Origin of the sequence: Winogradskyella ludwigii, assembly GCF_013403985.1 — a bacterium.
GTDB lineage: Bacteria > Bacteroidota > Bacteroidia > Flavobacteriales > Flavobacteriaceae > Winogradskyella > Winogradskyella ludwigii.
In genome coordinates this window covers 749,731-865,073 of sequence record NZ_JABFDF010000001.1, presented here as the reverse complement: position 1 = coordinate 865,073, position 115,343 = coordinate 749,731, and the positions used below count along the sequence as shown (strand labels likewise).

102 protein-coding genes and 2 tRNA genes (2 of these 104 only partly in view) are annotated in these 115,343 nt (G+C 32.1%); 69 read left to right on the top strand and 35 right to left on the bottom strand.

The window, feature by feature from the left end:
- Window positions 1-226: the 3' portion of a hypothetical protein gene (locus HM981_RS03610; protein ID WP_179337209.1), read on the top strand. The gene continues 659 nt to the left of window position 1, outside the view; the window shows 226 of its 885 coding nt (coding positions 660-885); the start codon falls outside the window, past its left edge; it ends in the stop codon at window positions 224-226.
- A gap of 76 nt (window positions 227-302) precedes the next feature.
- Entirely contained in the window at window positions 303-1,844 is a 1,542-nt protein-coding gene (locus tag HM981_RS03605; RefSeq protein WP_179337208.1) for a glycine--tRNA ligase, read from the top strand.
- Between the two features lie 113 nt (window positions 1,845-1,957).
- Here HM981_RS03605 and HM981_RS03600 read toward each other — a convergent pair whose 3' ends face one another.
- Window positions 1,958-2,992: a flavin-containing monooxygenase gene (locus HM981_RS03600; protein ID WP_179337207.1), complete on the bottom strand. Its 1,035-nt coding sequence runs from the start codon at window positions 2,990-2,992 to the stop codon at window positions 1,958-1,960.
- A gap of 93 nt (window positions 2,993-3,085) precedes the next feature.
- Window positions 3,086-6,526, bottom strand: coding sequence for a hypothetical protein (locus tag HM981_RS03595; RefSeq protein WP_179337206.1), 3,441 nt, complete (start codon window positions 6,524-6,526; stop codon window positions 3,086-3,088).
- Window positions 6,527-6,638: 112 nt separating this feature from the next.
- Here HM981_RS03595 and HM981_RS03590 point away from each other — a divergent pair, with 112 nt between their 5' ends.
- From HM981_RS03590 to HM981_RS03580, 3 genes are all read left to right on the top strand, one after another.
- Window positions 6,639-7,400, top strand: coding sequence for an exodeoxyribonuclease III (locus tag HM981_RS03590; RefSeq protein ID WP_179337205.1), 762 nt, complete (start codon window positions 6,639-6,641; stop codon window positions 7,398-7,400).
- 42 nt (window positions 7,401-7,442) lie between these two features.
- Window positions 7,443-8,402: an OmpA family protein gene (locus HM981_RS03585; RefSeq protein ID WP_179337204.1), complete on the top strand. Its 960-nt coding sequence runs from the start codon at window positions 7,443-7,445 to the stop codon at window positions 8,400-8,402.
- Window positions 8,403-8,628: 226 nt separating this feature from the next.
- Window positions 8,629-9,666, top strand: coding sequence for an aldo/keto reductase (locus HM981_RS03580; RefSeq protein WP_179337203.1), 1,038 nt, complete (start codon window positions 8,629-8,631; stop codon window positions 9,664-9,666).
- Between the two features lie 62 nt (window positions 9,667-9,728).
- Here the strand turns inward: HM981_RS03580 and HM981_RS03575 are convergent, their stop codons facing one another.
- Both HM981_RS03575 and HM981_RS03570 read right to left on the bottom strand, forming a co-directional pair.
- Complete coding sequence (locus tag HM981_RS03575; protein ID WP_179337202.1) at window positions 9,729-10,199, bottom strand: Lrp/AsnC ligand binding domain-containing protein; 471 nt, start codon at window positions 10,197-10,199, stop codon at window positions 9,729-9,731.
- A gap of 91 nt (window positions 10,200-10,290) precedes the next feature.
- Window positions 10,291-11,655: a saccharopine dehydrogenase family protein gene (locus HM981_RS03570; protein ID WP_179337201.1), complete on the bottom strand. Its 1,365-nt coding sequence runs from the start codon at window positions 11,653-11,655 to the stop codon at window positions 10,291-10,293.
- Window positions 11,656-11,811: 156 nt separating this feature from the next.
- Between HM981_RS03570 and HM981_RS03565 the strand changes: the two genes are divergently transcribed.
- Both HM981_RS03565 and pckA read left to right on the top strand, forming a co-directional pair.
- Window positions 11,812-12,201 (top strand): DUF423 domain-containing protein, encoded by a 390-nt coding sequence (locus tag HM981_RS03565; protein WP_179337200.1) that lies wholly within the window; start codon window positions 11,812-11,814, stop codon window positions 12,199-12,201.
- Between the two features lie 66 nt (window positions 12,202-12,267).
- Window positions 12,268-13,884, top strand: a complete 1,617-nt coding sequence (gene pckA / locus HM981_RS03560; RefSeq protein ID WP_179337199.1) for a phosphoenolpyruvate carboxykinase (ATP) — start codon at window positions 12,268-12,270, stop codon at window positions 13,882-13,884.
- A 78-nt stretch (window positions 13,885-13,962) separates the two neighbouring features.
- Here pckA and HM981_RS03555 read toward each other — a convergent pair whose 3' ends face one another.
- Both HM981_RS03555 and HM981_RS03550 read right to left on the bottom strand, forming a co-directional pair.
- Window positions 13,963-14,712: a uroporphyrinogen-III synthase gene (locus HM981_RS03555; RefSeq protein ID WP_179337198.1), complete on the bottom strand. Its 750-nt coding sequence runs from the start codon at window positions 14,710-14,712 to the stop codon at window positions 13,963-13,965.
- A gap of 16 nt (window positions 14,713-14,728) precedes the next feature.
- On the bottom strand, window positions 14,729-15,379 hold the full coding sequence (locus HM981_RS03550; protein ID WP_179337197.1) for a DUF4271 domain-containing protein: 651 nt from the start codon (window positions 15,377-15,379) through the stop codon (window positions 14,729-14,731).
- 203 nt (window positions 15,380-15,582) lie between these two features.
- Between HM981_RS03550 and HM981_RS03545 the strand changes: the two genes are divergently transcribed.
- From HM981_RS03545 to HM981_RS03535, 3 genes are read left to right on the top strand one after another with little or no spacing between them, the layout of a single operon-like run.
- Entirely contained in the window at window positions 15,583-16,305 is a 723-nt protein-coding gene (locus HM981_RS03545) for a polyprenol monophosphomannose synthase (protein ID WP_179337196.1), read from the top strand.
- A 6-nt stretch (window positions 16,306-16,311) separates the two neighbouring features.
- Window positions 16,312-17,655 carry a dihydroorotase gene (locus tag HM981_RS03540; RefSeq protein ID WP_179337195.1) on the top strand — a complete coding sequence of 448 codons (1,344 nt, stop codon included), beginning with the start codon at window positions 16,312-16,314 and terminating at the stop codon, window positions 17,653-17,655.
- A 1-nt stretch (window position 17,656) separates the two neighbouring features.
- Window positions 17,657-18,151 carry a DUF4296 domain-containing protein gene (locus tag HM981_RS03535; RefSeq protein ID WP_179337194.1) on the top strand — a complete coding sequence of 165 codons (495 nt, stop codon included), beginning with the start codon at window positions 17,657-17,659 and terminating at the stop codon, window positions 18,149-18,151.
- Here the strand turns inward: HM981_RS03535 and HM981_RS03530 are convergent.
- Complete coding sequence (locus HM981_RS03530; protein ID WP_179337193.1) at window positions 18,138-19,151, bottom strand: NAD-dependent epimerase/dehydratase family protein; 1,014 nt, start codon at window positions 19,149-19,151, stop codon at window positions 18,138-18,140. The genes HM981_RS03535 and HM981_RS03530 overlap by 14 nt on opposite strands.
- Before the next feature lie 161 nt (window positions 19,152-19,312).
- Between HM981_RS03530 and tyrS the strand changes: the two genes are divergently transcribed.
- Window positions 19,313-20,623: a tyrosine--tRNA ligase gene (gene tyrS / locus HM981_RS03525; RefSeq protein WP_179337192.1), complete on the top strand. Its 1,311-nt coding sequence runs from the start codon at window positions 19,313-19,315 to the stop codon at window positions 20,621-20,623.
- A 209-nt stretch (window positions 20,624-20,832) separates the two neighbouring features.
- Here tyrS and HM981_RS03520 read toward each other — a convergent pair whose 3' ends face one another.
- From HM981_RS03520 to HM981_RS03510, 3 genes are all read right to left on the bottom strand, one after another.
- Window positions 20,833-21,276 (bottom strand): YHS domain-containing (seleno)protein, encoded by a 444-nt coding sequence (locus tag HM981_RS03520; RefSeq protein WP_179337191.1) that lies wholly within the window; start codon window positions 21,274-21,276, stop codon window positions 20,833-20,835.
- 44 nt (window positions 21,277-21,320) lie between these two features.
- Window positions 21,321-22,301, bottom strand: a complete 981-nt coding sequence (locus tag HM981_RS03515) for a LuxE/PaaK family acyltransferase (protein WP_179337190.1) — start codon at window positions 22,299-22,301, stop codon at window positions 21,321-21,323.
- Between the two features lie 75 nt (window positions 22,302-22,376).
- Complete coding sequence (locus HM981_RS03510) at window positions 22,377-24,008, bottom strand: T9SS type A sorting domain-containing protein (RefSeq protein ID WP_179337189.1); 1,632 nt, start codon at window positions 24,006-24,008, stop codon at window positions 22,377-22,379.
- 232 nt (window positions 24,009-24,240) lie between these two features.
- On the opposite strand from HM981_RS03510, the gene HM981_RS03505 reads away from it, so the two are divergent.
- Window positions 24,241-24,927, top strand: a complete 687-nt coding sequence (locus HM981_RS03505; protein ID WP_179337188.1) for a response regulator transcription factor — start codon at window positions 24,241-24,243, stop codon at window positions 24,925-24,927.
- Window positions 24,927-25,970: a sensor histidine kinase gene (locus tag HM981_RS03500; protein WP_179337187.1), complete on the top strand. Its 1,044-nt coding sequence runs from the start codon at window positions 24,927-24,929 to the stop codon at window positions 25,968-25,970. The genes HM981_RS03505 and HM981_RS03500 overlap by 1 nt, the downstream gene beginning before the upstream one ends.
- Here HM981_RS03500 and HM981_RS03495 read toward each other — a convergent pair.
- Window positions 25,953-26,867, bottom strand: coding sequence for a glycosyltransferase (locus tag HM981_RS03495; RefSeq protein ID WP_317167155.1), 915 nt, complete (start codon window positions 26,865-26,867; stop codon window positions 25,953-25,955). The two genes, HM981_RS03500 and HM981_RS03495, sit on opposite strands and share 18 nt — an antisense overlap.
- A gap of 238 nt (window positions 26,868-27,105) precedes the next feature.
- Between HM981_RS03495 and trmB the strand changes: the two genes are divergently transcribed.
- From trmB to HM981_RS03460, 7 genes are all read left to right on the top strand, one after another.
- Complete coding sequence (trmB, locus tag HM981_RS03490) at window positions 27,106-27,780, top strand: tRNA (guanosine(46)-N7)-methyltransferase TrmB (RefSeq protein WP_179337186.1); 675 nt, start codon at window positions 27,106-27,108, stop codon at window positions 27,778-27,780.
- Between the two features lie 3 nt (window positions 27,781-27,783).
- A complete protein-coding gene (locus tag HM981_RS03485) occupies window positions 27,784-28,413 on the top strand; it encodes a LysE family transporter (protein WP_179337185.1) in 630 nt (209 codons plus the stop codon).
- Window positions 28,414-28,746, top strand: a complete 333-nt coding sequence (locus HM981_RS03480; RefSeq protein ID WP_179337184.1) for an MGMT family protein — start codon at window positions 28,414-28,416, stop codon at window positions 28,744-28,746.
- Window positions 28,747-28,999: 253 nt separating this feature from the next.
- The gene (locus HM981_RS03475; RefSeq protein ID WP_179337183.1) at window positions 29,000-30,139 is read left to right on the top strand and encodes an Mrp/NBP35 family ATP-binding protein; all 1,140 of its coding nucleotides are present in this window, start codon (window positions 29,000-29,002) and stop codon (window positions 30,137-30,139) included.
- Window positions 30,140-30,379 (top strand): NifU family protein, encoded by a 240-nt coding sequence (locus HM981_RS03470; protein WP_179337182.1) that lies wholly within the window; start codon window positions 30,140-30,142, stop codon window positions 30,377-30,379.
- A 66-nt stretch (window positions 30,380-30,445) separates the two neighbouring features.
- Window positions 30,446-31,501, top strand: coding sequence for an NAD(P)/FAD-dependent oxidoreductase (locus tag HM981_RS03465; RefSeq protein ID WP_179337181.1), 1,056 nt, complete (start codon window positions 30,446-30,448; stop codon window positions 31,499-31,501).
- Between the two features lie 45 nt (window positions 31,502-31,546).
- Window positions 31,547-31,879, top strand: a complete 333-nt coding sequence (locus HM981_RS03460) for a 2Fe-2S iron-sulfur cluster-binding family protein (protein ID WP_179337180.1) — start codon at window positions 31,547-31,549, stop codon at window positions 31,877-31,879.
- 36 nt (window positions 31,880-31,915) lie between these two features.
- Here the strand turns inward: HM981_RS03460 and HM981_RS03455 are convergent, their stop codons facing one another.
- The 7 genes from HM981_RS03455 to HM981_RS03425 form a co-directional block, all read right to left on the bottom strand.
- Entirely contained in the window at window positions 31,916-32,386 is a 471-nt protein-coding gene (locus HM981_RS03455; RefSeq protein ID WP_179337179.1) for a hypothetical protein, read from the bottom strand.
- Window positions 32,387-32,391: 5 nt separating this feature from the next.
- On the bottom strand, window positions 32,392-32,883 hold the full coding sequence (locus HM981_RS03450; RefSeq protein WP_179337178.1) for a TlpA family protein disulfide reductase: 492 nt from the start codon (window positions 32,881-32,883) through the stop codon (window positions 32,392-32,394).
- A 16-nt stretch (window positions 32,884-32,899) separates the two neighbouring features.
- Complete coding sequence (locus HM981_RS03445; protein ID WP_179337177.1) at window positions 32,900-33,796, bottom strand: metallophosphoesterase family protein; 897 nt, start codon at window positions 33,794-33,796, stop codon at window positions 32,900-32,902.
- 121 nt (window positions 33,797-33,917) lie between these two features.
- Complete coding sequence (locus tag HM981_RS03440; RefSeq protein ID WP_179337176.1) at window positions 33,918-35,096, bottom strand: acyl-CoA dehydrogenase family protein; 1,179 nt, start codon at window positions 35,094-35,096, stop codon at window positions 33,918-33,920.
- Between the two features lie 140 nt (window positions 35,097-35,236).
- Window positions 35,237-35,896 carry a tRNA1(Val) (adenine(37)-N6)-methyltransferase gene (locus HM981_RS03435; protein WP_246286097.1) on the bottom strand — a complete coding sequence of 220 codons (660 nt, stop codon included), beginning with the start codon at window positions 35,894-35,896 and terminating at the stop codon, window positions 35,237-35,239.
- Between the two features lie 56 nt (window positions 35,897-35,952).
- A complete protein-coding gene (rimM, locus tag HM981_RS03430) occupies window positions 35,953-36,483 on the bottom strand; it encodes a ribosome maturation factor RimM (RefSeq protein WP_179337174.1) in 531 nt (176 codons plus the stop codon).
- Between the two features lie 165 nt (window positions 36,484-36,648).
- A complete protein-coding gene (locus HM981_RS03425; RefSeq protein ID WP_179337173.1) occupies window positions 36,649-37,149 on the bottom strand; it encodes a 30S ribosomal protein S16 in 501 nt (166 codons plus the stop codon).
- A 216-nt stretch (window positions 37,150-37,365) separates the two neighbouring features.
- Between HM981_RS03425 and HM981_RS03420 the strand changes: the two genes are divergently transcribed.
- The 9 genes from HM981_RS03420 to HM981_RS03380 all read left to right on the top strand — a co-directional run bounded on the left by HM981_RS03420 (window position 37,366) and on the right by HM981_RS03380 (window position 49,378).
- Window positions 37,366-38,571 carry a DUF6252 family protein gene (locus HM981_RS03420; protein WP_179337172.1) on the top strand — a complete coding sequence of 402 codons (1,206 nt, stop codon included), beginning with the start codon at window positions 37,366-37,368 and terminating at the stop codon, window positions 38,569-38,571.
- A 192-nt stretch (window positions 38,572-38,763) separates the two neighbouring features.
- Window positions 38,764-39,213: a ferritin-like domain-containing protein gene (locus HM981_RS03415; protein ID WP_179337171.1), complete on the top strand. Its 450-nt coding sequence runs from the start codon at window positions 38,764-38,766 to the stop codon at window positions 39,211-39,213.
- 344 nt (window positions 39,214-39,557) lie between these two features.
- Complete coding sequence (gene dnaE / locus HM981_RS03410; protein ID WP_179337170.1) at window positions 39,558-43,937, top strand: DNA polymerase III subunit alpha; 4,380 nt, start codon at window positions 39,558-39,560, stop codon at window positions 43,935-43,937.
- Between the two features lie 232 nt (window positions 43,938-44,169).
- A complete protein-coding gene (gene trxA / locus HM981_RS03405; protein WP_179337169.1) occupies window positions 44,170-44,487 on the top strand; it encodes a thioredoxin in 318 nt (105 codons plus the stop codon).
- 67 nt (window positions 44,488-44,554) lie between these two features.
- Window positions 44,555-45,484: a DUF58 domain-containing protein gene (locus tag HM981_RS03400; protein WP_179337168.1), complete on the top strand. Its 930-nt coding sequence runs from the start codon at window positions 44,555-44,557 to the stop codon at window positions 45,482-45,484.
- A 65-nt stretch (window positions 45,485-45,549) separates the two neighbouring features.
- Window positions 45,550-45,623: transfer RNA gene (locus HM981_RS03395), tRNA-Asp, on the top strand.
- A gap of 662 nt (window positions 45,624-46,285) precedes the next feature.
- Window positions 46,286-46,459 carry a hypothetical protein gene (locus HM981_RS03390; RefSeq protein WP_179337167.1) on the top strand — a complete coding sequence of 58 codons (174 nt, stop codon included), beginning with the start codon at window positions 46,286-46,288 and terminating at the stop codon, window positions 46,457-46,459.
- A gap of 138 nt (window positions 46,460-46,597) precedes the next feature.
- A complete protein-coding gene (locus HM981_RS03385) occupies window positions 46,598-48,628 on the top strand; it encodes an ATP-binding protein (RefSeq protein ID WP_179337166.1) in 2,031 nt (676 codons plus the stop codon).
- Window positions 48,629-48,709: 81 nt separating this feature from the next.
- Window positions 48,710-49,378: a response regulator gene (locus tag HM981_RS03380; RefSeq protein WP_179337165.1), complete on the top strand. Its 669-nt coding sequence runs from the start codon at window positions 48,710-48,712 to the stop codon at window positions 49,376-49,378.
- Between the two features lie 255 nt (window positions 49,379-49,633).
- Here HM981_RS03380 and HM981_RS03375 read toward each other — a convergent pair whose 3' ends face one another.
- Window positions 49,634-50,131, bottom strand: a complete 498-nt coding sequence (locus HM981_RS03375; RefSeq protein ID WP_179337164.1) for a DUF456 domain-containing protein — start codon at window positions 50,129-50,131, stop codon at window positions 49,634-49,636.
- Between the two features lie 118 nt (window positions 50,132-50,249).
- On the opposite strand from HM981_RS03375, the gene HM981_RS03370 reads away from it, so the two are divergent.
- From HM981_RS03370 to HM981_RS03355, 4 genes are read left to right on the top strand one after another with little or no spacing between them, the layout of a single operon-like run.
- Window positions 50,250-50,615 carry a BlaI/MecI/CopY family transcriptional regulator gene (locus HM981_RS03370; protein WP_179337163.1) on the top strand — a complete coding sequence of 122 codons (366 nt, stop codon included), beginning with the start codon at window positions 50,250-50,252 and terminating at the stop codon, window positions 50,613-50,615.
- Between the two features lie 17 nt (window positions 50,616-50,632).
- A complete protein-coding gene (locus HM981_RS03365) occupies window positions 50,633-53,032 on the top strand; it encodes a M56 family metallopeptidase (protein WP_179337162.1) in 2,400 nt (799 codons plus the stop codon).
- Between the two features lie 12 nt (window positions 53,033-53,044).
- Window positions 53,045-54,175, top strand: coding sequence for a tetratricopeptide repeat protein (locus HM981_RS03360; protein WP_179337161.1), 1,131 nt, complete (start codon window positions 53,045-53,047; stop codon window positions 54,173-54,175).
- A 41-nt stretch (window positions 54,176-54,216) separates the two neighbouring features.
- On the top strand, window positions 54,217-54,693 hold the full coding sequence (locus HM981_RS03355; protein ID WP_179337160.1) for a hypothetical protein: 477 nt from the start codon (window positions 54,217-54,219) through the stop codon (window positions 54,691-54,693).
- A 14-nt stretch (window positions 54,694-54,707) separates the two neighbouring features.
- Here the strand turns inward: HM981_RS03355 and HM981_RS03350 are convergent, their stop codons facing one another.
- Window positions 54,708-55,856, bottom strand: a complete 1,149-nt coding sequence (locus HM981_RS03350) for a glycosyltransferase (RefSeq protein WP_179337159.1) — start codon at window positions 55,854-55,856, stop codon at window positions 54,708-54,710.
- On the bottom strand, window positions 55,850-56,824 hold the full coding sequence (locus HM981_RS03345) for a lysylphosphatidylglycerol synthase domain-containing protein (RefSeq protein WP_179337158.1): 975 nt from the start codon (window positions 56,822-56,824) through the stop codon (window positions 55,850-55,852). Before HM981_RS03345 ends, HM981_RS03350 begins: the two co-directional genes overlap by 7 nt.
- A 27-nt stretch (window positions 56,825-56,851) precedes the next feature.
- Between HM981_RS03345 and HM981_RS03340 the strand changes: the two genes are divergently transcribed.
- The 23 genes from HM981_RS03340 (at window position 56,852) to nfsB (ending at window position 76,547) form a co-directional block, all read left to right on the top strand.
- Window positions 56,852-57,490, top strand: coding sequence for a cell envelope biogenesis protein OmpA (locus HM981_RS03340; RefSeq protein WP_179337157.1), 639 nt, complete (start codon window positions 56,852-56,854; stop codon window positions 57,488-57,490).
- An 81-nt stretch (window positions 57,491-57,571) separates the two neighbouring features.
- Entirely contained in the window at window positions 57,572-58,126 is a 555-nt protein-coding gene (gene ruvC, locus HM981_RS03335) for a crossover junction endodeoxyribonuclease RuvC (protein WP_179337156.1), read from the top strand.
- Window positions 58,127-58,170: 44 nt separating this feature from the next.
- A complete protein-coding gene (locus tag HM981_RS03330; protein ID WP_179337155.1) occupies window positions 58,171-58,536 on the top strand; it encodes a hypothetical protein in 366 nt (121 codons plus the stop codon).
- Window positions 58,537-58,565: 29 nt separating this feature from the next.
- On the top strand, window positions 58,566-59,693 hold the full coding sequence (hemW, locus tag HM981_RS03325; RefSeq protein ID WP_179337154.1) for a radical SAM family heme chaperone HemW: 1,128 nt from the start codon (window positions 58,566-58,568) through the stop codon (window positions 59,691-59,693).
- Window positions 59,694-59,786: 93 nt separating this feature from the next.
- Window positions 59,787-60,536, top strand: coding sequence for a cyclase family protein (locus HM981_RS03320; RefSeq protein WP_179337153.1), 750 nt, complete (start codon window positions 59,787-59,789; stop codon window positions 60,534-60,536).
- A gap of 47 nt (window positions 60,537-60,583) precedes the next feature.
- Entirely contained in the window at window positions 60,584-61,195 is a 612-nt protein-coding gene (locus HM981_RS03315; RefSeq protein WP_179337152.1) for a DUF4230 domain-containing protein, read from the top strand.
- Window positions 61,192-61,593 (top strand): GNAT family N-acetyltransferase, encoded by a 402-nt coding sequence (locus tag HM981_RS03310; protein ID WP_179337151.1) that lies wholly within the window; start codon window positions 61,192-61,194, stop codon window positions 61,591-61,593. The genes HM981_RS03315 and HM981_RS03310 overlap by 4 nt, the downstream gene beginning before the upstream one ends.
- Complete coding sequence (locus tag HM981_RS03305) at window positions 61,590-61,949, top strand: MmcQ/YjbR family DNA-binding protein (protein WP_179337150.1); 360 nt, start codon at window positions 61,590-61,592, stop codon at window positions 61,947-61,949. Before HM981_RS03310 ends, HM981_RS03305 begins: the two co-directional genes overlap by 4 nt.
- A 145-nt stretch (window positions 61,950-62,094) precedes the next feature.
- The gene (locus HM981_RS03300) at window positions 62,095-62,451 is read left to right on the top strand and encodes a hypothetical protein (RefSeq protein WP_179337149.1); all 357 of its coding nucleotides are present in this window, start codon (window positions 62,095-62,097) and stop codon (window positions 62,449-62,451) included.
- Window positions 62,452-62,603: 152 nt separating this feature from the next.
- Window positions 62,604-63,014, top strand: coding sequence for a response regulator (locus HM981_RS03295; protein ID WP_179337148.1), 411 nt, complete (start codon window positions 62,604-62,606; stop codon window positions 63,012-63,014).
- Window positions 63,014-63,553: a heme NO-binding domain-containing protein gene (locus HM981_RS03290; protein WP_179337147.1), complete on the top strand. Its 540-nt coding sequence runs from the start codon at window positions 63,014-63,016 to the stop codon at window positions 63,551-63,553. The genes HM981_RS03295 and HM981_RS03290 overlap by 1 nt, the downstream gene beginning before the upstream one ends.
- A complete protein-coding gene (locus tag HM981_RS03285) occupies window positions 63,553-65,511 on the top strand; it encodes a PAS domain-containing sensor histidine kinase (RefSeq protein ID WP_179337146.1) in 1,959 nt (652 codons plus the stop codon). The genes HM981_RS03290 and HM981_RS03285 overlap by 1 nt, the downstream gene beginning before the upstream one ends.
- Window positions 65,512-65,513: 2 nt before the next feature.
- A complete protein-coding gene (locus HM981_RS03280) occupies window positions 65,514-66,647 on the top strand; it encodes an FIST signal transduction protein (protein WP_179337145.1) in 1,134 nt (377 codons plus the stop codon).
- A complete protein-coding gene (locus tag HM981_RS03275; protein WP_179337144.1) occupies window positions 66,647-67,711 on the top strand; it encodes a sensor histidine kinase in 1,065 nt (354 codons plus the stop codon). The genes HM981_RS03280 and HM981_RS03275 overlap by 1 nt, the downstream gene beginning before the upstream one ends.
- Window positions 67,698-68,015 carry an Hpt domain-containing protein gene (locus HM981_RS03270; RefSeq protein WP_179337143.1) on the top strand — a complete coding sequence of 106 codons (318 nt, stop codon included), beginning with the start codon at window positions 67,698-67,700 and terminating at the stop codon, window positions 68,013-68,015. Before HM981_RS03275 ends, HM981_RS03270 begins: the two co-directional genes overlap by 14 nt.
- Before the next feature lie 9 nt (window positions 68,016-68,024).
- A complete protein-coding gene (locus tag HM981_RS03265) occupies window positions 68,025-68,741 on the top strand; it encodes a LytR/AlgR family response regulator transcription factor (protein ID WP_179337142.1) in 717 nt (238 codons plus the stop codon).
- 429 nt (window positions 68,742-69,170) lie between these two features.
- Complete coding sequence (locus tag HM981_RS03260) at window positions 69,171-71,771, top strand: T9SS type A sorting domain-containing protein (protein WP_179337141.1); 2,601 nt, start codon at window positions 69,171-69,173, stop codon at window positions 71,769-71,771.
- A gap of 285 nt (window positions 71,772-72,056) precedes the next feature.
- Entirely contained in the window at window positions 72,057-72,767 is a 711-nt protein-coding gene (locus HM981_RS03255) for a DUF3667 domain-containing protein (RefSeq protein WP_179337140.1), read from the top strand.
- A gap of 189 nt (window positions 72,768-72,956) precedes the next feature.
- Entirely contained in the window at window positions 72,957-73,535 is a 579-nt protein-coding gene (locus HM981_RS03250) for a Crp/Fnr family transcriptional regulator (RefSeq protein WP_179337139.1), read from the top strand.
- Between the two features lie 76 nt (window positions 73,536-73,611).
- Window positions 73,612-74,559, top strand: coding sequence for an alpha/beta fold hydrolase (locus HM981_RS03245; RefSeq protein WP_179337138.1), 948 nt, complete (start codon window positions 73,612-73,614; stop codon window positions 74,557-74,559).
- Window positions 74,534-75,376, top strand: coding sequence for a hypothetical protein (locus HM981_RS03240; RefSeq protein WP_179336531.1), 843 nt, complete (start codon window positions 74,534-74,536; stop codon window positions 75,374-75,376). Before HM981_RS03245 ends, HM981_RS03240 begins: the two co-directional genes overlap by 26 nt.
- A gap of 2 nt (window positions 75,377-75,378) precedes the next feature.
- On the top strand, window positions 75,379-75,864 hold the full coding sequence (locus HM981_RS03235; RefSeq protein ID WP_179337137.1) for a hypothetical protein: 486 nt from the start codon (window positions 75,379-75,381) through the stop codon (window positions 75,862-75,864).
- Window positions 75,865-75,887: 23 nt separating this feature from the next.
- Complete coding sequence (gene nfsB / locus HM981_RS03230; protein WP_179337136.1) at window positions 75,888-76,547, top strand: oxygen-insensitive NAD(P)H nitroreductase; 660 nt, start codon at window positions 75,888-75,890, stop codon at window positions 76,545-76,547.
- A 103-nt stretch (window positions 76,548-76,650) separates the two neighbouring features.
- Here nfsB and HM981_RS03225 read toward each other — a convergent pair whose 3' ends face one another.
- Entirely contained in the window at window positions 76,651-78,711 is a 2,061-nt protein-coding gene (locus HM981_RS03225) for a tetratricopeptide repeat protein (protein WP_179337135.1), read from the bottom strand.
- A 136-nt stretch (window positions 78,712-78,847) separates the two neighbouring features.
- A complete protein-coding gene (locus HM981_RS03220) occupies window positions 78,848-79,984 on the bottom strand; it encodes a response regulator (protein WP_179337675.1) in 1,137 nt (378 codons plus the stop codon).
- A 492-nt stretch (window positions 79,985-80,476) separates the two neighbouring features.
- Here HM981_RS03220 and HM981_RS03215 point away from each other — a divergent pair, with 492 nt between their 5' ends.
- From HM981_RS03215 to HM981_RS03205, 3 genes are all read left to right on the top strand, one after another.
- Window positions 80,477-81,733, top strand: coding sequence for an oligosaccharide flippase family protein (locus HM981_RS03215; RefSeq protein ID WP_179337134.1), 1,257 nt, complete (start codon window positions 80,477-80,479; stop codon window positions 81,731-81,733).
- Window positions 81,734-81,846: 113 nt separating this feature from the next.
- Window positions 81,847-83,052, top strand: coding sequence for a glycosyltransferase (locus tag HM981_RS03210; RefSeq protein WP_179337133.1), 1,206 nt, complete (start codon window positions 81,847-81,849; stop codon window positions 83,050-83,052).
- Between the two features lie 405 nt (window positions 83,053-83,457).
- Window positions 83,458-84,663, top strand: coding sequence for a glycosyltransferase (locus HM981_RS03205; RefSeq protein WP_179337132.1), 1,206 nt, complete (start codon window positions 83,458-83,460; stop codon window positions 84,661-84,663).
- 240 nt (window positions 84,664-84,903) lie between these two features.
- Here the strand turns inward: HM981_RS03205 and HM981_RS03200 are convergent, their stop codons facing one another.
- From HM981_RS03200 to HM981_RS03190, 3 genes are read right to left on the bottom strand one after another with little or no spacing between them, the layout of a single operon-like run.
- Window positions 84,904-86,418 (bottom strand): glycoside hydrolase family 2 TIM barrel-domain containing protein, encoded by a 1,515-nt coding sequence (locus tag HM981_RS03200; RefSeq protein WP_179337131.1) that lies wholly within the window; start codon window positions 86,416-86,418, stop codon window positions 84,904-84,906.
- Window positions 86,412-87,629 carry a hypothetical protein gene (locus HM981_RS03195; RefSeq protein WP_179337130.1) on the bottom strand — a complete coding sequence of 406 codons (1,218 nt, stop codon included), beginning with the start codon at window positions 87,627-87,629 and terminating at the stop codon, window positions 86,412-86,414. Before HM981_RS03195 ends, HM981_RS03200 begins: the two co-directional genes overlap by 7 nt.
- A complete protein-coding gene (locus tag HM981_RS03190; protein ID WP_179337129.1) occupies window positions 87,629-90,718 on the bottom strand; it encodes a hypothetical protein in 3,090 nt (1,029 codons plus the stop codon). Before HM981_RS03190 ends, HM981_RS03195 begins: the two co-directional genes overlap by 1 nt.
- A gap of 182 nt (window positions 90,719-90,900) precedes the next feature.
- Between HM981_RS03190 and HM981_RS03185 the strand changes: the two genes are divergently transcribed.
- The 4 genes from HM981_RS03185 (at window position 90,901) to HM981_RS03170 (ending at window position 94,198) form a co-directional block, all read left to right on the top strand.
- On the top strand, window positions 90,901-92,091 hold the full coding sequence (locus tag HM981_RS03185; RefSeq protein ID WP_179337128.1) for a response regulator: 1,191 nt from the start codon (window positions 90,901-90,903) through the stop codon (window positions 92,089-92,091).
- Between the two features lie 23 nt (window positions 92,092-92,114).
- On the top strand, window positions 92,115-92,606 hold the full coding sequence (locus tag HM981_RS03180; protein WP_179337127.1) for a glycosyltransferase: 492 nt from the start codon (window positions 92,115-92,117) through the stop codon (window positions 92,604-92,606).
- 249 nt (window positions 92,607-92,855) lie between these two features.
- On the top strand, window positions 92,856-93,431 hold the full coding sequence (locus HM981_RS03175; RefSeq protein WP_179337126.1) for a PhnA domain-containing protein: 576 nt from the start codon (window positions 92,856-92,858) through the stop codon (window positions 93,429-93,431).
- 440 nt (window positions 93,432-93,871) lie between these two features.
- Window positions 93,872-94,198 carry a hypothetical protein gene (locus tag HM981_RS03170; RefSeq protein WP_179337125.1) on the top strand — a complete coding sequence of 109 codons (327 nt, stop codon included), beginning with the start codon at window positions 93,872-93,874 and terminating at the stop codon, window positions 94,196-94,198.
- A 43-nt stretch (window positions 94,199-94,241) separates the two neighbouring features.
- On the opposite strand, the gene HM981_RS03165 is transcribed toward HM981_RS03170, so the two are convergent.
- Window positions 94,242-94,712 (bottom strand): YybH family protein, encoded by a 471-nt coding sequence (locus HM981_RS03165; RefSeq protein ID WP_179337124.1) that lies wholly within the window; start codon window positions 94,710-94,712, stop codon window positions 94,242-94,244.
- Window positions 94,713-94,757: 45 nt separating this feature from the next.
- Window positions 94,758-95,858, bottom strand: coding sequence for a DUF4407 domain-containing protein (locus HM981_RS03160; RefSeq protein WP_179337123.1), 1,101 nt, complete (start codon window positions 95,856-95,858; stop codon window positions 94,758-94,760).
- Window positions 95,859-96,027: 169 nt separating this feature from the next.
- Here HM981_RS03160 and HM981_RS03155 point away from each other — a divergent pair, with 169 nt between their 5' ends.
- Together HM981_RS03155 and HM981_RS03150 are read left to right on the top strand one after the other, a co-directional pair.
- Window positions 96,028-97,383 (top strand): T9SS type A sorting domain-containing protein, encoded by a 1,356-nt coding sequence (locus HM981_RS03155; protein WP_179337122.1) that lies wholly within the window; start codon window positions 96,028-96,030, stop codon window positions 97,381-97,383.
- Between the two features lie 76 nt (window positions 97,384-97,459).
- The gene (locus HM981_RS03150; RefSeq protein ID WP_179337121.1) at window positions 97,460-98,527 is read left to right on the top strand and encodes a TIGR03032 family protein; all 1,068 of its coding nucleotides are present in this window, start codon (window positions 97,460-97,462) and stop codon (window positions 98,525-98,527) included.
- 76 nt (window positions 98,528-98,603) lie between these two features.
- On the opposite strand, the gene HM981_RS03145 is transcribed toward HM981_RS03150, so the two are convergent.
- The 3 genes from HM981_RS03145 to HM981_RS03135 form a co-directional block, all read right to left on the bottom strand.
- A complete protein-coding gene (locus tag HM981_RS03145) occupies window positions 98,604-101,495 on the bottom strand; it encodes a M56 family metallopeptidase (protein WP_179337120.1) in 2,892 nt (963 codons plus the stop codon).
- A gap of 1 nt (window position 101,496) precedes the next feature.
- Entirely contained in the window at window positions 101,497-101,862 is a 366-nt protein-coding gene (locus tag HM981_RS03140) for a BlaI/MecI/CopY family transcriptional regulator (RefSeq protein WP_179337119.1), read from the bottom strand.
- A 193-nt stretch (window positions 101,863-102,055) separates the two neighbouring features.
- Window positions 102,056-103,444 (bottom strand): dipeptidase, encoded by a 1,389-nt coding sequence (locus HM981_RS03135; RefSeq protein WP_179337118.1) that lies wholly within the window; start codon window positions 103,442-103,444, stop codon window positions 102,056-102,058.
- Between the two features lie 206 nt (window positions 103,445-103,650).
- Here HM981_RS03135 and HM981_RS03130 point away from each other — a divergent pair.
- Window positions 103,651-103,732: transfer RNA gene (locus HM981_RS03130), tRNA-Leu, on the top strand.
- 404 nt (window positions 103,733-104,136) lie between these two features.
- Window positions 104,137-104,313 (top strand): hypothetical protein, encoded by a 177-nt coding sequence (locus HM981_RS03125; protein WP_179337117.1) that lies wholly within the window; start codon window positions 104,137-104,139, stop codon window positions 104,311-104,313.
- A 347-nt stretch (window positions 104,314-104,660) separates the two neighbouring features.
- Here the strand turns inward: HM981_RS03125 and HM981_RS03120 are convergent, their stop codons facing one another.
- The 4 genes from HM981_RS03120 to HM981_RS03105 all read right to left on the bottom strand — a co-directional run bounded on the left by HM981_RS03120 (window position 104,661) and on the right by HM981_RS03105 (window position 113,463).
- On the bottom strand, window positions 104,661-107,522 hold the full coding sequence (locus tag HM981_RS03120; protein ID WP_179337116.1) for an alpha-amylase family glycosyl hydrolase: 2,862 nt from the start codon (window positions 107,520-107,522) through the stop codon (window positions 104,661-104,663).
- Window positions 107,523-107,589: 67 nt separating this feature from the next.
- Window positions 107,590-108,900, bottom strand: a complete 1,311-nt coding sequence (locus tag HM981_RS03115; RefSeq protein ID WP_179337115.1) for a SusE domain-containing protein — start codon at window positions 108,898-108,900, stop codon at window positions 107,590-107,592.
- A gap of 18 nt (window positions 108,901-108,918) precedes the next feature.
- Window positions 108,919-110,559 carry a RagB/SusD family nutrient uptake outer membrane protein gene (locus HM981_RS03110; protein WP_246286095.1) on the bottom strand — a complete coding sequence of 547 codons (1,641 nt, stop codon included), beginning with the start codon at window positions 110,557-110,559 and terminating at the stop codon, window positions 108,919-108,921.
- A gap of 6 nt (window positions 110,560-110,565) precedes the next feature.
- On the bottom strand, window positions 110,566-113,463 hold the full coding sequence (locus HM981_RS03105) for a SusC/RagA family TonB-linked outer membrane protein (RefSeq protein ID WP_179337114.1): 2,898 nt from the start codon (window positions 113,461-113,463) through the stop codon (window positions 110,566-110,568).
- Between the two features lie 269 nt (window positions 113,464-113,732).
- On the opposite strand from HM981_RS03105, the gene HM981_RS03100 reads away from it, so the two are divergent.
- Window positions 113,733-114,779, top strand: coding sequence for a LacI family DNA-binding transcriptional regulator (locus tag HM981_RS03100; protein WP_179337113.1), 1,047 nt, complete (start codon window positions 113,733-113,735; stop codon window positions 114,777-114,779).
- A 129-nt stretch (window positions 114,780-114,908) separates the two neighbouring features.
- Window positions 114,909-115,343: the beginning of an MFS transporter gene (locus HM981_RS03095; RefSeq protein ID WP_179337112.1), read on the top strand. Its footprint extends 936 nt past the window's final position; 435 of the gene's 1,371 nt are visible here — the first part of the coding sequence; its start codon is at window positions 114,909-114,911; its stop codon lies beyond the right edge, outside the window.

The following is a 115,343-nucleotide window of genomic DNA, read 5'->3' as shown; positions in this document are numbered from 1 at the left end:
AAGTCCTCAGGGCAATGTAGTTTCTGATAAAGGAGAAATGTTTTTTGGTAAAACTTCTTTGAATTACAGCAAAAAAGAAGTTATAAATTATACCAATCAAAATTTAGAAGTTTGTATGGCTATTGTAAAAGATAAAAACGATCAGCCCTTTTCAAAAGGTTACTATTTTATCAATGTTTTTCATGAAAACGTAAAGATAGCAAGTACAAGTATTGAGTTAAAATAATTAAATATAACATTAACGATATAATTTTTAAAAAACCGCTCTGTAAATCAGAGTGGTTTTCTATTTTTGCAGTATTATGGCAAACGACGATCAATTTAAAAAAGTAATCTCTCACGCAAAGGAGTATGGTTACGTGTTTCAGAGTAGTGAAATCTATGATGGACTAAGCGCAGTATATGATTATGCTCAAAATGGAGTAGAATTAAAGAAAAATATTAGAGACTATTGGTGGAAAGCCATGGTACAAATGAATGAAAATATTGTAGGCCTTGATGCTGCAATATTTATGCATCCAACAACTTGGAAAGCTTCTGGACACGTAGATGCTTTTAGTGACCCCTTAATTGATAATAAGGATTCTAATAAACGTTACAGAGCAGATGTTTTAGTGGAAGATTATTGCGCTAAAATTGAAAACAAGATTGAAAAGGAAGTTAAAAAAGCAGCAAAACGCTTTGGAGATGCTTTTAACAAAGAAGAATTTTTAGCTACCAATCCTCGTGTGGTTGGTTACCAAGAAAAAATTGATTCTATTTTGAAGCGTTTAGGGCAGTCTTTAGAAAATGAAGATTTAGCGGATGTAAAAGCGTTAATTGAAGAATTGGAAATTGCTTGTCCTGTTGCAGGAAGTAAAAACTGGACAGACGTTAAGCAATTTAACCTCATGTTTGGGACTAAGCTTGGTGCTTCTGCAGAAACAGCAATGGACTTATATTTAAGACCAGAAACAGCGCAAGGTATATTTGTGAATTTCTTAAACGTTCAGAAAACAGGACGTATGAAGATTCCTTTCGGAATTGCTCAAACAGGAAAAGCGTTTAGAAACGAGATTGTTGCAAGACAATTTATTTTTAGAATGCGTGAGTTTGAACAAATGGAAATGCAATTTTTTATAAAACCAGGTACACAAAAAGAATGGTTTGAGCATTGGAAAGAAACACGTATGAAATGGCATTTATCGCTTGGTATGGGAGCAGATAATTACCGTTTTCATGATCATGAGAAATTAGCTCATTACGCAGATGCTGCTACAGATATCGAATTCAAATTCCCATTTGGGTTTAAAGAATTGGAAGGGATTCATTCGCGTACAGATTTCGATTTAAAACAACATGAAGAATTTTCAGGTAAAAAATTACAATATTTTGACCATGAAGAGAAAGCTAATTACACACCTTACGTTTTAGAAACGTCTATTGGTTTAGATAGAATGTTCTTAGCTGTGTTTTCAAACGCTTTAGTTGAAGAAGAATTAGAAAACAATACTACTAGAACTGTTTTAAGATTACCTGCAGTGTTAGCACCAACAAAAGCAGCTATTTTGCCGTTAGTTAAAAAAGATGGCTTACCAGAAGTTGCACGTAAAATTGTTGAAGATTTAAAATGGGATTTCAATGTTACTTACGATGAAAAAGATGCGGTTGGAAGACGTTACAGAAGGCAAGATGCTAACGGAACACCATTTTGTATCACAGTAGATCATGATACTTTGAATGACAATATGGTAACGATTCGTCATAGAGATACCATGGAACAAAAACGTGTAAAGATTGAAGATTTAAAAGATATTATAAAAGCTGAGGTTGATGTGAAGCATTGGCTACAGAGAATGAAGTAACAGATTATTGCAAATGCAGGAATCTCAATTATAAAAAATGCCCAAAACTATTACGTTTGGGCATTTTGCTTTTAAATAGAATAGTTTAAATGCATATTAAAAATGTAACACTCCTAAAGAATCTTGTTAGCTAAGTAAGTGGCGTCTTTTTTTATGCCACCTAAAGTTGCAGAACCTCGAGTATGCAACCAAGGTAAACCAATAAAATAAAGTCCTTTTGTTGTGCTAATTCCTCTTTGGTGTATTGGATAGCCATCCTTGCAAAGCTCAATATTATTTATCCATTCAAAATTGGGTTTGTAGCCTGTAGCCCAAATAATATTCTTTACATCTGTAAGTTCTTTAGTTGCTGTTTTTATGGTGTTTTCTTCAGTGTCAAGCGTGTGACCAACAACCTCTACATTATCACGTTTTATAATGCTTTTCACATCGGTTCCAATAATAGGTTGTTTAGATTTATTTATCTTTTTACCAATCCATGACGTTTTACTAAAACTTAAAAATCCTGTTTTAGTAAACCACCACCAGAGTGTTTTTCCTAAAATCTCTTGAGGTAATGTTCTAATATCTGTACTACCCGAAAAATAAGTAGTTTCGGTGGTGTTCTTAGAAATTTCATTTAAAATTTGAAACCCGCTATCTCCACCACCAACAACTAAAGTAGATCCTTTTTGTAATTGTTTAGGGCTTTTATAATAGTTACTGTGAACCTGATATATGGTTTCTGAAAGATTTTTATGAAATTTTGGTGTAAAAGGAATATGAAATGGACCTGTAGCAATAATTACGTGTTTGCAGGTAATTTCTTGTTGATTGGTTTTTATTATAAATGTATCATCCGATTTTTCAATACGTTCAGCCATAGTGTTTAACTGAATAGGGAAATCAAATGTTTCTGCGTATTGTTTAAAATAGGATGCTATTTCATACTTATCAGGATAATGACCTTTTGCTGCCGGAAATGGCATTCCTATTAAATGATTAAATTCTGTTGGTGTAAATAGTTTTAAAGAATCCCAACGTTTAAGCCATGATGCTCCAATCTCTTGTTCTTTATCAATAATTAGAAAATCTTTGTCATTTTGCTTTAGAAAATAAGCCATAGAAAGACCTGCTTGTGCTGCACCTACAATTACAAAATCTTTCATTAATACGTTTTAGTGTTATTTTGGAAGTATACCTTTTTTAAAGGTTTTAAACAAATTGTATGGACATGTATTTTGAAAGAGTTTTGCAGTTTTCTAAAAATAAGCTTTCAACTGAACCGTTCCTGTATGAATCATTTTTGATGTTTCTGATTTTCGTCCAAAATAATTTAAATTCAAATCTAAATATTTAGTCAGTTTTTTTTGTGCTAATAAACTCCATGTAAAGTTTTTTCCAGGTTGTAAACCTTCTAACATTTGGTAGGCCACAGGCGAATTGGAATTGCCTTCAAATTCATTTTTAAAATAATTAAATTCTCCTGTTAATGCTATTTTTTGAGCATTGTTATACGTGAAGGATAAGCCATAATTGTTTTGGGCTAAAGATTCTAAACTTCCTGAAGTATTTTCTTTTGACGTGTATTGGTAAAAGATGTCAAATTGAGCGTTTTCATTAAATAAATAACTCATTTTTGGTTGAAATAAGTATTCGTCAATGGTGTAATTTTGACTGGTGAAATTTTCACTTTTACTTTCTTTAGTTCCTAAACTTGCTAAGGACGTTACTAACCAATTTACATTGAATTTATGATTAAAATTAAGTTGGTGATTATTAGTTTTATTCTGTTGAATTCCTGTAGACAATAAATTACGACTCTTATTAGTTAGAAACGTATAAGACGTAGTGTAGTGTTGTTTTCCTCTATTTAAAAACAGAACATTTCTAACGCTGTAATTTAGCGATACATAATCGTCCGTGTCTAAATCATCTTTTAAAGCTTCAAAAGGATTCAAATTAAATGAATTTCCGTTTTTTAATTTTTTACTATCTACAATAAATGACGCTTGATCATAGAAGTGCGACCAAAATTGTTTCGATTTATCCTCAGAAACACTCCAGGGTTGCGGATTTATAGTAAGTGTTTGTCCAAACCGATTTTGATGCGTCTGAACATAAACTTGGTTAGGTAGTAAGACTCTAATGTAACTTCCTTGATCTGTAAATTGGGCAATTTCAAACTCGTCTAATTCCTGTATGCCATTGTCATTATAATCAATCCAAGTATAGGCTCCTTGTCCTGCTTCGACTTCTACATACGTAAAATCTTGTTGTGCTAATGTTCCTGAATTGGTTTCAAAACTGGTGTTTGAAACGATGAGATTATTAAATAACTTCTGATTAAAATTTAATCTACTATTTAAACTTTGTTCGTCTTCTGTGCTGCTATCTTCGGATTTTAAATCTCTGTAATTCAAAAATACTTGTAGACTTGTGTTTTTATTCTGAATTAATCGTGATTTTAAATAATAGGTATTAGAACTGTTAACGCGCTCCAAGTTATTGTTGCGTAAACTATCATTGTAGCGTTTAATGTAACCTACTTCTGCATAAACTTGAGTACTATCTCCTATGCCAACGAAAGCCTCGTAAGCTCTAAACCGTTGACTTAATGTGGTTAGAGAATCTGTAGCAATAGCACGTTGCTCATTGTCTTCTGTAGAAAATTTTGCACCAGCCCATTTATTATTTTTACCGTAAACTACACTATTAAAAGAGCGTAAAAAAGTAGAACGATTAATGGTGCTCTCATTCTTTAGGATACTAGAATTTGAGAAAATCTTAAAATCATTCAATCGTAAATTGGTCGTTATGTTATGTCTATTTCCATTGAAGTTTTCAGCGTAGTTTAAATGTTCAAAATTATAGGTAGCCACTCCTTTCTTTGCATGTGCTAATCTAAGTCCGGAAGTAAATAACAATTGATTTCCGTAGTTTAAGGTTTCGTCTGTAGTTTCAGAAGTGTCTAAATTCCAATCGCGCGTAAATTCTGCTCTATATAAACGTTGAATGGTATTAAAGTCTTTTTGAATAAAATCAGCATCGACGATTGCAGATAAATTCCAAAGGCTATCCGATTGAATAAGATTTTGCTTTAAGGTGAATTTTCCGGCATAACCATCGTTATCATCATCGTCTAAATCAGAAAATAAATTGCTGTCTTTTTTACTTCCTGCCAATTCAAAAAAGAGATCTGTTTTTTCTGAAGGTTTGTATTGACCATTAACGATTGCAATTTGTAAACGTTCTGGTGCAACCAATTGTGTAATGGGCTCGTAATTTCCTTGAGGAATGCCAGCGATTGGTGCTATATATTCGTAAATATTATTAATAGCATTTGAGTTGGTTAAAATATAATTTCCCTGATTTTCTCCAATTAAAGTAAAGCTAACACTGAATAATTCATCTTCGGCATTATTAGAGAATACAAAAATTTCTTCTGCGCCAAATAATTCTTTTTTGTATAAAATTCGGTTTTCAGAATATGTAGTTGCTGTTGCAGATGCGGCTGTCATTAAATTTACATCATCACCAGCATTGGCTAAAATTTGAGTTTGTTCTGTAGATAGGTTTTGTTGTAGAGGTTGATTTTTAGCATCACTTTCAGAATAAACGGAAACATTTAATTTTAAGGTTTCTGTTTCAAAACTTGCACCTCCAAAAACGGTGAATCGTGAATAATTACGTTCGCTAAATTGATAATCGACTGTAATTCGCATTTCTGACGTAATAGGAAATGTAGGATTAAAAGAAATTTCACCAGCATTATAATCAATAATATAATCGTTGTTTTCTCCACGTTCTAATGGCACACCATTGACGTAAACTGTTTCACTACCAGAGACAACGAGTACATATAATTCATTACTAGAACCGGTTAATTTGTAAGGGCCTTGGTTACCTTCTTGTGCTGTAAATTGTGTTGTTGTAAATTGTCCGCGTACTAAGGCACCTGAAGCAAAAACTGAAGTTTTTTCGCTCAAATTAGCATTTACTAATAGCCCTTGAACACGTTTAGAGAAGCTTGCAAAATAACTTTGGGTATTTTCTAAGTCAATGTCTCCTGCACGTATATTCCAATCGTCGCTAAATAATTCAATAAAAACTTGATCAAATTCATCTAAACGTTGTGAATAACCACTTTCTTGCAATGGAATGTTGGCATCTTGAATTGAGGCTCTCAACGAAACTTTATCACTTAGTTTACCCGAAATTTGCAAATCTAATTCGCTATTTAAAACAGAATTCTGATTATTTCCAATAGTAACACCTCTTGAAATACTTCCAGATGTGGTTAAGCCATCAAAAGGTGTAAATGTGTTTTTAGAAGTTGTATTCTGTAACGTATATAATTTTTGAAATTTTGATGAGCGATCTACAATAACACCATCATCTAATTGTCTGTAAATCTTTGTTAAGAATTTTGGATATTGTAAATAGTTTATTTGAATGGTATCTATTTTGGTAGGCTGCTTAAAACGTAAAATGGCTTTTGCAAAATCTACAGTATATAACGTAGAGTCTAAAATTTTGTTATCTTTTGTTCTAACGATAAATCGTGAAGGGTTAATACTAACAGAATCTATTTGAATAGAATCTGTAACGGCTACTTTCTTTTGAATATAATTGCTATTCTGCTCTTGGGAAAAGCCCAAAAAACTAGATAGAACTAATAGAAAAAGTAACGAATGCTTCATGTAGAATAATAACTGCTTAAAACTTAAAATATTTTATCGTTAAAAGCAGTATAAATTTATAGGGTAAAAGTACAGTATTATTTAATTTAGCGGTTCATCAGAAAATGACAATATGAAAATTGTGTCTTACAATGTAAATGGCATTAGAGCAGCCGTAAAAAAAGGTTTTGTAGAATGGTTAAAAGCGACGAGTCCAGATGTAATTTGTTTACAGGAAATAAAGGCGCAAGAAGATCAATTAGATCTTAACTTGTTTACAGAAGCAGGTTATAACTATAATTACTGGTATAGTGCTCAGAAAAAAGGGTACAGCGGAGTTGCTATTTTGTGTAAAGAAGAACCTAACCATATTGAATATGGTACAGGAATAGAATCGATGGATTTTGAAGGTAGAAATATCAGAGTAGATTACGACGATGTTTCTGTGATGAGTATGTATTTACCATCAGGAACTAATGCAGCACGATTGTCGCATAAGTTTGAATACATGGATTTAATTCATGAATATTTAAACAACTTACAAAAAGAGAAACCCAATTTGGTCATTGTTGGCGATTATAATATTTGTCACGAAGCGATAGATATTCATAATCCAAAAATGAAAGGTGTTTCAGGTTTTTTACCTGAAGAACGCGAATGGTTGGGCGAATTTATAGATAGCGGATTTATAGATAGTTTTAGATATTTACATCCAGAACGTCAAGAGTATTCTTGGTGGAGTTACAGAGCAAATTCTAGAGCAAATAACAAAGGTTGGAGATTAGATTACGCTATGGTAAGTGCTCCATTACAAGAAAAGATAAAACGAAGCGTTATACTTACAGAAGCCGTACACAGTGATCATTGTCCAATTTTATTAGAACTGGATTTATAAACGATAATATACATTTCAACAAAAATAACTTAACCTAAAATCATGATTAAAAAACTTTCAATTCTCGCGTTAACCATCACATTATTCTCATCGTGTGTGTCAAAAAAGATTTACACAGATCTTGAAGATAAATATGCAGATCTTAAAAAAGAAAACCGAACGCTTAATGATGAGGTTGCAGAGTTAGCTCAGGAAAAAACAAAAATATTTAATGATTTAAATGCCTTAGAATCGGCTTATGAGACGGCGGTTTCAGAACGCGATAAACTTCAAGCAGATTATGCTGCAGCCAAATCAAGTCTTGAAACATTGAAAGCATCTTATAAAGCTTTAGAAGAGAATAGTTCTGCATCCATTGCGAAAAATTCACAAAAAAATAGAGAGCTTTTAGCACAATTAGAAGCAAAAGAGCAAGCCTTAGCATTAGAAAATGAGCGTTTAAATACGTTGAAAAAAGAATTAGAAAGTCGTTCTCAACGTGTTGCAGAATTAGAAAATGTAATTGCGAGTAAAGATGCAGCAATGCATAAATTAAAAGATGCAATTTCTAAAGCTTTAACCAATTTTGAAGGTAAAGGATTAACTGTTGAGCAGCGTAATGGAAAAGTTTATATTTCTATGGAAAATAAATTATTGTTTGAATCTGGAAGCTGGTACGTTGGAGCACAAGGATCACAAGCCGTTAAACAATTAGGAAGTGTTTTGGCTGAAAACCCAGAAATCTCAGTTTTAATTGAAGGTCATACAGATAATGTACCTTATAAAGGGAATGCACAATTGAGTGGTAATTGGGATTTATCTGCAAAACGTGCCACTGCTATTGTAAATATCTTAAGAGAAAATGAAGCTATTAATCCTGAAAATTTAACAGCAGCTGGTCGTGGAGAATTTGTTCCAGTAGCATCTAATGAAACAGCAGAAGGCAAAGCAAAAAATAGAAGGATAGAAGTAATTTTAACTCCTAAATTAGATGAGATTTCAAAGTTATTGAATGAAATATAACAAATTCCTGTGGATGCAGGAATCTCACGATTTTAAATCTTAACATATATTTAGACCTCACAGTATTTAAAAACTTGTGAGGTCTTCTTATTTTTACATTACATATCAAATGTTACTTTAAGTATTAGCAAGAAACAAAATAATTTTTGTTTAGAAGGTACGCGAATGTGGCTTGTTAAAATTAAGTTGAACTAAAAAGAGATTCCCGCTTTTGTGGGCACTAAACATGAAATATACAACACTACCAAACACAGATATAAAAGTTAGTAAAATATGTCTTGGCACCATGACTTGGGGAAATCAAAACACACAAGATGAAGGGTTTGCTCAAATGGATTATGCTTTAGATAAAGGTGTTAATTTCTTTGATGTTGCTGAATTATATCCAGTTCCTGCAACGGCGGAAACGTATGCAGAAACAGAACGTATTATAGGTAATTGGTTCTCAAAATCAGGAAATAGAGAGAAGGTTGTTTTAGGGACTAAAATAGCAGGTACAGGAGATTATACGGCACATATTAGAACTAATGGTTTTAGTAAAGAAGCGCTTAATGAGGCTGTGAATAATAGTTTAAAGCGGTTAAAAACAGACTACATTGATTTGTATCAATTACATTGGCCAGAACGACATACCAATACTTTTGGAGTAAGAGATTATAAACAAGATCCCAATGATAAATGGGAAGATAATTTTAATGAAATTCTTCTCAATTTAGATGAAATTATTAAATCAGGTAAAATAAGACAAGTTGGAATTTCTAATGAAAAAGCTTGGGGAACTATGCGTTATTTTGAAGAATCTAATAAACATAATTTACCAAGAATGACTACCATTCAAAATGCATATTCTCTAATTAATAGAGTTTTTGAAGGCGATATGGCAGAAATTGCACACAGAGAAAATATAGGTTTGTTAGCGTATTCTCCAATGGCATTTGGTGTGTTATCTGGTAAGTATATCAAAGGAATAGCTGCAGATGATGCACGTTTAAAAATATTCCCAAGATTTGCTAGATATAGTGGTGAGCAAGCTACAGAAGCCACAAAACGTTATTTAAAAATAGCAGAAGAGAACAACATGTCTTTAGCACAAATGTCTTTGGCTTTTGTAAATGAAAGACCATTTATAACGAGTAATATTATTGGAGCAACTAGTATGGAACAGTTGAAAGAAAATATAGACAGTATTAATATATCTTTATCAGAAGAGGTTATGAATGCTATAGATGCTGTGCATGCTGAGATTCCTAATCCTGCACCTTAAAGCCTAAAGATTTTTGAAAAAAAAGATCCATTTGTAAATTACAAATGGATCTTTTTTTTTGGCTAAATCTTAATCTGTCTATTAATTTGTTCTTGTAAAGAAATAAATGTTTCAGTTCTAGAAACGCCTTTTATACTTTGTATTTCAGAATTAAGTACATGCATTAAATGTTCGTTATCTTTAGATAGAATTTTAATGAAAATAGACCAATTTCCTGTGGTGTAATGACATTCTATAACTTCCGGTATTTTTTGAAGTTGTCTTACAGCTTCAGGATTACTAATAGCTTTATCGAGATAGACTCCAACAAAGGCCATAGTTGTGTAACCTAAAACCTTTGGGTTAATAATAAATTTTGAGCCGGCTATAAGTCCAGATTTTTCTAACTTTTTTAAACGTTGATGAATAGCTGCTCCAGAAATACCAACATTACGAGCAATTTCGAGAATTGGTGTTCTCGCATCTGCCATTAAGGCTCTTAGTATTTTCTTATCAATACCATCGATGTAAATACCATTATCGTTAATCTTCATGACGCTGTGTTCTATTAAATTGGAAGCTAAAGGTAAAAAAAAGCGTTTCAATTTGAAACGCTCTTTGAAATTTATCTATTTAAATTTAAGCTTAAAGATTTAAGGGGTTGTAACCTAAATAAGGTACTTCATGCTCTTTAAAAATAATATCATAAGATTCTAATTCCTTTAAAATAGGAGTATAGACCTCTTTCGTTATTGGTATTTGTACGCCTGGAGTTTTTATTTTTCCATTAAGTATAGCTAAAGTGGCAATGGCAACAGGTAAGCCTACCGTTTTTGCCATTGCTGTATAAGTTTGATCTTTACCAAGTGTTACCATAGTAGCATCTATCTGATGTTTTTTGCCATTAAGTTCGTATCCAAATTTATGATACATTACTAACATGTCTTTGTCATCTGGACTAAGTGTCCAACTATCCATCAATATTTTCTGAAGAATTTGAGCAGGAGTTCCTTTATCTAATTCTACCATTTTTTCAGGATTAAAAATATCGAGTTCTAAAAACTTATCCCAAACAATATCATCTTGGTCTATTTTTAAAGCATGTCTAAATTTAAGTTCAACAGAATCCGTTGGACTGTATGGTAAAAAAGAATTCACAAAATCACGATAACTCATGTTAGCACTATCATCTACTGTGTAGCTATCGTCTGTCATTCCTAATTGTACAAAAACATTCCAAGCACGACTAAAACCAACACGACGCATAGTTCCTCTATAAAGAGTTTTAACATGTTCTAAGCCATATACTTGTTGGTATTTTAAAGAGTCTCTATTGGCATAACCTTCAAAACGACCATAACCATCAACATCTAAAAATTCAGTTCTCCTAAACAAACGATTGTAAGAAATATACTTGAATTGGTTTTCTTGTAAAAATTTTGCCGCTCCACCTTGTCCAGCAACCACAACATTCCTTGGATTCCATGTAAATTTATAATTCCAAAGATTATTATCGCTTTCTGGCGCAACTAAACCTCCTGTAAACGATTCAAATAAAATCATTTTACCACCTTTATCTCTAATACGATTTATCACTTGCATTGCACTCATGTGATCTAAACCAGGATCTACGCCAATTTCATTCATAAAAATGAGGTTATTGGCTTTAGCATCGGCATCTAAAGCTTGCATTTCTTTACTAACATAAGAAGCTGTAACCATATTCTTTTTGTAAGTAATACAATCTTTGGCAACTTCAAGATGGAAACGAGCAGGAAGCATAGATATTACGATATCTGCATTCTTAATCGCAGCAACTCTAGAGGTTTCATTAAATACATCTAAATGAATAACGTTTGTGTTTGGATGATTATTAACTAGCATTTTAGCATTATCCACGTTGAGATCGCCAATTGTAATGTGCAGCTTTTCTGACTGAGATTTATCTAGTAAATATTTTATAAGGTATGATGAGGATTTACCAGCACCAATAATTAAAATGTTTCGCATAATGAGTTTATATAACTAATTTTGTATTGAAATTATGTCAGTATTTTGGGTTTCAACGAAAATCACGTTTTTTCATGCATTGAAAATACTTACATAAATTCTTCGTACGAATGTAACAAATACAATAGGCAATATAAACCGAAAGACATTTTTTCTATGAACAAAAGACTATTGATTACAGGAGCAATTTTTGGAATACTGGGTATAATATTAGGTGCTTTTGCGGCTCACGGATTAGCAAAATTAGTGGATGCAGCGGCTATTAAAACTTTTGAGACAGGTGTTCGTTATCAAATATATCATGCCTTTTTTCTTTTAATTTTAGGTAGTACATCTTTTGTAAGTTTAAAAACAAAAAAAGTAATATTTTACTTTGTTCTTCTAGGAGTGGTGTGTTTTTCAGGATCTATTTATGGATTGGCTACAAATTCGCTATCTAGTTTTGATTTTAAAACCATTGCTTTAATGACTCCGTTAGGTGGATTATTATTAATTGTGGCTTGGGTGCTGATGTTGAGTGGTATAGTTAGAAATAAGATCGATTAATTGTAATCCAATGGGTTCATTCAAAATAATATTTTAGTTTTGCAGTACTAAACAACACGATATATTATGGCAAACCATTCTCAATCAACGAAAACGATTTCGTTAGATCACTATGGAATTAAAAATGCAAAAATTAACTATCAATTATCTTCAGACGAACTTCAAGCTGAAACCATTTCTAAAGGACAAGGAGTAGAATCCTCATCTGGTGCTTTAGCGGTTAATACAGGTGAGTTTACAGGCCGTTCTCCAATGGATCGGTTTATTGTAAAGGATGATATTACCAAAGACAAAGTTTGGTGGGGAGATATCAATATTCCTTTTGAAAGTGATAAGTTTCAAAAACTCTACGATAAAGTAGTCGCTTATTTATCCGATAAAGAAATTTACGTTAGAGATAGCTATGCTTGTGCAGATGAAGATTACAAGCTAAATATTAGAGTTATTAACGAGTATGCTTGGAGTAATATGTTTGCTTATAACATGTTTTTACGTCCAACGGAAGACGAGTTAAAAGACTTCTCTCCAGAATGGACTGTAGTAAATGCTCCGGGTTTTATGGCAGATCCGGAAGTAGATGGTACACGTCAACACAATTTTGCGATATTAGATTTTACACGAAAGATCGCATTAATTGGTGGTACTGGTTATACAGGTGAAATTAAAAAAGGAATCTTTTCTGCTTTAAATTTTATACTTCCAGTCTATAAAGACACATTGCCAATGCACTGTAGTGCAAATGTTGGTAAGGAAGGTGATACGTCTATTTTCTTTGGGTTATCTGGAACAGGAAAAACGACACTATCTACAGATCCAAATCGTAGCCTTATTGGAGATGATGAGCATGGTTGGACAAAAGAAAACACAGTATTTAATTTTGAAGGTGGTTGTTATGCTAAAGTGATTAATCTTTCTCAAGAACAAGAGCCAGAAATTTTTGCAGCGATTAAAAAAGGTGCAATCCTTGAAAATGTAATTATAGATGATAAAGGCGATGTAGATTTTGCTGATACCTCTATTACACAAAACACAAGAGTAAGTTATCCTATTTATCATATTGAAAATATCAGAAAACCATCTGCAGGAAGTAATCCTAAAAACATATTTTTCTTAACAGCAGATGCTTTTGGAGTATTACCTCCAATATCTAAATTAACACCAAGTCAGGCTGCATACCATTTCATTTCGGGTTACACAGCTAAAGTTGCAGGAACAGAAGCTGGAGTTGTAGAGCCAGTTCCAAGTTTTTCGGCTTGTTTTGGAGCACCATTTATGCCATTACATCCAACTGAATACGCTAAAATGCTAAGCGAAAAAATGCTAGAAGCAGGCGTTAATGTTTGGTTGGTAAATACAGGTTGGACAGGTGGTCCTTACGGAGTTGGTACACGTATGAAACTAAAATACACGCGTGCCATGATTAATGCCGCTCTAAATGGTGATTTAAAAGATTACACTTACGAAGATTACCATATTCACTCTGTGTTTGGAGTTGCACAGCCAAGATCTTGTCCTGGTGTGCCAACTGAAGTATTAAGTCCAAGAACAACTTGGAACGATGATGAAGCTTACTATAAAATGGCTTTTAAACTGTCTAATGCTTTTAGAGAAAACTTTAAGAAATTTGAGTCTTATGCTTCTGAGGAAGTGAGACGAGGCGGACCACAACGTTATGCTTTTTAGAAATAACGATTAATATAAAAACAAAAAAAAGCGATTCTAAATTTAGAATCGCTTTTTTTATATCTATAATTTTAAAAACTATTTTCCTTTATTAACAGAGTCTATATATTTCTGTAAAGCCATAGTCATAGAAGGTGTCTCAGGTGTTGGTGCAGAAATATCTACACGTAATCCTTTTTCCTTAACAGCGTTAACAGTTGTGTTTCCAAATACCGCAATACGTGTTTCGTTTTGCTCAAAATTAGGAAAGTTATGAAATAAAGATTCTATACCAGAAGGGCTAAAGAATACTAAAATATCATAAGTAACATTGGATAAATCAGACAAGTCACTAATCACAGTCTTGTAAAATGTAGCTTGTTTCCAGTTTACACCTAAATTATCTAATAGTTCTGGTATAATAGGTTTTACTTTATCTGTTGTTGGCAGTAAAAAAGCTTCGTCTTTATACTTTTTAATTAAAGGCATTAAATCTTCAAACGTACGTTTACCAACATAAATTTTACGCTTTCTGTAAACTACATATTTCTGTAAGTAATAGGCAACAGCTTCAGACTGACAAAAATACTTCATAGAATCTGGTACTTTAAAGCGCATTTCGTCTGCAACTCTAAAGAAGTGATCTACCGAATTTCTACTGGTAAGAATAATAGCGGTATATTGACTTAAATCAACTTTTTGTTGTCTAACGTCTTTAGAAGAGACGCCTTCAACATGGATAAAAGGTCTAAAGTCTACCTTAACTTTTTGCTTTTCTTCCAAGTCAAAATACGGAGAATTCTCTATTTTAGGCTCTGGTTGTGATACTAGAATCGTTTTCACTTTCATACGTAAACCTTGTGTTTTAAGTGTTATATTCTCTAATTACCTTATATAAAAGAATATAAGGCCCAATTTCGAGAGCGCAAAGGTACAATAAAAAATAGAAAAAATTGAGATTAATTAATTTTTGATGGGTTTTGATTGAGGATAAAAAACCAATCACGTTAATTATGCAAACTATAGTCAATGCAGATATTAAGATAATATCCAAGCGTATGCTAGTGTAAAGCAAAAATAGGTTCGCGATTAAAAAAACCAAACCAGAAAAATTTTTAAACGTTATCTTTTGAAATAGGTAGTTGTCAATTAAGCTCTCAATTTCAAAAAGGCCACCAATTAAACGCTCTAGAAGTGTTTTTATAATAATAATAGTAGAAACAGCAAGTAACAATTTTAAGAATACTACAAGCTCAAAATTAACGGGAGTTATAAACGTAGAATAAGCAAAATAGATAAAAATACTTAGTGATAGTGAGAGGTTAATAAATAGAAAACTATCAAACTGATCTATAAACTTTTGATCTTTAGTATATATTTTTAGATACTTAGAGTTACCAATAACATACATAAAGTCGTTAAATCGAAGCGTATTTAAATATTTTGCAACAACGACAGCGAACAATCCTATGATTGTAAAAATGGTAAACCACTCATGTGTTATATAATTTCGCATGCCGCTAAATTATAAAGAAAAATAAGCTAAAACCATATGAATTATAAAAATGATTGATAATATATTTGAATTTATTATGGATGCTATAATAAGTGCTGTTTTAGTCTATCTAAAAAGTTAATTCAACCAATTAATCCATTAAAAACTTTATTTTTGTTACAAATTCTATAAAGCCACTCATCAGAGTGTTTAAAAGTGTGTAAATGTCTGACGCAATTGTCATAATCCCTACTTATAACGAGATTGAAAATGTAGAATCAATCATTAGAGCTGTGTTTTCCCAACAAAAGGAATTTCATGTACTTATTGTAGATGATAATTCGCCTGATAAAACAAGTGAGGTCGTTAAAGGGTTACAAGAAGAATTTAAAGGACGACTATTTTTGTTAGAACGCAATAAAAAAAGTGGTTTGGGTACGGCTTATATTGCAGGTTTTGAATGGGCTTTGGAAAGATCGTATCAATACATCTTTGAAATGGATGCTGATTTTTCACACAACCCAGATGATTTATCTAGATTGTATAGTGCTTGTGCTCTTGATGGTGCAGATATATCAGTAGGCTCGCGTTATGTCAAAGGAATTACAGTTGTAAACTGGCCAATGTCTCGAATTATTTTGTCTTACGGTGCCTCTCGCTATGTGAGATTAATAACACGTATGACGGTTAAAGATTCTACCGCAGGCTTTGTTTGTTATAAAAGAGCCGTTTTAGAAGCAATAAATTTAAAGAAAATAGAATTTGTGGGTTATGCTTTTCAGATAGAAATGAAATTTAAAGCACATAAAAAAGGGTTTAAAATTGTTGAAATACCTGTTATTTTTAAAGATAGAACCAAAGGAAAATCTAAAATGAGCGGAAGTATTATTACCGAAGCTATTTTTGGAGTGATTAGTTTAAAAATTAAAAGCTTGTTTAGCAAGTAAGAGAAGATGAATCGAAATACGCTCATAAAGAACGCAAGAATTGTTAACGAAGGAAAAATCGTTGAAGGAGATATTCTTATTGAAGACAATATTATTAAAGAAATAGACACGTCAATAAGTGTTAAGTCTTCTGATATGGTGGTTATAGATGCCGAAGGGAATTACGTATTTCCAGGTATGATTGATGATCAGGTGCACTTTAGAGAACCAGGCTTAACACATAAAGCCAATATAGAATCTGAATCTAAAGCGGCAATTGCTGGTGGCATTACATCGTTTATTGAGATGCCAAATACCAATCCGCAAACTACAACTGTAGAAAAATTAGAAGAGAAATTTTCTATTGCAGCAAACTCATCTTATGCTAATTATTCTTTTATGTTTGGTGGTACCAACGATAATTTAGATGAGATTTTAAAAGTAGATCCCAAAACTGTAGCTGGATTAAAATTATTTTTAGGATCTTCTACTGGAAATATGCTTGTTGATGATCCTAAAGTTATTGAGAAAATATTTTCGAGTACAGATATGGTTATTTCGGTACATTGTGAAGACGAAGCAACGATAAAAGAAAATTTAGCAAAGTATAAGGCCGAATATGGAGATGATATTCCTATGGAAATGCATCCAATTATTAGAAGTGAGGAAGCGTGTTACATTTCATCTTCAAAAGCCATTGAATTAGCTAAGAAAACAGGAGCAAGATTACATGTGTTTCATTTGTCAACAGGAAAGGAAACCAAATTGTTTTCAAATAAAATTCCACTAAAAGATAAAAAGATAACTGCAGAGGTTTGTGTTCATCACTTATGGTTTACAGATCAAGATTATGCTAAAAAAGGCAGTCATATTAAATGGAATCCGGCTGTAAAAACAGAAAAAGATAGAGACCAACTTTGGAAGGCTTTATTGGATGACAGAATAGATGTTATTGCTACAGATCATGCACCACATACATTAGAAGAGAAAAATAATCTGTATACAAGTGCTCCTTCAGGAGGGCCTTTAGTGCAGCATGCTTTAATGGCTTTAATGGAAGCACACCATCAAGGTAAAATTTCTGTTGAAAAAATTGTAGAAAAAGCATGTCATAATCCTGCAATATTATTTAATGTAGAAAAACGTGGCTATATCAAAGAAGGCTATTTTGCAGATTTAGTAATTGTAGATCCACAAAGTCCTTGGACCGTTAATAAAAGTAATATTCTTTACAAATGTGGTTGGTCTCCTTTTGAGGGTAATACATTTAAAAGTAGAATTACACACACTTTTGTAAACGGGAGATTAGTTTATAATAATTTTAATGTCTTAGGCGTTAAAGCAGGAGAACGATTAACTTTTGATAGATAAGATGTTAAAACGAATCAGTATTTTAAGTGTGTTGTGTGTTTTGGTTTTCGCCTGTAATGGGTTTGAACGACCAGAAAAACCTGACGATTTAATGTCAAAAGCACAAATGGCTGATTTTCTTTATGATTTATACATTATTAATTCTGCCAAAGGTGTTAATAAATCTACGTTGGAGAAAAAAGGATTCAATCCAAAATCTTATGTCTTTGAAAAATATGATATTGACAGTACAAGATTTGCAGAAAGTAATGCCTATTACACTTCAGATACAGAAGCTTATGGTGCTATTATTGATGAGGTAAAAGCGCGGTTAGAGTCTGATAAAGAGCGCTTTGATGTTGTCATGAAAAAAGAAAATGATTCTATTAATAAGCGTAAAGATTCTATAAAAACGCGTAGAGATTCAATTAAGAAGTTAAATAAAGTACCTAAGGAATCTCTCAGAAAACCATTTGAAAAAATTGATATTAAAAAGATTAAAACTAAAGGTCTTTAAGGTATAATTTACTGACGTCTTTAATGCTTTCATTTATAGGCTTAAATTTAAAATTTAAAGCATTTTTTAGTTTTGAAGCATCATATTTAGTGATGCTTAATGCAGATCTTGCAGTTTGTTTAGACAAGCGTCTTTGTTTGCCAAAAATCTTATGATTTAGCCAATCTAGCCTCCAACCAATTTGTAATAACCAAGGTTTAGCTTCTTTTGTTGGCGATTTTACGTTCAGAGTTTCGGCTGTTGTAGTAAAGAAAGATTTAAAACTTAAATTTTCAGAAACAAGTATAAAAGCTTCATTTTTAATTGTACTCTTCATGAGTTGCTCCATGATATCTGCGACATCCAAAACATCTACATATCCTGTAACTCCGTTGGTATAATAAGACATGCCTTTATAAATGCGTTTAAATAAATGACCACTGCTTCCTCCGTGCCAATAACCAGCACCTAAAATAATTCCTGGATTAACAATTACAGCATCCAAACCTTCTTGTGTACCTCTCCAAACTTCAAGCTCTGCTCCGTATTTAGTAATGGCATAAGCACTATTATCATCTTCAGGGTTCCAATCCGTTTTCTCGTCTATTAATTTTTCAGGATTACTATGATGTCCAATGGCAGCTATAGAACTTACATAGCAGAGTTTTTTTACTTGATGACTTATGCATAGGTTAACAATGTTAGCGGTGCCTTCAATATTTATTCTTCGTAATAATCTGTATTTGTCAGGCTCAAAAGAGACAAATGCTGCGCAGTGATAGACATGCGTAATGTTCTTAAAAGCAACTTGTAAATCAGGAATATTATTAAGATCTGCCTTAATCCATTCTATTTTATCAAAAAGTATTTCAGCATCATCACTGAAATAAGAGAACACATGCTTTACACGTTTTAAAGTTTTTTCGTGACGATAAATAGCACGTACAGTCTCATTTTTTTTTAAAAGTTGAAAAAGTAAATGCGAACCAACTAAACCTGTACCTCCTGTTACTAAAATCATGAAGCGAAGTTACGTTTTTTGAAGTCAAATTATAGAACACAACTTTAATTTGTATGTTTTGAAAGCAATAGATTATAAAAACGGAAATTGAATTAAAATTGTCTTTTGTCTTTAACAGCGGAAACATATCTTTGCGTAAATCAATTTGAAATTAAAAATCAATGGCAAATAAATTTGTAGAAGAATTACGTTGGAGAGGAATGGTACACGATATCATGCCTGGAACTGAGGAGCAATTAGACAATGAGATGACTACAGCCTATATTGGTTTTGATCCTACTTCAGATTCGTTGCACATTGGAAGTTTAGTACCTATAATTTTATTGGTACATTTAGAAAAAGCAGGTCATAAACCTGTTGCTTTAGTTGGAGGTGCTACCGGAATGATTGGTGATCCATCAGGAAAAAGTGATGAACGTAATTTATTAGATGAAGTTGCCTTAGCACATAATGTCGCAGGTATAAAAAGTGTATTGTCTCGTTTTTTAGATTTTAATTCCACTGAAAAAAACGCACCAGTTTTAGTGAATAACTACGATTGGATGAAAGATTTTAGCTTTATAGATTTTGCTCGTGATGTTGGTAAACGTATCACTGTAAATTACATGATGGCTAAAGATTCTGTTAAGAAACGTTTAAGCGGAGACGAAGGAAACGTTGGTATGTCTTTTACGGAATTTACGTACCAATTAATTCAAGGTTACGATTTTCATCATTTGTACAAAACTATAGGTTGTAAATTACAAATGGGAGGAAGCGACCAATGGGGAAATATTACTACAGGTACGGAATTAGTAAGACGTATGCATGATGGAGAAGATCAAGCCAAAGCGTATGCCATGACGTGTCCTTTAATTACAAAAGCAGATGGTTCTAAATTTGGTAAATCTGAAGGTGGGAACGTTTGGTTAGATACAGATAAAACGTCTGTTTATAAATTCTACCAGTTTTGGTTGAATTCTACAGATGATGATGCAGAAAAGTATATTAAGATTTTTACGTTTTTAGATAAAGAAACTATTGAGGCTTTAATTGAAGAACATAAAGAGGCACCGCACTTACGTTTGCTGCAAAACAAGCTAGCAGAAGAAGTTACTGTTTTTGTTCATAGTAAAGAAGATTATGAGAATGCTGTAAAAGCATCTAAAATATTGTTCAGTAAAGATTTTAAAAATGAAATTAAACAATTGCCAGAAACCTTGTTTTTAGATGTTTTTGAAGGAGTAAAGCATGCTGAAATTTCTAAAGCAGAATTTAACGAAGGAGTTGACATGATTGGAGCTTTAGCAGCGAAAACTGATTTTTTAAGTTCAAATGGAGATGCAAGAAGAGCTTTAAAAGAAAACGCAGTTGCCGTTAATAAAGAAAAGGTAAAAGAAGATTATATCTTATCTTCTGAAGATTTAATACATGACAAGTATATTATTATAAGTAGAGGTAAGAAAACAAATTTCTTGTTGAGCGTTATTTAATAGTTTGCTGTTACAATTTTTATATAGACCTGTCAAGTTTTTAAAACCTGATAGGTCTTTTGTCTTTATAACTTTTGACCACATGTAAGTCTAAAAACCTGTGAGATTCTTATTAGCATAAAAAAAGTGCCCAAAAATAATTTCGGGCACCTAATTAACCAATCTATCAACTATAAGGCTAAGAGTTTCAACTTTTCTTTTTCATAGAATTACTCGAATTTTATAGCCTCCCAATTTAAGTCGGCTTTTTTCTGTAAACCTTTCACATTTTTTTTATTCCATTTTTTTAAGGTGTTATTTCCCCAAGAATTATAGAATAAATAAAGCTTTCCATCTCTAATTTCAAACGTTTCAGGATCTATATCAACCTTTTTAGAACTCTCTGCAACAGCATAAGCACAATAACCACCATATTGAGGAATATAGGCTTTAGGATTCTTTAAAAATATATTGAGATTGTCTTGTGAACTGAATTTATATTTTACATCCTGGTAAGTTGTAGTGAAATCTTCAGAGCCTTCAACCGCTTTCATGTTAAAATAAGATACAACATCATAACCGTCTGCAATAAAACCGTTGTTGGTATTGTAATCTATAGATTGAGAAAATCCAAAAGTACTGGCTAATAAAAAAGTAATGATAAGATATTTCATAAGACTATATTTAGAGTTCTATAGTCGGATATAATTAGTGCTTCTTACAGAGCCATTAAGTTACAACCTCTAATATCAGAGTTATCAAACCTTCCAATAATTTCAAATTGTCCATTGGCATCAACTTTACCTAAATCTTGAGTGGCAATAAAAGCACAGGAATTTATATTTGCCAAATCAATAACATTTATTCCACCTGTTTTATTTGGTTGTTGTATGGTAAGTGCATCTTCGGTATCGCGAGTTAAGATTTTCATCCAAGGCGGACATTCAAAAACACCATTACCTTTAGAATAAGCTTGACTTAAAAGTTCTGTCATCCCATATTCGCTATGAATACGGTTTACTCCAAAACCTGTTTGTAAAATTTGATGTAATTCTTGTCTTATTATTTCTTTCCGTCTGCCTTTCATACCACCAGTTTCCATAATTGTAGTATGCTTTAAATTAAGTTGGTGGTCTTCAACCAAATCTAATAAAGCAAAGGAAACACCAATAAGTAATGTTTTTTGTTGGTTAGCTTCGAGTGTTTTTAGAGTTTCTGCTAATTCTTCACGATTATTGAGGTAAAACCCACTTTTAGGTTGGTTAGATTTATGAATTAAATCATTTATCATATAGATAAGTGAAGAGCCATCACGTTCTAAATAAGAAGGCAATAATGCTAAGATTACATAATCTTCAATATTCCCATAAAAGTGTTTAAAAGCTTTTAAATAACTGTCTTCATATAGTTTTAAATCTGATATTAAATGTTTGCTTGTTACGCTTCCTGTAGTACCAGAACTTGTAAATGTTTTTTCAATAGGTTGAGAAGAACTCAGAACCTCATGAGATTTAAAAAACTGAATAGGTAAAAATGGAATATCAGAAACTTGTTTTACATCTGAAGGGTGTCTATTTAATAAGTCGCAGAATGAGCGATAAACCTTATTGTTTTTAAACTGAAATTTAAAAACATCTATAGCCAAAGCATCAAACTCAGCATTAGATTTTATATTAAAAATGTGGTCTTTAAATATCATGCTGCAAAAGTATGGAAAATAAAAAAGCGTCTCGATAATTATCGAGACGCTTTTAATATGTATTAAGAAATATACTTACTTAATTACTAATTTCTTAGTAGTAGAAGCATTGTTCTGAGTGATTTTTACGATGTAAATGCCAGACTTTAAGTTAGAAACATTTAATGTGTTGTTTGTTAAAGTTTCGTTTTTAACTTGCTTACCTAAGATATCAAATACTTGTACGCTTATTGCTTCACTATTATTAGAAGAAATAGAAACAGAACCCGTGTTTGTTGGGTTTGGGTATAAGCTAAATGAGTTAGAGTTAAAATCAGATACACTTAATGCAGGTGCAATATCACTAGCAAATCTAGGGAAAATTTGGTATGCACCATTAAACTCACCACCTAAACCAGTAATACTAGAAGCAGTTGTTGGAATTGCAGTACCAATTAAATCTTCATCAGTAAAAGCTGTTCTACAAATTGTAATATCAGCTCCGTTTGATACGTTATAGTTAGTTGCAGCAGCAAATACTCCAGCATCTGCAAAAGTTGCGCTATTTATAGTAATTAATCTGCTTTCGAAGTTTTCTCCGTTTGTCAATAAATCAGAAACACTAACTATTGTCGGTGTTAATGTACTACCTGTAGAAGATGCAGCAGCTACGTTTTCGCTAGGTACAAATTGAAGTAATCCATTAAATTCAGAAAGAGAACCTTTAATACCTGTCATGCCATCTCCAACAGCAAAAGTAGTTGTTATAACACCAGCAGAATCATCAATTAATATAGCTGCACCAGCATCTTGGATGTATTTTTGGTTTCTAGTATTACTTGTAACAATGTAAGAAATAATTGCTTCACCTGTTAATTCATATTCAAATTCAGTTCCAATAGAACCTGCTCTTAATTCAGTAATATTTGCTACTTGAAATGAGCTTGATGGGTTTAATACACTAAAAGATATAGTGCTAGTACTAATTGTACCTGTACCATCAATCAAATCTGCAGTTACAGAATAAGACTCTCCATCTACAGTAGTTACTGAAAAAGGACTTACTGCGTTTGTAGTTTCAACTCCATTTACAGTTAAAGTTACAGATTCTCCGCCTGCTAAGTTAGACGTTGAAAATTCTACATTTACAGATGTTGTTCCAGCAGCTAAAGTATCATTGTCACTTGGGCTAGTTATTACAACGTTAGGAGCAGATCCTGCAACAACTTGTATATTATCAATATAGAATAAAGAACTAGCGACCCAGTTAGCTGCAGTATCATAAAAACGGATACCAAAATCAAAATCTTCATCTGCGGCAGGTGTGTAATCGTAAGAAATAGTTTGCCATTGGTTTAATAATGTATCGTCAGAATATGCATCTGGCGTAAAACCATTACCATTAAATATACGTGCTCTAGCTTCATTATTAGTAGCATATACATCCATACTCATAGTGTAAGTTACTCCACCAGTTAAAGCTATGGTTTGTCTTATATCAGTACTACCTTGACTTTGTGTTAACACATTTACACTAGCAGAACTTGTACCATCAGTAACAAAAGTTGCATTAGTGTTTTCAGTAAGATCAGTGGTGCTAAAATCTAATGTTGAGAAAGAGTCAGGCACACCTGCTGTCCAACTTTCAAAACTACTATTAGCGGCTAAGTTTTGCCCATAACTAGTAACACTAATTAAACAAAGTAATAAAAAGTAAATTTTTTTCATAATTATATTTTATAAAGGTTAGAAAACAAATATAACAACAAATCCTTAGTTTTAATAAACTATATGGTTAATAATTGCTATTTTACAATAACATAATATGGTAAATATCAAGGGCTTCTTAATTTCAGCAACTTATATTTTTCAATGTTAGGGAATTGTTATTAATTTATAAGATGCATTAAGTTCACAGAGATATATTCTATCTTTACGTGGTATTAAATACAAAATTCAATTGAAAAAGAAAGACATTAAAATACTACTTGTAGATGATGAGCCAGATATTTTAGAAATAGTTGGTTATAATTTATCTGCAGAGGGCTATGAAGTTATAAAAGGTGAAAATGGTCTTGAGGCTATTGATTTAGCTAAAAAGCATAAGCCGCATCTAATTATATTAGATGTTATGATGCCAAAAATGGATGGTATTGAAGCTTGTGAACGCATAAGAGAACTACCAGAATTAAGTGAAACGATTATTACTTTTTTAACAGCAAGAGGGGAAGATTATTCTCAGGTTGCGGGTTTTGATGCAGGAGCAGATGATTATATTGCAAAACCAATAAAGCCAAAAGTGTTAATTAGTAAAGTAAAAGCTTTATTGAGACGCCTTAAGCATTCTGAAAATAGTGGAGATGCTATTTTAACCATTGGTGATTTGGTGATTTTTAAAGAAGAATATAAAATTACTATAAAAGGTAAAGAAACAGCTTTGCCTAGAAAAGAATTTGAATTGTTATCTTTGTTAGCAACCAAACCGGGTAAAGTTTTTAAGCGAGACGAGATTTTAGATAAAGTCTGGGGAAATGAAGTCGTTGTTGGTGGTAGAACTATTGACGTACACATTAGAAAATTACGTGAAAAAATAGGAGATACTTCCTTTAAAACTGTAAAAGGTGTTGGCTATAAGTTTGTAGACTAATGCAACAAAATAACCTTAAGAAATCATTTAAATTCGCATTTAGAACAGCGCTTTATGTCACGTTATTTACAACGGGACTTGTAGCGCTTTTTCTTTACTACTTTCATGCGCTTAATTGGCAAATTATTTTCTTTCCTGCTATTTGTTTTCCGCTTTGTTTTGCTATTGTTCAATATCGTGTAGAGCGTTTTATATATCGAAGAGTTAAAAAAATATACGATGATCTAACCCTTTTAGAGTCTAGCACTTTACGGCAGCAGCCCATTACTACCGATATGGACACGCTTACAAAAGAAATAGATAAATATGCTAAGAATAAAAAATTTGAAATTGAAACCTTAAAAATAAGAGAAGAATACCGAAAGGAATTTATTGGCAACGTGTCTCATGAATTAAAAACGCCATTGTTTACTGTTCAAAGCTATTTACTAACGTTACTAGATGGTGGCATTAAAGATGAGAAAATCAAAAGTAAATATCTTCAAAGAGCGAGTAAGGGTGTAGATCGCTTAACGTATATCATAAAAGATTTAGACATGATTACCAAATTAGAGGTTGGTGATCTTAGTTTAGAAAAGGAGAGTTTTGATATGGTTAAGTTGGTTCAAAATGTGTTTGATCTTTTTGAAATGAAAGCCGCAAAGAAACACATTACCTTAGTTTTTGATATTGATTACTCGAAACCAATTATGGTTTACGCAGATAAAGAACGCATTCAACAAGTGTTAACCAACCTCATAGTGAACTCAATTAAATACGGAAGAGAAAAAGGAACTACAGAAGTAAGTATTGAAAATCTTATAAAAAACAAAGCAATCATAAGAGTTACGGATAACGGAGAAGGTATTGCAAAAGCAAATCTTCAACGTCTGTTTGAACGATTTTATCGTGTAGATAAAAGTGGTTCTCGTAAAGAAGGGGGTTCTGGTTTAGGTTTGTCTATTGTAAAACATATTATTGAAGCACACGAAGAAAAAATTTATATAGAAAGTGAATTAGGTGTTGGTAGTGAGTTTTCGTTTACACTAGAAAAGACGAAATAATTTTTCGTAATTCACTTGGCATTCTTCAAATTTAAAACCATTATAATTTTTAACTTCAGATAGTTTCTCTAAAGTGAATTCATCTTGATTGCAAGTTGGAGCAATTCCTTCATCTTGAAACTTTTTGGCTAAGTATTCTTGTTCAAATTGTCCTGGAGTTGGAATAAAAAACACTTTTTTTTCAAGTTTAGCTAAATCCATAATGGTGGTGTAACCAGATCTGCTTAATACCATGTCACTTTCATTTAGTGCTGTTTGCAATTCGGTACTCGTCATGTAATTATAAATGGTCATATTTTTATCCTCAATTTTGGTTTGTTGATCTTCTACAACTCCTTTTATAAAACAAATGTTTCCTTGGTAAGATTTTAATTCTATCATTAATTTTTCTTCAAGGAATGTGCGCTGAGGTTCTGGTCCAGAAAGTATAACTAAGAGTTGATATTTAATTTTTAAATCTTGTTTTTCAAATCGAGACAGCGGTCCTAAATAGTTTATTGAAGCATCAAAATTTTCAACATGACCTAAAGTGCCACTAAGATTTTTTTCGTCTTTATAATCCGGAACCCAACAAGTGTCAAATTTTGAAATTATATTTTGATGCATTTTGGTGCTTAACCAGGTAGTGTTGCCACTTAACACACGTAATTGATGTGTTATAAACACAGAAGGCACCTTACTATGCCTTACACCAAAACGGTTATCTGAAATAATACCTGAAATAGTTTCAGTCTCAACTAAAGATTCAATGACTTTTTTTTCCCTTTTAATCGTCTTTAAAATATGAGGTGTGTCTTTTAAAAATTTGGTTTTAAAACCATTTGCTTTTTTTGAATACGTAATATTGTAAGAAGGTAACGCAATGGTTTTTAGATTAGGAAATTCTTTTTTTAACAAAAGAAGCGCAATACCATCACTAGCAATTATAGGTTCAAAATTATGAAGAATTAATTTATTAATAATAGGAATGCAGCGTGTAGCATGACCTAAACCCCAATTTAATGGTGCAATTAGAATCTTTTTTTTATGCTGAACCTGTTTCAGTAACTATTAATTTTAGAGATGTCTATAAGAAACAAAGGTAAACCTAAAATGTTTGCTTAATTTTACCAAATTATTAATAAATCTAAAACTTGTGGGTAGTAAAAATAAACAGAAACGCTTTAGAGAAAATGAAACTTTTCATAATGTATATCAACCAACACGAGAAGAATTGGTGGATGCGACGTACAGTTTAAAAGGAAAATGGAAATCTGATGTTTTTAAAAACGATAATCCGTTAGTTTTAGAATTGGGTTGCGGTAAAGGCGAATATACTATTGGCTTATCTAAACGTTATCCTAATAAAAATTTTATTGGTATAGATATCAAAGGCGCACGATTTTGGCGTGGAGCAAAAACGGCTATTGAAGAAGATATTCCTAATGCTGCATTTATAAGAACTCAGATAGAACTTATAGATCATGTTTTTGAAGAAAATGAGGTCGATGAAATTTGGATTACATTTCCAGATCCGCAAATAAAATACCAGCGTACAAAACACCGTATGACTAATTTGAAGTTTTTAGAACGCTATGAAAAAGTTTTAAAACCAGATGGTTTAATGCATTTAAAAACAGATAGTGAATTTATGCATGGTTACACACTTGGTTTGTTACATGGTGCAGGTCATGAGGTTTTATATGCTAATCACAATGTTTATAAATTAGAAGGCAGTCCAAAAGAAGTTACTGAAATTCAGACGTTTTATGAAAGTCAGTATTTAGAGAAAGACAAAGCAATTACGTATATTCGATTCAAAATTAACTAAGGCTTGAGTATAACTGTCATTTTTTTTCTTGGGTTTTTTGTGGCCCTTATTGGAGTAATTCCGCCAGGTTTGTTAAATATGACAGCTGCAAGAATTAGCCTAAAGGAAGGTGCAGGTCGTGGTATAATGTTTTCTACAGGTGTTTGCATTGTTGTATATATTCAAACGTATGTCGCTGCTATTTTTGCAAGATATTTATCTAACCATTCAGATATTGTTGAGATTCTTCAACGTGTTGCATTTGTAATTTTTGTGCTCATTACTATTTATTTTTTAGTGTTAGCATCTAAGCAATCAGAACTTAAACAAGAGACCGAAATAAAAAGTAAACACGGTAGATTATTGCATGGTATGTTATTGTCTGTAATTAATGTGTTTCCTATTCCATATCAAGCATACATGACCATTACTTTAGTGTCTTTTGGTTGGATGGATTTTGAAAAATTAAGTATTGTTACCTATGTTACAGGTGCTGCAACAGGCACTTTTGCGATGTTATATTTCTATATTTTCTTTTTTGATAAGATTAAAGACAGAAGATTTACATCTCAAAAAAGTATGAATTTTAGTATAGGTATTATTACGGGACTTGTGGCTTTAATCACTTTTATTAATATTCTAAGGGAGTTGTAAATGAAACCTGAAACGCTTGGTTTTTTCGAAAAAGTCTATGAGGTTGCTAAGCAAATTCCTTTTGGAAGAGTTACCAGTTACGGAGCTATTGCCAAATATCTAGGAGCAGGTAAAAGTGCCAGAATTGTTGGTTATGCCATGAACGGCTCTCATAATAAAGACGTGCCAGCGCATAGAGTGGTTAATAAAAAAGGGCTTTTAACTGGTAAGCATCATTTTGAAGGCACCAATCTAATGCAACAACTTTTAGAAAGTGAAGGGATTGAGGTTGTAGAAAATCAAATTCAGAATTTAGAAACTATTTATTGGGATCCTGCTAAAGAGCTTCAATAGTAATTTATTGTTTGTATTTACAATAACACTATGTATTTTGAAAATCTAAAGTCGTGTTTATATTAGTTTTGTATTCTTCATAATAATTACAAATTCGGTGTTGTATATAGAAATCAAATTCTCTCATAAATCAATTCAATTTATCTAACTCAAAATCTAAACTTTTCTAAGTATCTTTGTGCTTAGAACTAATCTTAATAAGAAAATTTTGAGTCTATCTTCTAGTCTCTATTTTCTTTAGTCTTAATCATATATGAAGCTCATAAAACAAGATATATTAAACGCTCTAAAAACCATAACAGCACCTGGAGAAGGTGAAAATATGGTAGATAGTGGTGCCGTAACTAATGTGGTTACTTTTGCAGATGAAGTCATTGTAGATATTACCATAAAAAACCCAAGTCTTCAAGCACGTAAAAGAACCGAAGTAGATATTTTACAAACCATTCATAAAGAAGTTTATGAAAAGGCTAAAATAAAAGTGAACGTAAAAGTTGATGCACAAGCAGCACAGCCTAAAAATGAAATAAAAGGAAAAGCAATTCCTGGAATTAAAAATATTGTAGCTGTCGCTTCAGGTAAAGGTGGAGTTGGTAAATCTACAGTAACTGCAAATTTGGCAATAACTTTAGCCAAAATGGGCTTTAAAGTAGGTGTTTTAGATGCCGATATTTATGGACCATCAATTCCTATAATGTTTGATGTTGCTAACGAACGTCCATTATCTGTAACTATTGATGGGAAATCTAAAATGAAACCTGTTGAGAATTACGGAGTAAAAGTATTGTCCATAGGCTTTTTTACAAAACCAGATCAAGCTGTAATTTGGAGAGGACCAATGGCCTCTAAAGCTTTAAATCAAATGATATTTGATGCGGCTTGGGGAGAATTAGATTTCATGTTATTGGATTTACCTCCAGGAACCGGAGATATTCATTTAAGTATTATGCAAGCCTTGCCAATTACAGGAGCTGTTGTAGTAAGTACACCTCAAACTGTGGCTTTAGCAGATGCTAAAAAAGGAGTAGCAATGTTTCAACAAGACAGTATTAATGTTCCTGTTTTAGGAATTATTGAAAACATGGCTTATTTTACGCCTGCTGAATTGCCTGATAATAAATACTATATTTTTGGAAAAGAGGGAGCAAAGCATTTAGCGGAAGATTTAAACGTACCGTTTTTAGGTGAAGTTCCATTAATTCAGAGTATCAGAGAAGCAGGAGATATAGGTAGACCAGCAGCTTTACAAACGGGAACTCCAATTGAAGAGGTATTTGAAACTATAACACGAGATGTTGTACAACAGGTAGTTAATAGAAATGAAGATTTACCAGCTACCGAAGCAATTAAGATTACAACAATGGCAGGTTGTTCTGCCGCAAACAAAAAGTAAATGAGTCCAGAGGATCTTAAATTAAACGTAGAGAAAGCATTAAACGAAATCCGTCCGTTTCTACAAAGTGATGGTGGTGATATCAACTTATTATCTATAGATGAAGGTAAGTTTGTAAAAGTTCAACTCGTTGGTGCTTGCACATCTTGCAGCGTTAACCAGATGACATTAAAATCTGGTGTAGAGATGACCATACAGAAATATGCTCCGCAAATCGAAAAAGTTATTAATGTAGAATAAGCAATGTGACAATTATCACATTGTAAATTAAAATTCATTAGTAGTTTTGTTTTCAATTTTATACTCATGATTACCACAGATATACTTATAATTGGTGCAGGTCCAACAGGCCTATTTACTGTTTTTGAAGCCGGACTTCTTAAACTAAATTGCCATTTAATTGATGCATTACCACAACAAGGAGGTCAGTGCTCTGAACTTTACCCTAAAAAACCGATTTACGATATTCCTGCCTATCCAGAGATTTTAGCTGGAGATTTAACGCATAAGTTAATGGAGCAGTGCAAGCAGTTTGAACCAGGTTTTACCTTAGGAGAACGAGCAGAAACTATAGATAAACAAGAAGATGGTAGTTTTATAGTTACCACTAATAAAGGTACACAACATAAAGCCCCTGTAGTTGCAATTGCTGGTGGTTTAGGTAGTTTTGAACCTCGTAAGCCGTTGTTAGATAATATTACAGATTTTGAAGATCGTGGTGTAGAGTACATGATCAAAGAACCAGAATTTTATCGCGATAAAAAAGTAGTGATTGCAGGTGGTGGAGATTCTGCTTTAGATTGGAGTATTTTTTTAAGTGATATTGCTTCTAGTGTGACATTAATACACAGAAGAAATGAATTTAGAGGTCATTTAGATTCGGTTGAAAAAGTTCAAGAATTAAAGAACCTTGGTAAAATTAACTTAATTACTCCCGCTGAAATTACAGGTATTAATGGAAATGGAAAAGTAGAAAATGTTGAGGTGACTAAAAAAGGAGAAGAGCCTATTTTAGTGGAAACCAATCATTTTATTCCGCTTTTTGGTTTGTCTCCTAAATTAGGTCCAATTGCAAATTGGGGTTTAGAAATAGAAAAAAATGCTATTAAGGTTAATAATGCATTAGATTACCAAACTAACATTCCAGGTATTTATGCTATTGGAGATGTAAATACGTATCCAGGAAAATTAAAGCTAATTCTTTGCGGTTTTCACGAGGCAACATTAATGTGTCAATCGGCATATCAGATTATTAATCCAGGAAAACGTTATGTCTTAAAATACACGACAGTAGCGGGTGTTAACGGGTTTGATGGTACACGCAAAGAAGCCCCGAAAGCAGTTGTAAAAGCGATACAATAATTATAAAAACATAGACTTACCATTAGACATTAACCACTTTTTTATATGGAACAAGACATCAACATCACAATCATTGATAGAGAGGGAGTAAAGCATCAAATTGAAGCTCCTACAGATATGGCAATGAATTTAATGGAAATAGTACGTTCTTATGAACTTGCTCCAGAAGGAACCATTGGTATTTGTGGAGGTATGGCTATGTGTGCGTCTTGTCAATGTTATGTATTAAGTGATACTGAATTGCCAGAAATGCAAGACGATGAAGAAGCGATGCTTTCCGAAGCTTTTGATGTCAAAGAGAATTCGCGTTTAGGTTGCCAAATACAAATGACACCTGAAATGGAAGGTCTAGAGGTTGAATTGGCGCCTGAATCTTAACAAATTCCTGAGAAAAGTAGGAAGCTCATAATTTTATCAGCAAGTGTTTTCTTTAATAAGAATGAGAAGTGTTAAAGAAATAATAACAAGAGTTACACTTATAAAGCCGGTGTACCAGCTATAATGGTTTTCATAGTTTAAATCACCTTTATTTTCTTGATAAAATCCATCAGAGAGTTCTGTTTTAGCCACACCAAAAGTTTGCGGTTTTTTAGATATCTGAAATCCCTCTTTTTTGGTGATTTTTTTAGATAATATCATTACAGCTTTGCAAATTAGTAATGTTATAAATGGCGAAAATGTAATAACTAAGCATTGGTAACCGCAGAGATAATTCCAATCTGTCAAAAGCATTACTATCCCAATAAGACCAATGACAAAAGAGATTTTAAGATATTTCTTATATCTGTTTTTATCTTTCAAATCTTCAGACGAAATTATTATAGGTAGGTTCAAAATACCACAAATAATAATTATCATCCAGAAGTACATCTCTAATAATTTCATGCAACCTATTCCGTTTCAAGATTAGCAGATTCAATAAAATCCAAGGCTTTTTGAAATCGATTTGATTTCTGAAGTATTTTGCCTTTACTATTTACAACTAAATAACTAGGGAAGAATTCTATCTCTAAATCTTTGTAAAGTATTCCGCCAGAACGATCTTCGTTATAATTCGTCCAATTATATTGATGTGTTTCTAAATAAGATGCCCATTTACTTATATTTCTGTCAATAGACATTCCTATAACTTCAACATTTTGATGCTTTGTGGTCTTAAGATATTCTGCAATTACTTCGTGGTCTTTTACACATGGCGGACATTCTAAATACCAAAAGTCTAGGATATAAATTTTGTTGTCTTCTAATGTTATTGAGGTTTGACTACCTTTTGTAGTGTTAAAGGTGTATTCCGAAAAGTTTATTGTTTTTTCAATATTCGGATTCGGTTTAACGTTTAACAAGAAGATTAATACAATAAGAATAATGTTGTTATAGCTCATAAATATGTTTTTAAGATTATGCCGTTTTATAATCAGCCAATTTAGTCGGTCCTTCCAATAAAAACCGATCAATTTTTAGAGTGCCATTATCAGTAGTTACAATTTGCCATTTAATTAAAGAGATTTTACCATTTTCTATTTCAATGCCAGTAATACTTCTTGGGTGAACACAACTACCATCATTAAAAAAAGCAATATCTCCAGGTTCAGGAAAACGAGGTCTGTGTGTGTGGCCAACAATGGTAATTTTATTGTCGTTTTCACTAATCCATTTTTTGGTGCGTCGTTCTACTTTAATAAGTTCTGTGTAGTTTTTAGCAGGACTTGTAGGATCTGCAATTCCCATAACATTCAAAGGCTTCCATAATATCCTTACTAAAAATCGGCTCCATTTCCAAAAGGTGTAATTCCACCAATCTGCTTGATGACCATGGGTTAAAAATAATTCTTGATTAGTTTCAGTATGTTCTAATATTATGCCTTCATGATATTGAATGCCACAAAATAAGTCCTCGTTATTTCCTGTTTTTGGATCAAAAAAAGTAGATAAATGCTTTTCTACATATTTAGGATCCCTGTAAACCATATCGTGGTTTCCCCAAATCATGTGTAGTCGTTCTTCATCATGAAATTGTTTCATGAGCATATACACATTTTTGTGTGCGTAGAAGATGGATTCAAAAGACAGGTTTTCCCATAATTCGTCGCCATCGCCTAATTCACAATACTGAAATCCTTCGTTGTAATAATGCTTTAGCGCATGAAAGTAGATGTTTCTATTGTTGGCAAAATCATCTGCAAAGCTATTGTCACCTCTATGGCAATCGCTGAACAAAATGAATTTAGACGAATCATTAAACCGAATTTTCTTAGCGTTGTTATAGGCACGATCTAATCTTGATTTTGAAGACATGTGTTTTCTTTGTTCGACTAAATTAAACAAAAAATGCTTCCCAATAATGAGAAGCATTTTTACAAATTTTATTTTTTACATTGATGACTTCGAAATGAAATAATCAATTTAGCCTTAAATTCTATTTAAATGCGTTTAAGCCTGTAACATCTAAACCTGTAATTAGTAAGTGAATATCGTGTGTACCTTCATAGGTAACAACACTTTCAAGATTCATCATGTGTCTCATAATAGAATACTCTCCACTAATTCCCATACCACCTAACATTTGTCTAGCATCGCGAGCAATAGTTAAAGCCATATCTACATTATTTCGTTTTGCCATAGAAATTTGTGCTGATGTTGCTGTACCATTTTCGCGCATTACACCAAGCCTCCAAGCTAATAATTGTGCTTTAGTGATTTCGGTAATCATCTCAGCCAATTTCTTTTGTTGTAGTTGAAATTGCCCAATGGGTTTTCCAAATTGCATACGTTCTTTGCTATATCGTAAAGCTGTATCATAACAATCCATAGCTGCTCCAATAGCTCCCCAAGCAATACCAAAACGTGCCGAATCTAAGCAACCTAATGGTGCTCCTAATCCAGATTTGTTGGGTAATAAATTTTCTTTAGGCACTTTTACGTTATCAAAGATAAGCTCGCCAGTAGCAGATGCTCTAAGTGACCATTTGTTATGTGTTTCTGGTGTAGAAAAACCTTCCATACCACGTTCAACGATAAGACCGTGAATACGGCCGTTTTCATCTTTTGCCCATACTACAGCAACGTTACAAAAAGGGGAATTAGAAATCCACATTTTAGCACCATTTAAGAGGTAATGATCTCCCATATCCTTGAAGTTGGTAACCATGCCACCAGGATTGCTTCCATGATCTGGTTCTGTTAACCCAAAAGAACCAATCCATTCACCAGAAGCTAACTTTGGTAAGTATTTTTGGCGTTGTGCTTCGTTTCCGTATTTCCAAATAGGATACATTACAAGAGATGATTGTACAGATGCTGTACTTCGTACTCCTGAATCTCCACGTTCAATTTCTTGCATTATTAAACCATAAGAAATTTGGTCTAATCCTGCTCCTCCATATTCTTCAGGAATGTAAGGTCCAAAAGCTCCAATATCTGCTAAACCTTTAACAATTTGCGTTGGAAATTCTGCTTTTTGCGCATACTCTTCTATAATTGGTGATACATCGCGTTTTACCCATTCTCTTGCTGCATCACGTACTAATTTGTGTTCTTCAGTAAGTAATTCATCAAGATTGTAATAATCTGGTGCTTCGAATAAATCTGGTTTCATTCTAATTATGATATTTATGGCTTCTTATTTTGAGAATCCGTCAAAATAGAAGGAGTTATTTTATAAGTTTAACAAAAGTAACGAAAACGTTTTCATCGCACAAAGGCAATTATCAGTTAATTCGGAGATGAAAACTTAGATTACATTTTTAAATAGAAGTCTTTGGTGAGTGCAATATAGTCGTCTGTGTATTGATGACGTGCTGTTTCAATAATTAATTCTGAAATATTGGTATCCTGCTGTGTGAAACTAAATTCTATTAGACTGCGTTTAATTTCAGAAGTAGAATGGCCTTTAACTCTAAGAACACGATTAGGAAATAATCCTGATTTTGAAGCTAAAGCTATAAAATTAGCTTCTTCTTTGAAAGGAATGACTACTGAGAATAGACCATCTTCAGAAAGTAAATTGGCTACAGAAAAAATTAAATGTTCAAAAGGCATAGCATCGTTAAAGCGTGCTAAATCTCTTGCATCATTGTCTGTTTTATAATCTTCAGAATAGAATGGAGGATTACAAATTATAAGATCAAATTTATCATCAATCTCTTCAACAAATTCTAAAAGTGATGCATGATAGCAAAACAGACGGTCTGCCCAAGGAGAGTTTTCAAAATTCTCAGAGCATTGCTCGTAAGCGTCCGCATCAATTTCTAATGCTTCAATATTTTCGGCATAGCTGCGTTGTGCAATCATTAAAGATAAAACGCCAGTTCCAGAACCAATATCTAAGACTGAAAATGGATTTTTATCAACCGAAGTCCAAGCTCCAAGTAAAACTCCGTCTGTGCCAATTTTCATTGCGCAACTGTCTTGGTTAACAGAGAATTCTTTAAATTTAAAAGGAAGAGAACCCATTATTCTTCAAGGTATAAATCAATCAAACCTTCAGGAGTCTTAACTTCTATGGTTTTGTTTTTTCTATCGACTTTAACAATAAATTCATCATTCATTGGAATTAATATTTCAATGCCATCTTTATCAATTTCAAATAAAGCTTGAGCAGTAGAATCATTAATACCTTTTAAAATCCCTACATCTCCATAGTTGGAATCTATAATGGCAAAACCAATAACTTCATGGAAATAAAATTTATCGCCTTCTAGTTTTGGAAGTAAGTCTAATGGTAAGTATAAATCTGTTTTTATTAAAGCATCAGCATCTTCTTCAGTATCGACGTCTTCAAACTTAATACGTAATAAATTAGATTTATGTAATTGTGAAGATTCAGCAAAGAAAGGAACTAGATTTCCTCTAAGGTCTATAAAAATAGCATCAAGATTATCATACAAATCAGGTTCGTCAGTATCTAATTTTATTAAAAGTTCTCCTTTAAAACTGTATTTGGATACAATTTTACCTAAATAAAAACAGTCTTCTTTTTTCAAAATAAATCTGGTATTTATGGTTCCCGTAAAAACGAAAATCCTATTAATGCTAATTTTAAATATGTAATAGATTCCTAGTGCTGTGAGAATTATTCCATAATTATATAAAATAAAAAAACCCAGACCATAAATAGTCTGGGTTCAAAAGTATAAAAAATATTTTTTTTATTCTTCTTCTTCGCTAGATGCAGCTGCTTCTTCAGCTACCTCTTCAACAACTGGTGTTGCTGCAGCGATACGTGCTTCATTTATAGCTTTTTCAGCTTCTAATGCTTTAGCTTTTGCATCAGCATCAGCTTTAGATAAACCTTCCGATTTAGCTTCAACTTTAGCAGTTTTTTCTTCTAACCAAGCGTTGAATTTTGTTTCAGCTTGCTCTTCAGTTAATGCTCCTTTTCTAACTCCACCAGCTAAATGATGTTTTAGCATTGCTCCTTTATAAGATAAAATTGCTTTTGCAGTGTCAGTAGGTTGTGCACCATTTTGTAACCATTGTACAGCACCTTCAATATTTAATTCAATAGTTGCAGGGTTTGTGTTTGGATTGTAAGCACCTAATTTTTCTAGGTATTTACCATCTCTTTTAGCGCGTGAATCCGCTGCTACGATCCAGTAATAAGGTTTTCCTTTTTTACCGTGTCTTTGTAATCTAATTTTTACAGGCATAATAATTAATTTGTAAGGTTCTCGACCTCTGTTATTAATGAGGGCGCAAATGTACTATATTTTTTTAACTTTAAACATTATAATTTAGTTTAACAAGCAATAGAGCGCTTTTTTCCTAAAAGAACAGTGGATTTAGCTGCATTATTAAAAATTATTATACTTTTGACATACTTGTTTCCTTATATTTGGAGCAAAGATAAAAGACCCTATTTAAAGATGAAAAAACTAATCCTTCTAGCTCTTGTTTTTTTTACAGCATTCAGTTGCGGTGATGAAGTTAAATTTAATAGTCCTGCTTTTCAAGGAGACCGTGAAAATGAACTTTGGAGAGCGAAAGCTTTTTCTGCAAGTATAGATACTAATGGATTTTTAACTATTACTGGAACAAATAATTTTGAAACCGTAAAACTTACAGTGCCATCAGTAATAGAATCAACATTTATTACAGGAGATATAGATGTTATTGAAGCAGAATATACAGATGGTTTTGGAACTATTTATTCTACAACCAATAGACCAGATGAAACGGTTTCTTTATATCCTGAATTAGGAGAGATTCATATTGAAGAGATCGATATGTCTAACAGAACCTTTACTGGAACTTACAAATTTTTAGCTTTTGATGCTTCCGGATTAAATTCTGTAGGCTATACAAATGGAATTTTTTATAAAGTTCCGCTTATATCTGGAGAGTTTCCAACTAACCCAATTACTTGTATTGATGTAGAAATAGATGCAGCTACTGCATTATCTGCTTATGAAGCTACATTTACAGGTGTAACATTTATAGATAGCGATGCTTATTTCGCAGCATGTAGCGCTTATACAAATGCTTTAATTCAACAACGAACATACTGTGGTGATTCAGATGGCTCATTACAAACTATCATTGATGGTTTAGGAGATTGTGAGTTACCATGTGAGTTAGCAACGTTAAATGTTGAAGAAGCAAATTCTCAATATAGTATTGCCACTATTGGTAATTATACTGAAAAGTGCGCACAATATTTAGGCTACTTACAAGATCAGATTTTAATTTGTGGAGATGTAGATGGAAGTATTCAATTAGAAATAGATAATTTAGATTGTGCAGATTCTGATGGAGATGGTGTCGCAGATGTATTTGAAGATTTTAACGGAGACGGAGATATTGAAAACGATGATACAGATGGAGATGGTGTAGCTAACTATTTGGATAACGACGATGATGGTGATGGTGTTTTAACGCAGTTCGAAGCTAAAGATGAAGATGGAAACCCAGCCGATACAGATGGTGATGGCGACGTAGATTATTTAGATGATAACGATGATGGAGATGCGCTTTTAACCATTAATGAAAATGCAGATCCTAATGGTGATGGTAATCCAGATGATGCTGTTGATACAGATACTGATGGTGTTCCAGATTATTTACAAGCTTAAAATTCTAAACATATTATAATAGTAAAGCGTTGCTCAGTTTGAGTGACGCTTTTTTTTGTTAAATTATTATAAGCCTTTGTTAAAGATGTTAATTGGTTCGATTTTCCTTAAGCATTCTGTTATCTTGAAGCATGTTGTGAAACAATAGGCAACGTAAAAGAAGTTATTGAAATCTTAAATGAAAACGATATTATGAAGTATACAGAAGAAATTTCAAACAAATTAAACGAATTATTAGTAAAAAATTATGACGCTGAAAAAGGGTACATAAATGCCATTAATAATGTTGAAGGTAAAAATCTTAAAATGTTTTTTAAACGAAGAGCATCTGAGCGTAGTGAATTTGCAAAAGAACTGAGAACAGAAATCTTGCAATATGGAGAAATTCCTGAAGACTCCGGAAGTTTTAAAGGAGCTATGCATAGAAATTGGATGACCTTAAAATCAACGTTTAGTTCTAATAACGAAGAAGCTATTTTAGAAGAAGCCATTCGTGGAGAGCAAGCAAGTTTAGAAGAATATAAAGATATGTTGAAAGAAAGAAACATGCCACCATCAATTGATGCGTTATTGTTAAAGCATAAGAATGCCATTCAAGCAGCGATTAATACAGAAAAAGTTCAAGAAGAATTGATATCATAAATCATCAATTTAATTAAGTTAAAAAGTCGGCTTTCATGCCGACTTTTTTTTGTTTAAAACTCTTTTGGATTTCATTTCAAAAAAATTCAAATTCTACGTAATTTTATAAGCTAACTTTTTCAGGAGATTCAGTTCAATAATTTGTTACTCTCAAAGCTGTATAATAATTCTATGAATTTAATTTTGAGAGACTTAGCTGTGGTTAAGGTGACGTTTTTATAACCTCTTGATTTAATTAAAAGTTAGAATATCAGTTTTTCTTTGCGCTTTTGTGCCTTCACGAGAAAAACAACACAATAATTTATACTGAACTTGTTTCAGTACAAACAACTCAATACCTAAGCATGTATTTAATATTCGATACCGAAACTACAGGATTACCAAAACGTTGGGATGCACCAATTACTGATACGGATAATTGGCCTAGATGTATACAGATTGCGTGGCAATTGCATGATGGCATGGGAAATTGTATTGAGCACGAAGATTATTTGGTAAAACCAGAGGGTTTTAATATTCCTTATGATGCTGAAAAAATTCACGGAATTTCTACCGAATTAGCAAAAGAACAAGGGGTTTCTCTTTCAGAAGTTTTAGAGAAATTCAACATAGCATTATCCAAAACTAAATTTGTTGTTGGGCAAAATGTAAAGTTCGATTTAAATATTATGGGAGCAGAATTTGTGCGTGAAAACGTTGCAAATCCGCTTCAAGAATTACCGGTTTTAGATACATGTACAGAACACACTGCAAGTTTATGTCAGTTGCCAGGTGGACGTTATGGGAAATTTAAATTACCAACATTAACAGAATTACATCAATATTTATTTAACAAACCTTTTTCTGAAGCACATAATGCAACTGCCGATGTTGAAGCTACCACACGTTGTTTTTTAGAATTAATAAGACGAAAGCAATACACTAAAGAACAGTTAGATGTAGAGCCAGAATATTTTGAAAATTTCACAAAAGAGAATCCCGGTGAAATTCAGCTCATCAAGCTAAAGCATATTAACCTTAAGAAGGAAAGTGCAAAGATTAATGCACGTCTTCAAAAAGAACAAGCGACGCCAATAGTTGTAGATGAAAAAGCGGCATCTCAAGTAAAGGATGTCGATTTTGCACATTTACATAACCATTCTCAATTTTCTATTCTTCAATCCACCATTAGTGTTAAAGATTTGGTTGCTGCAGCTGCCAGAGAAAATATGCCAGCCGTTGCAATGACAGATCATGGTAACATGATGGGAGCTTTCCATTTTGTTACAGCGGTTTCTGGTCATAATAAAAAAGTAAAAGCACAACATGCAGAAGCGGAAGAAGCTGGTTTAGAAAAGAAAGGTAAAATTATAAAACCAATTATTGGATGTGAGTTTTTTGTATGTGAAAATCATGCAGACAAATCCAGAAAAGACAACGGTTACCAAATTGTGTTAATGGCTAAGAATAAAAAAGGCTATCATAATTTGGCTAAATTATCCTCTGCAGCTTTTACAGATGGATTTTATTATGTGCCTAGAGTAGATAAAAAACTAATTGAACATTATAAGGAGGATTTAATTTGTCTAACAGGAAATCTTTATGGTGAAGTACCAAGCAAAGTTCTAAACGTCGGTGAAAACCAAGCCGAAGAAGCTTTGTTATGGTGGAAAGAAACTTTTGGAGACGATTTGTATTTAGAATTAATGCGTCATGATCAGGAGGATGAAAATCGTGTAAATCCTGTGTTAATTCAGTTTTCAAAAAAGCATGATGTAAAGCTAGTTGCGACTAATAATACCTATTATGTAGATCAAGAAAATGCCAATGCACATGATATTTTACTCTGTGTAAAAGATGGTGAAAAACAAGCAACACCAATTGGTCGTGGTCGTGGTTATCGTTACGGTTTACCAAATCAAGAATATTACTTTAAGTCATCTAACGCTATGAAGGCGTTGTTTAAAGATGTACCAGAAGCGATAGTAAATATCCAAGAGGTTGTCGATAAAATTGAACCTTATGAGTTGGCTAGGGACGTATTATTACCCGCTTTTGATATTCCAGACGAATTTAAATTTGAAGAAGATTTAGCCGATAATGGAAAACGGGGTGAGAATGCTTTTTTAAAGGATTTAACGTTTAAAGGGGCGGAAAAACGGTACGGAGAAATCACACCGAAAATAAAAGAACGTCTCGATTTTGAGTTGAGCGTTATTGAAAAAACAGGATATCCAGGTTATTTCCTGATTGTTGAAGATTTTATTCGCGAAGCTCGAAAAATGGATGTTTCCGTTGGTCCTGGTCGTGGATCTGCAGCAGGTTCTGTGGTTGCTTATTGTTTATGGATTACCAATATTGATCCTATTAAATACGATTTACTTTTTGAGCGTTTCCTAAATCCGGATCGTGTAAGTATGCCAGATATTGATATTGATTTTGATGATGAAGGTCGAAGTCGAGTTATGGATTATGTTATCGAAAAATACGGTTCTAACCAGGTAGCTCAGATTATTACTTATGGGACAATGGCGGCAAAATCGTCTATTAGAGATACAGCCAGAGTATTAGATTTACCATTAAATGAAGCCGATCATCTTGCTAAGTTAATTCCTTTAATGTCTAAATTAGGAAAGATTTTTGGCTTAGATGAAAAGGAGCTTGCCAAGAAATTTAGATCAGAAGATTTAGAGAAAATTAATGAGCTTCTTAATATTTCTGATGGAGACGATTTACAAGCCGAAACTTTAAACCAGGCTAGAATATTAGAAGGTTCTGTGCGTAATACAGGTATTCATGCTTGTGGAGTTATTATTACACCAGGTGATATTACCAATTATGTACCTGTGGCTTTGGCCAAGGATTCCGATTTATATGTCACACAATTTGATAACTCTGTTGTGGAAGATGCAGGATTGTTGAAGATGGATTTCTTGGGATTAAAAACCTTAACCTTAATTAAAGATACGGTTAAGTTGGTAAAAGCAAAACATGATATTTTGCTCGATCCAGAGAATTTCCCGTTAGATGATGTACCAACGTATGAGTTATTCCAGCGAGGAGAAACGGTTGGTGTGTTTCAGTATGAATCACCAGGAATGCAGAAGCACATGAAGAATCTTAAGCCTACGGTTTTTGATGATTTAATTGCTATGAATGCCTTGTATCGTCCTGGTCCAATGGAGTATATTCCTAGCTTCATCGCGCGTAAGCATGGTGATGAAGAGATTGTATACGATTTACCAGAAATGGAAGAATATCTCAAGGAAACCTACGGAATTACGGTTTACCAAGAGCAAGTAATGCTACTATCTCAGAAATTGGCAGATTTTACAAAAGGTGAAGCCGATGTTTTGAGAAAAGCCATGGGTAAAAAGCAGATTGCTGTACTCGATAAGATGAAACCTAAATTCATTGAACAAGCAGGAGCAAAAGGATTAGACAAAACAAAGCTCGAAAAAATATGGAAGGATTGGGAAGCCTTTGCAAGTTACGCCTTTAACAAATCGCACTCTACGTGTTATGCTTGGATTGCTTACCAAACAGCGTATTTAAAAGCTCATTACCCTGCAGAATATATGGCTGCAGTTTTGTCTAATAACATGAATGATATTAAATCTGTAACCTTCTTTATGGAAGAATGTAAACGGATGAGATTACCAGTTTTAGGACCAAGTGTTAATGAGAGTTTTTATAAATTTTCAGTAAATAAAGACAATGCTGTTCGTTTTGGAATGGGAGCTATAAAAGGTGTTGGTCATGGAGCTGTTAAAACGATAGTTGAAGGCAGGAAAGATGAAGGTCCTTATAAGTCTATTTTCGATTTAGCAAAACGTATTGATTTGCGTGCTGCTAATAAAAGAGCTTTTGAAGGTTTGGCTAATGCAGGTGGATTTGATTGTTGGTCAGATACACATAGAGCACAATATTTTGCAGATGATGGTGATGGTATTAGTTTTTTAGAAAAAGCAGTGAAGTACGGAGCCAAACATCAGGAAAATGAGAACTCGGCGCAAGTGAGTTTGTTTGGTGCGGCCAGTGATGTGCAGATTGCAGAACCTGTAGTTCCACCTTGTGAAGATTGGGGAACCATGGAAAAGTTGTCTCGGGAACGTGAAGTCGTTGGTATTTATATCTCTGGTCATCCACTCGATGATTTTAAAACAGAAATGAAAACCTTTTGTAACGGAACCATTGATTTATTTGCCGATTTAGAAACGGTTGTAAACAAAGAAATCACCTTTGGAGGTGTGGTTACAGATGTGCAACATCGAGTAAGTAAACAAGGAAAAGGTTGGGCGATTTTTACCATTGAAGATTATAGAGATAGTTTTGAATTTAGAATCTTTGGCGAAGATTATTTAAAATTTAAACACTTCTTTGTGATTAATTCTTTTGTGTTTGTACGCGCTTTTGTTCGCGAAGGTTGGGTAAACAGAGATACAGGTAAAAAAGGGGATCCAAGAATTCAGTTTAATAGTTTTCAGTTGTTGCATGATGTAATGGATACCTATGCAAAAAAACTATCCATACAGCTTAATATTAGAGATTTAGAGAAAGATAAAATTGCGATTTTATACGATTTAATAAAGTTTCATGCAGGAAATCAAACTTTAAATTTTGTGGTCTACGATAATGCCGAAAAAATAAAAGTACAAATGCCAAGTCGAAAAAATAAGATTAAGATTTCTCAAGAACTTTTAAATGGTTTGAAGGAAAATGATGTGATGTATAAGTTGAATTAATTCAATTCCTGAGAAAGGAGGAATCTTAATAATAATTAGAAGCTTTAATTGAAAGCTGTTATCCTTTATTTGGTTGTGCCCAAATAAGATAACATATAAGCCCTCTATAAGGCTATAACCAAAACATATACAGGCATTGTAAGGTTTGCGAAATATTTTGACTAATTTTGTACTACTATCCATAAAGTGATAGTTAAAAAACGAAGTACAATACATTTAAAAAATAAATATTATGGCATTAGAAATCACAGATGCAAATTTTGAAGAGACAGTATTAAAAAGTGACAAGCCAGTAATGGTTGATTTTTGGGCTGCTTGGTGTGGACCTTGTCGTATGGTTGGACCAATCATTGACGAAATCAGTACAGAATACGAAGGTAAAGCTGTAGTTGGTAAGGTTGATGTTGATGCAAACCAAGAATTTGCTGCTAAATATGGTGTTAGAAACATCCCTACTGTTTTGGTTTTTCAAGGCGGAGAAGTTGTTGGACGCCAAGTTGGAGTTGCACCTAAGAAAGCTTATTCAGACGCTATTGACGGACTTTTATAGTCAATACTCTAAAAGAAATGATAAAAGGTTTGCCTATACGGCAAACCTTTTTTAGTTTCGGTAACTCATGGATTTACAACAAGAACTGAATAAAACAGGAGGTTTTAAAAACCTAGAATTATTAGCGAAGCAAGTCGTTGAAGGCTTTATTGCTGGTATGCATAAGAGTCCGTTTCACGGGTTCTCTGCCGAGTTTGCAGAGCATAAGGTTTACAATCCTGGTGAGAGCACTAAACATATAGATTGGAAGCTCTATGCAAGAACAGATCGTTTATATACGAAACGTTATGATGAGGAAACCAATTTACGTTGCCATATTATCTTAGACAACAGTAGTTCTATGCATTATCCAGAAACGGCTGGTACATCTCTTGGTAATCTTAATAAGGTGGCATTTTCGGCTTTAGCAAGTGCTTCATTAATGCATATTCTTAAAAAGCAACGCGATGCTGTAGGTTTAAGTATTTATAGTGATACTTATAATTTCTATTCGCCAGAGAAGGGGAGCGAACGTCATCATCAAATGCTTTTGCATAAATTAAGTGATGCTGTAGTTTCTAAACTAGAGACAAAAACAACAGAGACTTATAAGTATTTGCATCAAATTGCAGAAAAAATTCATCGTAGATCATTAATCTTTGTTTTTACGGATATGTTTCAAACGTCAGAAAATGATGAAAAACTGTTTGAAGCACTTCGACATTTAAAGCATAATAAACATGAAGTGGTCTTATTTCATGTTTTTGATAAAGAAAAAGAACAAAATTTTGATTTTGATAATAGACCAAAACGTTTTATCGATGTCGAGACCGGAGACCATATTAATTTGTACGCAGATAACGTTAAAGATAACTACGAAAAAGCTGTAAAAGAATACTTTACAAACTTAAAAATAAGGTGTGGACAATACCGAATTAAATATGTTGAAGCCGATATTAATGCTGGTTTCAATAGTGTCTTAACAGCCTATATGGTGGAGCGACAAAAATTTATTTAATTTTTTTTGTTTTTTGTTTGTCATATTCAAAAAGCTGTGTATATTTGCACTCGCAATTAAGCAACGGTCTGGTAGTTCAGTTGGTTAGAATGTCGCCCTGTCACGGCGAAGGTCGCGGGTTCGAGTCCCGTCCAGACCGCTAAAATTGCAAAAAGAAGCTTCAAGAAATTGAGGCTTTTTTTAGCGATATAAAGAAGTTGTGTTGTTCCAAGAGAGATCTTGGAAGTAGTTTACCAAAGCAATTTGGTAATCCAATGAGAAGCTTTCCTTTCTTTCTGAATAAGAAGATTGGGATGCTTTTTTGTTTTTGGCTAGTTTTGCTAAGCTTACACAACTTTGTTATAAATGAGATAGGCTATAATAGTTATCGAGAGTAAAAAAAAAGGTGCTACAATTTCTTGTAGCACCTTTTTTTTTGCGTTTTCCGAATAGAATACCAATTATAAACTAAAAAAATATACGAAGTAAAAATGTTAATTAACCTCCGAGTTTTCAACAAGTTATGAACATAGTTTTTGTATTTTAACGGATAATAATGTCGTTTTACCGAGGATTAATTAGGAAATGTCATAAATACATTTATATTTGCATCTCTTTTAAGTTTTAAAAACGCTTAAAAAAAGAGATTTAATCCATTTTACTATAAGATCTTAATTGGTCTAAAAAACGTCCCTCGTTTTAATTTTAGTATCGTTTTAGGTTACTCCTAAAATTGTAAATAATCCATGATTTTCCCTTTTGGTGTATCGCTTTGCGTTGCCGATTTAGATATAAACTAATTTTAACCTTAAAATAATACTTATGAAAACCCTAAAAATTACTTTCGCATTACTAGCTGTTTTATTTTTAACTGTATCTGGAGTACAATCAGAAACGGTTGTAGTTAATAATGACGAGCCTACTTACAAAGAACAAAATAGTTATGACCTTTTGGCTCATGATAAGACTAAAATCAAGTTGAAAACACAAGCATAATATATAATTTATTTGCTATTAATTATTAGTCCACTCATTGAGTGGGCTTTTTTTAGTTAGTATCAAACCAAGTGATAATTAAAATATGGTTTTGATATTTTAGCATATATTTGATTGATTAATTATTAATTCGATTAAATGCGTATCGCTGTTACTTTCATTTTTTTATTCTTGTTTGGAAGTGTATTTTCTCAAAGTCAGCATTCGAGTCAATTAGATAGTATTTATACTTTAAGAAGCTTGTCATTAGATGATAATCTTACAGATACACTAAGGCTCTTTTACGCAAAAAATGCAATCAGGTTATCGCGAAAGACCTCCCAAGATAGTACAGTGCTTATTAGTGGAAGAAACTTAGGTATGTTATACGATGTATTGGGAGAGACTAATAAATGGCAACAACAAAATAAAGAAAATCTACAGCTCGCTAATAAATTATCTGATACGTTAGCAGTAGCTGTCGCTAATCTTAATATAGGTCTTGCGAAGCATATTTATGATGTTCAATATGATAGTGCTTATTACTATTATAGAGGAGCATTAAAATATTATGACAAACTAGAGAATACAGAACTTGTAGCCACCATATACTATTATATCGCTACGATTCAAATTGAAGATAAAGTCTATATTAGTAGTGAAGAGAATGCAATAAAAGCATTAAAATTATTCAATACCTTACCAAAAACTGAGTCCATTAGAGATGATATTTGGAGTGTTAATGATCTGCTCGGAAAATTATCTAGTAAGCTAGGTAGGTATAATGAAGCTTTAAAATATCACAGTAAAGCTATTCATATAGCCAATTCAATGCAGGATGGAGTGTTTAATAAAGCCATTTCACTTCATAACCAAGCCAACGTTTATAATAAGTTACATGATTACGAAAAAGCGATTGAAGTCTTTAATGATTTAATTGAATTACGACCTGTTTACGAAGAAGAGGATCCCACATTTTATCCATTAATAATTGATAATCTTGCATACACTAAACTACTTGCAGGACAAAAAGATTATGATGAAATAAGTAACATGTTTTACGAGGCGTACGAAATAAGTAATCAGCTTGATGACGATCTTACAAAACTTGCGGTTACAATAGATTTATCAAAATACTACAAGCATTTAGAAGTTAGAGATTCTACTTTAAAATATACCGTTAAGGCTTACGATTTATCAAAACGTATATCTTCAATAGATATATTATTAGAATCCATGGTTTTACTTTCGGAATTAAAAGAAGGTGATGAAGGTAAAAGCTATCTAAAAGAACATATAAAACTTACCGATAGTTTGTTGTATGTAGAACGAAATGTTAGAAACAAATATGCTCGGATTGAATTAGAAACGGATCAATTAGTTGCAGAAAACAAACAAATATCTAAAGAAAATCTCTATTTATTAATCTTATCTATAGGGCTTTTAGTGACAGCAATTCTAGTTTATGTCTTAATTTCTCAACGTGCAAAGAATAGAAAATTAAAGCTTATTCAAGTACAACAAAAAGCAAACGAAGAAATTTACAACCTTATGCTTGGGCAGCAAGATAAGGTAGATGAAGCCAGAGCGAAGGAAAAAACAAGAGTATCAAAAGAATTACATGATGGTGTTTTAGGAGGACTTTTTGGAGTGCGTTTAAGTTTAGATAGCATTAATTTTAATGAAGGTAAAGAAGCTATGCTTACGAGAGCAAAATATATCAGTCAGCTTCAAACCATTGAACAAGAGATACGTAAGATATCTCACGAGTTAAATACTGATTTTGTTTCTGGTTCTGGATTTACTGATATTGTAGAAGAACTTGTAGAAAATCAAACTCGAGCTTATAATTTAGAGCACGAATGCAATTTTACAGATGAAATAAGTTGGGATTTGGTGTCTAATAAATCAAAAATTAATATTTATAGAATCATCCAGGAGTCGATGCAAAATATTTTTAAACATGCCAATGCAAAAGTTGTTAAAATTAGTATTTCACTAGAAAAAGATTTAATTTGCTTGGATATTATAGACGATGGAGATGGTTTTGATACCTCAAAAAATAATAAAGGTATTGGGCTAAAAAATATGAGATCTCGGGTTGAAGATATTAAAGGTGCAATTGCGTTTTCGTCTAAAACCAACAATGGTACACTAGTCAGTGTTAAGATTCCCTATTTAAAAGAGTAAATTAAGACGAGTGTTTTGTGAATAATTATTTTTATTCACAAAACGATAATTAACAATCAAAAAATCTATAAACTTAAACGCATGAATCATATCAGCATTTTAATGGTAGATGACCACCCCATTATAATTGAGGGCTATCAAAATGTTCTAATGGCGACAAAACAAGAGAATCAAATTCTTCAAATAGAGACGGCAAATAATTGTGATACAGCAGTTTTAATGATAGAGCGTGCAGCAAAAAAATATCCATATCAAGTCTGTTTTTTTGATATAAGTTTACCTGGATCAGAAGATGGTAAATATGCTTCTGGTGAAGATTTGGCATTATTAGCAAAACGGTTAATGCCAAGAGCTAAAATTGTAATTCTTACCATGTTTAATGAAACCTACAGAATTCACAACATAATTAAGGAAATTAACCCAGACGGATTTCTTATTAAAAGTGATTTAACCTCTATGGAATTAGCAGATGGTTTTCAACAAATTTTAAATTCACCGCCTTACTATAGTAGTACGGTAAGTAATTATATAAAGAAAACAATTTCTAGTGATATTTATGTAGACGATATTAATAGAAAGATTTTGCATTTATTGTCGCAAGGGGTAAGAACAAAAAGTCTAAATGAATATATAGATATTTCTACAAGCGCTATTGAAAAGAGAAAAAAGCAGCTTAAAAATTTGTTCTGTATAGAAGACGGAAAAGACGAAACGCTACTAAAAGAAGCAAGAGAAAAAGGTTTTCTATAATAAAAGTGTAATAATGTTGCTTTTTTACACCTTAAAATAATGCTCAAAGCTACTGTGAATTATATAAACTACGGTTTTACCACAGTAGGTTTACGGTTTTTCCGCAGCAAAGAGTTAAATATCTCCTTTATCTTTACACCATCAGCAAGAGTTAATTAATCCCTTATTAAGTATTTGTTGAATTAATAGCAAGAAAATAAACCTAGTCACATTCTTTGTGATTAGGTTTTTTCAATTCTAATCATTTGTGATTTACTAGTACCAATTGGCGTTGTGTTCAGATAATTTCACAATAAAAAAGCCTAAATAAACAATTGCAACTATAAATTTTAAAAAGGTAGATGCAATAAAACCAAGAAAAGATCCAAAGGCTGCTTTTAGAGCTTTGTTTATATCATTTTCATTGATGAGTTCACCAATAAGCGCTCCAATAAAAGGTCCAATTATAATTCCAAAAGGAATAGGAGATAGCAAACCAATAATTAAGCCAATGGTTGTACCAATCATTCCGGCTTTGCTGCCACCAAAACGTTTAGTGCCTATGGCAGGAATAATATAATCCAATACATATATAATAATAGCAACTATAAGCGTGACAATTAAAAATGTTTGACTCATTTCTACTCCTTCCGTAAAATGAAGTACTAAAAGACCAGCCCAACTAGTAAGTGGTCCAGGTAATACAGGTAAAAAACTACCTACAATGCCTAAAATCATTAAAACGAGTGCAATAAGCACTAAAAATAGTTCCATAAATATAATTTCAATTCATAGATATGACGCATTATGTTAACTATTGTTACAGTTTTATAACTAAAAATTTAGTTTGAACTAAATTTTTAGTTATATTTGAGAAAATAAATTCGTTATTATGAAGCAATTAACAAAAGCAGAAGAGGAAATAATGCAAGCTTTATGGAGCTTAAAAAAGGCTAATGTTAAAACTATTATAGGTGTATTACCAGAGCCTAAACCTGCTTACAACACGGTTTCTACTATTGTAAGAATATTAGAAAGTAAAGGATTTGTGAATTATGAAAAACAGGGCAAAGGCCATATATATTTTCCTTTAGTAGCCAAAGAATCTTATAGTAATCAATCTATAAATAAGCTAGTAGACAATTATTTTCAAGGGTCTTTTAAAAGTATGGTGTCTTTTTTCGTTCAAAAGAATGATGTTAATATAAAAGACATAGAAGTGTTATTAGATGAAATTAATAAGCCTAACGAGAAGTAGGATAAAAACAAGTAATTATGCTGTATTTAATTCTTCAAATTATTGCTTTTCAAGCGTTATTTTTAATGGTTTACGACTTATTTCTTAAGCGAGAAACCTTCTTTAATTACAATAGAGTCTATTTAATTATAACATCAATTCTGTCATTAGTGTTACCATTTATAAAATTCCCAGAACTTAAAAAAATGGCAACAAAAGATATGGTTATCCATTTACCAGAAGTTTTTATTGGAACAAAAGCACCAACGGTTTACGATATTCAAATAGCAGAGCAAGCTGGTATTATTTTAGAGCAACCGCAAACTTCACTATGGCAAATTATTGCAGTGTCAGGTATTATAATTAGCTCATTAATATTTCTAATTAAAATCATCAAATTATATACTATAAAATATAAGAATCCAAAAAGATGGCAAGGTAATGTGCTTGTTGTAAGGTTAATAAAAAGTAGTGCGGCATTTTCTTTTTTCAATACAATATTTTTAGGAGAGCATATTTCTGAAACCGAGAAACCAACCATTTACGAGCATGAGTTGGTTCATGTTAAAGAATATCACACGTTAGATGTATTGTTTTTTGAATTACTACGCATTGTCTTTTGGTTTAATCCATTAGTATATATCTATCAAAATAGAGTAAAAGAATTACATGAATACATTGCAGATGCTAAAGCTGTAAAACAAAGTGGAAAATCAGAATATTACACCAGTTTACTCAATCAAGTATTAGACGTTAATCAGGTCTCTTTTACCAATTCATTTTTCAATAAATCATTAATCAAAAAACGAATCGCTATGTTACAAAAATCAAAATCAAAACAGCTTCATCTTCTTAAATATGCACTATTAATTCCTATGGTTTTTGGGATGTTAATTTATACCTCTACAGAAGTTAGGGCGCAACAAAAGATAGACTCACAAGAAACCTTAGTTGATCAAGAGTTAACAGATGCAGAATTAATTAAAAAGTATTACGACAAGATGGTCACCATGAAAAAGACAGGAGCCACATTTTTTGAAATTTCTGATTTTGCTGGGTTTAAAAACTACGACATAACAAAATATTTGCCTTCGAGAACAGAGTTTTTAAAAATGAAGGCTTACGGACAATATTTTTCCGATGATTTGATTCAGAGAAAATCAGAAGAAGGCTCATTAACCCAAGACGATATTAATACTCTAAATTTAATGCGATTAGATAAGTTTGAAACTTATGCAGATTTTAAGGCGTTTAAAAACACAAAAGCAGAAAAAGAACGATGGGAATCAAACACCCAAGATGGAATATTAAAACTATTTGTTGAAGATTTAACTAACAAATCTGAAAATGATGAAAAACGATTTGATGCTTTACTGAAGCAATTGGAAAGTGATGATTATTTTAAAAAATTGGTCGTTACAGATGGTAAATCAACTTTTATTGTTGATTCATATGTTTCAAATGAAGCTATAGAAAAAACGGAGGTTAAAACAATAAATGAAAATATAGAAGTCCCATTCTCAGTAGTAGAAGAAACACCAACAACCATAGATTGTAAAGATTTAGAAAGTAATAAAGATCGAAAAGACTGTTTTAATAGCTTTGTGAACAAACACATTGCTAAAAACTTTAATACAAGTATAGGCGATAGTTTGAGCCCTGGTAGAAAACGAATTTTTGTACAGTTTAAAATTGACACCGATGGTAGTGTTAAAGATATTGTAGCTAGAGGACCAAGTCCAGAATTAGAAACAGAGGCCAAACGTGTTTTAGCAACCTTGCCTCAGTTTATTCCAGGGAAACAAAAAGGAAAAGTGGTAGTGGTCCCTTTTTCTGTGCCCATTGTTTTTCAGGTTCAAGCAGATGCTAATTCCCAAGAATATAATGAGTTGGTTGCTCAGCGCGATAGTATTTTAAAGCATTCCACAAATAAAAACCCAATGGTTGAGAAATTAAATCAACAGATTAATGAATTAAAGGCCAAGGAAAAGGTCTCGTCTATTGAAGACATGGAAAAGTATGCAGAATATAGGAAAGCTTTAAAAAAGAAGCGTTTAAATGGTGCAATTCCTTTTAGTGAAGTAGAAGTTGTTCCCATTCATCCCGATTGTGAATTGCTGTCTAACAAAACAGAAGAAAAAGATTGTTTAGCACAAGCAATCAATAAGTTTGTTGGGAAAAATTTTGATACCAATTTAGCAAATTCTTTAGGTTTACCAGCAGGTCAAAAACGAATTTACGCACAGTTTATAATAGATAAAACAGGACATGTTACTAGGATTACTGCCAGAGGACCACACCCAAAATTGGAAGCGGAAACGATTAGAGTTTTAAGCTTATTACCAAATTTTACTCCTGCTAAAAATGGAGGTGAAGATGTAGCTGTATCGTATGCTTTACCAATAGTTTTTCAAATTCATGACACCAAAAAAGACTAATTATTAGCGCTTATGAAATTATTTTTTTTGTTTTTATGTTCGGCGTATATATTTGGTTTAAACGCACAGAGTTTAAAAGAAAAGGCGGATGATTTCTATGTTAATGGTAACTATTCCAAAGCTATTGAAACCTATAAATCTTTAGATAACTTAGATGCTGTTTACGATGAAATAGCAAAATCTTATATGGCTATTGGCAACTATGATAAAGCTTTAGGTAATTACGAAAAAGCTGTAAAAGCTAATGAAAATAATCTGTTGGTAAACTATGAATTTGCCAAGCTATTAACTAAAACCAAAAAGTATAAAGAGGCTAATCTTATATTTTCAAATTTAATAGCATTAGATAGTTTAAATCCAAATTACTATTATGAGCTAGGTATTGTTTTAGAAAAGCAAAAAGATAGCATGGCTTTGCAACAATTTATAAAAACGTATGATTTAGATAATACACATCAAAAAGCTATTTTTAAGATTGCGAAGCAACATTTAATAAAACGAAACTTTATTGATGCGCATGCTTTTATTGATAGAGGTTTAGAAAGTTATGAAAACAATGTAGAGCTTATCAGTTTAAAAGCGCAAACGTATTATCATCAACAGCATTACACACATGCTGTAGTTTGGTTTAATAGATTGCTCGATCTTGGTGAGAAATCAGAATTTATTCACGAGAAATTGAGTTTAAGTTATGCCCAAAATTCAGATTACGAAGATGCCATTTACCATAGAAAGCAAGCCTTAAAATATAATCCTAATAATGCAGATGCCTTATTTTTGATAGGAACATATTATGAGAGTTTAAGTAATTTCGAACAAGCTGAATCACATGTTTCTAAAGCTTTAAAACTTTTAGATAGATCACTTACAGACGAATATCAGAAGTTAGGAACGATTTTAAATCGCCAGAAAAAACACGAAAAAGCCATTAAAGCCTTTCAGAAATCATTAAAAGAAGACCCTTCTAATATGATGTCTGAGTTCTTTTTATTGAGAACAAAAGATGAGTTTTATGCAGATTTAGATACTAAAATCACATTGTATGAACAGTTTATAGAAAAGCATAAAAAAAGCTATTTCATTAGTTATGCAACAAAGCGACTAAAAGAATTAAAGCAAGAAAAATTCTTAGAAGAAGACTAAAATCTAAAAATATCGTACTTTTCGCTATCAGAACTCTAGTAATGAACCGAATTGTTTGTCTTTTAATTCTACTTCTTGCAACGTCTTGCAATTATTTTGAAAAGAAGAAAGTCTATCCTGAAGATTTGCTTGAGGAAGAACTACAGACTTTTAATTGGAATGAAGTAGATACCTATCCTACCTTTTCAGGTTGTGATGCTATAAAAGCAAAGGAAGATATCCAAATTTGTTTTCAAAATACATTGACGAGTAATGTAAACGCCTTTTTATCAGCACAAAACTTAGTGGTTTCTAATGATGTTAATGATACCATAATTATGAAAATAAAAATTGATAAATCGGGATTTTTAGCCGTGCAATCGATTACTATTCAGCCTGAAACTATTCAAGAAATCCCTAAGATTGACAGTCTTTTACGTCAGAGTTTAAAAAGTGTTCCTAAAATATATCCAGCCATTAAAAGAGGTCAGCAAGTAACTACAGCTTTTGAATTGCCTGTTATTGTTAGAATCAATTAAGATTCAGAGTTCTTTTAGTTTTTAACGCTTCTACCTTTCCATTCATAAGACGTAAAAAACGATAAAAAAGCGATATAAACATTAAAGAAGGGATAAATGAAGCTCGATAATAAATAGGAAAGTAGAAGGTTTTCTTGTTTAAAAAATCGAGAGGTTTTAAAGAGCAATAAGAAGTCTATGCTAAATTTAATAACAAATAAAGCAATGCCTATTTTTAGCGAGAGATTGGTAAATAAAACCGCAGGAATTAATCCTATAAAAATCAAATTCCCTAGCAATACTATGAGTCCAACTAATTTGGCAAACCAGTATTTGTAATTACTTGTTTTTGAGGCCCATCGCAACCGTTGCTGAATTAATTGTTTAGTAGTTTCAGTTGGATTGGTAGTTACAATAGCGTGTTTCGATTTTAAATAATAAACCTTTTTTGCATCTAGATGCCTTAGTTTTTCAAGCAGAAATACATCATCTCCACTAGAAATAGTAGTATTACCATCAAAACCATTCACAGTATAAAAATCAGATTTACAATACGCAAAATTACCACCATTACACATAAAAGGTTTTTTAATACCAAAACCACCAATTGTAGCTCCTTGTAAACTCAAAAAATCTAAGGTTTGAAAACGATTAAAAAAAGACGTCTTTCCATGATAAGTAACAGGAGCAACGATGCAATTTACTTGTCTGGTTTGTATACATTCATCAAAAGTATCTAGCCAATATTTAGGTAAAAGACAATCGGCATCAGTGGTTACAATCCAATTAAATTTTGAAATTTTAATCGCTGAGGTTATCGCATCTTTTTTAGGTGAATTTGAAGTTCTTGAGTTTTTAATAATTTTAATAGCATCAACTAAAGTGTCATGATTTTTCCGTGATGTATTAACAAAGTTTTCTATAATTGAAACCGAATCATCTTCAGAATCATCATCAATCAAAATAACTTCAAACATCGCTTTTGGATAATTCAAGTTTGAAATTGAGGCTAATAATTTTGGTAAGTTTTCAGCTTCATTTCTAAAAGGAATGACGACAGAGAATTTAGTCTTAGGTTGTAAATCTTGTAGTTTAAAATTTTTAACTTTATCAAAACCATAGGTGAGCAAAGCAATAACAACAAGATATGCAATAGTGATAAAAACGACTAAAATGGTTAGCATTGTTCTATAGGTTTAGGAAGTTTAAAATTAAGCACAAAATAGCTTCCAATAGTACTTGGAATTACAAAATTTAGTAACCACATGAGCGTTGTAATAGATAAGATGGTTAATTCATTAATTTCAATATAACCAAATAGAAACACAGCAATACTTCCTTTTATAACCACATCAAAGATTGAAATGGTTGGTATTATTGAAGCCAATAAATACATGCTCGAAATTGTAATCATGGCGTCACTATAAGAGATGTTAACACCAAATACGTGTAACAAATAATAAAATTGGAACGAAAACACAACATATCTAAACAGTGATAATATTAGGTTTAATCCATGAGTCTTTAAAGGAATAGATTTTGTGAAATCTAAAATAGAAACGGATGAAAATCCTTTTATTTTGAGCCATTTTTTCTTAACAACTAACCAAATAATTAAACCAATGATTAAGAGCGTAGTGCCAAATTGTGCTACTCTTAAATAATTAATAGCAATAGAATAGCGGTTAATAAATAGCATTAAGCCTATAACACCAAAAAATGTGGTTATGGTCATTTGTGCTAAATTGCCAATAAGATTTAGTCCCAAGATATTTTTTCTGAATGTGCTAGTGTAATACATAGCTTTGGCACCATAATCGCCAATGCGGTTGGGTGTAATTAACGACGCTGTAAGTGCGCCCAAACTTTGCTCTGCAGCAGATTTAAAAGAAATTGGTTTTATGACCTTTATTAATTGTTGCCATTTTAAAATTTCGAAAAACCAATTAAAACAGCTTAAAAGGATTAAAAAAGAGATGGTTTTAGCTGAAAAAGTGTTATTTTCCTTTAAAAGTGATATAAATTGGCTGAATTCTATATATTCATTTTTAATGATTTTAGAATAGATAAAATAAAATGCACCAACTACAATACTCAATTTAATAAGTACAAAGAAGAATTGTTTAATTTTGTAAGGTACTTTAGAAGGCATAGTACAAATTAAACCAAAAACTAACAGATGCGACACTATTTTAAACAATACCTTTTCTTTTTTATTATCGTTTTTGTAACCTTCAATAGTCAGGCGCAAATAAGAGACACTGCAGAATGGAAAGCGCTATTTGCGGTTGGTGTAAATTACCCAACAACAGATGGTTTTGTAAAAGGATCTTATGCAAAAGCGGTTAATTTTCCAACGATTAATCTTGGGATTCAGCGTATGCTTACAACCGAATATGGCGTTAAATTAGATTTTGGATTTAATCGTTTTAAAAATGATGACGATACACCCGATTTTAAAATTAATTATTCTAGAATAAACGCTCAGTTTATATATGATCCTTCTAATCTTATTGGTTTTTTACCCATACGAATGCGAACTGTTTTGCATGCTGGTCCAGGGATTACTTTTGCAAAACCACTGGGTACTTTAGGAGAAAATAAGCAGACGTTTTTAAATCTCTTAGGCGGTTTAGAGTTGCATTATGCTATTAATGATAAATTGTCTGTTTATACAGATGTGGCTTACATTTACGGAGTAACATCTTTAGACGATTATAATCCTGTTTTAAGTGGTTTAGGTGCTTTTAATGGTAGTGTTTTTAACCTTACTTTTGGTGTTGCAGTGTCGTTAAGTGGTTGCCAGTATTGCAATTAATTAATGATGTTCATTTTTTTATTTCAATAAGAATAAAAACGGAATATCTCAGATCATAAATTCAAATGATAAATCATGTAAATGAGTAAAGAAAAAATTATTTTAGGTATTGATCCTGGTACAACAATTATGGGTTTTGGACTCATAAAAATTGTCGGTAAAAAAATGGAATTTCTACAACTCAACGAGCTTATGCTCAAAAAATACGATGATCATTATTTAAAATTGAAACTCATTTTTGAACGTACCATTGAACTCATTGATACCTATCATCCAGACGAAATAGCCATTGAAGCTCCCTTTTTTGGTAAAAACGTGCAAAGTATGCTCAAATTAGGACGAGCGCAAGGTGTAGCTATGGCAGCTGGTTTGTCTCGCGAAGTGCCTATTACAGAATATGCGCCAAAGAAAATTAAAATGGCAATTACCGGAAACGGAAATGCTAGTAAAGAGCAAGTCGCTAAAATGCTGCAAAGCATGTTAGGATTAAAAACCATTCCTAAAAACCTGGATTCCATGGATGGTTTGGCAGCAGCTGTTTGTCATTTTTATAACCAAGGTCGTGTTGAAGTTGGAAAAAGTTACTCTGGTTGGGGAGCTTTTGTAAAACAGAATGAAGGACGCGTTAAAAAGTAACTGGTTCTAATTGCTGCGAAGGCAGAAATCTATAATACTATTAAATGAAATACATAATTATAGTTTTAGTATTCTGTTTATCATATTCTTGTTTCAGTCAAGGACAGGTTGAAGCTAATGATATAGCACACCAAGACTGGTATGAATCACAGAAAACAAAAGATTCTTTAGTTGTAGCGTTACTAAAGATTAATCAAAAGGATTCCACATTTATTTCCACTTTTAAAGCTTCAGAAAAGCACTGGGAAAAATTTGTAGAGGAACAATTTAAACTGAAATTCCCAGCATACGAATCTTGGGAAACGCGAAGAGAAATTTACGGAAGCCAATTTGATATGCTGAATTATCAGTTTATGAAATTGTATTGCGATCTAAGAATTGCGACTTTATATGATTTGTTTGAAGAATAGAAAACACCAATTAGAATACTAAAAACGAAATGTCAGGCATCTACATACACATACCATTCTGCAAGCAAGCATGTCATTATTGCGACTTTCATTTTTCGACCTCAATGAAAAAAAAGGATGACCTCGTTAATGCTTTGACCAAAGAATTAGAACTCAGAAAAGACGAATTTAAAAATACAACCGTTGAAACTATTTATTTTGGAGGAGGAACACCAAGTTTATTAACCAATGACGAATTACAATTTATCATAGATGCGGTTTATAAAAACTATGAAGTTTCTCAAGATCCGGAAATTACACTCGAAGCAAATCCTGATGATTTATCTAAAGACCGAATTATTGCGTTGTCTAAAAGTAGAATCAATCGTTTGTCCATTGGCATTCAGTCCTTCTTCGAAGCTGATTTAAAACTAATGAATCGCGCACATAACTCAGATGAAGCTAAATCTTGTTTAGAGGAAGCGACAAAACACTTCGATAATATTTCTTTAGATTTAATCTATGGAGTTCCGGGAGCATCAAATGAGCAATGGCTTGCAAATATAGAAATGGCTTTAAGTTTTAATGTGCCTCATATTTCGAGCTATGCATTAACTGTAGAACCCAAAACGGCCTTAGCGTCCTTTATTAAAAAAGGAATTATTGATAATGTAGATGATGAGCAAGCACACGATCAGTTTCATATATTAAAAGATAAATTAGAAGCTGAAGGTTTTGTACATTATGAATTGTCTAATTTTGGGAAAGACGGCTATTTTAGTAAAAATAATTCGGCCTATTGGCAAGGGAAATCGTATTTGGGTATTGGGCCATCTGCACATTCTTTTAATGGTAAACAACGTGGTTGGAATGTAAAAAATAATTCAAAATATATAAAATCTATAGAAGACGGTCAATTACCAATAGAGATTGAAACCTTAACGAAAATAGATCAGTATAACGAATATGTAATGACAGGCTTACGAACAATTTGGGGAGTGTCGTTTCATAAAGTTGAGGCTGATTTTGGAGCAGATTATAAAGACTATTTAATTGAGCAATCAGAAATTTTTATAAAACAACAATTATTGTATATTGAAGATGCGCATTTACGTGTCACTAAAAAAGGACAGTTTTTATGTGATGGTATTGCGAGTGAGCTTTTTAGGCTAAACTAGTTTTAGAAGGTTTTGAATCTTTAGTTATTACAAACAAAAGATAAAAAAAATACCAAAATGCTGATATTTTCAGCACAAGTAAATTAAGTATAAATGATAGCAACTATACAATATAATTCAAGAAAATTAAAAATAGATTTATCACAACCTTTAGATATTTCTATTCCCTTAACAGGGAAGTCAACCAATGTAAATGCTTGGTATTTGGATCCGCCAAAGATAGAACCAGAAATTATCGATGGAGAAAATATAAGTGTTGCCAACGGAGCTGTAGTTAATTTTAATACCATTACTTTTAATCCGCATGCGCATGGAACACACACTGAAACAGTTGGTCATATTACAGAAAAGGTATATTCTATAAATAAACATTTAAAACAGTTTTTCTTTTTGGCTGAAGTGATTACGGTCGCACCAGAAAAATTAGGTGAAGATTATGTGATTTCTAAAAAACAATTACAATTTGCAATAGGAAATAAAAAACGTAAAGCTATTGTAATTAGAACCATGCCAAACACGCGTGATAAATTATCGAGACAATACTCAAACACTAATCCTACTTATTTACAAGAAGATGCTGCAGAATATCTAAAAACTAAAGGAGTAGATCATCTCCTTATAGATTTACCAAGTGTAGATAAAGAGAGTGATAGAGGAGAGTTATTAGCACACAATGCATTTTGGAATACTTCAGGAAAATTAAGATTAGATGCTACAATTACAGAGTTTATTTACGTGTCTAATAAAATTGAGGATGGTTGCTATATGCTTAACCTACAAATTGCACCTTTTGAAAACGACGCAAGTCCAAGTAAACCTATCTTGTATAAAGTAATAGATTAATTGCATGTGACAAAAAGCTCATGCTAGTGTCATATATTTAAAACCATATGGAAACTTTTTTTATAATTATCATCAGTATTTTAGTCACTTTAGGTTTAGTGACCATTTATAAACAATGGAAAACCAAAAAGGTTACTAACGAGCAATCAATTTTACTTTTAGACAAGATAAAACGCGTATGCAAATTTGTAACCGTCGAAGGAGATTTCGCTGAAATTTATCATTACGAAGACGTTAAAGAAAAATTTTTAAAACTAATTTCTAGTCGCAAAAAAGCATTGGTTGTCATTAATGCCAAAGCACATGTTGGTTTTGATTTGAGTAAAGTAGAAATGTCTGCCAATCCAAAATTAAAAACCGTTGTGTTATCTCATTTTCCGCAACCTGAAGTATTGTCAATAGAAAGTAATATTAACTACTATGATAAAAAAGATGGTATGTTTAATAGGTTTGAAGCGGCAGATTTAACAGATCTACATACCAAAGCCAAAGTACATATCATGGATAAAATTCCAGAAAGTGGTTTGTATAATATTGCCAAACAAGAAGCGATAGAAGCCATTAGTTTAATAGATAATTTGGTAGAAACTATTGGTTGGAAATTAGATTATTCAGCTTTAAAAATTGAAACGTCTGAAGTTAAAAAAATAGAAAAGTGATAGAAATATCTACGAATAAAATAAAGCTTCAAGTTGAGGTTATACATGGTTTTTTAACTGATACATATTGGGCAAAAGGAAGAACTCGAGATGAGGTTAAAAAAACTATTGATCATTGTCATTGTTTTGGGGTTTACCTCAATGAAAAACAAATTGGCTTTGCGAGAGTTGCAACAGATTATACGGTGTTTGCCTATGTAATGGATGTGTTTATACTTTCAGACTATAGAGGAAGAGGATATTCAAAACAATTAATAGAAGCGATTCATGCAGATCCAAAACTACAAACATGTAAAGTTTGGATGCTAAAAACGGCAGATGCACATCATTTATATAAACAATTTGGGTATTCAGAATTACAACACCCTGAAAAAGTAATGGAACGACTGTTGTCATGAACATAGAACAATACAGAGATTATTGCCTAAATAAGAAAGAAGTTACTGAACATTTTCCGTTTGATAATGATACACTTGTATTTAAGGTATTGGGTAAGATGTTTGCTTTAGCGTCATTAAAACGTTGGGAAAATGGAGAGGCATTTATCAATTTAAAATGTGACCCAGAATACGCTCAAGAACTTAGAGCGGAATATGAAAGTATTAAGCCAGGTTATCACATGCACAAAAGACTCTGGAATAGTGTTTATATTCAATCAGGAGAACTCTCTACGCCGTTTATTACCACATTAATTGATCATTCTTATGATATGGTGGTAAAAGGATTACCTAAAAAGCTGAGAGCGCGTATTTAAGGTTATTTTAAACGACGCTTAATTCCAGTTAAAGACACTTATTTACCATTCGTCGTTTCAAGAGGTTGATTCATCAAAAAAGAGAATTTTCACTCATAATAACATTTAGTTTTGTGGTATAATTAATCCATATAACCTCAAAACTATGACTACTGTATTTATTTATGGATTATCTTTAATAGGACATTTAGGCTTCTACTTTTATTTTATAAATAATTTTAAAAGAGATGAAAAACCTTTAGAAAGAAGAACAGTAAGTAGTAGAAAAGTAGAAAATAAAGATAATCTTATATCCAAAAGTTTAAAAAACAATGCTGTAGATGATAAGGTTTTTTTGTTAAATAAAAATCTAAAACAATTAGAATTAATTTCGGAATTTGAAATGTACTTAGAACAAAAAACACCGAAAAAAGCTTCCTTAGAGTTTTTGGAACAGTTTAAGACAATAAAAACTGAAGCCCAGTTATCTGCCCTGAAAACTACAAATAAGTTAAATAGTTAATTGAGAATAGCGGCTTAACATTCGTTTTTGCCAAATACCGTTCGTCGACACTAATTTGCCATCCGTCGATAGATAACCACAGCTAACCGAATTATAGAAATGAGGTCGTGAATTAAAATTAATTTGGCCGAATAAATTAAAAGCAACTATTAATGAAAACCCTAAATATTTTACTGATAGAAGATGATATGATTGAAGTCATGAAGTTAAATAGAACTATTTCTTCATTAAAACTTAATCATAAAATTATCGAAGCTAACAACGGGGAAGATGCTCTGAAAATTTTAGAACAAAAAGACACACTTCCCGATATAATTTTATTAGATTTAAACATGCCAAAAATTAATGGTATAGAATTTTTGAGTATTTTGAAAAATGACGATACTCTAAAATATATTCCTACTATTATATTAACGACTTCAAACAATCAAAAAGATTTGTTAGAATGTTATAAAATTGGTGTTGCAGGTTATGTTTTAAAACCCCTTAAATATGAGCATTATGTAGCTAAGTTAGAAAAGCTATTGGCTTATTGGAGTATTAACGAATTAATAAAAGTATAATGAAAGGTATTGTATTCACTGAATTTTTAGAATTAGTCGAAGAAAAATTTGGTCTAGAAATGGTGGATAGAATCATTTCTAGTTCAGAGTTAGCATCAGATGGTATTTATACATCCGTTGGTACTTATAGTTTTTCTGAAATGTTACAATTACTTCAGCATTTAAGTGAAAACACAGGCATTTCCATAGATAATTTACTTTTAGTTTATGCAGAACATTTTTTCAGTGTTATAGAAAAAAGTTATCCAGGGCTTTTAGCCACTTACAAAGATCCTATAGAAATGATTTCGTCTATAGAAAATCATATTCATGTAGAAGTTAGAAAAATCTACCCAGACGCAGAGCTACCTACTTTTGAGGTTATAGAGAAAACAGATAATCATTTGGTTATGGATTATACCTCTAGCAGGGCTATGCATCACTTCGGGCTTGGTTTAATGAATAAAACATTCGAACATTTTAATTCTACAGCGACTATAGAATTAGAAAAAATAAAAGAAGACGGAACTAAAGTAAGGTTTGTGATTAATAAAAATTAATGAGCCAAGAACAAGTAGAGATATTAAAACGTGCTCTAGCTAGAGAAAAAAGTGCCCGTAAAGCGGCAGAGAAAATTCTTGAAGAAAAATCAAGAGAACTATACTTCACGTCTCAAAAACTCGAAAATCTACTGGATGCAAAATCATCTGAACTACAAGGTGTCTTTGAGAATATTGTTGATGCCTATGTGGTCATTGATTTTGAAGGTAATATTCTAAAATTTAATGAGGCTGCTACAAAATTATTTGGCTACGATATTGAGAAAGAAAATATAAAAGTAGCCAACCTTATTTACAAAGATGATTTTCAATACGCCATAAATAGCTTTAACCAATTAGAAAAAAACGGCTTCTTTAAAGATTATGAAACCAGAGTTTATACCAAATCAAAGGAGGTAAAATGGGTTCATATAAACGGAAGTATTATTTTTGATAAACATAATAAGCCCATTGCGGCTCAAGGTATTGTTAGAGATATTACTTCAGAGAAGGCATCTGAAGAAAAATTAATAGAATCAGAAAACCGATTATCCACCTTAATCCTAAATTTAGATAGTGGTATTATCTTAGAGGATGAAAATCGAAAAATAGTACTTTCTAACACCAAGTTTTGCGAGCTTTTTAAACTCAAAGCTAAACCAGCTGATCTTATTGGTATGGATTGCGTTTCTGCAGCAGAACATAACAAGTTATTATTTACAGATCCAGAAGCTTTTATACAGCGTATGGATGCCATTGATAATGCCAAAAAAGTCGTTATTGGAGACGAACTCGTAATGGTTGATGGTACCATTCTAGAGCGAAATTATATGCCAATTAATATTAGTGGAAAGTCAAAAGGTTTTCTTTGGACATTTACAGATGTTACGTTAAAACGCACGTATAGAAAAAGAGTAGAAGCCCAAAAGCAAAAGTATTATAACATTATCGCCAATATGCACTTAGGATTGGTTGAGGTTAATAACGATGACGAAATATTAATGATTAACCAGAGTTTTACAGAAATGTCTGGTTATACCGAAGAAGAGTTATTAGGTAAAAAATCTAGAGAAATTTATCCTATAGATGATGGATCTGGCGTTATTGAAGAAGAACAAGAAAAAAGAAAAAAGGGCGAATCTAGCTCTTATGAACTTAAGGCCATTTGTAAATTTGGAAAAACGAGACACTGGTTAATTAGTGGAGCACCAAATTATAATTTGGAGGGAGAAATAATTGGGTCTATAGGTATCCATTTAGATATTACCGAGCTTAAAAGTTTAGAACTTCAAAAAGAAAAATTGCTTCTTAAACTTGAGAGAAGTAATGATGAGCTTCAAGAATATGCACATATTGTTTCTCACGATTTAAAATCACCTTTACGAAGTATAGATGCCTTAGTAAGCTGGCTTAAGGAAGATAATAAAGGGAAGCTAGATGATATGAGTTTAAAGAACTTTGAGCTTATTGAAGCAACTTTAGAAAAGATGGAGCAGCTCATTTCAGATGTGTTAGATTATTCTAGTGTTGGCACAGATAGTACTGATAAAGCAGATGTAGATCTTAATAAAAAGATTAATAATATAATGTCTATGCTTTATATTCCAGAGCATATAGAGATAAAACTAATAAATGCTTTACCAACAATTAAAGGTGATGCAACAAAATTGCAACAGCTGTTTCAAAATTTAATTAGTAACGCTGTTAAGTTTATAGATAAAGAAAAAGGATTGATAACTATAGATTTCGAAGATTTAAAAAGTCACTATAAATTCTCAATTAAAGATAACGGAATTGGTATAGAGAAACAATTTCACGATAAGATATTTAAAATATTCCACGCCTTAAATAAAAGTAAAGACTCTACAGGAATAGGGTTATCTATAGTTAAAAAAATTGTCGATTTACACGAAGGTCAAATTTGGTTAGAAAGTGAAGTAAATGTGGGAACTACATTTTACTTTACACTTAAAAAATAAATATGAAAATAGTACAACTCGTAAAGCATACTAACCAAGATTGGGCCTATGTTGGTAAAAATCAAAAATTATTAGAACCCTTAGTTATCGTTTTTGGAAATCGTCTTCTTTTAGAAGACGCTTCTGTTTATAAAGAAATTAGAGAACTATTTCCAGACGGTCATATTGTTTTTGGTTCTGCTTGTGCAGAAATTTCATCACATACTGTAAATGAAAATAGCATTACAATTACGGCTATAGAGTTTGAAAAGAGCAAGTTCGTCATAAAAACTAGCAATGTATTAAATACAGATTTAGATAGTTTTAAAACGGGTAGTGATCTTGTAAAACAATTTCCTGAAGAAGGCCTGAAATATGTATTTGTAATCTCAGAAGGTAGTTTTATAAATGGTAGTCAACTTACACGTGGTATGAGTACTACTAATAATGTGAACTTATTAATTACGGGTGGTTTGTGTGGAGATGATACACGTTTTGAGAAAACATTAGCCTCTTATAATGAAAATCCAAAAGAAGGAGAAATAGTGGCTGTTGGTTTTTATGGAGATTCTTTAGAAATTACATTTTCAATTCATGGAGGTTGGACACCTTTTGGACCAGAACGAACCGTAACAAAATCTGAAGGGAATACACTTTATGAGTTAGACGGTTTACCTGCATTAGATTTGTATAAAACCTATTTAGGGAATAAAGCTAAGGATTTGCCAGGTGCAGCGTTATTGTATCCATTGAATGTAAAATCAGAAGACGAAGAGCAATCTATAGTAAGGTCTATTCTTAATATTAACGAAGAAGAAAACGCTGTAATTCTAGCAGGTGATATTAAACAAAATTCTAAAGTGCAATTAATGATGACTAACGTCGATAATATTGCAAATGCATCTGAGCGTGCAGCAAGACAAGCATTAGAATTTAGAGAACATAAACCAGAGCTTGCCATGTTAGTAAGTTGTATTGGCCGGAAATTGGTTTTAGATCAGCGTGTAGAAGAAGAGGTAGACGAAGTCATAGAAATTTTAGGAGAAGGGACTGTTGTCAGTGGTTTTTACTCTTACGGAGAAATTGCACCTTTTCATGGAGAAACGGCTTGCCAATTGCATAATCAAACCATGACTATAACATTAATAAGTGAATAATGAATTCATTACTTAAGCGTCAATTACGTAAGTATATAAGTGAAGAATTAAAATCTAGTGGAGAATTATCATCGTTTCTTGCCGCTGTAGAAAGCTCATATAATAATTTTGATGAGCAATCAGTAATGATTCAAAGAGCAATGTCAATTAGCTCAGATGAATTGTATAGTGCTAATAGAAAATTACAAAAGGAGGCAAAAGGACAGAAGGAACTTATTGATAAATTAAAAGATGTTATCAATACACTTAAGTTTTATAACCTTAATGAAGAAGACAAAGCGGTTGCTGTAGAATTAAAGAGTTCAGATTTGGTTGATTTTATTGATAATCAAACCAAAGAGATTATTGAAATGAACAAACAAAAAGAATCGCTTTTAAACGAGCTTGCTCATCAAAACCAAGAGCTTAGCGATTATGCACACATGGTGTCTCACGATTTAAAATCACCACTTAGAAGTATAGATACCTTAACCGCTTGGTTAAAAGAAGACTATAAAGATGCTTTTGATACTAATGGCGAAAAAACATTAGACCTCATTAGAACTAATGTAGAAAAAATGGATACTTTAATTAACGGTATTTTAGAGTACTCTACTATTGGTAAAGATCAAATTGAAATCTATGATGTAGATCTCAGTAAATTAATAGATAATATATTAACTACCATTCAAATACCTAAACATATTACAATCACTAGAGCAAATTTACCCATTGTAAAAGGAGATAAATACAGATTGCAGCAATTGTTTCAAAACTTAATTGGGAATGCCATTGCTTATAACGATAAACCAAATGGTACGATTGAAGTCGGTGTAAAAGATAAAGGGATATTTTGGCAGTTTGCCATTAAGGATAACGGAAAAGGTATTGAAGAAGTCTATTTCGAAAAAATATTCAGAACCTTTGCTAAACTTGAAAACAATGGGGAGTCTACAGGTATTGGTTTGTCTATAGTAAAGAAAATTGTAGATTTATATGGTGGAAAAGTTTGGTTAACTTCAAAACTAAATGAAGGCACAACATTTTATTTCACATTAAAAAAACAACCTAATGGAACAGCCTAATTTATCTTACATTACTAGCATGTCTGGAGGCGATAAAGCTTTTGAAGAAAAGCTAATAGGCATCATAAAAATTGAGTTTCCTGAAGAGAAAAAAGTGTATTATCACAACTTGGAAGCTAAGAACTATAAACTTACCGCGGAAAACGTTCATAAACTTAAACATAAAATTAGTATTTTAGGCCTTGAGAAAAGTTATCATGTAGCCGTGGATTATGAGAATAATCTCATAGATGGCATTACAAATGGTAGAATTGAGTTTGAATCTATTCTACAAAACATGACCGATTTTTTAGAGACCTTATAAGCTTGTTTTATGAATTGTATTATTATAGATGATGAAGCAACAGCAAGAGCTATTATTGGCCAGCTGTGCACTAATATTCCTAGTTTAAAAGTATTAGAGGACTTTCCTAATGCTATGCAAGCCATAAAATATTTAAACTCTAATGAAATTGATCTTATCTTTTTAGATATTCATATGCCAGATTTTACGGGTTTCGATTTTATAGATACCATAAAAAATCCACCTAAAATTATTCTAACAACATCAGATCCAAATTTTGCGATTCAAGCATTTGGTTACGATTGTATTGTAGATTATTTGGTAAAACCAATTACACCAGAACGTTTTAAAAAAGCCATTGTTAAGGCAGAAGCGATTAAGCCAAAAACTGCGGAAACAAAAGACAAAGCATCTAGCCAAGTAGAAACGAGTTCTGGTAATGATCTTTATGTTAATATCGATAGGCGTTTAATAAAAATTGATATTCCTAGTATTTATTTAGTAGAAGCAAAAGGCGATTATATTCAAGTAAAAACGGACGATAAAAACTACACGGTACATTCTACATTAAAGAAAATAGAGGACAAGTTACCCAATGATATATTTCTAAAAATACATCGGTCTTACATTATTAATGTCGATAAGATTATAGATATTGAAGACAATAGTGTGCTAATAAAAAAAGATGTCATTCCTGTAAGTCGTTCTAACCGACCAGAATTAATGAAGCGTCTTAACTTACTTTAATTTATTTTAAAGCGCAGTTGTATAGAGAATCTGTCTTTTTTTTGTAAAAAACTCATCTATTAAAAGCTGTTTTTTTCAGAATATTTAGCATATTCTATGACAAGTAGAAAACCATTCGTCTACACTTATTGGTAAATCAACTATACAATAGATACATCCAACTAAAAAAAATCTAGAGAAGACTTAATGTAACTATTTTTGACCTGTAGTCATCTGATTAATGATTATTGATTGATTGAAAGTTAAGTGAAAGGCAAAAGAGAAATCTTTTGCCTTTTTTTATTGGAAAAAGGCAACTAAAATAGGCTTAAAACCATTCGTCTATAGTAATTGGTTAACTAACGTGTTATCTATGATGTCAATCGAATAATCAACTTTAAGGTCTAGTTATCAGGTAAATTTGTATCAGAATCTAATAAGAAACATAAGATGAAAACATTTTACACTTTAAAAAATCAATTATTAATTATCGCTTTAGCTTTAATTAGTTTTAATACACAAGCACAAGACGTACCTTTTAATTGTGATTTTAATGCTTACTTATTTCAATACAACGATGTTTATGCTATTGATTTGGCTTCAGGTAACTCTTATCAAGTTGCAGCAGATGTCACAGAAGGAAATATTAACGCTACAGGTTACAATCCTGCAGATGGTTATATTTGGGGTTCATTAAGCGCACCTGCAAAAACAATTGTTAGAATAGGTAAAAACTTTGAAACAACAACGTTCTATATTGATGAGTTGCCAACTAATAATCGTTATGTAGGAGATGTGAGTCCAGAGGGTATTTATTTTATTAAAGGTGGTGGCACTACATTTTATAAAATAGATTTAAACCCTGAGTCTCCTAATTATACACAACACCAATCTACAGAAACGTTATCTCAAAATATAAGTATTCATGATTGGGCTTTTAATGCTGTGGATGGTCAATTATATGCTGTAGAAAAAAACACTAATATTCTTTATAGAATTAATCCAGATAATGGAGATGTTACAGCATTGGGTGTTGTACCTATTTTAACAGGAAACAGTTATACATACGGAGCCGTTTATTTTGATGCTGATGGTCGTTTTTACGTATCGGCAAATCAAACAGGTACGGTTTACGTAATACAGACTGTGCAGCTTGTAAATTCTGTTTTAGATATAGATTCTAACTTATTTGCCTTTGGACCTTCTAGTGCTAGTAATGATGGTGCACGTTGCCCAACAGCACCTGTTTTACAAGAAATTTGCGATAATGGTATTGATGATGATGGAGATGGACTTATAGATTGTGAAGATCCTTCTTGTTCTGGTTTTGGATTGTGTGATGTTATCCAGGCATCAACGTCTAGTTCTAATGATGGAGGATTAGAAAGTAATAGTAGATTATCTGAACAGATTAATGCACGTAACTTTCAAAGAGCAAAAGTAAGCTATAAGTTTGATGCCTTAAGTGCACCAAAAGTTCAAAGAAATTCTATGTACGCTAGAAGTAGTGCTAATTCTACCTTTGCATTACAAGATTTTGTACCATTAGAAAGTATTAACGAGGATGAAGCTATAGAAGCAACACCATCTGATTTAATAAATATTACAAACGCTACAGAGGTTTATGCTGTAGATTATCTTAAAAATAACGTCGCTGTTGCTTCAGTATTAGCTTTAAAAACAGAAAATGGGGTTTACGAACACACTAAATATATTTGCGATCGTTTGTTAGGAGCAGAGTTAATTTCAGTATCTACAATAGATATTAACGAGCACCAATTTATAAAGTCTATTATTAAAAATGAAGATGGAAGCTTTGAGTTTGTTTTAAGTCTTTCTGCAAAAGTGATTAATAACGATGCGAATTTTGCTATAGAGAGTCACTGGAATTTAGATCAGTATGAAGAAAACATAACATTTTATAACTTTCAGATTTGGTCTAATACTATAGATGATTTATACACCTTAGGTCAAGAAGTTTTAAACTTATTACATATAGAAAAGCCTATTACAAGTTATAATAACTCTACACCTCCAACGGTTTTTGTTAGAAAAGGATCTTATAATAATGGCGGATTAGATTTACAGATTATTAATACCAATGCTACAGAAACTATTTATTTAGATGCTGGTTATAGAACAACAGAAACGGAAGACTTTGGATCTATTAATTCTACAGTAAACCTAAATGGAAACTACATTACAAATGTTAGGGTAGACACCGGAAACCTTTTTGATATAGGATTTAGAATTGGTGATGGTATGGCAACACCAGACGATTTATTTATGTCTGATGGACCTTGGGGAATTGATGCTTCAAGAAATGGAACAGAAGTGAGTTTATATGAAGTAACCACCAATACTACTGAATTTGAAACTACAGATTATCCTATAGAAAGAAATGTAACCTTAAATGCAATAACAGATACTTATGTTGCGGCTTACAGAGCGTTAACACCAAGATTTAAGGCAGTAGATGTTACAGAGTACAACAGTTTTCAATTTAGCGGAAAAGGTACAGGTAACTTAGAAATAACTTTTGTAAAAGAAAGCATTACCAATTGGGAAGCGCAGTTTAAAACCACAGTAACCTTAACAAATACAGTACAAGATTTCTCAATTGATATCGCAGATTTACAAAATAATACAACAGACACTGCAGAATTAAATGATGTAGTAACTATAGTATTTACAATGGTAGCAGAAAACGGAATTGCAACTTCTAAAGAGATCAACATTAATGATCTACGTTTCTCATCATCTAGTAGATTGTCTGTAAATGATTTTGAAACAGAAGAAGCAACATTATCTGTATATCCTAATCCAATGACAACACAGGCTACAATTAGCTTCACTGTAAATCAAAACGAAACCGTACAATTTGTAATCTACAACCAGTTAGGTAAGCAAGTTTATAATACGACTTATAATGCTGTATCAGGAAAAAATAGCATAACCATAAACAGAGAGCACCTAAGCTCAGGCTTATATTTCTGTAAAATTATTAATAACCAACACAATTTTAATTCCCTAAAATTAATTGTTAGATAATAACCCTAATTTTATTGTTGAGTATTAGGCAAAAGCGAAAGCTTTTGCCTTTTATTTTTTTGTAGAGGTTTAGGTTTTATTGGTATATTTATGAATCAAGTTTCTTGTAAATTAATATTGGAATTTAACATGAATCTGAAACAGCTAAAAAGCCGCACGCATAAGAAGGATATAGACAATTATTTATATCCATTTGTTGGCAAAAATATTAACAAGCAGTGTACTAAATGAAAAATAGGAGTAGAATAAAAATGATAAACAGCACTTTTTATAAAAGAAATCTCAATGATTTGCATATCTTGTAATACAGAATACAACTCAAATTTTTGTCCTAATTGTGGAGAAAAGTCTGGAATTAAAAAACTAACATTTAATTCAATTATTGAAAATGCCTTTTCGACTATTACGAATATGGATAAAGGTTTTCTTTATAATTTTAAAATGCTTTTTGTAAATCCTAAAAAAATCTCTATTGATTATATTCTTGGTAAAAGAAAAGGGGTACTCAACCCTATTTCATTCTTAATAATTTCAATTTCCATCTATTTGATTTTAGAGATAGTTTTTAAATTGCCAAAAGAGCAGATTGACAATGTTGATAGGTCGACATTGTCCAAAAAGGGATATGACATTGGTCAAGCTGGAGGGAAATTTATATTTGAATATTTCAAATACTTTTGGATATTTTCAATATTACTGCTTGCTAATGCAACTAAAATTATTTACAGAAAATATAGTTACATAGAACACGTTGCTATATCTTCTTTTATTATTGGACAAGCTACTTTGTTAGGAATAATTGGATTTTTAATTTTTAGAATCCCCTTAATTTTTAACCCAATATTATATTTAGCTATGTTCATTTTGACATATTTAATTTTTTATCAAGGAAAGGATAAATTTGAATCATTATTATTGTCATTTACAGGGTTGATTTTATTTATTATTCAACTTTTTCTTGTGTTAGTAATTTTAGGAATAGTAATGGTACAATAAAGAGAGATGAAAAATACTTTTGCTAACACCGTGTATAATTAATTGCTAGGTTCTAGCCTACTTACGAACATTCCTGCGGAATATTCTATCTGTGATTTATTTACTAAATTAGGTACTTAAACCCGCAACTATTCTTATACATAAGCGTTAGGCACAAGGCGTAAAAAAATCCAGAATAAAACATATAAAATGCAAAATCATTTAGCAAATCACTTGAGCCAGTTTGGAAAATTATCAGAAAAGGATAGTAACTTAATTGCTAACAATACGACTTTAGTCAATTTTAAAGCTGGTGAGATTTTTGTTGAAGCTGGTAAAAATGTAAATAAAGTGGGTTTTATATTATCAGGTGTTTTTCGTTATTTTTTTTATGATAAAGAAGGTAATGAAATAACCTCTTTATTTATGTCTGAAAATGATTTTGTAACTAATATTAATAGTTTTTATGAATATATCCCAAGCTCGGGAACTATTGTAGCCGAAACAGAATGCGTCATAATTTTAATTTCAAGAGAAAATTGGGAATTATTTTCAAAAGAAATCCCTAGTTGGAATTCCATCTTACAAACAATAACCAACAAGGCTTTATTAACCAAAACCAATTTTCAGCGGAAATTAATAAGTCAGGATGCTACTACTTCTTATCTCGATTTTCTAAAACAATATCCAACCATTATTCAAAGAGTTTCCTTAATACATGTTGCTTCTTTTTTGGGCATTACAAAATTTTCTTTAAGTAGAATTCGTAAACAAATAACGTTAGAATAACATTTGTTGCCAATTGGCAATTCAGACCGAAATTATAGTTCAGATATTTGCTTCATAATATTTAACAAAATAAAATATGAAAAAAATATTGAAAATAATTGGTGGTATTATTGCCTTAATAGTTCTTACAATTGGAATTATCTATTTCTTTTTTCCTCAAAAATTAGTAGATTTTACTAATTCTCAAAACGCAAGTGCTGCTAATTTAAAATTAAAAACCATTGAAGTTAATGGGTATCAAACACATTATTACACAAATGAAAATAGCACAGCAAAAGACACCTTGGTATTATTACACGGTTTAGGAGATGACAAAAACAGCTTTGTGCCATCTGCTAAATTTTTAAGTGATACTTATTATTTAATTCTTCCTGACCTTTTGGCTTCTGGCGAAAACATCAAAAAAGAAAATTTAGATTTAAGTATTAAAGGACAAGTAGAATTTTTACATAAATTTCTAAATCAAATAGGTGTAAAAACATTCAATTTAGGAGGAAATTCAATGGGTGGTCATGTTTCGGCTGCTTATACAATTGCTTATCCAAAAGATGTAAAATCTTTAATCCTAATAAATGCACCCGGTTTAAAATTAGATAATCATGTTGTATATACAGGGTTTGGCGAAGTTTTAAAAAACGAAGAAGACTTAAACAAAGTTTTTTCTCGCGTATTTTACAAAGTTCCCGAAATGCCAAGTCCTATTAAAAAAATGTTTATATCCCAAATAAATGAAAGTCGCGATTATTTAAATAACACGATTATTCCACAAATAAAAAACGGGAAATATTTCGATTTAAAAGAGCAAATAAACCAAATAAATAGTCCAACGCTTATACTTTGGGGCAAGCACGATAAGGTTGTAAAATTTGATGTAGCTGAACGTTTTAAAAGAGACATTCCATTATCCGAAATAGAAATTATAGAAAACGCATCACATTCACCACAATTAGAAGTGCCCGAATTAGTAGCTACAAGCATCAATAAGTTTATAAAAAAAAATGAAAACAGCAACAATAACAACTAGAGAACAACATTTAGCTAAAGTTCAATTATATAGATGGTACCAATTGTATGAAAAAGAAATTAATGAAAAGCGCATTAGCAACCAATTAGAAATTTTAGCGGATGATATTGTTATGAAGTCGGCAGCTGGTGAGATGAAGGGAAAGGAAAACTATCCTGAAAGATTAAAGGTTTACGAAGGTTGGAAAAACGCACACCATGTTGAAAATGTAAATGTGACTAATTCAGAAAAAGGATTACATCTAGAAGCAGATATCCGTTACCAAAATATTCGTCCAGACGGAGAAAAAAAAAGTTACACAATCCACTACAATACGTTATTAAATAAAGACGGTAAAAATTTACCTAAATTCTCATTCATTGAAATAGCGCCAACAGGAGAAACAACTGAAACTTTTAAAGACGCATATCCAGAAAACAGAACAAAATCATTAATGCATTATTGGTTAGCTTCTATGGAAAATTTAGATGGAAAAGTTGAACCTTTTGTAGAAATGCTTGCAGATGATTTTACGCTAAATTTCTCAACAAGTAGTCCAATTAAATCAATTAAAGAATTAGAAACTTGGTTAAATGGAACACCTTTGCAACTAAAAGTAAGTAGTCATTATCCTGAAAATTTTTCGGTTAAAACCATTATGAAAAACGAATATGAAGTTACTGTAGAATTTGACTGGAAAGGTATTACAAAAGACAACAAACAGGTAAAAGCAAAAACAAAACACATTTGGTATGTAGTTGATAATCCGAACGAACGATTTGCTAGAATTTTAAAAGCCGATGTTTCTCAAATAGAACCTTTTGAAATAATTAATTAAAAATGAATAAATTGGATATAATTTTAGCGTATTTATCGAGTGAAAAGTCACTTTTTTTATCTGCAGGAATAATAGGTAGTGTTTCATTAGTGGCTGGTTTGCTTTTTTTGATGTTCTCAAATCACAAAAGCTTTGCCATTACAATGATTGTTCTTGGCATACTAGAAATGGCAGTAATGTTTCCAACTTATATTAAATACCAACAAAAAATAGACACTAAAATTGCTACGTATGAAAGTGGAATTCCTGCATTCACAAAAGCGGAAATCATAAATACTGAAAAAGCCTTAAAATCCTTCTTTAGATTAAAATTAACCTACGGGATTTTAATAGTTCTACTCATTTTGACAATGTCTTTTTTAAACTCAAAATCAGTACTTTTTGGTGTTTTTACGGCTTTGATTTTGCACTTATCGTTCGCCATTACTATAGATAATTTTGGAGAAAAATACACTAATAAATATCTTATCGAACTACTTAAAAATTAATATAACAATAAAACGTATTAAATATGAATGTAATTAAAGCATTAAACTGGAGATATTCCACAAAGGATTTTGACCCTAATAAAAAAATATCTGAAGAAGATTTTGCTAAAGTAAAAGAGATTTTGAGAATGAGTCCTTCAAGCACAAATCTACAGCCTTGGCATTTTGTAATTGCAAATACAGACGAAGGAAAAAAACGAATGGCAAAAGGAACAGAAGGTTTTTTCCATTTCAATACACCAAAAGTTTTAAATGCTTCTCACGTAGTTTTGTTTTGTTCAAGAATTACCGCAAATGAAGATTATATGCAACACCTATTAGATGTTGAAGATAAAGATGGTAGATATCCTAATGAAGAAATAAAAAGCGGAATGCATGGAGGAAGAAATTTGTTTGCCGATATTCATAAATACGATTTAAAGGATTTACAACATTGGATGGAAAAACAAGTGTATCTAAATATTGGTAATTTCTTATTAGGTGTTGCAACTCTAGGGATTGATGCGTGTCCAATGGAAGGACTTGATATGAAAGCTCTTGATGAAGAATTTGGTTTGCGCGAAAAAGGATTTACAGCAATAACAGCAGTTTCTATTGGCTATCGAACTGAAAGTGATTTTAATACTACAGATAAAACGCCAAAATCAAGACTTTCAGAACAAGAAACTATGACAATTCTATAGCGGAAAAAGCCCAGTGCCTAACATCGTGTATAATTAATTGCTAGGTTCGTAAAAGTTTGCTAAATTAGTTGCTTAACCACGCAACTAACCATACACAACAACGTTAATTCCTAAAAACTGCCTTTTTCATAAATTGCCATTTAAAACGTAAACCAATTTCAGTAAATGTAAAACCAGCAGCAGTTGCAGAAGCGATATTACTTCGGGTTCCGTATACATTTAATAAACTACGCTCAGAGAATTTGTAACCAAAAGCACCTTGTATTCTGTAAGCTGTTATTTTAGGATCATCTTCAATATACTGGTAACCAAAAGCTGCTGTGGCATTGTAAAACCATTCTTTAGGTTTTGCAGCCGCTTCATCTTTTATAAGATTTATAAATATTTCGTAATTATGAAATTTCTCTGGACTAAAATATACGGTTGGTAACTGATCCTTAAACGTAATGTATTGGTAGTTAAAACCAACTTTAAGAGATGGTTTTGGTAATAAATTATAATACAATGAAGTAAATAATAAGTTCCTTTTGTTACCATCATTTTGAGAGGTGTACATTAATTGTGTAAACCAGCCTAGGTTAAAATTAGTACCTAAATTATAGTTGGCGTAATAATTATTTTGCACCAATTCTCGGTCTAACAAATCGGCATTAAAACTTTCAATTTGTCTTTTGTAACCAACATCTAAGGTTTGTAGTTTAAAGGATTTAATATTAAAAGATAGATCCGTTAAAAGCTGTGTATAATCATCAGATTCTGTGCTTGCAGAAGTCATACCAGCAGTACCTTTAAATGTTATGCTTGGTATAAATTTGTAAGATAATCCTAAAGATAGATTATTAGAGGTTGCACTATTGTCTGTGATAGTGTTATTGGTTGTTCTGTAATTATAATCACCGAGTATAGCCACTTTTGTAGATAAAGGAAAGACTACATTACTATGAAATGAATAAGCTTTGTTGTCTCCATTATCAAAAGTATGTGCTGCTTTAGATTCTAAAGTAGGAGCAAAGCTATTGTTTAATTTATTTATAAAGTTTGTAGCATCTTTTTGGTTGTCGTAAAATTTTAAGGTGTTCTCTGCTGAGGTATAAGCTTCATCTGTGTAACCTAATGCTTTTAACACGTTGGCTTTTCCTAGATTACCATCAAAAGACGTACTGTCGTTTTCTAATATTTGGTTGTAATCGGTTAAACTCTTTTTAAAATTACTCTTATATATATTTAAAGTCGCACGTAAGGCTAAAACCCAGTTTTTGTTTGGGTTCTCAATAATTAATGTGTCAATTAAATTTGTTGCTGCTTTAAACTTCTTGTTCCAGATTAAAGCTTGTCCATAACGCTCTGTGGTTTGTTTAATAATATTTTGATCTGTGTTGTCCTTTAAACTATTAAAAGCTTCAGTACTAATACTAAGTGCTTTCTTTTCTTTGCCATTTAAATGTTCTACCAAAGCTAAACCGTTTAATGCTATGATTTTGTGTTCTGGTTGTTCTGCTAATCTGTTGTACATGATCTTTGCACTCTCTAGCTTATTCCATATTAAATAGAGATTAGCTAAGTTTAATAAGGTGTCTTTATCATCTCCATATAACTCAAGGTTTTTGGTTAAAAGCATTTCTGCTTTATCATAATTTTGTGCTTGTTGGTTTTGGTAAGCATAACCTAAATAGATATACTTTTTAGAGACTAAAGCATTTGGGTTTCCTGGTGAAACGTCTAAGGCTTTATTTACCATAGTTAAAGCATCTTCATATTCCTTTAAGTTAGAAAGTGTATTTGCAAAACCTAATAGTGCAGCAAAACTCTTTGGATCTTCAGTCACTAAACCTTGGTAATATACTTTAGCGTCCGTAAAGTTGCTATTCCATAATAAAGACTCACCATAATTTAGTTTTACTTCAAAATCATTTGGGTAATCGGCCAATAAATCTGTAAATAAGATGTTGGCTTCTGCAGCTTGTCCGTTAAGTCCAATAGCACGACCATAACACAAGCGTGCCGTTTTATTATTTGGGTAATCTTTTAATATAGTATTAAAAAACGTTTCGGCTTTTGCATATTTTCCGGTTTCTAAATAGGTAAACCCTTCTTGCATATCTTGAGCAAAGGTGAGCTGAACGACAAATAAGGCAAGTAAGAATAATAACTTTTTATAAGACATAATATATTTAATTAATTACAAGTGCAAGGTAGCTAATAGCATGGAATAGTTAATATGTAGTAACTGGTTACTCGACGATACAAAAAGCCCTTTCGTACTTAGTAATAAGTTTTGTACTCTTAATTATCAAATATTTCTATCTGTAATGAATTGCTATTTGGCCCAGTTGGCCAACAATTTTTACAGAATCCTTCATGGATAATTTAGAACCATCAGCATGAATCCATCTTTTTAATGGTTGTTCACAGATATATGAAATAGCTTGTTTCTTTCCGTAGTGCTTTCGCATTCTAATAAAGATTTCAACATCAAAAATCCAGCGTGTAATAAATTTATCTTTAAACATAAGATTAACGATGTCTTTATCCATGATTTTTGCGCCACATTGCGTATCGTTAAATGGCATACCTAATATGGTACGAATTATAAGGTTAATGGTTTTGCTTATAATTTTACGTGCAGATTCTTTAGTAATATCAGCACCCATTCTGCTCATTCTAGAACCACTAACAATTTTAAATTCTGAATGTTCAATGGTTTTTACTAAATCATCAAAATCTTTAAAATCTGTAGATAAATCTGCATCTAAATAGCCTATGTAATCTAATTGTGGGTCTTTAGCTAAATGCAAAACTCCTTGCCTTACAGCTTCTGCTTTACCACCATTTTGTTCACAGTCGTAAACAATAATATTATTTTCTCTTCCTTTTTTTAATGTATTTAAAACCTCTAAAGTCTTATCTGTACTACCATCATTTACAAAACAAAGTAGGTAGCCTAAGTTGCTATTAATAAAATCTAGAAACTCTTTACTAGAGAGCCTATCTTGTTCGTTATAACAAGGAATAACAACACCAACACAACGCTCTTGAAGCATTTGGTCTTTAGTAATTTTATTTTGTACTTTATTGGTCTTTATACCAAATATTCTATTTATTCTTACAGTAACCTCGTTAAGTGAAACAGGTTTTTTCATGTAATCATCAATACCTAAATCAAATCCGTCTATAACTGTATCTTCATTAGTATTGCCAGAAAGGACTAAGATTTTGGTGTCTGATTTTTTTTCAATTCTAATTTTCTTAACAACCTCTAATCCAGACATACCATCCATATTAATATCTACAATAACAATGTCTGGTTTAAACGTATCAAATAGAAGTAAGCCTTCTTCTCCTGATTGCGCACATTTTATTTCAAAGCCTAGATCGCTTAGGTGTTTTTCTAATGATAACAATATTAATTGTTGATCATCAATAGCCAATATTTTAATCATCTTAAGTAGGTGTTTTTGGGGTTGTTTTTTTGTAAATAGTTGTGGTTGAATTGATTTGCGCAATAAATGTAGCGTATTTTGGAAAGAAAACTATGGTTAATATCATATTTTTACCGATTAAATGATATATTTGTCTGTTTATCTGTGTTAAAATTACTTTGGGCTATTTGTTTAACTAGTATCAAATATTGGTTGAGCCCTATAGTTTCTTGAGTTTTATAACAAAACGACACTTATAATTCATTCGTCTAAAGCAAATTGTAACTGGACGAAATTTAATCCCTCTCCATTGATTCTTGATAGATATTTGTACAAGAAATCAAAGTAATTTTTACTTTAAAATATAGATCATGTCATTTACACTTAAAGAAAGTAATGGAGTCATTAATTCTGCTTTAACAAAAGTATCTAAAGGTTATATAGGTTTCTTATTAACACATAATAATACTATTGCAGTATCATTATAAAATATAAATCCAAAAGAAAGTTATGCAAATTTTAGCACTTTTAAAATCTAAAAAAATCACACCAGAGCAACTCTTTATGTTGAGTGTTTTAGCTGTAAATGGTGGAAATTATTTATACAACTTAATTCTTGGTCGTGTTTTAGGCCCAGCGCAATTTGCTGATGCAGCTGTATTAATTACTTTTTTATTGGTTTTAAGCTTTGCAGCAATGACATTTCAATTAGTAACAGCAAAGTTCTCAGTGCTTTTTGAAAATGAAATATTCGAAAGCTTCGTTTCAAAAATTTATAAAAATTCACTCTTGGTTGGTGTTATAATGGGATTACTTATTATAGTGTTTGCTGGCCAATTGCAAAATTTGTTTAACACATCATCTTCAAACATGTTTGTTGTTTTTGGCTTTGGTGTCCCGTTATACTTCTTAATGAGTGTAAATCGTGGTGTTTTTCAAGGAAAAAAAGCATTTAAGTCTTTATCTATTACGTATCAAAGTGAAATGTTAAGTCGTCTAATTATTACATTAGGACTTATCTTAATTTTTAATATTCAATCTTCTGTGGTCATTGCAGTTGGTATATTAGCTTCATTTGTTTTTGGTTTATTACCATTCAAGGTTCCAAAGCTTATTTCAAAAAAAGCTTTAGTATTAAGTGATACACATTCAAAAGAAATTAAAAGCTTTTTTGTTATTACAGCTTTTTATGAGTTAACTCAAATTATAATTAATAATAGTGATATACTTTTAGTAAAACATTACTTTGAGTCGTACGAAGCTGGTTTATATGCCTCTTTAGCATTAATAGGTAGAATAGTTTACTTCATAGCTTGGATGTTTGTGATGTTGTTATTACCAACTGTGGTACAACTTAAAAAGGATGGGAAAGAAACAGCACCAACACTTTTTAAGTATATTGGTTACATCGCAGTAATTTCAATTACGATTATAAGTGGTTGTTTAATTTTTCCGGAAACCATAATCACAATATTATTTGGAGATAGTTATATTGCTATGGCACCATTATTATGGAAATATGCCATTGCAACATCGATGTTTGCCATTTCAAATATTTTTGCCTATTACTATTTGTCTTTAGATAAATATATTCCTGTGGTTATTTCTGGTGTATTTGGTATGCTGCAAATGGGATTGGTTATTTTTTATCATGACAGTTTAGAACAGGTAGTACATATGCAAATTATAGCCATGCTATTGTTGTTAGCTATTCAATTAGCATTCTTTAAATACGATCAAATAAAAACGAAAAACACCTTAAGCTAATGTAAATTTTCCTTTCGTCTACAGATAAGAATACCTATCCAAAGACGACTGATTTAAATAAAGTAAAATCTCAAATTTACCCCAATTATCAATAACCTATAAAAGCATAAATCATGAAACTAGCAATCGTAACCGCATATCCTCCAAGTAAAGTTACTTTAAATGAATATGCCTATCATTTAGTAAAGCAGTTCAGAAAAAATGAAAAAGTAACAGAACTTATTTTGTTAACTGATAAAACTGAAGGAGCAAAGGATATTGAGTTTACTGAAGCTGGTTGCAAGATTACCGTAAAAGAATGTTGGTCTTTTAATAGCTATAAAAACATAGTATCAGTGACAAAAGCGATTAACCAAACAAAACCAGATTCAGTATTATTCAACTTACAGTTTATGAAGTTTGGAGATAAGAAAATTGCTGCTGCATTAGGTTTAATGTTGCCTTTTGTTTGTAAGCTAAAAAAGATTCCGAATATAGTTTTATTACACAATATTCTTGAAGAAGTTGATTTAGGAAGTGCTGGTTTTACCTCTAATAAATTAATGCAAAAAATTTATGGATTTATTGGTACATCCTTAACCAAACTAATTCTTCAAGCAGATACAGTTGCCGTGACAATGCAAAAATATGTAGACATATTAGAAGATAAATATGGTGTAAAAAATGTAAAGTTAATTCCTCATGGCACCTTCGAAATTCCTGAAGAACCAGATTATAAATTGCCAGAAGGTCCTTTGCAAATAATGACTTTTGGAAAATTTGGAACCTACAAAAAAGTAGAAGGAATGATTGAAGCGGTTGCGTTAGTGAGAGCATCTACAGGCTTAAATTTAGAGGTTGTAATTGCAGGAACAGATAACCCTAACGTGCCAGGATATTTAGCAAAAGTACAAGAGGATTACAAACATATACCACAAGTAAGATTTACGGGTTATGTTGAAGAGTACGAAGTACCAATTTTATTTAATGAAAGTGCAGTTGTTGTTTTTCCTTACACATCTACTACAGGTAGTTCGGGAGTTTTGCACCAAGCCGGAAGTTATGGAAAAGCTGTGGTTATGCCCGACTTAGGGGATTTAGCTTTATTAGTGCAAGATGAAGGTTATAGAGGTGAGTTTTTTGAGCCTACAAGTATAGAAAGTTTAGCAAAAGCAATTGAAGCAATTGTTACTAATAATGCCTATAGATTAGAACTTTCAAAAACAAATTATAAAGCGGCAACAGCACATCCAATGTCGCAAATTGCTGAATTATATTTAGAAACTTTCAATACAATTAAAGAAAAAAAATCAACAAGATTAGCTACGGCTTCAGTATAACAAAATAACTCATTTATTAAATCGTAGTGTTCTATCTGTGATAGTTTTGGACACATTGTTTAAATCATAAAAAATCCAAGGTCTTAATTGCAAGGTGTTAACCGCAATAAGTACTTGGATTTTTTTGTACTACGTCTTCAAATTAAATCTGATTTAGATTGTGTTGAAGGTTCTCTTCATATAATAATTTTAAATATAGTTACCTTTCATGTCATCAGAATTAGCTAGTTGTTAATCATGTTGTTAGATGGTTTTAGAACCAAATCAACAGAACTCTAAAAAGCTTTATCTAAGGATTAATTCCATTCGTCTACAGTAAAAGTTGTCCTATCGAAACTTTCAAAAAGGAGCGTTATATATGCCCAAATTTGCAGTGTAATTAATTAACCCTTAAACAGTAAGATAATGAAACTAGCAATAATAACAGCATATCCACCCAGTAAGGTTACTTTAAATGAGTATGCCTATCATTTAGTAAAACAATTTAGACAAAAAGAAGAGGTTACAGAACTTATCTTGTTAACAGATAAAACAGAAGGGGCAAAAGATATTGAATTCATAGAAGAAGGTTGTAAAATAACAGTAAAAGAATGCTGGTCGTTTAATAGCTATAAAAATATAGTTTCTGTAACAAAAGCTCTTAATAACACCAAACCAGATGCCGTATTATTCAACTTACAGTTTATGAAATTTGGCGATAAGAAAATTGCAGCAGCTTTAGGGTTAATGTTACCATGGATTTGCAAGCTGAAAAAAATTCCAACCATTGTTTTGTTACATAATATTCTTGAAGAGGTTGATTTAGGAAGCGCTGGCTTTACATCAAATAAGTTAATGCAGAATATCTACGGATTTATAGGAACGTCCCTAACAAAATTAATATTAAAAGCAGATGTTGTGGCTGTTACGATGCAGAAGTATGTGAATATTTTGGAAATTAAGTATTTAGCTCCTAATGTGAAATTAATACCTCATGGAACATTTGAAATCCCGAATGAACCAAACTATAGGTTACCAAAAGGTCCTCTACAAATTATGACTTTCGGAAAATTTGGAACTTACAAAAAAGTAGAAGCAATGATTGAAGCAGTAGAATTAGTGAGAGCTAAAATAGGTTTAGATCTAGAAGTTGTTATTGCAGGAACAGATAACCCAAATGTACCAGGTTACTTAGCAAAAGTACAAGAAGATTATAAGCACGTGCCTAATGTAAGGTTTACGGGTTATGTAGAAGAAAGTGAAGTGCCAAAACTATTTAATGAAAGTGCAGTAGTCGTTTTTCCTTACACGTCTACAACGGGAAGTTCAGGAGTATTGCATCAAGCAGGTAGTTATGGTAAAGCCGTAATAATGCCTGATTTAGGAGATCTAGCTTTACTAATTAAAGATGAAGGTTATAAAGGTGAATTCTTTGAGCCAACAAGCGTAGAGAGCTTAGCCAATGCTATTGAAGCCATTGTTACCAACGAGTCGTATAGATTACATCTTGCGGTATCTAATTATAAAGCAGCAACAGCACACCCAATGTCTCAAATTGCAGATTTATACTTAGCCGAATTTAATACTATTATAAATAAAAAAAGAAACAATACTGCGGTACTTTCAGCTTAATTCATCCAAATAAATTGAGCGAAGTTATAATTGTCTGCCTACTCAGATTGAACCTATATTACTGTTTTTTAATAATCGAGATCACCCTTTTTTGCCCCAAATTAATTACAACCCCTATTTACAATTAGAAGTCCCTAAATTCTGATTGTATGTCATAAGAATGCAGAACTGAAGAATCTTTTAAAAGATTGAGTTAGTTGATTAAAGATTCTTCACTGCTTTTTATGCTGTAAATACACTCTAATTAGAAATGTATTTAAACGATGCCTTTTTTGCCCCATTTTTATCAATAAACCCAAAGTGTTTTTGAGTATTACGACGCCAAGGACGACTACCTACAACATCCGTTGGCACATCCGTAAAATCATATAAAGTCCAAGACATAAATTGCAAATTATTAGCGGCAATTTGTTCTTGGATTTTTTTGTGGTAATTAGCTTGGTCTTCATCAGATGATCCTAAAGGTTTCCAAAAACCAGAGTAAGAAGATATTCCAAATTCTTGAAGTACTAAGGGTTTATTAGGTATTTCAGTTTTCATGGTTTTTATAGCATCATCTAAATGTTCTAAATCCTCATAATAATGAAACGATATAAAATCTACTTTATCCTTTAATATGGAAGCACTTTGCGTGTTAGACCAACCAATAGTTACAGGGTGAATACTATCTACCGATTTTACCAAATCAATCATATTATCTAACCAAGCAATAACAACGGCTTTTTGCCGAGATTCAAAATCTAAATTGGGTTCGTTTTTAATATCCCAAGCTAACAGTGCGCTGTGGTCTTTTACGGCTTCAACTATGGTTTCTGCGTGACGTTGATTTAACGTCCAACTCATCACAGAATAATCGCCATAGAAATCGAATAAGGTTAACACCACTTTTAAATTATGCGCTTCTGCTAAATCTAAAGTTTCTTTAAGCTTTTCAAGTTTTTTAGGATTTACATGTTCTTTGCCGAAGTCTTCATATTGCACAAATAAGCGTACCGAATTTAAACCAGCATCCTTAATAATTTTAAAGTCTTTAGAAATAGTATCTGCAGAGAATTCGTCACCAAACATATTCCAAGGATTAGCTTGCGGATAATAGTTAATGCCTTTTATATTCAAATTATCAACCGAAATAGGTTCGGTTTTAGCATCGTAAGTCTCAGCTTGTTCTTTTACTAAATGTCTAATGCGCCAAAAGCCATCTTCTAATAAAAACACCATTTTGTAGTTAGACGTTTCGGTAGTTTCTAAAATGACCTTTTCAGCTTTAAAAACACGTTTGTATTCTATAACATTTCGGTCTGTTATCACAGTCATTTGGCCGTCTTCACTAAAAAATTCTAAAGTAGGATTGTGTTTTAGTGTCGTCGCTTCAATAGTAATGTCTTCGGCTTTATTTAATTCAATAAAACGGTATAAATTTTCTCTAGCGCTATCTGTGTAGTAATCTTTTATTCCGGCTGGCTTATTGGTTTTATAGGCTATTTGTTTTACATACCAAGCGTCTAAATAATTGCTTTGTAAAGCGTTTAACGTTTGGTTGTCCATAGACCGACCTTCATTTTGTAAAGGTTCCCAATCTATTTTGGGTAAATACTGTTCTACTTTCTGTATTTCTGTGTGCAACATGGTGCTTCGGTCTGCACCTGTATTTAGATAACTAAATAATGCGCTTACACCAGAAATGATTAGGGCTACAATCATAATGTATGAGGCAATTAATATAGAACGTAGTATGTTTTTGTTAAGACCTACCATAGTTCTTTTGATTTAAATTCTTTTGATAAACCAGCTGTTTCAATGCTAAAATTGTAGGTGCCATTGTTATAAATAGCTGGTTTTAATTTGAAATTCACATAACCATTAAATGATGTTTTGGTTATGGTATTAATGAGTTTTTCGTTTTGATATATTTTCAATTTTACATGCAATCCATCTGGAATCATTTGTTGCATAAAACTTTGCAAAGGACCAACAATTATAGTTCTATTTTGGTCTGAAAAAGTAACGTCGAAATCTTCAATAACTTGTTTGTAGTTAAGCGAAATATTATCACTTTCTGCCATGCCATCAACATAGGCTTTAATGTTCCAAGTATCTTCATAATCTGGATGAATCATTTTTGAAGTCGCAACACCATCTATTGTTGTGCCTGTGGTTTTTAAAATATTACCTTCAGAATTGGTGATAAAAAAGGTGACGAAAGTACCATCGCTAATCACATTATTCTGTTTGTCTTTTAATATTGACGTGGTGAATGTTGTGATTTGATTGCCATCTGCATAATCATGTGGTCGTGATGCCGAAATTTTAAAATCCGTCGGAATTGCAGGCATCACATTAACGGTAAATTCTTTAGAATTGATGCCAATACTTTCTGAAGAGACCAACATACGTCCACTTTCTTTTTTAGAATACATATTCCTCCACGAAATTAAATTCTTCGTGTAAATGTCATTGGTTTCTTCTGAAGCTAAAAATTGATGCTTCGTTTTTACCAAAGTATTTGTTGGTACAGGATTGTCTAATGAGTCCGTTGGGATTACAACCAACATGGTGTAATCTGTTCCGCCAGCTTCAATGCTTGGTGGTCCAATATAGGTTTCTAAAGTCGCGACTTCTGCTTTTGGGTTGATGTTGAATACACCTGAAATAGATTCATTTTTAGCCAACAATTTCCAATTAACAACACCTATTTTTTTAGTGATGTTTTCAGGAATAAAATATTCTAACGTGTTGTTTTTTAAAGTTGAAGAAATCACTGTTGAGCCATAACTATTAGAGCAATACAATAAGGGTTGTTCTACTTCAGAAATTGAAAATTTTAAAACGATGTTAGTGCCAACTTTAAAATCGGTTTGTGTGGTTAGTAATTCAATTTTATTAACCGTTTCATTTTGTTGTATAACAGCAAATGATGATAATAAAATCAAACCTAAAAGAAACAGATATGTGCGTTTAAGTGGCATTAATTCGGACTTCCTATATACGTGTTAATTTCTATTTTAATATAACTAAAATCAGGATGCTCAATAGCTTGTAATTGCGCATTGGTATGATTTTGTATTCTATTTGGTACTATTTTATCTGAAATATTTTCGTTTGGTAAACCGTTTACAAAAATGTTTTTCATGCTATCATTAATGATGTTTACTTTTCCATCTTTCAAGATAGTGTATTCAAAATCTTGCTTTCGTTGTTGCCTTACGCCTTCTTTTACAAATAAATGGTCTACCCAAACCATGTTTTTATTCGCATCATAATAAGTGATTAATAGCTGAGGTATGGTAATTTCTTGAATACCACTATTAAATAAATTTCCGTTTATAAGGTTATCTTTAATATCAATAGCACTTAGCACCACGTTTTTATATAAATCAGAACCAGAAACATTTCCTGCGACTTGTAAATTGAATTTTGTAGGTTGTTCTTCAAACTCAATAGGCGTAAATTCATCTGGATTAAACGTATCTGGAATAGAATCTTGTGTTTTAGACCAGGCAATACCTTCAAAATTAATACGGAAACTACTCGATTCTTTTGGCATTAATTTATGCTTCACATGATACTTAGCATTGTAGGTTGCCAATTCTTTATTATCGTCATTGTACAAAGTACCTTTCAAAATAACATCTGCAGGTACGTTGTCTATATTTTGTACTTCGCCAATAATAGCATAACTACCATTGTGTTGTACCAATTTAGCCGAAACTACTTCTAAAACAGGTTGTTTTAAAATGTCTTCGTGATGTGTTTGTTCTGTGGTAATGCGTCGTCTACCTTGGTTAAAATATTTAGTTGCATTATCAGAATACAGTTGGTCTGGTGGCAAATCATTGTTTAAATCATCTGGCTGTATGTACCATTTCCCTTTGTGTTTAGATAAGGTTTTGTAATCAACTTTTTCAATTTTTTCTAAAGGTGTAATCCATTGACTAACCACTTTTGCAGAAACCGTACTGTCGTTATGTTTGGTGATTTCAGTTTCAATAGCATCCATTTTGGCATAACTACTCAAAAGTCCATCGGTAACTGAGATTTCTAACATGTATTGCGCAATTGGTAGTTGACTTTCTGGGTCAATTAAACTATGTGCTTTTTCAAATTCTTTAAAATCTAAAGCATCGTAATAGGCAATAATGGCATTTTCTGGACTGCGTTGCGAATCGTTTTTGAGATAGAATAAATAGATGCCATAAAAAACCACGACGATTAATATGAGCGACCAAATATGTGTGACGCGTAAGACATTGCGATTAAATTTATCATAAGTAACTGAATAGTTTAAAAAGTCTGGCAAAGGTTTAAATCGTGTCTTTAACATATTTACCCAAAGCATTTGAATATTTAGAATAAATGCTATTAAAACGGTTAAAAAAGGCATAATTCCCCAATGTATCTTTAACCATTTAGCAACATCTTCTTTTGGTAAAATAGAGGATACTGGTGGAATGTTGAGACGTTCCCAAACCATAATACCGTTTTCTAATTGTCGTAGTCGTTGCCAACCACAGAAATAGAGGATTGGGTCATAAAATTTATCGTTAGAAAATATGTATTTGAGATTGTATTTTTCTGGTGTGGTTAAAAATTGTTGTAAAGAACCAATACCTGCAACACCTTTAAATTTAGAATTTTCTAAACGCTCAATGGGTCTTGTGGTTAATTCTGGTAAGCGTCTTGCAGAATGGTAATTGCCATCAACCGTCATGGCATTAGTCTGTGCACTTAACCAAGCCATTTGGTCTCCAAAACCTAGTGTTAAAAATCGCCATTTATCGTGGTCATCTTGGTTTAAGAAATTCACAATAGGTAACATTTTTATTTTTTGAGGTTGCGATGGTCTAAAGTAGTTTAAGCTCATGGTGAAAACGACCATAAATACAGCTAATCCTGCTAATAATCCACCAATAATTCTGTGATAAACAGCACCAAATTTAGACTGAATGAGTTCTTTTAAATCACCTTCAACAAAACGATAGGCAAATTCTCCCATTAATGGTATAGATAGGATAGAAGCCCAAAGCGTAAATCGGTCTAAGGTTAATATATTAAAAGCAGTCTCACCTAACATTTTGAGGGGAATAGACGTTGTGCCACCAGTTCCTAAAATGGTACAAATGGTAACTGATAATCCAAAAAATAAGTAACGCTTACTATAATATCTGTAGAATATATATGGAAGTAAGACGAGTAAAATTCCCCAAGGAATCAAAAAGAAGACGAGTCCAGAGGATGTGATTTCTAAAAAGTTATCACGAGAACCATGAGGAATAGGAACTTGCGTAATTGGGTTGGCTTTAGAATTTAACCAATACGGAAAAATACAGCCTATAATTAAAACTAAGGACAGCATTCCAAAGCTTACAATACGTTTAAAGAGTTTGAAAAAAGTATTCAGGAAGAGTTTGAATGTCACTTCTTTCATAGAATTGACTTGCTCTCTCGATACATCCATAATAACCATACCAATTAAAGGAAAGATAAAGAAGACCATTCCGAAAATGGGTGTGACATGATGTGACGTAACCGTTACAGCTATTAAAGACAATGACGTTGCCAAATACCATTTCTTACCTGTTTTTAACCATAAATAGATTTCTGGTAAAGCATGCATCAATACCGAAACACCAACAATACTAGGTAATTGCCCAAAAATATGAAGCGTTTCTACAAACGAAGACGAGAACACAGCTAATAAAGATGCATAACCAGCAACGGTTTTATTACCTGTCATTAATAAGGAAAAGCGATACGTACCTGTTATAAACAAGACAATAGCAATAAGCGCGACACTAAACATCCCAAATTTTAAACCACCAATCATAGAGAGTAATCCAATAGATTGATGCACTAAAGGTGGATAACTCTGAACGGTAAAACCTGTGTACCATTCATAGTTCCAAGGTTCAAACCAGCTATTGGCATAGTGGTCTGCAAAGAACAAATGGATTAAGGCATCATAAGTAGTTTCTAAAGTAAAGAATATAGCACTACCATGAAACGCTAATCCTAAAAGTAGCGCAGCTATTAAATATTTATTTGAGGTTTCTTTCATTAAAAGCCTAAGCTATATTGATATGGTAAAGATATATAATTTTGATAGGGGTTTATTTTTTAATTATCTATAGCAATCTACCACTCGTCTACACTAAAATATAGGTTCGGCTAAATTTCAATTTTAGAGCCATCTTCTCCAGTACTTTTGACCTGTAAATAATAATTAAAACATCATTTATTATGAAAATATTAGCCATCGACGATCAACAATTAGTTTTACTTCCATTAGAGAAAAGATTATTAGAACTAGGTTACGAAGTAAAAACAGAAACAGATGCTTCTAAAGGATTAGAATTGTATGATACATTTAATCCAGACTTAGTAATTGTAGATATTAATATGCCTGGTGTGTCAGGATTAGAAGTGGTACAGTATATAAGAAATACAAAAAATGACGCGACGCCAATAATGATTCTTTCAGGTAACACTAAAGATGATACCATTACTCAAGCTTTTGAACTTGGTATTGATGATTATATGAAAAAGCCTTTAAGCTTAAACGAAATCAGTGCTCGTGTAAAACGCTTAATTGGTGCTCCAAAAGTGCAAAACCCTGTAGCTAAAAGTGATGTAATGATACAAGAACGTTGTGTTGGTGTTGTTATTCCTTGTTATAATGAAGAAGAACGTTTGTTAAGTGATGAGTTTATAAGCTATATCGATAAAAATTCAGGTTACCATTTATGTTTTGTAAATGATGGTAGTAAGGATAATACTTTAGAAGTTTTAAAGAATTTACAAAAAGGAAGAGAAGATTTTATTACGGTATATGATTGTGAGCAAAATGGAGGTAAGGCAGAAGCTGTTCGTTTAGGAATGTTGTACATGGCTAAAAAAGAAGATTTAGACTATATAGGATTTTTAGATGCCGATTTATCTACAGATTTAGCAGATTTTGATGATTTAGTAAAAACGATTGAAACTTCAGAATTTAAAATTGTAAGCGGATCGCGTATCTCTAGAATGGGAGCCGATATTACTAAAGAATCTGCAAGAAAAATAATCAGTTTAACCATCAACTTCATTATAAGAAAGATTTTAAGAATGGATTTTAAAGACACACAATGTGGTGCTAAGATTTTCCGTAAAGAGGTTATTGATATTGCCTTTGGTAAAAAGTTTGTAACCCAATGGATTTTTGATGTGGAAATCTTTAAAAGAATGAGTATTCATTTCGGATTAAAGAAAGCAAAAGAAATGCTATGTGAGCAACCTTTAAAAAGATGGATTCATGCAGACGGTTCTAAATTATCGATGAAAGATTCCGTGAAAATTGTGTTTCAATTAGGACAAATAGCTTGGGTTTATAGAGGTAAAAAACAAAACACAAGAGTAGCCGAAACAAGTAACTTAAAAACGGCCTTATTATAACGGTTTCTAAAATTCAAATAATTATGAAAATAGGCATCATTATAATCTTTCACAATAACGAAGAAGAAATAGAAACAAACTTTTTTATTGAACAAATTAAGCAGACATCAAACTTAGAATTATGTCTTGTAAATAATAACAGTAAGGATAATACTTACACTTTACTGAGCGATGTAAAAGAGGCTTGTGATAATGTTTCTTTAGTTAATGTTAGAAAATTTAAGTCAGATACCTCTGCAGTAAGAGCTGGAGCAAGATTTATGTCTAGTCAGTTTAACCTAAAACATCTAGGTTATGTTTCTGTAAACATGTTAAATATTAACCATCATGGATTAAATGGTTTAGTAAAGCTTATAACAGAAAACCAAGAAGCTATTATAAATTATAATATAGAATCTTTAACAAAAAAACGTACCTTATTTCATAGGGTATTCTCATTGCTTGATTATTTAAAAAAAATCACAAAAAACAACCATTTTATTGACCTTCAATTTCAAAGGAATCTCATAGAGTAAAAAGTCTTCTGCAAGTCTATTTTATAATTTCCATTCAGATTAGACATTTCATATCATCAGAATTTTAAAACTATAACAATTAAGATTTTTTTTTGTAGTAGCTATTTCAACAGTATTAAAGCTCGATTCTAAAAATACAACTGACTTTAAGTATTTATTTTTGTGAATTAGCATGTAATTAGAAAGGTTTATGTAGAAAAATAAGAGAAACATTAGATTAATTATACATTTGTAGCTTAATTATCAATTATGTCATTAGAAAGAGAATTACAAAAACGTAGCGGTTCTAAATGTGAACTTAGTGGAAGTGAAGAAAACCTATCTGTCTTCATTGTTCCAGATGTAAAGGAAAACGGATTACAAACAGCATTATATGCTTCTAAAACCTGTATAGAACAAATGAACGATTCAGATGCTATAGATGCCAATCATTGGAGGTGTCTTAATGATAGTATGTGGAGCGAGCACGACGCTGTAAAAATTATGGCTTGGAGAATGCTTAATAGAATTAAAGCAGATTGGACACGAGATTTATTAGGGATGATGTATATGGAAGAAGATACATTAGAACTGGCTAAAGCCTCTGGAGATGGAGAACCTGAAGTAGATAAAGTAATTCACCGTGATGTAAATGGTGTTATTTTAGAGAATGGAGATTCTGTAGTTTTAATAAAAGATCTTAAAGTAAAAGGATCTAGTATGGTAGCCAAACAAGGTGTTGCTGTAAGAAATATTAGACTAGATCGTGATAATGCCGAGTATATTGAAGGTAAAGTAGGACCAACACTTACTGTAATTATTACTAAGTTCGTTAAGAAATTATAATCGTTATTGGTTTAAGTCTTTAGACTTCCTATTAATAAAACCAACATCTAAATTTTATAAAAAGCATTGCCTCATTATTAACATGAAGCAATGCTTTTTATATTTAAGTGGCTTTTACAAAGATTTATAGACGGGTTAAAGGAAAATTATTTCATTTCAAAAATAGATTTATAACAACTTATAGATATAAAAAGTATCTTCAAAATCTGAATTCTTATTTTTTTTAGGACTATTTATTTGTGTCTTACTTTGTTGAAAACGTGTTGTTTGTCGAGAGAATAAACAGGTTATTTCTTATGGCCTATGCATACCTACGGTTTATCGATTTTATATGAAAGCGTGAATAATAAATACGATATTGTAGGAATCCTCTAATTAATATACTGAATTGTAAGAGTTAATAACTCAAAATCAGTATCAACAATTAAATATTAGATTATATGGATTTACAAATAACAAACTACAACAACCGTTTTAAGGTTAAAGGCACATTGAACAAGGTGAACCTCAAAATCTTTAACGCTCACTTTTCTAATATTTTTGAGAAGTTTGATGATGTTTTTTTAGATATCGAGCAAATTACAAATGTAGATAGAACAGGTGTAATGGCATTAGCAAAATTACATAATGAGGCTATTTCAAAATCAAAACGATTATCAATAATTGGTTTTGGTTGCAAAGAATTATTTCATCATTTTAAAACTGAAGAAACAAGACGAAAATTAAGACACAAAGGCATGGCAAAAAAAGTTACTGAGGCGGCTTAATGAAAAGAGAATTATAGAGTAGAGTTTATTATAGTGGGTAAAATTAACAAGACATATCTGCTACAATTTTCCAATCGCCATTAATCTTTTTAAAGATAATTAAGAAAGGGCCATTGGCATCACCTACATCGCGTTTTAGGTGATATTCACCCATAACCCAATAATTATCACCTTCGATTTTTGAAATATCATTAATCACAAATTTTAGAGTTCCGCTCTCAGCTTTCGTTGGGTAGCCTTTTTTGTAATTGGCCAAAGTTTGGTTCCAACCTTTGGTTAATCCATTACTTCCATAAAATTTTAGAGAATCGCTTTTCCAATAACCTTGCATAAAACCTTCTAAATCGTGATTGTTCCATGCGATTTCTTGCGCTTCCATAACAAGGCGAATTCCAGCTTCTGCGAGTTCTTTAGTATCGCTTTTTTCTATTGTATCTGTAGTTGTAACATCTGCTTTAATACTTATGCAATTAAAGCATAATAATGCTATTGCAATTGAGAATATGTATTTCATAAGATCGCGAATTTTATTTTCAATCTAAAAATACCAACTAATTTTCTAAAGAATCCCTTTTTGTTGTTTTAAAAATGCATCTGCCTGATTTTGCATTAGGGTTCTTGCGAGCTTTCGTTTATAATTTATGGCATCTTCTTCGTCTGCAATGTCATTATAAACTTTATTATTAATAGCGTTATCAGTTGTTAATAATAATTTTCGCTCAGCAACCTTTTGCATCGTCCAAGTTTCAATCGCTGTTTCTTGATCTTGTAGTCGGTAATCAAATTCACCTTTTGGTGCTAATAGTTTTGCAATTATAGGAGAGGTTTCAATGGCTAAAAACAATAAGAAAATAAAGAATGAAGGTAACCAAGGTAACTCGCCTAAAGCGGTAATGCGAGCCATTAAACCATCAAAATTATCAATTATAGGTTGGGATGTTTCAACGTTAGCTGCATAATCGCCTTGAAGATTTGCTATTTGTGCTTCAATCGCTTCAATTTTAACTTTATTATCGGTTTTTAACTGTTGTAAGTCGGTCAAACCAGCATCGTGCTTGTCACGTTTTTCTTTATAAACAGGTCCCTTTCCTAGAAGCTTAGAACCTGCTGTACCTTCGGCTTCCGAAATATAAGTATCGTATAAGGCATTTACCTCTGTCTCTTTAGTTTCTATTTGAGATTGTAATCCTGAAATCTCATTTTCTAATTCAGCAATTTTAGGATTAAACTGTTCTGCAATTTGATTTTGATTCGCTAAGGTGAGGTCATTTTTTTGCTCTAATAACACTTGATTAATTTCCTTTTCAAAAATCTTTAATTCTAAAGGCTTTGAAATCACGATTGCAATAATCAGGGCGAGAATAAGCCTTGGTGTGGCTTGAAGAATTTCGTTGAGAACATGATCTCTTTTTTTTATGGTTGATACAATATAACGGTCTAGATTAAAAATAAGTAAACCCCAAATTAAGCCAAATAAAATTGAGGCATAGAGATTATCAAATACGGTGAAAAGTGCATAACTAGCTGCAATAGTTGCCATAACAGCGGTAAAGAAAACGGTGGCTCCAATACCTGCATATTTATTCTGTTCTCCAATGGAGCAGTCGTTTAAAATGTCGGTGTCGGCGCCAGAGCAAAGGATGAAGAATTGCTTTAACATAAGTGATTGTTTTTTGATTGATTACCTATTAGAACGCTAAAAGTTTCTATTTGTTACAATAAAATACTAATTTGGGTGAAAATTTGTCATCATGTAGCACGTGTTATTGATGATTTATTAATAAACTTTAACTAAAGACAATCTTATAATCAATCATAAAATACAATAGATGAAAAAACAACTATTCATTAGGAAAAAACGTCAATTCCGAACTTTACTTAAGCAAATTGAAACCTTTAAAGAAGAAGGTACTTGGGACGATTTAGCATCAAAAACTAAAACTAATTTATTACATAAATTAAATAGATTTTATAAAGTCTTGAAGTCGCATCTTACATTCTCTGAATGGAGACGATGGGTCTATCCAAGTTTTGCGATGTTGGGTTTTTTATCAATGTCAAACGAGATGTCCGGACAGACATTAAATACATTTGAGGCAGGTGTTGCTTTAGAATCAAATGGATCAGCTATTAGTGCTGGTGCAGCTAACCCAATTTTTGCAGATTTAGATAATGATACGGATTTTGAATTATACTTAGGTCAATTCGGATACGGTTCAATTATAGTTGAAAACTTTGGAGAGTTTGATACAAATACTATGGAATTTGGAGCGTCGACAAATCTAATAGATCAAGTAAGTTCAGCGTTTTTTGATTATAGTTCGCCAGCGTTTGCAGATTTTGATGCCGATGGTGATTTAGATCTTTTAGTTGGAGTCTATGGTGGTGGAATAGAAGTTTTTCTTAATGATGGGAATAATGATTTTGCTTTAGATTCTTCTCTATTGGCCAACGGAACAGCCATTAGTGCTGGTAACGAAGCAAAACCTGATTTTGTAGATTTTGATGGTGATGGTGATTTAGATTTAATTGTTGGTACACACGATGGTAGTATTTTATATTTTGAAAATACAGCAGGAGTAGGTAATTCTATGGTTTTTGCATCAAGTACAAATGTTCAAGCTGGTGGTGTTGATATTAATGGTGCATCTAATGGTTATTTTTCTCCAACTTTTGGTGATTTAGATGAGGATGGTGACTTAGATTTAATAGTAGGTGAAAATGCAGGATATGTTTCGTTCTATGAGAATACAGCAGGAGCCGGGAATTCTATGGTATTTAATTCTGGTGTTCATTTAGAAGCTGCTGGATCAGAAATTGTAGCAGGTCTTGCTACAGTAGCAGTAGTGGATTTAGACAAGGATGGTGTAGATGATTTAATAGTAGGTGAAGGTACAGGCACTGTAACGTTCTTTAAAGGGGTTAGTTCTAATTTAAGTATCTCAGAATTTGACAGTCAAGAATTATTGCACGTATTCCCTAATCCAGTAAAAGATGTTTTTACTATTGAAACAAGCATTGAAATTAGTAAGGTAGCGTTATTTGATATTTCAGGTAAACAAATAGACATACAATTAGCTACTGCAAATGAAGTTAATATTTCTAGTTTGGCTTCGGGTATTTATCACATTAAAATCTATGATAATAACAACAGAACAACGACAAGAAAAATAATAAAAAATTAATTTTTATTTTTAACTTTTATAAGATGCTACTCTAATTAGGAGTAGCTTCTTTTTTTTGTTTCAATATTTAAAAAGAATGAATTCAGAACAACCTATCTCACCGTTTCAATTAGAACATACGCCTCAAGTTCCTGAGCTTTTATTTAAGTTACAATGCAGTATTGTCCTTTCTACATTTCAAGCTGGTAAAATTGTAACACTATCTCCTTTAAATGAAGATAAAATAACACAATTGGCTAGGAATTTTAATAGGCCAATGGGTATTACTTTTACAGATAATTATGAGAAATTAGCTATAGCCTGTCAAAATGAAGTTATTCAGTTTAAAAACGCGGTAACTCTAGCAAAGAACTATCCTAAGAAACCCAATACGTATTCTAATATGTACTTTCCAATGAGTACAAATTATACTGGGAAATTAGATTTGCACGATTTATCGTATGGCACAGATAACAAGCTTTATGCAATAAATACCTTATTTTCTTGTATTTCTACTTTTGATAATGATTATAATTTTAAGTCGTATTGGAAACCTGATTTTATAACTGAATTAAAACCTGAAGACAGATGTCATCTAAACGGTATGGCTATGAAGGATGGTAAGCCAAAGTATGTTACGGCTTTTAATACTGGAAATACAGCTATGAGTTGGAAGAAAGACCTAACAAAAACAGGTGTATTAATAGACGTAGAAACCAATGAAATTATTCTATCTGGTTTAGGCATGCCTCATACACCAAGATTTATAAACGGAAAACTGTATTTACTATTATCTGCGACTGGCCAATTGGTTGAGGTTGATGTTAAAAATAAATCGTATACAGAGGTTATTAATTTAAAAGGCTTTGTTAGAGGTATGTCTTTTTATAAAGATTATTTATTTATTGGTCTCAGTAAGTTGCGTCAAAACTCATCTAGTTTTGCACACTTAGATGTAGCAAAATTATCTAATTATGCAGGTGTTGCTATTGTGCATTTACCAACTAAGAGTTATCAAGGACTATTAAAATACAAAACATCCGTAGACGAGATTTACGATTTAGAGATTCTACCGGATTTTTTACGTCCTAATATTTTAAACAATTTTACTGAAACGCATAGGCAAGCTATACTTGCAGAAGATAGCTGTTACTGGGTTGGATAATGCGAATAAATGTTAATATAGATAAACTAAAAACCTCGAAATATTTCGAGGTTTTTTTATTTATTTGATCGTACAGTTAAGGATTTTCTATTATTTCAATCGCAATCGGTAAAAATTTTGAACCCTTATCATCTTTAATATCAAATAGTGTAATATAATCTCCTGTTTTTGCTGAAAGAAGATTTTTTAAGGTCGTTTTAGTAATCGTATTTCCTTTTACGAGTTCTGTTTTTATGCCAGGGATTTTAAGTTTAAAATTGATTATTTTGTTATTTAGTAGCGTAAGTTGTAAGTTTTTAATTTCACCTAAAGTCATGGTTAATTCTCCTGTTTTAATAGTTTTACCATTAACCATAGGAAAGATGCTTTCTTGTGCTTTCTTTTCTTTTGGACTAGATAGCTTCACAACATATTTACCACTTTCATCTAATTGAGAGAGCATCTCTGTGCTTTTGCCTTTACTGTTTATAGCAATTGATTTGGCCTCCTTTGCGGTGATTTTTTTGTTGTCTAAGTAAAAGGTAGCACCTTGCTTTTCCATATCTTCAATGTATTCTAAGAATGAAGGGTTTTTAGATTGTACTGGAGGTAAATTATCCATTTTAACTTCTTTACCATAGCGATTAAAGTAAGTTGTTTTACCATGACTGGTAGTATAATAGAACGTTTCGCCATTGATGTCTACACTACCCTGTAAGTCCTCTGGTATTTCTATAACTTCAAAAATCTCGCCGTCTGTTGATTTTGCTGTCCCTACTTTATCAGGATTGGCTTTCATATAAGCATCTGTAGCTTTCTGAATTTTAGCTTTTTGTTCTGGAGTCGCATCATTAGGTATTGGTGGCGGAGGTGGAATTTTATTAATATCTACCATTTTTCCATAACGATCATAATAGGTTGTTTTTCCGTTTTGATGCGTATAGTAATAAGTGGCTCCATTTATTTCAATTGGACCAAATTTAGCATTTTCTGTTGCTGGTGGAGGCGGAGGCGGAAAATTAGGAAATGGTTCAGCATTTTTATTCTGTTCCGTTGTCATAGAATTATAAATACGTTTGTGTTTTTCGACATCCTTGTACTTAACTATAGGATAAGTATTCTCCTTTGGGTTAGCGTCTGCCTTTTCGATAGCGGTATTTGTTTTCTTAGCCCAAGCATTGTATTCTGCCACTTCCTTTGTTGTTGGTTTTTCTTGGGTTTCTTTGTCTTCGCCTACTTCTTTATCAGGTGATACGTTGTTTTGGCGATTAGATAGTTTTACATCATACTTTCCATTATCGTCTAATTGTGTTAGGATATCTATACTCTTACCTTTATTATTTGCTGCAATAGATTTCGCTTTCGCTGTGGATATTTTTTTATCATTTAAATAGAAAGAGGCACCTTCGTTTTCCATCTCTATAATAAACTCTAAAAAGGAAGGATTGTATATACTCTCTGTATCTCCTAAGTTTGGACCTCCTTTAGATTTTTGTTGTTTAGCAGGAGGTGGAGGTGGTGCTATTTGAGATGCATCGGCTTGAATCATTTTAAAGTCATACTTTTTAATTAAAGATTTAACTTCTTTGATGACTTTATAAGAATCTTCAGTTTCATCGTATTTAAGATAAACTGCTCTAGACTTATCAAAAGACTTCGTTAATGTTTTTAGTTGTTTTTCAATACTCTCCATTGATCCTAACTCATCATCTACTAATAGTTGTCCTTTTCTATTAACTAGAATTATCATGATTGGTTTTTCTTGAAAATTATAATTGTTGTTTTGATTAGTTGAAGGAGCTGGTGGAGGAGGAGGTAAAGTAGCTAGCTCTTCAGCGGCTAATTCACTATATTTTTTGAAATATGTTTTTCCTTTTAAAGTTATTTGAACATAGGGTTTAATTGCTGAAATAGGTCTTTTAACTTTAGCTTTATTTTCTTTAGACATTCTAAAATATAGACCTCCTAAATCTGAAAATAAATCATCTAATTCTTTTTGCTCCTCTTTCGATTTGTAGATGTAATGTGGTTCTGCTGTTCTAAGTAATTCATAAGTGTTATATTTTTGCAAATATGATTCCACATCATTTTTCTCTAGCTTAATGATTGTTGTTGCTTTTTTTTCAACTTCTACACGTTCAGCAAAATTGTAAAAAAGAATGGCAATAATTGGCAATAGGAGTAACGTACTAAGCCAAATTCTGGTTTTAGATGTTTGTGTTTTCATAACTGTAAATCGTTTTTTGATTGATGAATAATTGATGGCACTCGACAATTGATAGTCTTGAGTGTTTGATGAAAATTGTAATAATATAGTCTGATAGGTTTTTGCATCAGAACCTTGTTGTAAAACAGCTTGATCTGCTAAGAATTCGTGATTAAGTTTTACATGATGTTTTAAAATATATACCAATGGATGAAACCAAAATGCAATTTGAAGTAACTCTAGAATTATTACATCCAAGCTATGTAATTGTTTTGCATGAGTTTCTTCATGTAGCATAACTTCTTTTGGAATATGATGTGATTCGTATCGCACTTTATTAAAAAAGATATATCTAAAAAAAGAATGCGGAATTAGATTTGCTTCTAATAACACATAGACGAATGAACGTTTACTAATGTTTTCATTCTTTGAAATACGTCTTTGCATTTTTGTGAGGTTAATTACAAACCTCGAAGAGAATAATAACACTCCTAATCCATAAATAAGCCAAAGGATAGTTTCTAGATTGAAAAACGGAGCTTCAATAGGTGCGTCGTTTAAATCTAATTCATTAGGGAAATAGACTGAAGCAGTTTCAAAAGTGGTAACTACAGGTTCTATATATTCTATAATGGTTAACGTGGGAATTACTAAAGCCAAAGCCAAAGCTCCTAATAAATAAAAACGTTTAAAACGATGCATATTCTGGCGTTCTAGAAAGAGCACATACACTAACCAAAACACAAATAAACATGCCGAAAATTTTAATATATATGTTTCCATATTATTTATTTTTAATTTCTGTGTCTATGATCTTTTTTAGTGCTTCTAATTCTTCTTTTGTTAAGTCTGTTTTACGCGTAAAGAAGGAAGCGAACTGTGAGGCGCTATCATTAAAAAATGTTTTTATAAGGCCATTTACATGCTTAGAGAAGTAATCTTCTTTTTTAACCAACGGGAAGTATTCTCTAGATTTCCCAAAGGTTTTGTAATCTACAAAGCCTTTCCCAATCATACGTTTTAGAAGTGTTGCAACGGTTGTAGTTGCAGGTTTTGGGTCAGGATAGATATCTAACAAATCTTTCATAAAAGCTTTTTCCAGCTTCCAGAGGTGTTGCATTAGTTGTTCTTCGGTTTTGGATAGTTGCATGCTCTACGTTTTTAGAATTAACTCTACAAATGTAGAATATAAATATGAATTCTACAAGTGTAGAGTTAGAATTAGGTGTATAAGTAATTTTGGTAAGTTGTTAGTATTGGATGTTTTAAAATCAAAAAGCCCCATGATTAGTAATAATCACAGGGCTTTTTTAAATTGGATAAGCTGTTTTTAAGTCGCTTAATTATTTTGATAATTCGGTAAAATATTTATAAAAGTAAGGAATCGTTTCAATACCTTTTAGGTAATTCCACACTCCAAAATGCTCATTTGGTGAGTGAATAGCATCACTATCTAAACCAAAGCCCATTAAAATTGTTTTGCTATTTAATTCTTTTTCAAAAAGCGAAACAATAGGAATACTTCCTCCACTACGTTGTGGAATTGGTGTTTTTCCAAAAGTTTCTTCATAAGCTTTTGAAGCTGCTTTATAACCTAAACTGTCAATAGGAGTTACATAACCTTGTCCGCCATGATGAGGTGTTACTTTTACTGTTACACCTTTTGGTGCAATATTTTCAAAATGCGTTTTAAACAATTCTGTAATTTCTTCCCATTCTTGGTTAGGTACTAAACGCATCGAAATTTTAGCATAAGCCTTGCTTGCAATTACTGTTTTTGCTCCTTCGCCTGTATAGCCGCCCCAAATTCCGTTAACATCTAATGTTGGACGAATTGAGTTGCGCTCGTTTGTAGAATATCCTTTTTCACCGTAAACCGCATCAATATCTAATGATTTTTTATAAGCATCAAGTGAAAATGGAGCTTTTGCCATTTCGGCACGTTCGGCATCAGATAGATCTTCAACCTTATCATAAAAACCAGGAATGGTAATATGATTATTCTCATCGTGAAGCGACGCAATCATCTTGGTTAATACATTAATAGGGTTTGCCACAGCTCCTCCATAAAGTCCAGAATGTAAATCTCTGTTTGGTCCAGTAACTTCAACTTCAACATAACTTAAACCTCTTAAGCCAGTTGTTATAGATGGTACATCTTTAGCAATCATGCCAGTATCTGAGATAAGAATCACATCATTTGTTAATTTCTCTCTATTGGCAGCCACAAATTTGGCTAGGTTAACGCTACCAACTTCCTCTTCACCTTCGATCATGAATTTTACATTACAAGGTAATTCGTTATTAGCGGTCATGTATTCCATCGCTTTAACGTGCATATACATTTGCCCTTTATCATCACAAGCTCCTCTGGCAAAAATGGCGCCTTCAGGATGGATGTCTGTGTTTTTAATAACAGGTTCAAAAGGAGGTGAATTCCATAAATCTAAAGGATCTGGTGGTTGCACATCATAATGACCATAAACTAATATTGTAGGTAAATTTTTATCTATAATTTTTTCGCCATAAACAATAGGATACCCTTCTGTTTCGCAAATTTCCACATGGTCGCAGCCTGCTTTTTCTAGACTTAATTTAACAACATCTGCTGTTTTTAAAACATCTCCTTTATAGGCAGAATCTGCACTAATTGATGGTATTTTTAATAAGTCTATAAGTTCGCTAAGAAAACGATCTTTATTAGAGTTGATATAAGATTGAATGGATTGCATAATATGATTTGATTTTAACCAAAAATAAGAATTATAAGAGGGAATATTTAAGTTCGCTCATAATTTTAAGTTTTCTTTAGGTGAATATTTAGAGCGTTTTAGATCTTGAGTATTTCAAAGTTTTTTTGAATTGAATTAAATAAAATTTAATATTTGTATATTCAAACTATTGTTTATATTTGCATCCCGATAATTATCGGTTGAATGCAGGCGTGGTGGAATTGGTAGACACGCTAGACTTAGGATCTAGTGCCGCGAGGTGTGAGAGTTCGAGTCTCTCCGCCTGTACAGACAGAAAAGCTAACTTTAACGAGTTAGCTTTTTTTTATACAATAAATTGAATACTATATCTCTTCAAAAAATAGTACCACAGTTTATAAATGTATTCAGTAAAAAAGAATATTATTTGTGTTTTTGGTATGTTTGGTTTATAGTTTTGTTAGAAGAATGGTCTAAAAACGATTGAGTTTTTTGACAATAGTTAAAGAATATTTAAAAGTGTTTTTTTTGGGTTATTTACATTATTACCACTAAAGTATTCTATATTAACTTTAATTGCTGTAGTGTAACTGTATGTTGTTAAAATAACACACATATATGATAAAAGTGTAGTGTTCGCTTTCTATTTTTATCTCGAAATTTGTACCAGAGATATTTAATATATCAGAATAGATAATTTAGAATATAACACTATGAAAAATATATCAGTTAACCCTACAGTATGGCAGCCAATATCAAATTCATCAAATGAATTTAATAAATTGGAAGGTAAAAACACGAATTCATCATCTCGTTTGTCACCTTATTTTAATACGTTGAAAGGTTTTTTCAGTAAGGCTACCGTTTTTACAAATACATTTTATGTATAACATTGAAAAAGAAAAAGAATTATTGTTACAAAAAATGTGCTCAACTAAGCACATTTTTTATTTGTAAACTTCTTGTTAGGAAGTTAGCTTCTTTTTTAGGTTAATAACATGATTTTTGAATGATTTGCTATTCAATGAAAGCGGCATTAAAAAATTCGAGGCCTAACGTAGCTTTATAATTATTATAAAATAATATCTTGGAAGTGATCATGGTATTGTGTTTAATACGCTTATTTAGTGTCCATACTAAGTTAGTGAATATAATAAAGCCTAATAGAACATTTAGTTTTAACAACAAAAAAGAGCTTCTCTATAGAGAAGCTCTTAATTAATAAAAAGACTTTGTTTTAAAGCTTGACTAACTTAGTTGTCTTAATTTGATTATTGTTATTGGCTACTTTAACAATGTACATTCCTGTATTTAAACTAGAAATATCAAAACGATCTGTTCTATTAAAGTCACCTTTAAACGATTTTACTAGTTTTCCTGTTAAATCATATATTTCAATATCAGAAACATTTATACTTACATTAAAAGCTGTTGTAGCAGGATTTGGGTAAATTGAAAATCCTAATAATACTTCTTCATCAATACTTAATGTTTCCGCTTGTTGATTTCCTAAAATTTTAAATTGACCTGCAGGAATTGTAATTGTTGTTGTAGAATTACTAACTGTAGTATTTCCTGATGGATCCATTAAATCGTACCAAGTAGAAGTAACTCCAGATGGAAAATCAGTATTAACGGTTTGAGATGTAACATCAAAATTAGCAAGAATAATTACATTCTTTAATTCTGTATTAGGAATTGATGTATCAAAAATATCAATTCTAGGTGTAAAGTTTCCAGATGTAATGCTGTAATCACCTTCAAATACAGGTTCGTTAATTTTTAAAGCATGTAGTCTAGCCCAATCGTTATAAATTTCAGCTCTAAGTGCTTCTGTTAACCAATTGTTTGTCCATTGTGGTTGTGGTTTAGTATCTAATTTACAGCCATCGTCATTGAAACTTCCATCGTTACAAGTAAAAATAGAGTTATCCATACCAAGGTCTCCAAAATGCCAAATCATTTTTGGCCCAGGTACCATTGTAGATACAGCACCTAAAGCAGACATTCTTGACAATGCAATATTTAAATCTTGTACATTATGTGCAGAATTACTTGTATTTCCATAGGCTACATTCTTAAACATTAAACGTTCTTCATCATGACTTTCTGGATATCCAACAACTCTTGGACCATTAAAACCGGTGTGATTTTTATGACCAATTCTCTCAATATTTTTGTCTCCACTTTGACCCATAGTTAATTCGTTATAAGATTCGGTCATTTTTCCCCACATCATAACACCTTTACCTTCGTCTAAACGGTAATTTCCCCATTCTTTTTCTTCATTATCAGAACCTAAATGTTCAAAAATAACATAATGATCATCATCTAAAGACCATGAGTAGTCTGCATATTCTTTTAAAACATCAACTCTATCTTGTTGGTATGCATTAGTACAACCATCATCACCAGAAGTACAATCTTGAGTGAATCCTTTAGTTAAATCCCAACGGAAACCATCAATATTAAATTCTTCGATCCAATGCTTAACAGTACGTTTAACAAAATTTTTCGTGTTTAGATTAGAGTGATCAAAATCTTCACCAACACTATAACTATGTAGTGCTACTTCATTAAAGTATGGATTGTCTGAGCTTGGTGCTCCCCAACCGTCACCTTCAGGATCATTCATCCACATTCTAACCATTGGACTTCTACCAAAAGCATGATTAAATGCAATGTCTAAAATAACAGCGATTCCATTTTGATGGCAAACATCAACAAGTTCTTTTAGTTTGTCTTCTGTTCCATAAAATTTATCTAATGCCATATGAAAAGAAGTATTGTAACCCCAACTTTCGTTGCCTTCATATTCCATGATAGGCATTAACTCAATAGCATTAATATTTAAATTTTTGAAATAATCTATTCGGTCTATAATATCTTGATAGTTTCGGTTGGCATCAAAATCTCTTACTAATACTTCATAAATAACTAAATCTTCTTTTTTAGGTTTACTGAAATCAGTAACCTCCCAATTGTAAGCTGTTTGACCTGTTTCTAAAACAGTAACTTCGCGCTCTTGACCTGCTGGATAAGTTGGTAGGTTAGGGTAGGTTGTTGCAGAAATATAAGGATCATCGAATGGCGATAATACTAAAGTAGAATATGGATCTGCTGTTTTTACTAATGAAGGAGAATCTGCAATAGGAGTTTTGTCGACTACCCAGTATTGGTAAGTTTCAATTTGTCCTGGAGTTAATCCTGTTAGCTCTAACCAAAATTTATTACTTCTAGTTGGATCTTTTTTCATCGCAAATGTTGCATTTGGTTGCCAGTTGTTAAAGCTTCCTGCAACATAAACAAAATCTTTACCTGTAGCATAAAGTACTAAAACAGCAGTGTTATCATCAATGTATGTAATACCATCCTTATAATCTGTAGGCATAATGCCAATGTTAGAACCTGGATCTACCATTACACTAAATGTTTTTGTAATAGTGGTTCCGTTTAATACAGCTACTAATTCGTAATTTTTATTTTCAGTAATGTTTGTATCTACAAAACTATAATTATTAGTTGAGTTATTGGTGTCTATTACAGCTCCATTTGCGCTCAATGTGTAACTTGCATTACCACCGATATTTGTTGCCGTAATATTTAAATCATCTCCAGAAGAAACAATTGCAGTATCAGTAGTTGGGGATGTTAAACTCACTTGAAATGTACCAACTTCAAAGATAAAGTCAGAACAACCAGTGGCTTTCATTTCTTGATCTCCAGCTGCGTTTCTAAAAACCATTCCCATTTGAATAACATTATTAGCCTGAGCTGTTGTTAAACTGTAGTAGGTTTGAGGTGTCAATGTAATACTAAATATGCCACCACCTTGGTTAGTCATTTCTCCAACGCCGTCATCTTCTCCCCAGTTTCCAACGACACTAATACCAAAAGCATTTGAGCCATCGCCAACACCAGAGTGCATATAAACTTTTGAAGGATTACTAAGTCCATTACAATCTGTAGCACTACTGTTTATATCTACAGTAATTGTAATGCTTTCGTCTACTTCAAATGGATTAGGTGTAATTGTAACTTGTGCGAAAGCTAAAAACGATACACTTATGCACAATAGTGTTATGTAAATTTTTTTCATAATTTATTTTTAAAAAAAGGGCTGATGGAAATCAGCCCTTTTAGGTTATAAAGGGTTGAGCCCTTGTTTATTGAATTTTATTCAACATATAAGTACCAGCATTGGTATCCATTTGTACACGGTATAAACCAGCAGTAACAGCAATATTATCTCCACCTGCATCTAATGTACCATCAATTCCAGTATCACCAAAATCAGCAGCCCAATCATTATTTTGTCTAAATTTAATCTCTCCATCAAGTAGTGTTGCTACATCACCATAGTATACACCTGGTTGAACCTGAGTTAAAGCAAAATCAGGAGTTGCTCCCCAGTCATTATAACCAGAGCCAACAATTCCCCAAACGTCAGATGCTTCAAGCGTATAAGTGTTGTCATTTAAATTAATAGAAATAGAATAGTGACCAGCTGTAACAGGGATATTATCTCCACCAAATTCAGTTACCCAATCATTATTCAATCTAAATTTAACCTCACCATCAATTAATTGTACATCAACTTTAAATGTATCCGTTGTATAATCATAATAGAATTTAGCATCCGGAGTTGCGCCCCAATCATTATAACCAGAACCAACAACACCCCAAGAATATGCTTCCATTGTATAGGTAGCATTTGCAATATCTAAAGTTATTTTATAAGTACCTGCAGTTGTTGCAATATTAGCACCACCAGTTTCTAATGTGCCATCAGCATCATCATCACCGAAGTCATTTACCCATTCATTATTTTCTCTAAACTTAATCTCACCGTCAATAAGTGTAGCATATGCAACATAAACATCAGCTTCTGAAGTTGTGTAAAACTGTCCGTCAGGTCCAGCTCCGCCCCAATCATTATAACCAGAACCAACAATTCCCCATGTAGATAAAGCAATTCCGCTACTACCAGATCCGCCTCCTTCTAATAATTCTACATTAATAACTAAAACATTAGAAAATACATCGTCAGCTCCACCTGTATCTCCTGTAAGCGCTCTTACTCTTACTGAAAAAGAACCTGTATTTGGTTCTGCTGAATCAGGATCATTATCTAAACCTGCTTCAGTTGCAACACTCATCATCTGACCAATAGTCATTGCGATTTCGTTGCCTGTGGTTGTGTTAACAATAGCAGCATCTGTGAAATCACCTGTTATAGAGCTTTGTAATTCGTAAGATGTATTTGTTGATACACCAAAATCTGCACTTGCCCATGTGAATCTCTCACCTAGATTGCTTGAAGTACTTGCTGTAAGTACATAAGAATCTATAATTGAATTTGTAAATACAAATCCTTCAGCTGTTTGTGTTGTGAAGACAATGTCATCTTCCGTTTCACAACTATTAAAACTTATTAAGGCAAAGATGAAAAGGCCTAAAATTGATAATTTTTTCATATTTATTGTTGTTGTTAATTAGTATCCTGTGTTTTGTTCTAAGTTGGTGTTGATCCCTAAATCTGTTGCAGGTATTGGCATTACATCTCTAAAAGAATCTGTAGTTGTACCTTGCTGTATACCACCTTTCCATTGCCAAATTCCGTTACTAGAAAATTGGTTGAATCTGATTAAATCGGTTCTTCTATGAGCTTCCCAATATAATTCTCTAGAGCGCTCACTTAGAATGAAATCTAAATCTAAGTCTGTAGTTGTTATATTTCCACTAGTATCACCATAAGCACGGCCTCTAAGTTCGTTAATATAGGTAACAGCATTACTCATGCTACCTCCACCACCTCTAAGTACAGCTTCAGCATACATTAAATAGACATCACCTAACCTAAACATTGGGAAATCAATATCAGTATGGTCTCCAGAACTATCTGAACCAGGATTACCATTAATATCTACGTTTTTGTATTTTGATATAGCGAAACCTTCTGTAAAAGTACTTACGTCTGCAATATCTTTGTTTTGACCATCAGTATAGAATAACTCTCTACCATCATTAGAATTTTCTTCACCAGGAAATTGTTCAACTAATGTAGGTGTTGTTCTAATACCAGCCCAACCACCGTTAATTCCAAAATCTACAGGATCCATAGATCCACCAACAGCTGCATGTGTTATAAATGTCATTCCTCCAAAAACCTGAGTTCTAAGGCCATCATAAGGAATTGTGAATATAACTTCGTTTTGAGCTCCGTTAGAATCGTTATCTGCTAAAAATGAATAAGCATAAGGTATGTTTGGAATTGAGTAACCTGCATCAATAATATTATTAGTATAAGTTATAACATCTGCATAACGTGGTGTTCCAGTATATACTTCTGCATTAAGGTAAATTTTAGCAAGTACCATCCATGCAGCAGCTCTATCTGCTCTACCGTAATATACAATAGGATCTGCATTTGGTTCTGGTAAATCATCTAAGATGTCTAACAATTCAGACTCTACATATTCAAATAAATCTGCTCTTTGAATTTGAGGAGGTAAAAATGCACCAATAGGATCGTTTTCAGTTATAAAAGGAGGATTTGCATATAAATCCATAGCGTGCCAATAGGTAAGAGCTCTCATAAAACGAACTTCTGCTCTATAAGTTTGAATCTCTGCTTGCAGTTCATTACTAACACCTCTGTCGTTTAATTTACTATCCGTAGTTTGACGTAAAAACTCATTTGTTAATGCTACTTGATACATTAAACGACTATACATAGTTCTAATGAATTCATTACCAGCAGTCCATTGTTGTCCGTGTAAATCTTGAATCGTACCATCGTTCCAAGAAATAAGAGCTTCGTCCGTGGTTAGCTCTTGCATTTTCCAATACAATCTTAAGTAGTTTGAAAACCCTTCGTCTAATCCAGCTAAATCTGCTGCACCTGCAGGACCTTCTTGTCCACTTAATGAAATACCAGCGTAAATTTTCGCTAGAAATTGTTCGTAAGATTCTGGATCTTCAAAAGCTGCTTCTCCAGTAAGACGGCTGTCTTCTGGTTGTAAGTCTAATCGTTCTTCACAAGATTGCACAAAAAGTGCAAGAGTGAAGACAACTAAAATACTTTTAATTGTTCTTAACATCATAGCTTTGTTGTTTATATAATTATTTTTCATTTTTTTTTAGAAAGAAAAGTTTAAGCCTAAAACAATATCACGTGTTCTTGGGTAAAAATTGTTTTCAATACCACTTGAAATTTCAGGATCTAACCCGTCGTATTCAGTAATCACAAACAGATTTGTAGCTGTTAATGATGTTCTTAATGTCATTTTTTCAAAAGGAATAGTATAACCTATAGACACATTATCTAATCTTACAAAATCTGCTCGTTGGATATATAAGTCTGAAAATAAATTTTGACTTGTAAAACCAGTGTCTAGGAAACTAGCATGAGCATTACCTTGGTAACTAGGTTGATTTATTACAGCGTTAGCATTACCGCGATCAGAAGCACTGTTATTGTAAACATAGTTTCCAAAACTACCTCTAAAAGTGAAGTTTAAATCTAGATTCTTATATCTAAAGTTATTGGTGAAACCAATAAATGCATCAGGTGTAGCTTTTTTATAAGCTTGTCTATCAGCTTCTGTAATTTGGTTGTCTCCGTTAATATCTACGTAAGCACCTTCAATAGGGTTTCCTTCACTATCATAAACTTGACGGAATACGAAAAATGTAGTTGGATCATAGCCAGGTTTTAATATTTGAATTTGATTACCAACACCACCACTAATACCTCCTGTTGGTATAACATAATCAGGATCGTCATTTAAACTAAGTGAAGTGATTTCTTGTTGTTGAAATGTGATATTAAAATTTGTATCCCATCCAAAATTTTCTTTTTGGAAAATAACTCCATTAAAAGATAATTCTAAACCTTTGCTTGTTACAGAACCAACGTTTGTTAAAAGAATATCTGTTAAGTTAGCACCTGCAGGGACTGGTACACTAGATAGTAAATCTTCAGTTTCTCTATAGTAACCGTCAATAGTACCTGTAAGTCTGTTATTAAAGAATCCAAAATCTAAAGCTAGATTATATTGAGTCGTTTCTTCCCATTTTAAGTTTTCATCAAATCCTTCAGGACGTAAAGTTGATATAAAAATAGGTTCACCAGTTGGTGTTGTTCCTATTTGTATATTAGCAGCGTCATTTCTAGAAGGTGTATAGGTACCTAAGTATCCGTAATTATCTCCTACCTCTTGCTGACCAGTAACTCCCCAACCAGCTCTCAATTTTAAATTTGAAAAGAAAGAATCTTCAAGGAAACTTTCATTCATTAATTTCCAACCTAAAGAAACTCCTGGGAAATATCCAACACGGTTATCTTCACTAAAACGAGAAGAACCATCTCTTCTAAAACTTGCAGAAATTAAATATTTATCAGCGATATCAAAACTAGCTCTTGCAAAATAAGATTCTAAAGCGTTTCTATTAATGTCTATTTGTGTAGTATTAGTATTTGTAGTTCTATCAAAAAAGCTTTCTATATAAAATTCTTGAAAAGCATGTCCTGCAGTAAGATCAACTTTTGTATTGATAGATGTTATCTCTTTCTTATAGTTTAAGTAGAAATCTAAAGATGTATTTCTATTTAAACCATTTGATACTTCTCTAGTGTTAAATGCCCCTAGACTATTAGGGTTTGCAGCTATAAATTTGTGGCCATCATTTTCAGCGTAATCAATACCTGCGTTTAAATTAAAACGTAGACCTTCTAAAAACGGAATTTTATAATCGATATTAAAGTTAGCGATCACACGTTGTATCGTTTGTCTATCTTCATAATTTTCCAATAGAAATAATGGGTTAACAGGTGCTAAGTTAGCTGTTGTACCATATTGTGTGAAATTTCCATTTTCATCCCTAACAGATTGTGTTGGGTCAAACTGAATTGCAGCACCAATAGCTCCAGAGTTAGCATAAGCATATTCATCTTGAATTGCTTTTCCTACGAACGTCAATTTTAAATCGTTATCTAATAATCGTTGAACAAAAGATGCATTTACACCGTTTCTTTCATAAAGGTCATTAAGTGCGCCTTCTTGTGATGCATGGTTAAAGTTAACACGGAAATTAGAGTGCTCATAACCTTTAGATACTGTTACATTATGTATAGCACCTGTACCTGTAGTATAGATTTTGTCTTGCCAATTTGTGCTTGCGTTTCCTAAAGTAGAAGAATCAAAGCTAGGGTTTGACGCTAAAGCTCTGTATTCTGATGCTGTTAATACATCAACTGTATTTGTAACACGTCTAGTAGAAGCTTGTAAACCGTACTCAATTTTAAGAGGTTGATTCGCACTACCTTTTTTAGTGGTGATTAAGATGACACCGTTAGAAGCTCTAGATCCATAAATAGCTGTTGCAGAGGCATCTTTTAAGACAACAAAATCCTCAATGTCTGCTGGGTTAATAGCATTCAATGCATTTCTACTACCCTGTGCACCACCTCTTTGATCAATAGGTAAACCGTCAATTACAATAAGAGGGTCATTTCTAGCAGATAAAGAAGCACCACCACGAATTCTAATTTCACCACCTTCACCGGCGCCACCACCACTTGATGTTACACGTACACCAGCAGCTTTACCAGAAATAAGTTGTTGAGGAGCTACAATAGCACCACGATTAAACTCTTCGTCGCCTACTTTTTCAACGGCACCTGTTGCATCTTGTTTTGTCGTAGATCCGTAACCAATAAGTACAACTTCATCTAATTGAGCTGCATCTTCTTCTATGGCCACGTCAATAGTAGATTGACCAGTAAATTTAATCTCTTGTGTGGTGTAACCAACATAAGAGAACATTAAAACTTCACCTTCACTTAGTTCTATGGAATATTTACCATCAAAATCCGTAGAGGTTCCTCTGGAAGTACCTTTAATAATTACATTTACACCAGGTAGAGGCATGGCGTTTGCTTTATCTGTAACACTACCTGTAACAGTAGATTGTGCCATCAAGGTTGCTGGCAGAATAATGAGACAGAATAGTAAAGCATTTAAGATTGTTTTCATACAATGTATTTAAGTTAATTGCTTAGTTAATTTGTTTATATTTTCACTTCTCGGGTTAAATCTAGGTAAATTTAATAGGATTGTTGTGTTAATTAATATGACAAAAGTCACGAAAACGTTTGCGTGTTAAAAACTTTTAAAATAAAATGATATTATTAGGAAAATAATGAAAAAAATAGGGGATTTGTACTATTTAGTTTTAAAAATAGGATATTGATAATATCTAATTTTGTTTTTTCAAGTATATTCGTTGCATAATTATAGCTAAAATGAGAAGAAAAATAACTTTAAAACAAATTGCTCGAGAACTAGATGTTTCTATTTCTACAGTTTCTAAAGCTTTAAAAAATAGTAAGGAAATAAGTGCAGATACGATTCAGAAAGTACAAGCATTTGCTAAGTTGTATAACTATAGACCCAATAACATTGCCCTTAGTCTTAAAAATAGAAAAACAAATACTATAGGAATTATAATTCCTGAAATAGTACATCATTTTTTCTCTAAAGTAATTAGAGGAGTAGAGTTAGTGGCCAATAATAGAGGGTATAATGTTATTATTGGGTTGTCCAATGAGTCTTTCTCTAAGGAAGTTATAAATATGGAAATGCTTGCTAATGGAAGTATAGACGGATTTATTCTTTCCATGTCTAAAGAAACCTTATTACAGCAAGATTATCACCACTATAATGAAACCATGAATCAAGGTATGCCTATTGTAATGTTTGATCGGGTGGTTTCAGAGATTAAATGCGATAAAGTAATAGTAGATGATTTTAATGGTGCGAAAAATGCAGTAGAAAAATTAATTTCTAACGACTGTAAACATATTGCTCTAATTACAACAAAAGATTATGTAAGTGTTGGTAAGTTAAGAACGCAAGGTTATCTAGAGGCCTTGCAAGAAAATAAGATAACACCTGAAGCCGAATTGATACTTAAAATGGACGATACCCTTGATTACGAGGTTCATTTAGAGAAATTAGAAGGCGAAATTGAACAACTTTTTAAAGCTCATGATTATATTGACGCTGTATTTGCGGTAAACGAATTATATGCTTTGTCTGCTATGAAAGTCGCTAGAAAAATGGGGCTAAACGTACCAAATGATATACAGGTTATTGGCTTTACAGATGGCGTTCTGTCTAAGCATTCTACACCTAGTTTAACCACTGTGAGTCAGCATGCACAGCTTATGGGAGAGCGAGCAGCTGATCTATTAATTGATAAAATAGAAACTGAGTTTAATGAAGAGGAAGAGCAGTTTCAGACTATAGTAATCAATACAGAATTAGTTGAGCGAGATTCTACCAAATAAAAATTTATCATTGCCGTTTTAAAATCTTTTATATCTTTGCCACTTATTCAAAACTTATATTTTCACTTCTCACATAAGTTTTGATAAGCTAAGCTTGTCAGAATAGTATTAATTAAAACATACTATTTCATGAAAAAGCGTATTCTCGGATTCTGGGAAATTTGGAACATGAGTTTCGGGTTTTTAGGAATTCAATTCGGTTTTGCTTTGCAAGGTGGCTTTATGTCACGAATATTTCAGACCCTTGGTGCAGATAAGCATGACATTCCACTTTTATGGATTGCAGCTCCCTTAACTGGTTTACTAGTGCAACCTATTATTGGTTACATGAGTGACAAGACTTGGAGTCCAAAATGGGGACGACGTAGACCTTATTTTCTTGTTGGAGCAATATTAAGCTCCATAGCCTTATTTTTTGTGCCATTTTCGCCAACGCTTTGGATTGCCGCAGGTTTTCTTTGGATTCTCGATGCATCTATTAATGTGTCAATGGAACCGTTTAGAGCTTTAGTGGCCGATAAATTAGATGAGTCTCAAAGAACCTATGGTTTTGTAATGCAAACT

Excerpts from the sequence above, each read along its gene's own strand:
- HM981_RS03480 (WP_179337184.1), top strand. The coding sequence starts at position 28,414 with ATGAAACCTGAAACGCTTGGTTTTTTCGAAAAAGTCTATGAGGTTGCT.
- HM981_RS03425 (WP_179337173.1), bottom strand. The coding sequence starts at position 37,149 with ATGCCTGTAAAAATTAGATTACAAAGACACGGTAAAAAAGGAAAACCT.
- HM981_RS03520 (WP_179337191.1), bottom strand. The coding sequence starts at position 21,276 with ATGAAATATCTTATCATTACTTTTTTATTAGCCAGTACTTTTGGATTT.
- HM981_RS03265 (WP_179337142.1), top strand. The coding sequence starts at position 68,025 with ATGAATTGTATTATTATAGATGATGAAGCAACAGCAAGAGCTATTATT.
- HM981_RS03255 (WP_179337140.1), top strand. The coding sequence starts at position 72,057 with ATGATTTGCATATCTTGTAATACAGAATACAACTCAAATTTTTGTCCT.
- HM981_RS03360 (WP_179337161.1), top strand. The coding sequence starts at position 53,045 with ATGAAATTATTTTTTTTGTTTTTATGTTCGGCGTATATATTTGGTTTA.
- HM981_RS03400 (WP_179337168.1), top strand. The coding sequence starts at position 44,555 with ATGGATTTACAACAAGAACTGAATAAAACAGGAGGTTTTAAAAACCTA.
- HM981_RS03365 (WP_179337162.1), top strand. The coding sequence starts at position 50,633 with ATGCTGTATTTAATTCTTCAAATTATTGCTTTTCAAGCGTTATTTTTA.
- HM981_RS03285 (WP_179337146.1), top strand. The coding sequence starts at position 63,553 with ATGAGCCAAGAACAAGTAGAGATATTAAAACGTGCTCTAGCTAGAGAA.
- HM981_RS03355 (WP_179337160.1), top strand. The coding sequence starts at position 54,217 with ATGAACCGAATTGTTTGTCTTTTAATTCTACTTCTTGCAACGTCTTGC.
- HM981_RS03385 (WP_179337166.1), top strand. The coding sequence starts at position 46,598 with ATGCGTATCGCTGTTACTTTCATTTTTTTATTCTTGTTTGGAAGTGTA.
- HM981_RS03580 (WP_179337203.1), top strand. The coding sequence starts at position 8,629 with ATGAAATATACAACACTACCAAACACAGATATAAAAGTTAGTAAAATA.
- HM981_RS03155 (WP_179337122.1), top strand. The coding sequence starts at position 96,028 with ATGAAAAAACAACTATTCATTAGGAAAAAACGTCAATTCCGAACTTTA.
- HM981_RS03350 (WP_179337159.1), bottom strand. The coding sequence starts at position 55,856 with ATGCTAACCATTTTAGTCGTTTTTATCACTATTGCATATCTTGTTGTT.
- HM981_RS03545 (WP_179337196.1), top strand. The coding sequence starts at position 15,583 with ATGTCTGACGCAATTGTCATAATCCCTACTTATAACGAGATTGAAAAT.
- HM981_RS03460 (WP_179337180.1), top strand. The coding sequence starts at position 31,547 with ATGGAACAAGACATCAACATCACAATCATTGATAGAGAGGGAGTAAAG.
- HM981_RS03550 (WP_179337197.1), bottom strand. The coding sequence starts at position 15,379 with ATGCGAAATTATATAACACATGAGTGGTTTACCATTTTTACAATCATA.
- HM981_RS03475 (WP_179337183.1), top strand. The coding sequence starts at position 29,000 with ATGAAGCTCATAAAACAAGATATATTAAACGCTCTAAAAACCATAACA.
- ruvC (WP_179337156.1), top strand. The coding sequence starts at position 57,572 with ATGAGTAAAGAAAAAATTATTTTAGGTATTGATCCTGGTACAACAATT.
- HM981_RS03510 (WP_179337189.1), bottom strand. The coding sequence starts at position 24,008 with ATGAAAAAAATTTACTTTTTATTACTTTGTTTAATTAGTGTTACTAGT.
- HM981_RS03300 (WP_179337149.1), top strand. The coding sequence starts at position 62,095 with ATGACTACTGTATTTATTTATGGATTATCTTTAATAGGACATTTAGGC.
- HM981_RS03185 (WP_179337128.1), top strand. The coding sequence starts at position 90,901 with ATGAAAATATTAGCCATCGACGATCAACAATTAGTTTTACTTCCATTA.
- pckA (WP_179337199.1), top strand. The coding sequence starts at position 12,268 with ATGGCAAACCATTCTCAATCAACGAAAACGATTTCGTTAGATCACTAT.
- HM981_RS03455 (WP_179337179.1), bottom strand. The coding sequence starts at position 32,386 with ATGAAATTATTAGAGATGTACTTCTGGATGATAATTATTATTTGTGGT.
- nfsB (WP_179337136.1), top strand. The coding sequence starts at position 75,888 with ATGAATGTAATTAAAGCATTAAACTGGAGATATTCCACAAAGGATTTT.
- HM981_RS03150 (WP_179337121.1), top strand. The coding sequence starts at position 97,460 with ATGAATTCAGAACAACCTATCTCACCGTTTCAATTAGAACATACGCCT.
- HM981_RS03225 (WP_179337135.1), bottom strand. The coding sequence starts at position 78,711 with ATGTCTTATAAAAAGTTATTATTCTTACTTGCCTTATTTGTCGTTCAG.
- HM981_RS03565 (WP_179337200.1), top strand. The coding sequence starts at position 11,812 with ATGAACAAAAGACTATTGATTACAGGAGCAATTTTTGGAATACTGGGT.
- HM981_RS03345 (WP_179337158.1), bottom strand. The coding sequence starts at position 56,824 with ATGCCTTCTAAAGTACCTTACAAAATTAAACAATTCTTCTTTGTACTT.
- HM981_RS03200 (WP_179337131.1), bottom strand. The coding sequence starts at position 86,418 with ATGGTAGGTCTTAACAAAAACATACTACGTTCTATATTAATTGCCTCA.
- HM981_RS03165 (WP_179337124.1), bottom strand. The coding sequence starts at position 94,712 with ATGAAATACATATTCTCAATTGCAATAGCATTATTATGCTTTAATTGC.
- hemW (WP_179337154.1), top strand. The coding sequence starts at position 58,566 with ATGTCAGGCATCTACATACACATACCATTCTGCAAGCAAGCATGTCAT.
- trxA (WP_179337169.1), top strand. The coding sequence starts at position 44,170 with ATGGCATTAGAAATCACAGATGCAAATTTTGAAGAGACAGTATTAAAA.
- HM981_RS03530 (WP_179337193.1), bottom strand. The coding sequence starts at position 19,151 with ATGATTTTAGTAACAGGAGGTACAGGTTTAGTTGGTTCGCATTTACTT.
- HM981_RS03235 (WP_179337137.1), top strand. The coding sequence starts at position 75,379 with ATGAATAAATTGGATATAATTTTAGCGTATTTATCGAGTGAAAAGTCA.
- dnaE (WP_179337170.1), top strand. The coding sequence starts at position 39,558 with ATGTATTTAATATTCGATACCGAAACTACAGGATTACCAAAACGTTGG.
- HM981_RS03100 (WP_179337113.1), top strand. The coding sequence starts at position 113,733 with ATGAGAAGAAAAATAACTTTAAAACAAATTGCTCGAGAACTAGATGTT.
- HM981_RS03175 (WP_179337126.1), top strand. The coding sequence starts at position 92,856 with ATGTCATTAGAAAGAGAATTACAAAAACGTAGCGGTTCTAAATGTGAA.
- HM981_RS03275 (WP_179337144.1), top strand. The coding sequence starts at position 66,647 with ATGAATTCATTACTTAAGCGTCAATTACGTAAGTATATAAGTGAAGAA.
- HM981_RS03240 (WP_179336531.1), top strand. The coding sequence starts at position 74,534 with ATGAAAACAGCAACAATAACAACTAGAGAACAACATTTAGCTAAAGTT.
- HM981_RS03570 (WP_179337201.1), bottom strand. The coding sequence starts at position 11,655 with ATGCGAAACATTTTAATTATTGGTGCTGGTAAATCCTCATCATACCTT.
- HM981_RS03415 (WP_179337171.1), top strand. The coding sequence starts at position 38,764 with ATGAAGTATACAGAAGAAATTTCAAACAAATTAAACGAATTATTAGTA.
- HM981_RS03160 (WP_179337123.1), bottom strand. The coding sequence starts at position 95,858 with ATGTTAAAGCAATTCTTCATCCTTTGCTCTGGCGCCGACACCGACATT.
- HM981_RS03330 (WP_179337155.1), top strand. The coding sequence starts at position 58,171 with ATGAAATACATAATTATAGTTTTAGTATTCTGTTTATCATATTCTTGT.
- HM981_RS03340 (WP_179337157.1), top strand. The coding sequence starts at position 56,852 with ATGCGACACTATTTTAAACAATACCTTTTCTTTTTTATTATCGTTTTT.
- HM981_RS03390 (WP_179337167.1), top strand. The coding sequence starts at position 46,286 with ATGAAAACCCTAAAAATTACTTTCGCATTACTAGCTGTTTTATTTTTA.
- HM981_RS03375 (WP_179337164.1), bottom strand. The coding sequence starts at position 50,131 with ATGGAACTATTTTTAGTGCTTATTGCACTCGTTTTAATGATTTTAGGC.
- HM981_RS03290 (WP_179337147.1), top strand. The coding sequence starts at position 63,014 with ATGAAAGGTATTGTATTCACTGAATTTTTAGAATTAGTCGAAGAAAAA.
- HM981_RS03140 (WP_179337119.1), bottom strand. The coding sequence starts at position 101,862 with ATGCAACTATCCAAAACCGAAGAACAACTAATGCAACACCTCTGGAAG.
- HM981_RS03535 (WP_179337194.1), top strand. The coding sequence starts at position 17,657 with ATGTTAAAACGAATCAGTATTTTAAGTGTGTTGTGTGTTTTGGTTTTC.
- HM981_RS03590 (WP_179337205.1), top strand. The coding sequence starts at position 6,639 with ATGAAAATTGTGTCTTACAATGTAAATGGCATTAGAGCAGCCGTAAAA.
- HM981_RS03135 (WP_179337118.1), bottom strand. The coding sequence starts at position 103,444 with ATGCAATCCATTCAATCTTATATCAACTCTAATAAAGATCGTTTTCTT.
- HM981_RS03215 (WP_179337134.1), top strand. The coding sequence starts at position 80,477 with ATGCAAATTTTAGCACTTTTAAAATCTAAAAAAATCACACCAGAGCAA.
- HM981_RS03440 (WP_179337176.1), bottom strand. The coding sequence starts at position 35,096 with ATGAAACCAGATTTATTCGAAGCACCAGATTATTACAATCTTGATGAA.
- HM981_RS03515 (WP_179337190.1), bottom strand. The coding sequence starts at position 22,301 with ATGATATTTAAAGACCACATTTTTAATATAAAATCTAATGCTGAGTTT.
- HM981_RS03145 (WP_179337120.1), bottom strand. The coding sequence starts at position 101,495 with ATGGAAACATATATATTAAAATTTTCGGCATGTTTATTTGTGTTTTGG.
- HM981_RS03115 (WP_179337115.1), bottom strand. The coding sequence starts at position 108,900 with ATGAAAAAATTATCAATTTTAGGCCTTTTCATCTTTGCCTTAATAAGT.
- HM981_RS03315 (WP_179337152.1), top strand. The coding sequence starts at position 60,584 with ATGGAAACTTTTTTTATAATTATCATCAGTATTTTAGTCACTTTAGGT.
- HM981_RS03190 (WP_179337129.1), bottom strand. The coding sequence starts at position 90,718 with ATGAAAGAAACCTCAAATAAATATTTAATAGCTGCGCTACTTTTAGGA.
- HM981_RS03270 (WP_179337143.1), top strand. The coding sequence starts at position 67,698 with ATGGAACAGCCTAATTTATCTTACATTACTAGCATGTCTGGAGGCGAT.
- HM981_RS03260 (WP_179337141.1), top strand. The coding sequence starts at position 69,171 with ATGAAAACATTTTACACTTTAAAAAATCAATTATTAATTATCGCTTTA.
- HM981_RS03465 (WP_179337181.1), top strand. The coding sequence starts at position 30,446 with ATGATTACCACAGATATACTTATAATTGGTGCAGGTCCAACAGGCCTA.
- HM981_RS03585 (WP_179337204.1), top strand. The coding sequence starts at position 7,443 with ATGATTAAAAAACTTTCAATTCTCGCGTTAACCATCACATTATTCTCA.
- HM981_RS03450 (WP_179337178.1), bottom strand. The coding sequence starts at position 32,883 with ATGAGCTATAACAACATTATTCTTATTGTATTAATCTTCTTGTTAAAC.
- HM981_RS03105 (WP_179337114.1), bottom strand. The coding sequence starts at position 113,463 with ATGAAAACAATCTTAAATGCTTTACTATTCTGTCTCATTATTCTGCCA.
- HM981_RS03305 (WP_179337150.1), top strand. The coding sequence starts at position 61,590 with ATGAACATAGAACAATACAGAGATTATTGCCTAAATAAGAAAGAAGTT.
- HM981_RS03280 (WP_179337145.1), top strand. The coding sequence starts at position 65,514 with ATGAAAATAGTACAACTCGTAAAGCATACTAACCAAGATTGGGCCTAT.
- HM981_RS03420 (WP_179337172.1), top strand. The coding sequence starts at position 37,366 with ATGAAAAAACTAATCCTTCTAGCTCTTGTTTTTTTTACAGCATTCAGT.
- HM981_RS03245 (WP_179337138.1), top strand. The coding sequence starts at position 73,612 with ATGAAAAAAATATTGAAAATAATTGGTGGTATTATTGCCTTAATAGTT.
- HM981_RS03595 (WP_179337206.1), bottom strand. The coding sequence starts at position 6,526 with ATGAAGCATTCGTTACTTTTTCTATTAGTTCTATCTAGTTTTTTGGGC.
- HM981_RS03470 (WP_179337182.1), top strand. The coding sequence starts at position 30,140 with ATGAGTCCAGAGGATCTTAAATTAAACGTAGAGAAAGCATTAAACGAA.
- HM981_RS03250 (WP_179337139.1), top strand. The coding sequence starts at position 72,957 with ATGCAAAATCATTTAGCAAATCACTTGAGCCAGTTTGGAAAATTATCA.
- HM981_RS03320 (WP_179337153.1), top strand. The coding sequence starts at position 59,787 with ATGATAGCAACTATACAATATAATTCAAGAAAATTAAAAATAGATTTA.
- HM981_RS03125 (WP_179337117.1), top strand. The coding sequence starts at position 104,137 with ATGAAAAATATATCAGTTAACCCTACAGTATGGCAGCCAATATCAAAT.
- HM981_RS03195 (WP_179337130.1), bottom strand. The coding sequence starts at position 87,629 with ATGCCACTTAAACGCACATATCTGTTTCTTTTAGGTTTGATTTTATTA.
- HM981_RS03445 (WP_179337177.1), bottom strand. The coding sequence starts at position 33,796 with ATGTCTTCAAAATCAAGATTAGATCGTGCCTATAACAACGCTAAGAAA.
- HM981_RS03555 (WP_179337198.1), bottom strand. The coding sequence starts at position 14,712 with ATGAAAGTGAAAACGATTCTAGTATCACAACCAGAGCCTAAAATAGAG.
- HM981_RS03500 (WP_179337187.1), top strand. The coding sequence starts at position 24,927 with ATGCAACAAAATAACCTTAAGAAATCATTTAAATTCGCATTTAGAACA.
- HM981_RS03295 (WP_179337148.1), top strand. The coding sequence starts at position 62,604 with ATGAAAACCCTAAATATTTTACTGATAGAAGATGATATGATTGAAGTC.
- HM981_RS03180 (WP_179337127.1), top strand. The coding sequence starts at position 92,115 with ATGAAAATAGGCATCATTATAATCTTTCACAATAACGAAGAAGAAATA.
- HM981_RS03110 (WP_246286095.1), bottom strand. The coding sequence starts at position 110,559 with ATGAAAAATAATTATATAAACAACAAAGCTATGATGTTAAGAACAATT.
- HM981_RS03540 (WP_179337195.1), top strand. The coding sequence starts at position 16,312 with ATGAATCGAAATACGCTCATAAAGAACGCAAGAATTGTTAACGAAGGA.
- HM981_RS03170 (WP_179337125.1), top strand. The coding sequence starts at position 93,872 with ATGGATTTACAAATAACAAACTACAACAACCGTTTTAAGGTTAAAGGC.
- HM981_RS03605 (WP_179337208.1), top strand. The coding sequence starts at position 303 with ATGGCAAACGACGATCAATTTAAAAAAGTAATCTCTCACGCAAAGGAG.
- HM981_RS03435 (WP_246286097.1), bottom strand. The coding sequence starts at position 35,896 with ATGAAAATTGGCACAGACGGAGTTTTACTTGGAGCTTGGACTTCGGTT.
- HM981_RS03205 (WP_179337132.1), top strand. The coding sequence starts at position 83,458 with ATGAAACTAGCAATAATAACAGCATATCCACCCAGTAAGGTTACTTTA.
- HM981_RS03120 (WP_179337116.1), bottom strand. The coding sequence starts at position 107,522 with ATGAAAAAAATTTACATAACACTATTGTGCATAAGTGTATCGTTTTTA.
- HM981_RS03600 (WP_179337207.1), bottom strand. The coding sequence starts at position 2,992 with ATGAAAGATTTTGTAATTGTAGGTGCAGCACAAGCAGGTCTTTCTATG.
- HM981_RS03370 (WP_179337163.1), top strand. The coding sequence starts at position 50,250 with ATGAAGCAATTAACAAAAGCAGAAGAGGAAATAATGCAAGCTTTATGG.
- HM981_RS03380 (WP_179337165.1), top strand. The coding sequence starts at position 48,710 with ATGAATCATATCAGCATTTTAATGGTAGATGACCACCCCATTATAATT.
- tyrS (WP_179337192.1), top strand. The coding sequence starts at position 19,313 with ATGGCAAATAAATTTGTAGAAGAATTACGTTGGAGAGGAATGGTACAC.
- HM981_RS03210 (WP_179337133.1), top strand. The coding sequence starts at position 81,847 with ATGAAACTAGCAATCGTAACCGCATATCCTCCAAGTAAAGTTACTTTA.
- HM981_RS03575 (WP_179337202.1), bottom strand. The coding sequence starts at position 10,199 with ATGAAGATTAACGATAATGGTATTTACATCGATGGTATTGATAAGAAA.